Source organism: Lacrimispora amygdalina, assembly GCF_900205965.1.
GTDB classification, from domain to species: Bacteria; Bacillota; Clostridia; order Lachnospirales; family Lachnospiraceae; genus Lacrimispora; species Lacrimispora amygdalina_A.
On sequence record NZ_OAOF01000001.1, the window covers coordinates 346,029 to 461,371 of the forward strand.

A 115,343-nucleotide genomic window follows, 5' to 3' on the forward strand; every position below is an offset into this window, starting at 1 on the left:
TAAGGTAGAAAAAAGCCATCAGTCCCAGATAATTTACTCCAATTGCCACCATCCCGGTATCGTTCTCCGATACGAACAGTTTCATAACCGGCTCCTTAATAACCAGAATGAGGATACAGATGAGAACCCAGTATCCTGCTTCAATCATAAGTCCTGTACGGAATCCCCTTTTGATACGGCTGTTTTTTTTTGCTCCCCTGTTCTGAGCCACAAACGTCATGATACCGCTTGAGATGCTCTGCTCGGGTGTAAACGCAAAATCATCCACCCGGTTTACCGCATTGAATGCTGCTATCGTACTGACTCCAAGCGGATTGATCATTCCCTGAATCAGCAGCTTTCCAATGGGCTGGCAGCACTGCTGCAGAGCCGTGATTGCTCCCTGGCTCAAGGTAAGGCGTAAAAGCCCCCGGTTTAGCCTGATTTCTCTCCTGCTCACTCTAAGAAGAGGGACCTTTTTATAAATATAAATAATACAAAGCAATGCAGATACTGCCTCCGCAACATCTGTAGCAAGGGCAGCCCCTATGACATCCATATGAAGCCATGCCACAAAAACCACATCCAGCAGCCCATTTAACACCGAAGCTGCAGCCAGAAACCGCACCGGAGTCTTAGAATCTCCCACACTCCTCAGTGCTGATGCCACCGCATTATAAAAAAATGTAAAAGGCATTCCCAAAAAAATAATCCGCAGATACGTGGCTGCATCTTCTAAAATCTGATCCGGAACCCGAAGCAGCCTTAAGATAGTCCTGGAAGAAATAAAACCCAGGACTGCGATGATCAGAGAAAAAAAACAGCCAAAAAGGAGTACTGTAGAAACCTCCTCCTTCAGTCTTTTTTCATCTCCTGCACCGAAGAATTCACTCATCAGTACGGAGGCTCCGATACAGATCCCAGTGATTCCTAAAATCACAATGCTCATAACAGGGTTTGCAGTTCCAACCGCAGCCAGGGCGTCTTCTCCTGCAAAGCGCCCGACTATGATAGAATCCACCGCATTGTAAGTCAGCTGAAACAGATTCCCCAGAACCAGAGGTATGGAAAAACGAATCAGCTGGGAGGAAATATTTCCTTTTGTCATATCTTTCATCGTAAATTCCTGCCTTTGCGGATTAGTAGCTTCTCAGCTGGTCGCTTCCATCATCCTTTGTATTTTCCAAACGTTTCACCACAACATAGTACCCGGCTTTTTCATTTATCTTAACAAAAATCCGGTCTCCCACCTTATGCCCCAGTATTGCGCTGCCAAGAGGGGATTCGGAACTGATTAAACCCTTCATGGAATTCCCGCGGACAGTTGTTACCAGTTTATAAGTCTCCACCTCATCGTCATCCTCAAAATATAAATCCACAGTATTATAAAGCCCGATTTCATCTTCTTTGGAATCGTCAGTAATAATCTGGGCAGTTTTTATCATCTTTTCCAGATATCGGATTCTGCTTTCATTCTGGTTTTTATCCTTCTTCGCAGCATGGTATTCAAAATTTTCACTTAAATCACCATGAGCTCTTGCTTCTTTCACTGCCTCCAGCGCTTCCTTACGCACCACCAGTTTCCGGTATTCAATTTCCTGTTTCATTTTATCAATATCATTTTTAGTTAATTTATCAAACACGTTCCCCATCCTCTTTCTGCCGCTTGATTACGGACGGCCTGCCCCGTCATTGGGGCCCGCTTCCACAGGCTTTCTTTTATTCATAGACAACAGCCTGTCTAAATATATGGATTTCAGCTGTTTGCCTGCCAATGCCTGTTTTACCGGGGGCAGCTTTAAGATGGTCTCAAAAAGTGCCGCCATGGCGCGGTGGCTGGCAAAGGCCTGATTATCAAAAATAAGATTCTGCAGAGTCCCTTTTTCAATGGCCTGCAGCACAAAGCGGTGGGTGCTGTTCACCGGAGTAATGATCTGCTTTGGCCTTCGTTCCATGTTAATCGCTTTCACATTACAGTTTCTGGCGCATACACCGCAGCCAAGACAGATTTCTTCATCCACCACGGCCTTTTTCTTCCCATTTTCGTCCTTTTCCATGGAAATAGCAAGGATAGGACATACTTTCTCACATTTCCCGCAGCCCACACAAGTCTCCTCCGATATACGGGGGATGTAATTAGTTGTGGCAACCGGATGCATGGGACTGAACTTTCTGGCAGCCTGGAGTGCTTCACAGCAGCACCCGCAGCAATTACAGATAAATGCCGGATGCTCCCGTACATTCTCTCCAATCTGTACCAGATTGCTTGCATAGGACCGTTCCAGTGCATCCATGGCTTCCTCTTTGGAAATCAGCCTTGCGTATTCTCCATGCTCTGCCAGTGAACGGGCAACATTGTCAAAGGTCAGACATACGTCCCAGGGTGCATTAATTTCACAGGGATGACCGGCATGAGACATCTTGTGGCGGCAGTAGCAAAGCCCCAGCCCGATATAATCCGCCTCTTCCACGATATGAGAGGCGCGTTCAAAATCCAGGATATGGTTGGTTTTATCCGTCGACAGGACAGGTTCCTGAACATAGACTCTTCCCAGTTTTGTTTCCGTAGCAAAAAATAAGTCCTTAATAAAGTCCTCTTCTACGTTCATGTATTGATAGTAAAGCTCACCTAAGTATTTCTGGTCAATGTCTCCTCTGGTCCTCATCAGGGCAAATTCGATGAAACCAGCCATAGGAGGCGGCATGACAAACTTACGGATTCCATTATGATAGGAATCCACCAGAAGCGCTTTTTCACAGAGGTGATCCAAAAGCCGCTCAGCCTTAAACTCCGTAGTGCCCCATATCTTAGCTGCCTTCTTTACCGTAAAAGGCCTTACCGGCAGCAGTGCCACCCATTTTGCTTCTTTCTCCGAATACAAAACCTGAAGAATTTTATAAAGCGTCTCCGACTCAGGCGCCCCTTGTGTAAACCAGTTAATGCGGTCACTTAAATTCAAGTACGCATCACGGGCTGTCAGATGCCCCATTTCCATTCCTTCTTTCTATTATGATTTCTGGGCGATTATCTCAATACGTCCCAGAGTTGTCCCCACTTTCTTACGGGACTTTATCGTTAACCCGAACAGTTTTGCCAGATTCTCTGTTCCTTTTTGGGTAAGATAAACCTCAGATGCCAAATTCCGCCATATGGCTCTCCCCTTTTTTACCAGAAGATCCATCGACTTATCAAGATCCGGTCCGTCAAACCAGAGGATTCCTCCATCAGCCAGGCTGTCTGCTGCTTTGTCAAGAATTGCATTCATATCCCGGCTGTCTGACAGACGGTCAATGATCACCGCTGCATAGCTGCCATTCTTATCTGTGCTGACTGCATCCGCTTCCAAAATAGCGCTGACTTTGTATCCTGCAGCGACCGCCTCCTTATATAATTGGCTGTTTTGATTTCCTATAAACAGTATGGTATCATCAGCAGCCAGACTTTCAATATCCGCAAGTATTCTTTTACAGCCTGCGCGGGAACGTGCGGTTCTTTTCCTTCTTTTGATAATCCCCGGTTCCTCTTTCGCCAGATAATAGTTACCGCACTCTTTGCACTTCATAAAGATACGGACCGGTTTTACTATCTCTTTTCCGGTCTCATCCCCCTCCATGTATAGAGATGCTCCGTAATGCACCGTCCCTTTTCCCGAACAGACGGGACAGATCTCAATCTCTGCAAACATTAAATTTCTAAGTTCTTTTAATGCTTTAAAATACCAGCGGTACAGACGGTCCCTAAACTCTCTGTCATAAACAAAAAGCCAGTTTTTTATGACTTCTGCCATCCATCTTGTCTCATGTATTACAGACTTGTCCGCCTGAAGTCCCTTTAAGTTTTCTTCCAGTGTAAGAAGCCCGGAAACAGCATCCTCCTTCAACCGGTCATTACTCTGACTAGCGATCAGATGCTCAATTCCTTCCACTACGCTGCTGCATAAATTCACCATCACTACCAGCTGATTCATTCTGCCTGTTGCCATACATAGATCCTCTCCTGTCACTCGTTTCAGTTCTTTCGTATTACTCTGTTATTTTAGCACTGTTAAAAGGAGAAAGGCAAACACTTTCTTGTAGAGCGTCTCTAAACGGTTTATAATATTATTATGGAATATATGGAAGAAAGCAGTTAATTAAGAGGGGTAATATGAATTTTGATAAAATAAAATATTTTATTGATCTGGTTGAATGCAGGAATTTTACAGAAACTGCAAGAAAGAACTTTGTATCACAGACTACGATCAGTCTGCAGATTGCATCAATTCCGTATAGAAATTGCTTATTTAAAAGATAATAAAAATATTGCTTTAAAACATTTCCTTAACCGGTGTTGACGGTAATTTAGGGGGGCAGGCAGCAAAGTATTTATTGGAATTAGTTGATAAGAACCAGATCATTCTCTGCGGTTATAATCCGGAAGCATTAAAAGAATTTGAGGAACAGGGTATTGAAACTCATGAAACGAATTTCAACAACAGCCAGGGTCTTGCCGAAGCTTTTGCAAACGCAGATAAGGTTGCTTTAATTTCCATGCCGTTTGTTGGGAAAAAGCGTCAGAATGCCCACAAGAATGCAGTAGATGCAGCAAAGGCAGCCGGAGTAAAGCAAATCATCTATACCTCCCTTGTCAATGCGTCAGATGAATCAAACCCCAGTGTTGAAAAAATTGATCATGCCTTCACAGAGGATTATATTAAAAAGACTGGACTTGATTATATTTTCCTGCGTAATTCCCAGTATGCAGAGGCCATGATCACCAATTATTTTACCTTTGCTAAAATGGACGGGATATTGAAAAATAGCCAGGGCGACGGAAAAATGGCTTACATTTCCCGTAAAGACTGCGCCAAGGCTATCGCTTATTCTCTTGTATCCGAGAATTATCACAAATCCATTCTAAATATCAATGGACCACAGTTAATGACCATCTCTGAATTTATCGAATATGGAAATCAGGTTACGGGAAATCATGTAACCTATGAGGAGCTGACGGACGAAGAAAATTATGCTGTCTTTGATTCTATGGGAGTCCCCAGAACCACTGACGGAAAATTTAAGGAAGATTCCGAAGCACCGTTTTCATCAGAGGGTATGGTGACCTTCGCACAGGCCATTCGACTGGGCAAAATGGACATGTTTACGGATGATTTTAAAAATCTTACCGGTCAGGAGCCTCTCACAGTTAAATACATGTTTGAGCATGCAGATGACTTCCAGATAGGAGAACGGCATTCAAAAGATATTTAATAATGAAAGAATCCATGGAATTCTGCAGAATGTATACAGGATTCCATGGATTCTTTTTTATAAGCTTATATTTTATAAAATACCCCGCCTCATGACCAGTATGGACTGCATGATAATAGTAATAATATTTGTTAATAAACTTGTTTTGCATCCGGAGGAAGTTCTCTGACATGGTTTAAATATCCCATACAGTTAGACGCTTCCGTCTTGTCATATAAAAAACCAAGCTCTTTTGATACAAATCCTGCCGTCTCATGAAACAGGTTACACATTCTTTCAACAGCCTCCCAGATATGTTCCGCCTCAGCATCCGCATATGTCTTTAAAAACCTCTCCCATTCTCCATGTGACAGCCAACGGTACATATCCTTACCGCATTTTCCTATACTGCATGAAAACCCTGTTGCGATTCCGATCTTCCAGGATAACAGTGTTACCAGCTGGGGGCGTATGTAACGATTAAGCATATCCTGCACATATGGGATCTCATTTCTCCACAATCCCTTGGCTACGTTATCAAGACACCACCAGAATTCATTGCAGGTACATAAAAATTCTGTTTCCGAAGGTCTTTTCACCCAATGGCTCTGGTCCGATGATTCTGGTATCACCGGGAGAATATCATCTTTATCCATCAGGACCCTGCAGAGCCGGTCAACAGAAATATCTTTCAGGGCACAATCCAGAATCATCACATGAAGGTCCAGCCTGTTTCCATCTGAAAACTGTATTAACCACCCATAACTCTCGTCTTTCTTATGGGGATAAGCCGGGTTTTCATCCGGATACTGCATAAAAAGCCGGTCCCCAAACCGGTCTATCCAGGAAGAATCTTTGATAAAAGAATCCGTCTCATTTACTATGTAAACCACATCATAATCCTGAAATATATCCGGCACTGCATTTGGATTAGTTCTGGACCCGCCCATGTAAACTCCTCTGATTCTGTCATCCTGCTCAGCTGTACCGAGAATCAGATCATACATCTCTTTTTCTGTTCTCATCATTCCCGTTCCTCCAGAAGTTTTCTCATATTCCCGGAAGTAATTGCGTCTAAATTTGCTTTCACTTTCTCTTCGGGCCAATCCCACCATTTTAAAGCGAGAAGCGCCTGAACCACCGGCTCATCAAAACGGGAACGGATTGTTTTTGCCGGAATCCCTCCCACGATGGAGTAAGGCTCCACGTCCTTTGTTACTACAGCTCTGGTGCCGATCACTGCCCCATCGCCAATATGTACTCCCTGCATAATAACTGCTTCATATCCGATCCACACATCATTACCGATCACAATATCCCCTTTGTTATCCCAGGTCTCCCCAATACGCTCCACCGGAAGATCCCACTCTTCAAAAAATATCCCAAAGGGATACGTAGCCAGAGATCTCTGGGTATGATTAGCAGAAGTAAATATAAACTTCGCTCCGCACGCAATCGAACAGTACCTGCCAATAACCAGACGCTCTTTATTAACGGGATAATGATAAAGTACATTATTCTTTTCAAAATCCATAGGATCGTTTACATAATCATTATAAATCGTATAATCCCCGACTTCAATTGCCGGATCTTTTACCACATTTTTTAAGTATACGGTTTCCTTATCATGTTTTCTTGGATAAATCAAATTGCTATTCATACTTCTCCTTCCAGAATAATTTTCTGGCATTTTTATAAAATACGTTCTCCGCCGCGTCCCTGCCAAAGCTTTCAAGAACGGAACCATAAAAACCATCATAGCGGTCATAACTGTCCCTGCCAAACACAAGGGCATCTGTTCCAAAAAGTATCTTCTCCGGTCCGCATTTTTCAATGGCCCGTTGCATTTCCTCTTTGGAAACAAAAGTCGTATCCCCATAAAGATTGGGACAACCAGAGATATAATCGCTGGCTCTTTCCCTGTCCCCGCCTAAATCCATATGAACTGCAACAAACGTTACATCCGGATTATTAGAGGCAGCTTCATATACATATTCCATATTGGAGTAACCATCTCCCTCAGTATGGATACAAAACGGTATTTTCTGTCTTCTGCAGACCTCTATGTAAGGGCTGTAATCAGCGGAATTAAAAGGAACACCTGCAGTTCTGGGGTGAACTTTTAATCCCCCGATCCGATCTCTGTTTTCGTAAAGAAAGAGGTTCAGCCGATCCTGATTCTGGTCAAAGAGGGGGCGAATCCAGAATAATAATAAAAACCTGTCACCGTATTCATTTATAATCTTGAGAGAACGGCTGTTTAAGCTGATTGTATCTATATCCGGGAACCTCTCACCTCCCTGTTCATCAAGAGAATTAAGCCCGATATCAGAGATCACTGCCTGTGCCGCACCGAACCGGTCCATCTCTTTTACCAGATCCTCTATTTTTATTTCATAAGGGCCATAGGTCCCCATATGAACATGGGAGTCAATGATCTTAACTCCATATTCTGAAATCATGTGATATCACGGCTGAATAGATCAGTCTCCTCCAAAAGGCTTTCTATGGTATCAAGATTCAAACGGTGAAGCAGCTCAATTACATAAGGGTTTTCCGCTGGATGCTGATATGTGGCCTTTTCCCCATATTCATTCACCAGCCCGGTTCCTTCATCTTTTCCCAGAATGGACCTGGGTCCGCCCACACAGCCGCCCACACAGCCCATACCTTCATAAAAGTTTGCATCAATCTTTCCGTCCATAATATCCTGAATCATCTTTTTGCACCCAGGAACCCCGTCTGCCTGTTTGGTCCGGATCTGAATTTCTTTCTGCGGACTGATAGCTTTTACCGTATTTTCTACCGCTTCGCTGACGCCTCCCTTTCTTGCATAGATTCGTCCTGCTTTGGAGGAATGATCCTTTTCACTCTCCTCCATAACAGCAGGATCAATTCCCAACGCATCAAAAATATTCTTTACCTCCTGAAACGTGAGAACATAATCAACCGCTCCGGCTAAATCCTTTTCTCTGGCTTCTGCCTTTTTTGCAAGACATGGTCCAATAAATACGGTTAATGCATCGGGATGAAGCACTTTTATCACCTTTGCACAGGCGACCATGGGAGATACAGATCCTGGAACATGAGGAAGCAGCTGATGGTAAATCTTCCGGATCATGCCGATCCACATAGGACAGCAGCAGCTGGTCAGCTGATAATCCCCGGTATCTTTAATATTTTTATCAAATTCCAGAGCTTCTTTCAGAGTAAGAATATCGGCAAATAAAGCTACCTCAAGCATTCCGTCAAATCCCACTTCCTTAAGTGCACTCCGCAGCTTTCCAGGCGTAACATCACTGGAAAACTGTCCTAAAAATGCCGGTGCAATCATGGCGTAAACCAGGCCTTTTGCTCCCCTGACCGCTTTGAGGGCAGGAATAATATCCGTACTGGCTGTCAGCTTCTCTCTGGCACATCCGTCAATACACCGCTCACATCCCAGGCACAGATCCGGATCAACAGCCACTCCATCTGCTTCCGCCTTCAGTGCACCAAAAGGGCATCTTTTCAGGCACTCCTGCTGCTCTCCTTCCCCGCAGTCACAGCTGCCTGTCCGGATTACGATCGGATGCTTGCTGGGATTTAACAGGCAGTCCAGATGATTGGGATCATACGCATTCCCCTTATCCGTCTCAGCCGGATCGAAATTGCCTGCCAGTGCTTCTCTTACCGTACTTTCATAGAGTTCTTTAAATGTCTGCATAAATTACCTCCCGCATGTATGCTGTCTATTTTGTAATACATAATCCACTGTATCATTATCATACCTTTTTTCGTTCTTACTATTCCAGTAAAATCCTAAAGATATCATATCACATTTATACATGCCAGAAAACATAAAAATAGGGCAGCATCAGGCTGCCCATCATATTACATATATAAAGTCTCACTTATGCCCCTGTTTTAATATTACCATCAGGAAATAAAGAAAGAAACAATTAATGCAACCACAAAACCAGTTCCTCCCACAATCGTCTCCATGATTGTCCAGGTCTTGAACGTTGTCTTTTCATCCAGTCCGCACAGGGATTTCACAAGCCAGAATCCGGAATCATTAAAATGGGAACAGACAGTAGAGCCTCCAGCAATGGCCATTACCAGGCACGCTTTATACAAAGGTGTCAGACCTGCTACAGATGGCATTGCCGCTACAATTCCTGCTGCCATGGTCATGGCAACCGTTGCGGATCCTACAGAAACACGGACTGCACACGCAATCAGGAATGCGACTAAAACCAGGGGCAGAGGAGATGCTCCGATTACATTGCCAATAATTGTTCCAAGGCCGGAATCCTGAAGCATATAGCGGAGAACACCGCCGCCTGCTGTCACCAGCATGATCATACCTGTTGGTTCCAATGATTTTGTCATTACTTTTTCCAGTTCTTCTCTGGAATAACCATGTTTTGTGCCAAGAAGGAATACTGCTGCAATCGTAGCAAGAAGCAGCGCAACGAACGGTGTACCCAGAAAACTGAATACAGGTCTTAACACATCCACTTTGGTTCCTTCCGGAATCACGCCAAGTATGGAATTAATGATAATTAAAATGAGAGGAATCATAATAATTGCTACAACCGTTCCAAAGGAAGGCATCTTTCCTTCGTCAAACTCCTTTGTTTCCGCGTACAGGGCAGGCACAGGTATATCAAAGTGCTGACCGCAGAATTTCCCCCAGACAGGACCTGCCAGTATCATGGCAACTGCACCACACACAATTCCAAGTCCAATTACAACTCCAAGGTCAACCTCCAGCATATTGGCTACCAGTACCGGACCTGGTGTTGGCGGTATAAATGCATGTCCTACTGCCAAACCGGCTAACAGGGGAATTACATAAAACATAACTGATTTTCTGCACCGCTTTGCCAGAGAAAAAGCAAGAGGAATCAGGATAATCAGCCCGGCATCAAAAAATACCGGAATTGCAACTACCATACCTGTAATTCCCAGAGCCCACGGAGCCCGTTTTTCACCAAAGGTATTCATCATGGTCAGGGCAACCCGTTCTGCTCCTCCCGAGATTTCCAGTATCGCACCAAACATTGATCCCAGTCCGATCAACAGTGCAATTCCTTTCAGAGTTTCCCCCATCCCCTTTGTAACTGTTCCTGTAATCAGACTGACCGGCATACCCGCTATTAATCCGATGGCCAGCGCCGAAACCAGAATAGCAATGAATGCCTGAAACTTTGCTTTTGTAATTAAGAATAACAGAATGACCAGTCCACACAAAGCTGCAATAACCAGCCTTGTTGGATCTGCGGTAAACGTTTCATTCATAATAAACCCTCCCAGAATTATTTCATGTATCCGCCCTTCATGGGAGATACTGCATGCTCACTGAACAATTTAAGTACTCCTGAAGAATATTTTGACGGCTTAGGCTGCCATTTTTCACGGCGCACTTTTAAGATTTCCCTCATCTCTTCTTCTGTCTTATGTTCCCCTTTTACTCCTGTAATTGCAAGAATACGGTTTGGTATATCTATTTTAATAATATCCCCTTCTTCTACCAGCGCAATCGGTCCGCCTTCCGCTGCTTCCGGAGAGACATGACCGATCGAAGGTCCCGTTGATGCCCCGGAAAAACGGCCGTCTGTAATTAAAGCAATCGTCCGTCCCAGTTCTTTGTCCGATGAGATTGCTTCCGATGTATAGAACATTTCCGGCATTCCACTTCCTTTTGGACCTTCATATCTGATAAATACCGCATCTCCTGGCCTTACACGATGATTCAGGACCGCATCGATGGCCTCCTCCTCGCTGTCAAAGGGACGTGCATTCAGTTCTGCCTGGAACATCTCTTTTGGACAGGCTGTGTGCTTGATTACCGCACCATCCGGAGCAAGATTACCTTTCAGTACTGCGATTGCCCCATCAGTACCAATTGCGTTCTGAAATGGCCGGATGATTTCTTCCCTTTTAATTCCTGCTTTTGCACAATATTCTTCACACTGTTCATAAAATCCGGACTGTTTCAACATTTCAAGATTCTCACCCAGAGTCTTTCCAGTAACTGTCATGGCATCTAAATGAAGAACCGATCTGATCTCTTCCATGATTCTTGGAACTCCGCCTGCATAATAGAAGTACTGGGCAGGCCATTTTCCGGCAGGACGGATATCCAGAAGATAATGAGCACCTCTGTGCAGCCGGTCAAACAGTTCTGAATCAATTTCCAGACCAAACTCATGAGCAATCGCCGGGAGATGCACCAGGGAATTAGTCGAACCGGATATCGCTGCATGGACCATAATTGCATTTTCAAACGATTCCATAGTTACTATTTCTCTTGGCTTAATTGCGCGGTTTACAAGCTCTGTAATCTGCTGTCCTGCTCTTGCCGCCATGTCCTTTAAATCCGGACAGGTTGCCGGCATGAGAGCAGATCCGGGAAGCATAAGACCAAGCGCCTCACCCATCACCTGCATGGTGGAAGCTGTTCCCATAAAGGAGCAGGCTCCGCAGGAAGGACAGGCATGCTGCTTATAATATTCCAGTTTTTCCGGTTCCAGTTCCCCCCGCTGGCACATGGCACTGTATTTTCCGATCTGCTCCAGCGTAAGCAGGTCTGGTCCTGCGTCCATAACGCCTCCTGTCACCAGAATGGAAGGTATATTCAGGCGGCCGATTGCCATCAGATGTGCAGGCACCGCTTTATCGCAGCTTGATATAAAAACGCCTCCGTCAAATGGTGTTGCATTTGCATGTATCTCAATCATGTTACAGATCATATCCCGGGATGCCAGGGAATAATTAATTCCGTCATGTCCCTGCGCCATTCCATCACAGATATCTGTTGTAAAATATCTTGCTGCTTTTCCTCCTTTTTCCCTTACTCCGTCTACTGTTTTATCCACAAGATCCAGAAGATGGGCGCTTCCCGGATGACTATCACCAAAGGTACTTTCCACAATGATCTGCATTTTGGACAGATCCTCTGCCTTCCAGCCCATTCCCATGCGAAGCGGATCCATTTCCGGAGCCAATTTTCGAATATCCTGACTAACCATTATTGCTCCCCTTTCATATTCGTCTTATATGTTTCAATGCAATTATATTAATTCATCATATGATTGTCAATGTGTTTTAATTAATTTTATGTATTTTAACCAATTAATTTTCATTTTATTATGCATATTAACTAATTATATTTTTATTTTTGTTTTAATTCATCTTATCAATATTTTATTTTATATATTATTCATCTGATGTATTTTGCACTTGATGGAATTGGGAATACCGTTTATAATCAGATAAGACTAAGACATTAAGAAAGGAATGAACTATGGCAGCCACTCAAAAATCCCTTGCTGATATTACAGCGGAACGGATTATTAAATATATTATAGATAATAAATTAAAAGAAGGAGGACAGCTTCCCAACGAAACTGCGCTGTCATCTCTTATGGGCGTGGGGCGAAGCACTCTCAGGGAAGCCATACGTTCTCTTGCATCACGCAACATCCTGACCGTACAGCAGGGCTCCGGAATCTATGTCAGCCATAATACCGGTGTAGCTGATGATCCGCTGGGCTTCACATTTATAGAAAATAAAGAAAAGCTGGTGGCTGATCTTGTGGAATTCCGTATGATGATTGAACCAAGAAGCGCTGCCCTTGCTGCTTCAAAAGCAACCCCCGAACAGGCCCGTGAACTGCTTTTACTGGCTGCAGAAGTGGAAAAATGTTACGAAAAAGGAGTGTCCCATTCGGAAGCAGATGCACTCTTTCATGCCAAAATAGCAGAAATCAGCGAAAATGTGATTCTTCCCCAGCTGGAACCACTCATCATGCACGCCATAGATATGTTTATCGATATCACTCATTCTTCCTTAAAAGACGAAACAATTAAAACCCACAAAGCGATTGTAAACGCAATTCAAAAGAATGATCCCATCGCGGCACAGGATGCCATGACACTTCACCTTATTTATAACCGTGACCGGCTTCGCAATACTCTGACGCAAAAATAGGGAGCAGCTTTCTGCTGCTCCCCAATCTTCTTATCTCATACTATATTCGTTTCAATTCATCCTTTTCCAAACGCAACCAAAAGCATTATATTTAAAACCGTCAGTATCACTCCGATCACAAGGAGCAAAAACTTATCCAGACGTCCATTTTTATATTTTCCCATAACTTTTTCAGAAGATGTAAGATAAATCTGCAAAAATACGGTAACAGGAAGCTGAACGCTTAAAAGCATCTGACTGTATACCAGACCTTTAAATGGATCACTGATCAGAAAAATAATACCTGTTGCAATGACTAAAATCCATGTCACGCCAAATCTGGTATGAGGATCGTCCGGGTCATAAGGTTCACCGTACATACCTGCAAATATGGATCCACCTGCCATACCCGCTGTGGTTGTTGAGGCAATTCCGGAAAACAGCAATGCTGCGGCAAAAATCAGACTTGCTCCCCTGCCTACCAATGGTTTTAACATCTGTGTGGCCTGCCCAAGCTCTGAGACATGTTCGCCTTTACTGAAAAATGTAGTAGCAGCCAGTATAATCATGGCGCTGTTGATTGCCCAGCCGATAATCATTGATAAAAGAGTATCGGCAAATTCATATTTTAACTGAAGCTTCTGTATGGATTCATCTTCCAGATTCCATTGCCTGCTCTGTATAATTTCTGAGTGAAGAAACAAATTATGAGGCATTACCACTGCACCCAGTACTGACATAATGATCAGCATAGAACCTTTTGGAAACTGAATGGTAGTCCAGCCGGCAACCGCCTGATTCCAATCCACATGTACCAGGCTCAGTTCGTAAATAAAAGACAGACCGATGACAGAGACAAAACCAATAATCCATTTTTCCAGCTTCTGGTACGAATTGGTAAACAGCATCCAAAGGATCAGAGCCAGAACCAGAACCGATGCCAGCTTAACCGGAATCCGAAACAGCAGGTTTAAAGCAATTGCAGCACCAAGTATCTCCGCCATAGCAGTAGAAATTGCTGCCAGAACTGCCGTTGACAATACAGCTTTGGAAATCCAGGGTTTTAAATGTTTATGGGCCGCCTCTGCCAGGCAGTCTCCAGTTACAATTCCAAGGTGTGCCACATTGTGCTGAAGTATAATCAGCATGATTGTCGAAAGTGTTACCATCCAAAGCAGCTTATATCCATAATCTGATCCTGCTGCAATATTGGACGCCCAGTTTCCAGGATCAATAAAACCAACCGTGACCAAAAGCCCGGGACCTACATAATGAAGCAGTTCCTTTAATCCTAATTTAGGCTTATGATGCATGGTATTCTCTTTTTTCAAAAAATCAAACATTCAAATAACCTCCTTTTAAATATCCAGTTATTTTTTCTCTTCATGTACTCGTATGGAATCTCTCAATATTTTAGCCTGATACAAAGCCTGATCTGCATTCATAAACAGTTTGGCTGCATTTATTCCATTCTCATATTCTGCCAGCCCAAAGCTTGCTGTCAGCTTAAGTCCTGGGTGTTCCTTAAACGCTGCTTCCTTTAATCTGTTTTGAATCATAACTGCTGTTTTATAAGCCTCCTTCATATTAGTATGATAAAAGAGAATACAGAATTCATCTCCTCCATACCGGTAAACAGATGCATTTTTACAGCTGTCCTTCAATAATGAAGCAAAGGCGATCAGACATAGATCCCCGGTCTGATGCCCCCAGGTGTCATTAATGTTTTTAAACTTATCAATATCAGTGATTCCAAACACATAATTGTCCTGTGGGTTATAATCTTCCAGATCCCTCAGCGCATCATGCAGAGCTCTCCGGTTATAAATCCCCGTCAGTTCATCAATCTTCAACCTCCTCTTTAACACAATCCGTTCCTCTTCGATCCTGATACTGGCCCGGTTTTTCCGCTGTTCGTAACGAACCACTACCAAACATATCATTGATACAGAAAACATGATAAAGAGTGCAATCAGAAAGTCCCCCAGTCTGAGTGTACTTTGAAACACGCTGGGTTTATCCACATCCCAGGTAATAAACAGTTCCGAAACCACCAGCAAAACCAGACTGGTAACGGAAGTAGTGAGCGTAACTATACTGCTGGCGTAAACAGTAGTCAGAATCACCGCTGTAACAAACACATAATATGTAACTGTGAACGCACCATGCGCTGTAAACAGGGAAAAACAGATTACTGTATTAACAATGGATACTGTATAGATTTTTGCAGTCTGGGAAATCTTATCTGATTTCACCACTGCGCGGTCTACGGCTAAACACATTGCATTCACACCACTGGGCACCAGAAGAAATTTAAAGAGAAACCTGGGTACTGTGGTATTAAGCATATCTGAATGAACCAGTATGATGCCCATAATACATTCTACGGCCAGCGCAAATAATACCATTGCTATGGATATTTTATAATGGAGGCTGAGCCAGTCTTTATCGATCCTGGTATATTCCTTGTGTATCTCATTTACGTGTGCATTTTCATTTGGTTCGGCTGCCATAGATTTCTCCTGCTGTTCCTTTTATTCTGAAATTGTATCATCAGTCAGCTAAACCGTCAATTTTTTTCAAGTCTTATAGTCAAAAAATATACAAATTCCTGTTAAAACTATTTATGTATGAGCCAGCTTGGGAATCCGTAGATATTCCCGCTCAATACTATTTAAGGCTGACCCTTTTACATGCAGTACTGTATCAGCTTCCGCTATCTTTCTGCATAGAAAACCCTTATTATCTATAGGAGAATAGCCCAGGACCAGGCTCTTCACCTCTTTGCCAAAGGCCGCTGCAATTCTGTCTAAATTCACTTTGTCCGGAGAAAAAACCTGGTGCAGATGCAGTTGTCCGGCCTTTATACTGGCAAAGACATATGCATTCTGCTCTGGTACAAAATATATATGTTTGCCCAGATCATCCAGGGCATAAAACATCGTAAGTTCCTCCTTGCTGTCCAGCCAGAAACTGCTTTGCGGACAGCTTGCTTTCATGGCCTGCTGCAGCTTGAGATAATCACTTTTATCTTCCATCGGTACACTTATTGCAGATTTTTCCTCTTCATTGGTTACGGCTTTTACGTATTCAAACTCCTCTGATCTCCTGAATCCAAATTTCGGATAAAAATCCAGCACGCTTTCATTGGCAAATAAAAACCAGCCATCTGCCTTTCCCTCATAATCCTTTTGGATCTCCTGGATCAAGCGTCTGATCAACCCCTGATTCCGGCAGGATTTGCAGGTCATAACCGTCCCAAGCTGAATGTACCGCTTTGTCTCCCCATTTTCTAAAAATAACATGGGACTTACAGAAACATTTGCCAGGACCTCCTCCTCTTCCATGATGGAATAAGGAATATAATTGTCCTTCCAGTAACCATTCTGATACCATTTTTCAAAGTCAAGACCAAATATCTGTCCAGCCAGCCTGTTAAAGCTTTTCCTTTCCCATTCGTCATTCTGGTATCCTTTTCTTAACACGTAACTGTCTTTCACGTTTCATTTCTCCTTTTAAGAACTTGCGCTGTTATAATGTCGTATTCCCTGTTTCCAAACAAAAGCTGTCAGCATGGTAAATACTACAGCGACCAATATTCCCCACATAACTCCCCCTAAAGTCAACTCCCGTGTAAGAAACTGAACCGGCAGGGTTGCCATGATCCCATAAGGCAGAATCATATAAAAAATCACTTTGTAAACCCCATAAAATACAATTCCCGGCAGCTGCATGCACAAGGCAAGTCCTGTTTCCTCCAATATCACTGCACTTCCACTGGATAAGATAAAAAATGAAAGGGAGCGAATTAATATTTCTACCAGATAATACAATACGGTCATAACTGCCACCCAGAACATATATCCCAGCATCAGAGAAGGCGTGATCTCAATTCCGCCTTTCCTTATCCCAGAAGCAATGATTACTCCGCTGAGAATCAAGAGTGGAACTGCTCCCGGATTGATCCGTTCAAAAGTCAGCCGCAGCAAAGGACTTACCGGTTTAGTAAGATATAAATCCATATCTCCATTCTTAATTTTATCCGGTATACCATTAATGCCGAAAAAACAGATCACCATATTTATGGCATTAATCATAGAAAATGTCCCTATGTAAAGAAACATCTGCCCCTTTCCCCATGTTCCGATCCGGTCCACATTGTAATAAACTGCCTGAAATACACTCAACTGAATCAGGAATACACAGCTGTCTACAAAAAATGGTCCGAAAAAACTGAGCCGGAACATCATCAGATTTTGCAGACGCATCTCTATTAATACCCGGACTACACGTAAATTTCTTTTCATTCTTCCCATTATATCCCCACCCCATCATACTTAATCCTGTAATTATGCCATGTAGCATAAATAACTGCTTGTAAAATGACGCACCAGCACGCAAGAACCAAAAGTCCCATTCCCAGTTCCCCCTTAAGCCTTCCGATGAGAAGCATGGAAGGCAGATATGTAACATAATAAAACGGAAACACCTTCATGACCGCGACAAACCCTTGAGGAAGTAAAACCAGCGGGATGAGGCTTCCCGTAATAAAAGCCACCAGATTATCTTTAATCATCAGAAATGTCCCTATTTCCTCATATTTCAAGGTCAGCAGACCCAGATAGTAATTTAACTGAGCCATGAAGAAGAGCCCCAGAAGAATTAAAATCATAGCTCCCACAAAAGCAACAGGATCTGACACAAAAACAAATCTGATGTGAAATGCGAAAATCCAGATAACTGATGTTATGACATCTAAGGAAAGATAAAATAGCACGATTCCTAATTCCATTGCGATAAAATACCCCTGTATATTTACAGGAAGGACCATATATTTGGAAAATGTCCCGTTTCTGATCCTTTGGCTGATCTCTCCGCTCACACGGGAAGACATATCCATCTGGTTCAGAAAAGAACTGATGATATAATAAGACAGCATACTGTTAATAGTAAACCCCGCAACCTGATCCCGGTCCTTAAATATCGTTCTCCACAGCAGGCATGCAAATAAAATCTTTGTCAGAGTAAACAGAATCTGAATCACCACATCTCCCCGCCATGCAAGCTGCGTCTTTATAAAAATCTTGATAATCTCCAGATATTTACGCAAAACCTTCTCCCCCTTTCTGGTAAATTCTCTCCACGACTGTTCCAATTTCCTCCTCTTCCACAGATATATCACTGGGAAGTAAACCCATAAGTTCTCTCAGTAATCCCGGAGCATTTTCTTTGGGTACCATAATTACCTTTTTATAAGGTGTCTGTTCAATAATCCGTGCTTCATTGCCCATCTTTGGAAGAGAAGTTGGTTCTTGAAATGTAACCGTTATTTTTTTTAACTTCTGGTACTGCTCAAAAAGCTTTTCTGTATCCCCATCATAGATTTTACAGCCATGATTGATAACAATTGACCGTTTGCATAATGTCTTAATATCTTCCATGTAATGAGAAGTGAGTATAATTGTAGTCCCCTTTTTTTGATTAATTTCAGCTAAAAATCCCCGGATCTGTTTGGACGCCACTGCATCTAAACCAATCGTAGGTTCATCTAAGAAAATAATCTTCGGATTATGTAGCAGTGCCGCAATCAGCTCCATCTTCATCCGTTCTCCAAGTGACAGTGTCCTCACCTGTACATGCATCAGTTCCTGCACCTGAAAGAGATTTACAAAATACTCTTTGGAAATCTGATACTCCTCCTCCGGCAATCCATAGATTTCTTTAAACAAGCGAAGTGTATCTTCTACGGTCAGTTCAAAAAACAGCTGGCTCTTCTGCCCCATGACAACTGCATACTGCTGTTTCAATTCATGATCTAAATCATTGGGGTAATATCCCAATACATTTATAGTTCCGCAGGTGGGCGCAATGATTCCAGTCAGCATTTTAATCAGAGTTGTTTTACCCGCGCCATTTGGGCCAATCATACCCACAAATTCTCCTTCTCTGATCGAAAGATCCAAATTGGTCACGGCCTGTTTTTCTTCGTACTCCCGCCTCACCAGTCCCCTAATGCTTCCCATCATACCTGCCTGTTTCTTAAATCTCCTGTAATTCTTTGTTAACCCTGCAGTTTTAATGATTTCCATGTGTTTCCCCCTTTTAATAAATAAAAAATGACCACCGATTCATCTGCCGACTGGCATAATGCTTCCGCGATCTCAAATCAGACCTGAATTCAGACAGATATCACTGGAAATGACAAAAAAGCATAACATTACCGTTATGCTTTCAAAAAGTCCGTCTGGTACAGACATATATTTGGAAGGTATGAGCTTTTGCTTAGCAAAAGTCAAGCATTCAGTAAGGCAGATTTACCGGCATAGCAGCCGAAAAAGGGCAGACTGATTACGTACAGAATCTTAGTCTTTCCTTTTCAACTATTTAGTTAGTTGCGATCTCCAATACTGACACACATAACATACAAATACCTCTCTTTTCTTTATAATAACCTGATATTACCTTATATTGTAATATATGTCAATGTTTATTCTATATTCTGGCTCCACCGTTTATATGCCACAAGAATCGTGGTGTTACCGATCCGCAATACCAAATCCACCTTTTCAAATCCACCCTTTTTCAACATAGCAATCTGGTTTGAAACAGTACAGGGTGTATCAAAATGATAAAACTCTCCTTCCGGAATCCCCAGCTCCTGTCTGATTCTTCTATTCTCTGCAAAATAAAAATCTTCCTCTTCCTGATCTTCCACCATATAGTCGCATTCTATATAGACTCCATGATCTTTCAAGGCTCCAAATATCTTCTGATATAAGCCAATCTTTGCTTCATGCTCAAAATGATGCATTGTCTGAAAAGAAACGGCACAGTCATACTCATTCATCTTCAAATCAGCATCAAAATAACTTCCGCATATTAAATTGATATTCTTTTCCGGAAAATTACATTTTAATTTATCAAGCATTTCCCTGGTCAAGTCAATCCCTGTAACAGAAAGATCCGGAAATCTTTTAAAAATCTGTTTCAGTTCCAGACCTGTTCCGCATCCCAGATCCAGTAAATTACTGCATGACGCCGGGAGAAATGACGGCAGCAGCGCATAAGCCTGTTCACAGCCTTCTACCATAGAAAGCATGTGTTCTTCATATCCGTCAACCCGTGCCGCAAAAAAATCCTCCATTCGTTCCATTATAACCTCTCCTTTTCTACTTCGCTCCCTCTTCATAAGACTACAGCAGATGGAGAATTTACACAACCTCAAACTTCTTTCTGAATGATTCAGCTTCTTAGTAATACCCTTCCTTGCACCGGTAAAAGCCTGTATATCCGGCTGCCGGCAAATACGTCAGTCGTTTGTTAACCTATTTTATTCCATAATTTAGGGGTACCAACGAATTAATGACTGTTTTCACACAAACCGCGGATAATACAATTAATGGATTTGCTTTTCTCTGGCATATGTGTTATACTTGTATTACTTGAATAAAAAGAACCGTCTATTGAAGAAGGGCTTTTGTTGATTTCATTCTATAATGAAACCATGAAAGCCCTTCTTTTTTCAATAGTGGCCTCATTTATTCAAAAAAAAAATCACGAGGAGGATCACAATGGATACTATTACAGTAGAGAAACGTAATGAACAATTTAAGGCAAAACAATTGCGGAGAAAAGGCATTGTGCCTTGCTGCATTTTTGGTGGCAGCCTTCCTAATTCCATATCGATTCAGATGGAAGAGAAGTCTGCTGAAAAATTACTTCGTAAACTACGGCTCGGAAGCAAGATTCAGCTTAAATTAGAAGATCAGACAATCATAACACAAATTAAAGATAGCCGCAGATGTTTTGCAGATAGTAAAATTGAGTATATCGATTTCCAGGCATTGGACCCAAAGACAAAGGTAAACAGCGTGGCACACGTCATTCTGGAAAATGCCGATTTTGTTACCGGGGTGCTGGATAAGATGTTGATGGAAATCCCATATGCTTCTTTGCCGGAAGATATGATTGATACTGTTACTGTTAACTTAGAAGGTAAACCTGTTGGAACAATCGTAACTGTAGGAGATATTCCTGAATTTTTAAGTGACCGTATTGATCTGCAGGTAGAAACAGACAGCATTGTTTTAAGAATTACAGAAAAAAAATTTGCGGCCGCACAGAACACCGAGCAGTCAGCCGATTAACGATACATAATATAAAGGTGCTTCCAAAGAGAGCCTTGATTGTCAATTTACAAAATGACATGATAGGCTCTGTGTTCTATTTATAAAAAGAGGTACTGAGAGCAAATACGCACAGAAACTATCATGAATACAGGAGGACTAAATGTCGGCAGCTAAACAGCAGGATGTAGATGCATCGGTTTTAGAAAAACAGCGTGATTCATATATAGAAGATCCCATAAAAATGTATTTATTACAGGCAGGGGAAGCACCTTTACTAACCCAGGAAGAAGAATATCATCTTGCACAACTCTCCGCGCAGGGAAACAAAAATGCAAAGAACAGGCTCATCTGTTCCAATCTCAGACTTGTGGTCAGTATTGCAAAAAAGCATGAAGGATACGTTCAGTCGCTAACTCTGCTTGACCTCATTCAGGAAGGTAACATTGGCCTCATGAAAGCTGTTGAAAGGTATGATTATACGCTGGGATATCGTTTCTCAACATACGCTACATGGTGGATTCGCCAGGCAGTCACCCGGGGAATTGCAGAGCAGGACCGCACAATACGATTACCAGTTCATTACAGAGAAGATGTAAACACGTTAAATAACACCCTGCGTCAACTCAACCAGGAGCAGGAATCCTTTACAACTCAGGACATATCGGATATTACAGGATTTTCTGTGGAAAGAGTAGAGCAGATTATGATGGATTCTGCATCAACAATTTCACTGGATACTCCGATTGGCGACGATAATACAAGCTTTCTGGGCGATTTCATTGAAGACAGAACTATATTATCTCCTGAACAAAGTGTAGTCGATGTTATGCTCAAAGAAGAAATTAATAAGCAATTGCTATCACTGAAGCCGAGAGAACAAACGGTAGTAAATATGAGATTTGGACTCAATGGATATTTGCCCCATACTCTGGAAGAAGTGGGAAGCCATATGGGTGTAACCAGAGAACGAATACGACAGATTGAAGCACGGGCATTACGCACACTGCGTTTACCTAACCGCAGAAAATTTTTAGTTGATTTTGTGTAAATCATGTTAAGTACTAAAAAAGCCCAAATCAGCAGGTCAGACAATAACCCATACTGTCTGACCTGCTTTTATGATCTCTTTTTTATACTTACAACAGATAATTATTTTCTTCATTGGCCTGTTCCCGCTCCATAACAAAATGCACCAGCTGGACGTTCCCATCCACCTGAGTCCCGTCAATTTTAAATGCAAGTTTTTTCGTATAGAAATTAACGTTTTCCTCTTTATCAGCCGGTGTAATTAAAGTAATTTTCTTCCAGTCCGAATATTGATCCAACATAAACTCAAAAGCTTGTGATCCGATCCCCTTCCCCTGATATTGCGGAATTACGCAAAGGCATCCAAGATAATATTCTCCATTTCCCTGAGCTTCTACAGCTATGACTCCAACAGCAATATTGTCACAGTAAATAATATCCTTCGGATACTTTTCCAGGGAATTCTCCATACGTTCTCTGGATCTTCCATAAGCGGGACATTCCCCATATCTGATATAATCGTCATAGAATGCCTCATTATAAATCTGTACTAATAAATCAGCATCTTCCTTTTCTGCTTTCCTATATGATAAATTCATAGTTACACCTTCTATATTTATATTAGTATTTATAGAAACTCTTTTTCATACTTCTTAAAAAATTGATAATAAGCCTGTACATTGGAAAGCTCCGTCCATTTTTTAATATCAACCGGGTCCTCATCCATATCGTAAATCTTCGCCCCTCTCATAGATAGAAGAAATGGCGAATGAGTGGCAATAATAAACTGACAATGAAAAAACCGTGCAGAATCTTCTAAAAATTTCAAAAATTCCTGCTGCCGCTCCGGTGATAAACTGTTCTCCGGCTCGTCCAGTAAATACAGTCCATTTTCCTTAATCTTCTCACAAAAAAACAGATAGGCACTTTCCCCATTGGAATGTTCCCTAACATTCCCCATCAGGCTCTTTCTGATGTATCGGGACTGGGTATTACTACGTGACATATTAACCTTCTTAAGCTTCTCATAGTCATCCAGAGACTTTAACTGAAAACTGGAATACTTTGAGTCTAAATATTCATCAAAAAGCTTTTCCCGTTTTTGATGTATCCCCTCGTTTAAAGACCTTATATTAAGCATAAAGTCAAAAACATCGTCACTGGTTATTATCCGGCTGTCTCTTGTAACCGGCTCTTCCACTTCATAAGAACATAAATCCGTATAATCCTTGAAAAAATTGGAGCGGTTATAAAGAGCTTCCCGGGTAAGACAAAGCTTCTCCGCAATCACGTTTAAAGCGGTTGTCTTACCCGATCCATTGCCCCCATATAAAATCGTAACCGGCTCAAAATCCAGCCTGGTCAATTGATTCTTTGACAGAATCTGAAATGGATAAAAAGTATCATAACAAGTTCGTTTTTCTCCCATTGTGAAGCTGTATTCTTCTTCTATATCGGGAAATGAAAATTGTGATAAATAAATCATTTCAAAACTCCCCCCTATATTAGCTTTATCCACTATTGTACTATTTTACAGATGAGATATCCACTCTTTTCTCAGATATGATTCATAACCAGCAATCCTTTCATCAATCCTCCGATGATAGCTGTAAGTGTAATTTTTAAAATGCTTCCCCCAGAAACGAAGTGCGTTCGGATTTAATGTCTCGCAATCCACTCCCAGATAACCGATGCCATCTTTTTTACACACATTGCATACATAAGCCAGCAAATCATCTGCCACATGCGTTCCCCGATACTCTTCTTTCACAAATGCACCGCAGATATTTTTCATGGAATCAGTTTCGCTGATAAACGTCAATCACCGGCAATTGTTTTATCTGTCTGCACTCATTTTCATATTCGCCTATTGCTAACTTCAGCGCTTCTTCCACATGTTTTTCTTCAGCCTTAACAATCTTCATTTACCATTCTCCCCCAGTTTCATTTATTTTCGAAAAATGCCCCTGCTTTTTTTTATTGCTCTTCTTTCTTACAACCGCCTGCTGCCTGCTTTCCTTTGCCGCCTGAAACCTGGACTCCTTTTGAATTTTCTGGTAATTTTTCCACCTTTTTTCTGTCACTGTCCCATCTTCCAGTGCCTGCACAACTGCACAGCCTGGTTCCCCGTTATGGGTGCAGTTACTGAATCTGCACTGCATAATTAAATCATTGATATCAGAAAAACTAACGTCCATACCGTCATCCACAACCCACATTCCCAGTTCCCGCATCCCCGGTGTATCAATAATCCTGGATCCATTATCCATTACAAACAGTTGACGGTGAGTCGTTGTATGATGCCCTTTTGAATCATCTTCCCTGATTTCTCCAGTTTTCATTAGCTCTTTTCCCAGCAGATAATTGGTAAACGTGGATTTCCCCACTCCTGATGATCCCAGGAATACAGTGGTTTTATCAGGCGCGAGATACTCCGTCAGTTTCTCCATGCCTTCACCCGTCACAGCACTAACGATGCGGATATCCACCCCCATTGCTATCTGATTTACAAGTTTCATTTTCTCGTGTGTATCTTCCGCAATGTCTGCTTTTGTAAGGACAATGACCGGCTGCCCGCCGCTTTGCCACGAAGCAGTCAGATAACGCTCCAGCCGTTTTAAATTAAAATCAAAGTTCAGAGACATCAGGATAAAGACATAATCAAAATTTGCTGCGACAATCTGTTCTCCCATACCCACATCAGGGTCTTTCCTGGAAAAAGCAGATCTTCGTTCCAGTGTCTTAATAATCAGACAGTCACCCAGTGGATTATACTCAAGTTCCACATTGTCACCAACCGTGGGAAATTCTTCCTCGCAGTGAACTGCAAAATATATTCCCGCTTTTAATCTGGCATACAGATCTTCTCCCTTTACCCGCACCTCATAGCGTTCTCTGTGAACCGCTGTTATAAATCCATTCATTATTTCTTTCAAAAAACAGCCTCTCTTTCAATTTTCCGCTGGCAGACAAATTTGCCAACAGTTAAAATAGGGCATAAAAATGCCGCGGTAATAGCCCTTATGAGCTGTCACTGCGGTTTGCTTTCTAAAAATATGCACAAAAAAAACACATCTTATCATGTGTTTAACGGAGTTAAGCGATATATAAGAGTCTATAAGCGGCATATAAAACATGTCTTCCATATGCCCGTTATTCAGTTATTCTTTAATTACCTCTTTCACAAATAATACATTTGACATATCACATTCTCCTTTCAAAACCGCTGATGGGTTATTTTCGCAATAAAACTTCCAATTACACTTACGATAACACAAATTATCAGCAACGTCAATCAATATTTTCATACCTCTCACCAGATTCTGGTGAGAGGTCTTTCCTAAATACGCAGAAATATTATTTGTTGATTTTAACAAATCTTTTTTTGCCGATCTTCATGACATCCCCGTTAATCAGAACACTGCTTAATTCATCTTCGTTCATTTTTTCACCATTAATCTGGATTCCTCCCTGTCTCATCAGGCGGATAAATTCACTTTTGCTTTTTATATATCCCAGTTCGATCAATCGGGAAATGCTGTCATATACCGTATCTTTCTCCAGGTCCAAAAGCAATACCGGTATATCATCTGGAATTGCTTTTTTACTGAACGCCATTTCATAGTAAGAAATGGCATTTAGTACGTCTTCCTCTTTGTGGTAAAGCCCGGTAATAATCTTTGCTAATTGGAACTTAATATCCCGTGGATTGACTCCATTAGACAATTCCGCTTTTACCCGGTCAATTTCATCTGGATGTTCATCTGTTGCCAGCTCATAATATCTGATGATCAGATCATCCGGCACTTCCATCACTTTCTTAAACATAACCTCTGCCGGCTCACTCACCCCAATATAATTCCCTAAGCTTTTGCTCATTTTTGCAACACCATCAAGTCCTTCCAGAATCGGCATAAATAAAGCAATCTGCTGGTCATAACCCATTGATTTTTGCAAAGTACGTCCCATCAGAATGTTAAAGGTCTGATCCGTACCCCCTAATTCAATATCTGCTTTTATCTCCACAGAATCATAGGCCTGCATGAGCGGGTAAAAAAATTCATGGATACCGATAGGAACGCCATTCTTATAGCGGTTTTGAAAATCATCCCGTTCCAGCATTCTTGCGACCGTCGACGTTGCAGCCAGCCTCATGACATCTTCAAAATTCAGTTTCGAAAGCCACTCACTGTTAAATCGTACCATTGTTTTCTCTTTATCCAGTATTTTAAATATCTGCTCACAATAAGTCAGTGCATTTTCTTTTACCTTTTCATCACTTAATGCCACTCTGCCTTTTGATTTGCCTGTGGGATCCCCTATTTTCCCCGTAAAGTCCCCAATGATAATAACTGCCTGATGCCCCAGCTCCTGCATCTGCCTGATCTTTCTCAAAACAACAGCATGCCCCAGATGAATATCCGGTGCGGAAGGATCAAGACCTAACTTAATGATTAATGGTTCTTCCTGCTTATAAGATTTTTCCAGTTTGACAAGCAGCTCCTCTTCATTTACGCACTGGTGAACCCCTTTGCAGATTATACGCATCTGTTCTTTTGGTGTTAACATAGCTCAAAATCTCCTTGTAATAGTATTATTAATATTTGCATGCCAGATAAGAAATCCAGAAAACAAAGAGCTGAGTTAAATCAAATAAAAAAACTCCCGTCCTCATGTTTCCAAAAGGACGAGAGTTACTCTCGTGTTACCACCTTAAGTTTATAGACAACTCACGTTGTCTACCTCATCGGGTACGGCCAAGGCGATACCCTTGCACCTGATTACGGTGTGCTCTCCGTCGCAGCCTACTTCTTAAATCGGTTCGGTGCGCAGCTCCAAGATGTATTCACATTTCCTATCCATGAGCCTCTCATCAACCGGCATCTTTCTGTTTGGAATCGAAAATGCTACTCTTTCTTTTCATAGCCTTTTCTTATAATGCAAATATTTAATTGAACAAATAGTATCATGCTTTTTCTGATTCGTCAAGACCAGAATGCAACTATTATTTTACTGTTCGTGTGTCCACAAATCAATCAGATCCTCCCTGATCTCATTATAATGTTTTCCTGTCAGTCCAAAATCCATCTCTTTATAAGTCCATATAGAACATCCAATCTGATACTTCTCAAATACAGCATGCACATCACGAAACCATCGCAGTGTATCCCAAACAGGTGCCTGGTCAATCACTCCAAACTCTCCGCAGTACAGCTGGGTGCCTGCCTTTTCTGCTGCCAGAACCGCTTCTTTTACCATCTCCTCTAAGAACTCTTTCCCCATGGTCTCAGACGTTGAATTTAAGACAGCTTCGCCCTGCTCACCCAACGCAGCAGATTGTGACCGGTAATAATCCATGCTCTCAGGATAAAAAATCTCCTTCTGTGGGTCCATTTTTTTGACCCAGTACGCCTTCTGGTGGGTAAACAAAAGCGGCTCATAAAAGTGGAATGTAAAGATAATATTTTTATCTTCCGGTATTTTAAGCAGTTTTAAAGTGCTGGCACTGTTCCACTGAATTCCTCCATAAATAATAGGTACATATGAGTCAATTTTTCGTATTGCTGAAACCGTTTTGTCGATCAGATCATTCCAAAGCAATGCATTTTCCTTTTCAACAACCTCATTCAGCAATTCGTAGGCGACATTATCATAATCTTGAAACTGTGTTGAAATGCTGTTCCACAAATTGACAAATCGTTCCTGTAAATATGGATTGTGAAACAAATCATTCTTCTCCCTGTCTCCGGCATTATTAAAATCATAGCCGTATGCCTTATGCAGATCCAGTATTACATCAAGCTTGTTTTCCCTGCAGCAGTCACATACACTGCGGACAAGTTCATACCCTTCTTCTTTGCGATTGCCTTCTTTATCTTCAAATACCTCGTAATCAACAGGTAAACGGATATGGTCAAACCCCCATGCTGCTATCTGTTCAATATCCGCTTTTCCGATAAATGTACTGTAATGATGTGGATTGTGAGTACACTGAGATAAATATCCCCCTAAATTAAGACCTCTTTTCAGTTTCATACAGCCTCACTGCCTTTCCTTAAGATGATTTTATAATATCTAATATTAACGGCAATAGATACCATTTTCTTTTCTTTTTTATTGTTTTCATGATATAATTTAAAATAAAATGCAGAGAGGATCTTTTCAATGAATATTAAAAAGGAACTTGCTTTTCAGGAATATGTGAGAAGAGAAAGCAATCTTATCCGGGCACCTTATACACCGGAGCAGGAATTCTACTCTGTGATAAAATCAGGTAACATCACAAAGGTAAAGGAACTTTGTCAGGAATCTCTTTTATCCAAAAAAGGACTTGGCACACTCTCTCTTAATTACCTTCAAAATATTAAATACCATTTCGCTATTACTGCCGCTTTGGTGGCGAGATATTGTATGGAAGGCGGAATGGAATTATCTACCGCCTATGGCCTCAGTGATTTTTATATTCGGAAAGCTGACAGCTGCACGAAACCAGAGGAAGTTGCCAAACTTCATCCTGTCATGTGCCTGGATTATGCAAAACGTATGAAGGATCTGAGAAAAAACAAGGTCACATCCAGGCATATATCAGCATGTATAGACTACATCTGGGATAATCTGCATACCCGGATCACCATAGAGACACTGGCGTCTGCCGTGGGCTTAAACTCCTCTTATTTATCCCGGCTGTTCAAAAAAGAAGTGGGCATGACGGTCAGCCGGTATATACGGGATAAGAAAATCGAGACTGCCAGAAATATGCTTATTTATTCTGACTATTCTCCCTCCCAGATCTCCTCTATATTAGCGTTTCCCAATCAGAGCTATTTCACAGAGATTTTTCATAAGAAGATGGGAATGACTCCAATAAAATATCGAAATCTAAACTTTCGCAATACAGAGATTGGAAATGAGGACTAGGTGCCTGAAGATATCTTTTTTCCAAGGATATCAATGAGCCTTTTCAATATCTTTCCAAAGACACGTTTCACTGGATTTATATCAACATCAAAGAAGTAAGAAGCATCAATCCAGCCCTTATCTCTCCAATAGATACGATCTGCATCTGATGTATATATTTTACTTCGCAGACAGTTAAATAAAAATATATCATAGTATGTAGGTACTTTCTTATTGCTCTGTCTCATTTTTTCATATAACCTTTTTGCCAGAATTTTTATTCTCTTCTGCCCTTTCTCATATCTGCGCTTATTAAACTTAAAAACACCTTTGGGTTCTCTGTTTTCAAAATACATTGGCGAAATAATCTGTACATCTCCGACCAGATCCATTGCCCAGCCGGATACTGTCATTTTTAAGTACTTGTAAACCTGTTTACTCCCCCCTCCATCTGTGGTAATTACAATAAGTACAGGTTTCCCGCAAAGCTCCTGTCTGTGAAATAAATAAGACAAACGATCAATAAACTTTTTCATCTGTCAGCAATCCGTCCAAATCAAAAATAACTGCCTCTATCATGATCCATTCCTCTTTCTTTTTAAATGATTTACTTTTCCTGCTGCAATCCGCGCTGCCTTTTTTCATATCAAGAACGCGACTTTTGTAATTCATCTGCATATAACCCATTCCACATTGATCCATAACCAACACAGTTCCAAAACCCGCATATTATCTGAACTTCTTATTTTCATTATATAACGTAAATAATAGTTGCTGCTTTCACTGAAACGTCATATACTATAAAAAAAGCGACAAAAGAGAGGGCCCAAATGATACGAAACAGAAATTATGTTTCAACAGACAGTCACAGAAGAGAATTGCAGGAATCAGGCTTCCAGCTTTTTGATCTGCTTGCAAATGAAGGAGATATCCACCAATATATTGCTGATTGTATCCCATCCCACTGGCATTTGGAATTAGAAGTTTTTATTTTACTGCAAGGCAGTGTTCTGATTCAGATCGGGGACAATTCCTATTACCTGGAAGCCGGTGAAGGTTGCTTTATTAATACCGGTGTTCTGCATTCCTTTACTGCAATAGTACCTTCTCCCTGTATCTATCATTCCTTTGTATTCGACTCTGGTATTATAGGCGGTACTCCGGGAAGTATTTTTGATACAATGTATGTTCGTCCATTATTGAATGCAGGACCAGATTTTCTGAAATTTAGAAGAGAGGAAGATGAACCGGTTTTCCAGCAGTTTAATATAGCCTTTACTGCCTGCGAAGAGGAAAAAACCGGTTATGAATTTGACATCCGGGAGGCAATGTCAAAAATAATGCTTTATACAAAGGAAAAGCATCGGACCATGCCTTCCCGCAGAGTTCCAACGATTCAGGAATCCCGTTTAAAGCAAATGTTAGAATGGATTGACGGAAATTTAAGAAATGTAATGACTGTGAAAGAAATTGCAGATACTGCAAATATCTGTACCAGAGAATGCCAGCGCATATTCAGCCGGTATCTGCATTACAGCCCGGTGGAATATATTCAGCGTAGGCGTCTTTTTAAAGCTGCAGAACAGCTTTCAACCACAGATGCCCCCATAACCGAAATCGCTTTTGACTGTGGTTTTTCAAGCCCCAGTTATTTCACTAAGCTGTTCAGAACATTGGTTGGTGCCACCCCCACAGATTACCGTGCTGAAATACAGAAGAACCGGCTGTAATACATCAATTACCGATAATATTATCTTCTACGGAGTTGCATCATTTTCCTCTTCATATGCATCCTCCATTTTCACCGAATCTTCCACCTGCTCCTCAATGAATTTCACACGTATGACTGCCTGGGGCCAGTTAATGGAAATCTGACTGTGTCTGCCTTTTCCCTTAGCTTCCCCTGCAATAATTTGCAACAATTCTTCCATAACAGCTTTCGTGAGATACCCACCTCTCCAATGAAAGGTTAAGACTTTTCCTTTTTTGATTGCCTGTTGGCATCGCTTTGCTATATCCTCCATTTTAGTGAAGGAAAGTTTTTTATCCTTATAGAAGAAATGGTCCCCATCGCTGCACGGCGGAGCCTTATATATCACAGGCTCATGATCCTTAAAGATCCCCTTATCATCCAAGTTAAAATAATCATATCTTAATTCTTTTTTTCCTAATGTATTGTCAAATGTAGCATCCAGATGATACCACACACCATTGATGCGAACCACATTCCAGGCGTGCCTGTATTTGATGTTCTTTTCCGGATTATTTTCCGAAATAACTACAATACAGGGAATAGAAAGCCGGTCACAAAGGATTTTCACCGATTTTGCAATGCCCTCACAGACGCCCACCCCCTGACCCAGCGGGCCCAGGATTTCATGAGAATACTGTTTCTTCAGTTTATCGTAAGTCACATTTTCACAGATAAAATCATGAATATATTGCTCCTTCTCCCAATCACTTTTATCTTTCATCACCCTGGCAAGCTTCTCCACCCTGGCGGTCATAGCCACCTGATGTTCTTTTATTTTATTCTTATCAAATAAATAAACCGGCTTCATCTTAACCAAAGACGAGTTGTCATAGAAGGAATATTGAAATGTGGAGGCGTAAAATATCTCCGGACAATCCAATCTCAACTTAAAAAAGATATCGCTCAGCTCAGTCCCATCGATTCTTTGTACATCAAAACTTTGCGAAAGTGACTCCAGGCCGCTCTTAATGACCTGATAGATTCTTTGCTGCTGCTTATTCATCTGACTATAGTAATATGGTTCCATTTCTTATATCTCCTCTTCTGTCTTATACTCCATACGCCCTACCTCCGGCAAAGTTCTCTCAGCGTCTCTAAATACAACTCTTTATCCCACCTCTACTCTGTCCAAATTCAACTCTGCGCTCTGCTTTCAAGGTATGTTTTTTCTATTCAATCAGAATCTCCGTATCTTCTTCCGATAATCGAAGCCCATATTTTAATGTATACTGATTTGTTTCCTGTATCTGCTTCATCCACTGCTGCAGATTCATAACCTCAAGCCAATTTTGCTCCTCTATACACATACCTCCGTTAATGTATGTAGTATATCCCTTTATAAGCGAATTTTGTAGTCTTGAGTTTTAACGATTGTCATGTTAAAATATAAGTGTAGAGAGGCGATTGTCCTCTCTACACTTGTTCACTGCTTATAATCTAAGAACCCCTGAATTATATCCGGCTATCCCTGTGGAAATACACCTTAAATGCTAATACTCTTATTATACAAGTCAGAAAAATACAATCCATTGTTTAAAAGTTCATCAAATGTTCCCTGCTCAACGATTCGGCCATCAAAAAACACAATAATACGGTCAAAATTCATGATTGACGTCAGTCGATGTGCAATAGCTATGACTGTTTTACCCGACAATAGATTCATAACTTCCTTCATGATATCATCTTCAGTTATATTATCCAGAGCAGAGGTTGCTTCATCCAAAATAACGATATCATTTTTTTGAAACCACAGCCTGGCTAATGCCAGCCTCTGCCTTTCACCTCCTGATAAAGTCATCCCACGCTCTCCAATTAGAGTATCAATACCACTCTCCAGCTTCGACACCAAATCATTCAACTTCAATTTTTTTAATACTTCCAGAATATAATTACTATCTTCTTTATGATTATAAATAATATTTTCTCTGATTGTACCATCAAAAACCGGGGCTTCCTGTGAGATATAGCTTATATTTCCATACAAACTATTCAGGCATATTTGTTTTAATTCATGACCATCAATCTGAATACTACCAGAATCATACTTTAATAGTCCTAATAAAAGCTTAACAAATGTTGTTTTTCCTGAACCGCTGCTACCCACAAATGCGATTTTTTCACCCTTATGGATCTTAAGCGTTAAATTATTTATAACCTGCCTATTATTATACCAAAAGCTTAGATTTTTTATTTGAATTTCGCCATATTCTATCTCAGCTCTTTTCCCATAATCCAGCTGCTCATCATTTTTCATATTGAGGAACTCTTCAAATTTGCGATATGTTGCCTTATCCAGTTTATATTGAATGAATAGTACATTAAATATTGCAATCGGAGTATATGCATTCTCTACCAATGAAAGCAAAGCAACCGATGTTCCGATGGAAACAGATCGATTCAGCCAGGCATATACAAGTATCCCTACATTTAAAACTGCTACAAGTAAGGCAAATATGGTGAAAAATGCCTCATGAATCATATTCATCTTAACCTTTGCTTTTACAATCTCTGACTTCGAACTTTCTGCTTTTCTAATTTCATAGGAAAAGCGTCGATTTATGCGAAACACTACCATTTCCATAAATCCCCGGACCAGATAATGATTCATCATTTCTTCATTACACAAGATCTTTTCTTTTATTACATACAAAACCTTCAAAAGTAAATTTGTAATAATAAATACAATGAAGTAGCCACACAAGATTATGTAAGTAATAAATCTATTCATTCTCCATATAAAAACAATGCTGAATATAATTGTGGGAATCAGCTGTCTTATTACACATAACCAAAACTCAAAAATAATTCCTTTTCCTGCGTTTGCTCCATTTTCAATACTTTGTGTAAGTTTGCCCGTTCCCAATGACTGATAATCTATATATTGAATTCTGCTAACCTTCTTTAAAGCCTGTACTTTAAAATCCAAATAAATTGCATTCTTAAGCTTCTGTCGGGGATATTCATCCAGATAATTCAACATATAAAAACTAATTAAGACAATCCCATATGCAACAATGGCATTTAAACTTATCGTATGATTATTAAAACCATCTATTATTTGCTGAAAAAATTTAATTTTATAGCTCGTTAAAAATGCTATTAATAATCCTGTTACTATATATAAAGCAGCAGTTTTTCTATTTTCTTTTAAAATTTCCTTAATTTGGCTCATTTCTGTACTCCTTTTTATTTAGACTTACTCTAAAAAGTGCAGTACAGTTGAGACTGTTAACATATTTAAAAATTAACCTCAGCACAATCTGCTAACAGTTTTTATCAACTGTACTGAGAAATTACCTCGAATATGCTTCAAAGCGATTCACCTCCTGTCAAATAATTCTCAATAATCTACCTTCTTTTAATATATTTCGATTCTGCCAAAATTTCTGAGCAGTCTAACTTTTTCTATCGCAATAACAGCCTTCCACCAATTCTCAGATATTGCAAATTCCTTAGGATATTTTTCATTATTTTCAAACCAGCTCCAAGTGATTCCCCAAACACCATTCTCAGTTCTGATATCAATTATATAATCCAACTCTCTTTGTAAAATCTCCTCGTTACCTATATAAAATTCGCTGTCTGGTAATTTTATAAAATCTGACGGTTTTTTTCCATAAAGTCCCCATTTGGTATCATCACGTTCTATTGAATCATTAACAAGCTGCTTCACGGTTTTTGACAGAAATTTAAGATCAAACTTATCTGCCATATCAAGTTGAAATAGCATATCTTTTAAATCCAGATACCCCCCCACGCCCATCTCTCCGTATTTACCCGGAGCATGAAGCTTATCAATCAATTTGCTGGCAACAGTTAAGGCTTTTTGATAAATTTGAGAATCCTTATCTGCAAACTTTAAAATAAAGCAGGAAATACCCGCAGATACACCTATGTTTTCATATTTATTGGCTTCACTATCGTATGTCCACCATGGAGCATGAGGATAAATATCGTTTGTGGGAATACTAAACAGCCAACCATCTTCATCGCTGTGTATGCCACTTTCTATAAATTTAAATATTCCTTCTATGATCGGATGATATTTATCCGCAAAATTAATATCATTTAATGTATCTATTGCACGCATTGTTGTATAATGTGAAGAGTTAGGATTCCAACTATCAGGCTCCAAGGTATTACCAAATCCACCGTCATCATTTTGATACAGTGATAATGCAGACAGAACATTCTCTTTACTTCCATTTTCAAAGTAATATTGCCATAATTCTATTTCCAACTGTCTTGCATTTCTATAAATCCATATCCGTATTTCTTCAAATGCCTGCTTACTAAGCTTTTTCATTCCTATTACCTCCTAAAATCTTATCACTGTAACAAGTATACTCTACATTTTAAATGCGTCATTGTAAAAAAGGGACATATTTTGCATATATTCTTTTGGTGATAATCCGCAAATCATTCTAAAGTCATGATTAAAATGAGGTTGGTCGAAAAAACCCGCTTGCGCAGCAGTATCTATAAGCTTCGATGCATTGTTCTGTAATAACCTCAAAGCATAATTAACACGTACAATTCGTGAAAAATTCTTCGGAGAAACTCCAACATATTGTAAGAACAACCGCCTTATATGTTTTTCACTGTAACAAAATTCCGTAGATATATCTCTTATACTTATGTTTCCGCTATGCATGAGGATTTTATTGGTCATTGCGCCAACTCCCTTTACTGCACAAAAATCACTTAATCGGCTAATAAATATTTTGTCCAGACCATCTACTAAATCCTCGATATCCTTTCTATTCACTAAATATACCGTGTTTAGATTATATGATTTTTCTTTCTACTTTTCAGTCAGGTTTGAGGATCCGACTGGATACCTATTAATTGTTTCCTTATTCGAATACGTATTAACTGACCGTGGTTCCGAATTTGGCAATTATTTTTGTAAGAAGTTAGCTTAATTATAGCAGAAATCTTAGAATAGTGCGCAAAAACCTCTACTATTTGAGACAACTTTTCTATTCCGATGTTTCTACTTTGTTTCGCCATTTCAACCATTAACCTGCTGCCTCAATACGTTTTAACAATGTTACTGATTCCTCTTGGGGATATTAATAATTAATGTTGCCACCTTTCAATTTATACGATACACTATAGATATTCCCAAAATCATGTTATTACAAAAGGAGGCAACCAATACGATATACCAAATAATACAAGAAGAGCTAGAAATAATCCATCAAAAAATCGATGTTATACAGGAGCAATTGAGCATCTTACCTCCCGGTAAACTTACTGTTACAAAAAACCAATCCAGATACAAATGGTATATTTCCAACGAAAATCAGCAGTCCTACTTACCGAAATCTCAAAAATCTTTAGCTGAAGAACTTGCGAAAAAGAAGTATCTTTCTTATAAGCTGGAGGAACTTTTACTAGAAAAAAAAGTATGTACTCAATATCTGCAATATTTTGCTAAACCTTATAACAAATCTGAACAGCTTCTAGCCAATCCCCGCTACTTTCCTCTACTAAAATCACACTTTAAACCAAAATCACAAACTCATGATGAGTGGGTAAATACTATCTATACTCAAAATAAAAATCATCCTGAGCATCTGATTCATAAATCCCTCTCAACAAACCTCGTTCGCTCCAAATCGGAAGCCATGATTGATACAGCTCTATTTCAAAACAAAATACCATTCCGTTATGAATGCCTGTTACAATTAGGTGATCTCCCTTTCTTTCCAGATTTCACTATTCTTCATCCAATCACAGATCAAATCTACTATTGGGAACATTTCGGTATGATGGACAATCCTACCTACGCTAAAAATGCATTCTCTAAGCTCCAGATCTATTGTTCATATAATATAGTTCCCTCCATAAATTTAATTACAACCTACGAGACTCGTAATGCACCTCTGGATATTTATCAGATAGAATCAATCATTCATTACTATTTTAGATAAAATGGGGCATTGATAACTTCTTTTTCCCCCCTCTACCCCATATCTCCCATTTTCCGACCTTCTCTATCCCCATTTGGGGCATAGCAGCAGTCGCTTCTTAATTTATGCCCCTCCGTTATGAGCATGCGGGGCATAGTTAAAATCTTTTTCCTACATATGCCCTATCTCTTCATATAATGTCCCCTATAATGTACCCAATAGAGTGGACACGGAAAAATTATTTTTATACCCAACTTTTTGAGCAGCCCCCTTACGTAGACACGATTTTCTATGTCTCATACCTAAAATTTCTGGTTGGTCCCATGTCAGCACAGACAGTTCGCCCAAAGTCGTTTTAGGATCGCCAATACTGTGATATATTAAATTTATTGGAGGTACGTTTTGCCCACGAACAGAAAATTTACAGAGGAGGAAATGAAGATCTAGCAATCCGTGAGCTGCAGGACAAGATGGTCCATCTGGAACAACAGATAGAGTTTTTAAAAAAACCCGTTTTTAATCGCCGCGATAAATGCCGGGTATCTTTTTTCCAGATTCAGCTCGCCCGGGAGAAAGAGAAGAATACACTTTCCGTAAAAGAACTTGATCAAAGCAGACATTGATGACTGGATGGATTATTACAACAAAGGCAGAGGTCAATGGATGCTTGAAAAACTGTCCCCGAACGAATTCTATCATTATATGCAAACTGAAAACGATCCATTATTGGCGCTTCGAAAAGTTGGGTAATCAGTTATGCCCAACATGTCCTTGACACGGGGTACAATTTATCTTTACCTATGCCCCAAAATAGGAATACTCAAATCCAAAGCTATCATGTTAAGAAAAAAATCCCCAGAACATCTCTGTTCTGAGGATTTTTGAATATTATCTCTTTGAGAACTGCGGCGCACGACGAGCTGCCTTTAAGCCGTATTTCTTTCTTTCTTTCATTCTTGGATCTCTTGTTAAATATCCAGCTTTTTTAAGAACTGGACGGAATTCGATGTCTGCTTTAAGTAAAGCTCTTGCGATACCGTGTCTGACTGCACCAGCCTGTCCGGTGAAACCACCGCCGTGAACGTTTACTAAAATGTCGAATTTATCAACTGTCTCTGTTGCTGTTAATGGCTGACGAACTACAACCTTTAATGTCTCAAGACCGAAGTACTGATCGATATCTCTCTTATTGATGGTGATCTTACCTGTACCTGGTACTAAATATACTCTAGCGATAGATTTTTTTCTTCTACCTGTTCCGTAAAATTTTGCATTAGCCATGATAACTTCCTCCTTTCAGCACCTCTGATTAAAATTTGAATTCTAAAACTTCTGGTTTCTGAGCAGCGTTATCATGTTCTGCGCCAGCGTATACGTGAAGTTTTGTTATCATGCTTCTTCCTAAAGGTCCCTTTGGAAGCATTCCCTTAACTGCTAATTCAATAACTCTTTCAGGCTTTTTAGCCATCATTTCTCTTAAAGTAGTTTCTTTCATACCGCCAACATAATCAGAATGGTGGTAATAAATCTTCTGATCTAATTTCTTACCTGTAACTTCAATCTTATCTGCGTTCACTACGATTACATAATCACCGCAATCCATATGTGGTGTGTAAATCGGTTTGTTTTTTCCTCTTAATACTTTAGCTACTTCTGAAGCCAAGCGTCCTAATGTATATCCTGTAGCGTCAACTACGTACCATTTTCTTTCAATTGTTGCTGGACTAGCCATAAAAGTCTTCATTGGACAACCTCCTGTAAATTATGGTGTTTTTATATTACAAAATGCTCATTCCGGGGCTTGGCTTGAACATTTTCGTCTAACGTCACAGTTATACATTATATTACATTTACCCCTGCGTGTCAACCTTTTTTCCTGCAAAAGCATGGGTTTTTTCCTTTAAAATCAAGGTTTTACACGCTGACTCCCAGTTACCATCCATCCATCTCCTGTTTCGTCCGGATAAAAGGTGTAAAATCCATATGCTCTGCCTGAGTTAATCCGGCCTTCCAGTTCTTCATCCTTTACCAATACAGTATGAGCTCCGTTTCTTACTGCCTGATGAACAACCCTGATCAGAAGGCGTTCAAAATCCTCTTCTCTGCATCTGTGTATTACCAGACGTGCCTCCCCATGAGATACAATCCGATCCTGATAAAGAGTGTAGCTCCACTCCTTATTCTCCCCATGAATCTCTTTCTCAAGTTCTTTTTCATACTCAAGGCTCACCAGAGTCAGACCTTTAGCTATAGCTTTCGGTCCTGCCGCATTCCGGTCCCTGGCATCTAAAATCTCTTCCACATGCTCCGGAGGATAAACGCCCATACCAACCTTCATCAATGTTCCTGCAATGATTCTTACCATATTGTATAAAAATCCATTGCCTTTTATCCGGATTGTTATGAGGTCACCCGACTTAAAAACCTCCAGGCTGTAAATAGTACGTACTGTTTCTTCCGCCTGCCCTCTGGCAGTACAGAAGCTTTTAAAATCATGTTCTCCAACCAGATAGGACGCTCCTGCTTTCATCTTCTCCACATCAAGGGGAAAGTAACAGAAATAGCTGTACAGCCTCATGGTGGGAACTTCGATCCTCCGGTTCATAATTTTATATTCATATGTTTTAACACAGTTTTGTTTTCGTGGGTGATAGCCTGACGGAACCTCTTCCGAATGAAGAACCCGGATATCATCAGGCAGCCTTTGATTCAGGGCAAAGCAGATCTTGTCTGCGGGCATTCGGTTCTCTGTATCAAAAACTGCCACATTTCCCTCTGAATGCACTCCGGAATCTGTCCGGCTGGCTCCCGTAACAGTGACAGGCTCCTTTAATAAGTCTGTCAGAGTGCGGTTTAGCACCTCCTCAATGGTAATTCCATTGTTCTGTATCTGCCAGCCGCAGTAATTGGTACCGTCGTAGGCAACGATCATCTTAACCCGTTTCATAAATCCTCCTTTGTTCTAAAAGCTCTGCACGCTCAGGACGCGGAGACCTATGATGACTGCAAGATAAAGAAAATACACCAGGTATGTGATCCTGTCCCGATTTCCATATTGGAGAGGCTTCATTTTTGTCCTGCCTTCTCCGCCCCGGTAACATCTGGCCTCCATCGCCATGGCAAGGTCCGTAGCACGGCGGAATGCAGAGATGAACAGCGGAACCAGCAGGGGAATCATATTTTTCGCCTTCTGGATCAGATTTCCAGTCTCAAAGTCTGCGCCTCTTGCCATCTGCGCCTTCATGATCTTATCGGTTTCTTCCACAAGAATGGGAATGAAGCGCAGAGCAATGGACATCATCATGGACACCTCATGAACCGGGACACGAAAACGGTTTAAGAAATCAAGGCTCCTCTCCAGGCCGTCCGTCAGCTGATTGGGCGTTGTGGTAAGAGTCATAATGGAAGACCCAACTACCAGATAGATCAGTCGGATTCCCATAAATCCCGCCACCATAAGACCTTCTTTTGTAATCTTTAAAAATCCTAAAGTCAGAACTGCCGTACCGGGTGTCAGAAACAGATTGAAGCTGACACTGATCAGCAGCAGAAATACGATGGCTTTTAAGCCTCTGACCATAAACTTAAGAGGAACATTGCTGAGCCGAATGGCTGCTGCAAGAAATACAGTAGCTGCCAGATAAGCCCAGATATCATTTGCAATAAATAGGGATATGATAAAAATCATGGTCCCAAACAGCTTTGTCCGCGGATCCAGCTTATGAAGAATGGATTCCACCGGATAATACTGCCCTAATGTAATATCTTTCAGCATAAATATCTCCCTGTCTATTTTCCCAGAAGCTTCAATATCTTGTCTCTGGCTTCTTCTATTGTTGTAATACTGGTATCAATGGGGACACCGTGGGATTTCAGCGTCTGAACCACATAAGTGATCTCAGGAGCCGCCAGACCCATCGCCTCCAGTTCCTTATAATGCTGAAATACTTCCTTTGGTGTATCGTCAAACACTTTTTCTCCCTGGTTCATCACCAGAATCCGGTCCACATACCGGGCCACATCCTCCATGCTGTGTGAAACCAGAATAATCGTCATCTTCCGTTCCTCATGAAGCCTTTTAATCTGATCCAGAATCTCGTCTCTTCCTTTGGGATCCAGTCCTGCTGTGGGCTCATCAAGAATCAGAACATCCGGGTTCATGGCCAGTACGCCTGCGATTGCTACCCGCCTCTTCTGACCTCCTGATAGCTCAAAGGGAGATCTTTTATAATAGCTCTCATCAAGTCCCACCATGGTAAGTGCTTCTCTCGCCCGTTTAGCAGCTTCTTCCTTGTTCAGACCCTGATTTTTGGGTCCAAAGCAGACATCGGTAAATACATCGATTTCAAAAAGCTGATGCTCCGGATACTGAAATACCAGTCCCACATGACTTCTCAAATTCCGAAGATTATAACCTTCCTCATAAATATTTCTTCCATTATAATATAGTTTTCCATCTGTAGCGCGGAGAAGTCCGTTTAAATGCTGGATCAGCGTGGATTTTCCGGAACCGGTGTGACCGATCAGCCCCACGAATTCTCCATCCGGTATCTCCAGGTTCACATCCTTTAGAGCATGCTGCTCAAAGGCTGTCCCCTTCCCATAAATATAATTAATATGCTCTGCTTTAATTGACATGGTTTCCTCCGTTCTCCAGAATCACTTCTCCAGGAAAACGTTCTGCAAACCGGGGTAAAAGATTCTCCATCAGCTCATCAAGAGTCAATATTCCATCCGGCAGATCAAGTCCCCGTTGTTTTAGCTCAAATGCAAGCTCTGTTACCTGTGGTACATCCAAACGATAGGTTTTTAACTTCTCCACCTGGGAGAATATCTCACGAGGAGTTCCATCCATAACCACCTTGCCTTCATCCATAACAATCACCCTGTCAGCCCCCGTTACCTCTTCCATGTAATGGGTTATAAGAAGTACTGTGATTCCCTCTTTACGGTTCAATTCATGAACCGTTCTTACAACCTCTTTGCGTCCATTGGGGTCTAACATGGCCGTAGGTTCATCCAGAACGATACACTGGGGTCTCATAGCCATTACACCGGCTATGGCGACCCGCTGCTTCTGTCCTCCGGACAGCCTGTTCGGTGATTTTAACCGGTATGCAGCCATTCCAACGCTTTTTAAGCTCTCGTCCACACGTTTCCAGATCTCTTCTGTGGGCACACCAAGATTCTCAGGACCGAATCCCACATCTTCTTCCACAATATTTCCTATGATCTGATTATCCGGGTTTTGAAAAACCATTCCTGTCTTTTTGCGGACTTCCCAAAGGTTTTCCTCCCTGGAGGTATCTAAATCCTGAATCCATACCGTCCCCTCTGTAGGGAGCAATATGGCATTGAGCTGTTTGGCAAAGGTTGACTTACCGGATCCGTTATGACCAAGGATGGCAATGAACTGACCCTTTTCCAGATCCAGGCTCACACCATCAATGGCTCGTTTAATTTCTTCAATATTTTCTTCTTCATCTTTTCTGATATAATCAAAAATCAGTTGAGACGTTTTTATTATTCCCATAGTATGCCTTTCTTTAAAAGTGAAACATCCTTATGCCACATAATTTTAGTTTAATATTGCATAACAGTCAAGCTTCGGTAAGTATCTTTTCCAAAACACAGGGCGAAAAGCACCGATATTAAGCAGGAACACCATTTTACTTTAGAAAAAACAAATAGATGGTACAGATGTTTCCATCTATACCATCTATCTGTTTTATTGTATCCATAAGCCCGATTCATTAACCTTATAAGTTCCGTCAACCGTTGTATTCATAGCCAGGCTTCCGTCTTCATTGAGATAATACCATTTACCCGGAGACGGCTGAATCCACCCGATTGCCATATCTCCGTCGGTATTAAGGAAATACCACACACCATTCAGCTGCTGCCAGCCGGTCTTCATCACAGCATCTGAATCCATATAATACCATTTATTATCAATCTTCTGCCAGCCGGTTGCAGCATAACCATCGGGCTTAAAATAATACCAATTGCCGCTGATCATCTTCCAGCCGTCAGTCACATAATTGCCATCTTCTGCGCGGTACTTCTTACCATTCGGGTAATTAGACCATACACCCAGAGTCTCTCCCAGTTCCTGAACCACGGAATCATCAGAGGTGATGGTATCACCCTCTCTTAAATAATCCTCTTCCGAAGAATCCTTTAATATGGCTTTTACCGTGTAATAATATTTATATCCGCTGTTCATATAAGGTAGAAGATCAACAGATGTGGAAGAGGTCGTCAGGCTTTTAATCCAGATTCCGTTTTCCTGATAAAGAACTATCTGATATCTGGATGCAAAGGGTACTTTCTTCCATGACGCCTTGGTCTTTGCATTATCACTCCAGCCAGCCCGTTCCGGAGATTCCAGTTTTGCAACAGGGATATAAGAGAAGGTGATGACAGTCTCCCCGTCTTCGTTTTTCACAGAAAGCAGTTTTGCACCTTTTATAGAGCAATCCCCTCTCTCGTAAGTACCGGATATCTGAATGGTGCCTTTCACTTTCTTTCCAGGCTCCCAGTCCTCCTCATCCTTACTCCAGCTCGGACTCTCTTCCGAATAATTCACCTTTACAGTCGGAACATTAATTCCATCCGTCCACGAACTCTTGCTGCCATTCTCTACATAGATCTTTAAACTTCCTGAAGCTGATGCTGTTATTCCGGTACCAAGGACCATGATCATGCATAAGAGCAGTAACCATGTTCCTTTCCCTTTTCTCCTAATCATCGATCTCTACTTCCTTTCTCCCCTACTTTCGCCAGATCCCCTCTCCATCTACTCTAAAGCCGCTGATGGTGGTGTTTACTGCCTTAGATCCCTCACCGGGATAAAAATAGAACCAGTTGTTGTCAATCTGCTTCCAGCCTTCCTGCATAACACCCTGGGAATCAGCGTAATACCACTTATTGTTGTAAGAAATCCAGCCAGTGATCAGTGCCCCTTCAATTCCGTTCGTTGTGGAAGGGTTTAAATAATACCATTTATTATCGGATTTAAACCAGCCCTTAAGCATCGCCCCATCACCATTAAAATAATAGGTCTGATCACCCTTTTTCTGCCATCCGGTCAGCATCATGCCATTGCTGTCAAAAAGATACCAGATGTCATTAATCTTAGACCAGTTATTCTTTAAATAAGTTCCATCCGGGTAGCGGTAATACCATGAATTTCCATTCTTAATCCAGCCAACTTCTCCGCTGGATGCAATACTGTCCTGACCTCTTCCATCGGATACTTTCTCCTTAGGTACATATACCTCATCGGATTCAGTCCAGTCACTGTTCTTTCCGTATTTATCCTCAGTATCGCTGTATGGCACTGTACGTACCTTAAAGCTGTAGGTACCAGCTTTTGTCATATACGGATAAAAATTATAAGAAGTTGCTTTCAGTTTCTCTACCTTCTTAATAATGGAGCTTCCACGGTATAAATATACATCATAGGCCTCGGAGCCACTATCCGGTTCGCTCCATCTGGCATTGCCAAAACCAGAATCTCTCCAGTAAGCGTCTTCCGGAGAATCATAGGTCCCTTTAATCGGCTTAAACTTAATGGTTACATACAACGTATCGGAACCGGAACGATTTGAGGAAACGTAGGTACCTCCCTTGACTTTAACATTACTGGACTGATAGCCTCCTTTAAATGCATATTCATCAGAATCCGTAGCATGCAGTGTTATCTTCATCTTCGGTTCATAACCAATCTTCATTTCCTTATTATCAGATGTAATCCAGTTTAAGTCTGTCACTTCGTATCTGTCGTTATTGGCGTAAACATAATTGCCACTTTCCGATGTTGTAGAAAAAGAATTTTCAGAGGGGAGTGTATCTCCCATTGTGATATCTTCCAAACCTACATTAATCGTTACAGACGATATAGTTTTTACGGAAGCTGCCATTGCATCAAATGGTATACTGGCCGTCAATACCCCCAATGCAGAGACAATAGTCATCAGTCTCTTTAAACGCTTCATACTTAATACCTCCCGTTTTTATTTTAGCGCATTTTTAACATTAGAACCATAATATTCTACATTTTACATTATAGCCCTGAAAGCAATTGTCCGTCAACTTACGATATTCTTTCTTTATTCTTGCGTTTCTTAAGGGGAAGGTGGTCATTCATTTGTGAGACTGTGATGTAGTCACAGATAAAAATCCACAAATCCCTATAATAATATAATGTAATTCATTTTAGGAGGAGTCTATGAAAACTTTATCTTCAATATGGAAAAAATATTCTTTCCTGCTGTTAATCGCCTTTGTCACTCTTAGTCTTTTTGATCTTCGTTTCGCAGTTGCTGCTGCCGTCTGTATGATCGCCCCAATTACTGTATCACTTTTCAAAGGACGATACTGGTGTGGCAACCTCTGTCCGCGGGGCAGCTTTTACGACAATATTGTATCAAGATTCAGTAACAAAAAGCCTGTGCCTAAATTTCTGAAGTCAAACGGATTTCGAATTTTTATGGTCGTTTTCATGCTGGGAATGTTCGGCTTTGGAATAAAGCAAAACTGGGGGAATCTATATGGAATCGGTATGGTATTTTACCGTATTATCGTTGTTACTACCATTGTTGGTGTTGTACTCTCCTTATTCTTCAATCATCGTACCTGGTGTAACTTCTGCCCTATGGGAACGATTGCATCATGGATCAGCCGGCTTCGGAAAAGCAACCGCGTACTGAAAGTATCTGATTCCTGTGTTTCCTGCAAACTATGTCAAAAAAAATGCCCCATTGGCATTGTACCTTATGATTATAAAGGAAATTTATTAAGTCATCCGGATTGCATTCAATGCGGAAAATGTGTTTCAGCCTGTCCCAAAAGCGCAATTGGCTATCACAAATAATATATCTCTTCAAAAGCATTAAGCGTGTTGCAGAACTGTTTCTACAAATGGTTTTGCAGCACGTTCTTTGTTTATAAACAAAAAATTCCCAATATGAAATTTCTTCCATATCGGGAATCAAATTGTTTTTATACAAGCTCAAGAACAACTTCCATCGCTGCATCACCTTTACGCTGGCCGATCTTAACGATACGTGTGTAACCACCGTTGCGGGAAACATACTTTGGTGCAACCTCATCGAACAGCTTCTTTGGAAGATCAACAGACTTTGTGTTTTTCTTTCTTCCTGCTGCTTCAGACGGAACTTCTGTTACGTCGTAAAGGACCTTTAACATCTGTCTTCTTGCATGAAGTCTGGAAGGAAGATCTTTTTTGATCTCTTTTTCTACTTCATCATAAACAGTTACTTTCTTGCCGTTTACAACTTCTTTTACTCTCTTACCGTCTTTATCTTTACGTGCAACTTTCGCAGTAACCTTAACAGTTTCGAAGTTATCCTTCTCTTTTACTGCCAGAGCAATCAGACCTTCTGCAACCTTGCGGATTTCTTTTGCTCTTGCTTCTGTTGTCACGATCTTGCCATTATATATTAATGCAGTTACCTGGCTTCTGATTAATGCTTTTCTCTGACTGGAAGTTTTTCCCAGTTTTCTATATCCTGCCATCTCAATATTCCTCCATTTGTGGAACACTGATACATGCTTCTTCGGTCTTACTGTATCAGTGCTTAATCTCCATAAATCAACTGCTTAAGCGGTCCAATTATGCATTGGTATCATCGCTTGGGTTAAGCTGTAATCCCAGTTCCTTTAACTTTGCCAGTACCTCTTCTAAGGATTTGCGGCCTAAGTTACGTACCTTCATCATATCTTCTGAAGTTCTGTTGCACAGTTCTTCTACCGTATTGATTCCAGCTCTCTTGAGACAATTATAGGAACGGACAGAAAGCTCCAGTTCATCTATATTCATCTCCAGAACTTTTTCCTTCTCATTGTCTTCCTTTTCCACCATAACTTCTGCAGTCTTGGCGTTCTCAGACAGATCAATGAATAAGTTTAAATGCTCACTCAGTACCTTTGCAGCCAGGCTGACTGCTTCATCCGGTGCCAGAGTTCCATTTGTAAATACATCTAAAGTCAGCTTATCATAATCGGTAACCTGACCTACTCGGGTGTTTTCTACCGTCATGTTGACGCGCTCTACTGGTGTATAAATAGAATCAACAGCAATCACACCTATCGGTAAATCTTCACTCTTATTCTTGTCTGCACTCACATAGCCACGGCCCTTTGTGATGGTAAGTTCCATATAGAACTTACTGTCGGTACCGCCGCTAAGTGTAGCGATAACCTGATCCGGGTTCATGATCTCAATATCGGGATCCGCCTGGATATCCGCTGCAGTTACCACACCCTCGCCTTCAAACTCGATGTATGCAACCTTAGCTTCATTGGTATCGCTGTTGTTTTTAATAGATAAGCTCTTGATGTTCATAATGATCTCAGTTACATCTTCCTTAACTCCGGGAATTGAACTGAATTCATGCAAAACGCCGTCGATTTTTACCTGACTGACTGCAGCGCCCGGTAAGGAAGAAAGCATGATTCTTCTTAAGGAATTACCTAAAGTCGTGCCATAACCTCTTTCAAGCGGTTCAACTACAAACTTGCCATATTTTTTGTCTTCTGAGATTTCAGCAATCTCAATGTTTGGTTTTTCAAAATCGAACACTAATAGCCCCTCCTTTTGGGTATTTTGTATCGAGGGTCTTATACTCAAACCTTGCCCGGAAGCAAAGTGCCCCCGGGCGAAAGCCAGCTTCTATCAACAGACTTTCAATTATTTGGAGTACAACTCGACGATAAGCATCTCATTCACTGGAACATCAATCTCATCTCTTGTTGGTAACTCTTTAACAGTACCACGTAAATTCTCATGGTCAACATCAAGCCATGCCGGAACCATACGGCCAGCTGTCGTTTCCTGAACACTTTTAAATCTTGCATTGGTTTTGCATTTTTCTTTTACTTCTATTACATCACCAGCCTTAACTAAGAAGGAAGGGATATTTACGCATTTACCATTTACAAGAATGCTCTTGTGGTCAACCATCTGTCTGGTCTCTCTTCTGGTTCTTCCGAATCCCATACGGAATACTACGTTGTCAAGTCTTCTCTCAAGAAGAATCATAAGGTTTTCACCAACCATACCATTCATTCTCTCAGCCTTGGCATAATAGTTACGGAAAGGTTTCTCAAGCACGCCGTAGATGAATTTAGCTTTCTGCTTTTCTCTCAGCTGAATGCCGTATTCACTCATCTTTCTGTTAGCTCTTTTTAATTCTCTGTTTGATTTTTTATCTATTCCTAAATAGATCGGATCAAGACCAAGGGATCTACATCTTTTAAGAACAGGAACTCTATCAACTGCCACTGTAATTACCTCCTAATTAGACTCTTCTACGTTTTGGTGGACGACAACCGTTATGTGGTACAGGAGTTACGTCCTTGATGCTGGTTACTTCTAAACCGCATGCCTGAAGTGCACGAATAGCTGCTTCACGGCCTGAACCAGGACCTTTAACCATAACGTCTACTGATTTTAAACCATGTACAAGAGCTGCTTTAGTAGCAGTTTCTGCCGCCATCTGAGCTGCATATGGAGTAGATTTCCTTGAACCTCTAAATCCCAGACCGCCAGCACTTGCCCAGGATAATGCATTACCCTGTGTATCCGTTAATGTCACAATTGTGTTATTAAAAGATGACTGGATATGTGCTTGTCCGCGTTCAACGTTTTTCTTTACGCGCTTTTTTGTCACTTTTTTAGTAGTGGACATTTTTTTAGCCATTTTAAACTAACCTACTTTCTTTATAGTTGCTCCGCCCCGCCCGCAGCCGCGTAACGCAGGAACGAAATCTGAATCCTGTTATTCCTGTTTTTAAAACATGTAACGTGATTCTGTATTGTTGTTTATTAATGATGTTCTTTTCCCTTACGGTCAAAGAACAACTTTGCCCGATAAAGCGGGGCACGCTGTCACACTAAGTTCGTGAGATACCTCACTAAGTGTTCAATGCCTGCCTATTTCTTCTTATTTGCTACAGTTTTTCTAGGACCCTTACGAGTTCTTGCATTGGTCTTAGTTTTCTGACCACGAACCGGAAGACTTTTTCTATGGCGGATTCCGCGATAGCAACCGATTTCCTGAAGTCTCTTGATGTTCATAGCGATTTCTCTACGTAAATCACCTTCTACAGTCTGAGACGCTGTAATTACTTCTGCAATTCTCTTTACTTCGTCATCGGTTAAGTCCTTAACACGAGTGTCAGGATTAACGCCAGCTGTTGTAAGAATGCGGTTTGAACTGGTTCTACCGATACCGTAGATGTAAGTTAAACCGATCTCAACACGTTTTTCTCTTGGTAAATCAACACCTGAAATACGAGCCATGTGTGTAGTACACCTCCATTAATTATTTTAACCTTGTCTCTGCTTATGCTTAGGATTTTCACAGATTACTCTGATACTGCCTTTTCTTTTGATGATTTTGCATTTTTCGCAAATTGGCTTGACTGATGATCTAACCTTCACAGCAATTCTCCTTTCCGTTATGCGCCCTTCGCATTGAGCACTCAGCGCCTGTTTTATAGACGCTTACGTGCGAAAGTGCTCCCCGACACTTAGTGAGGTCTCTTACGAGCCTGGTGACGATGGAGTCTCCTCTTGCAAAGAGCCTTCTGAGTATACCCGCAGTGTGTTTTTATCTTAAAACCAGTGCTGCCCATATGGGCATAATACACCCAGTATTTCAACAAAGTCGCTATAGCATTATAACACTGTTTCTTTTAAAATGCAAGCGCTTTTTCCTATATATTTCTTAACCCTTTGCCCTGGCGTGTCGCGTTCCAGATCTGGAACGCGCCGGACCCTGGACGCTTTATTTATCTCGCCAGATGATTCTTCCCTTGCTTAAATCATAAGGGGACATCTCGATGGTTACCTTATCACCCGGTAAAATACGAATGTAGTTCATGCGAAGTTTTCCGCTGATATGAGCTAACACCTGATGCCCGTTTTCCAGTTCAACCTGGAACATGGCATTGGGTAGCTTCTCCACAACGGTACCTTCAATTTCAATAACATCTGCTTTTGACATAAATCTTACCTCCTAACAACCTGATCTTCTCTTTTGAAACATCGGATGAAATGTTTGATCTCTTCATCGGTGACTCTTTTATTTTCCCGGATCTTATCTCCCGGAGACTGTTTCTCCCACAACAGGGGGATTACATGCTTTTTCTTTTTTTTCTTGGGGCAGTCAAGACGTCTTATTTTTCCGTCCACCAGATATATATATTCGCCTTCCTCACGCAATATGAAAAAATATTCTCCATTGTCGTGGCCTGCCGTGGATTTTACGAACAAACCGGTGTACTCATTCATCGGCCTATTCCCCGCAGACTTCGGAAACCAGACTTAATACTTCCGGTTCACCTTCTGTAATAAGAACCGTATTCTCATAATGAGCGGAAAGCTTTCCGTCCTCTGTTACAACGGTCCAGTCATCATCAAGCCAGACCACTTCCAGTGTTCCTTCATTAATCATAGGCTCAATTGCAAGTGTCATGCCTGGTCTTAATTTGATTCCCCGTCTTCTTGTGGAGAAATTCGGTATTTCCGGATCTTCGTGAAGGTGGGTGCCGATTCCGTGACCTACCAGATCCCGGACAACGCCATATCCGAATTGTTCTGCATATTTCTGGATTGCCGCAGATATTTCACCTAAATGATTGCCAGATTTTGCATATTTAATCCCTTCAAAGAAACATTGTTTCGTCACTTCCATAAGTTGACCCGCTTCAGGAGTGATCTCTCCGATCCCATAAGTCCTTGCTGCGTCGGAATGATAGCCTTTATAAATCACTCCTGCATCCAGGCTTACAATATCTCCTTCTCTCAGTACGCGCTTCTTACTTGGTATTCCATGAACTACCTCATCATTGACCGATACGCAGATGGAGGCAGGATAACCGTTATAATTTAAGAATGAAGGCGTACAGCCATAGCTTCTTATGATCTCTTCACCCAGATGGTCAATATCCCAGGTTGTCATTCCCGGCTTTAAGGCCTTCTTCAGTTCTTCATGAGTGATGCATAGAATTCTTCCGGCCTCTCTCATAAGTTCTATTTCTCTAGCAGATTTAATCGTAACTGACATAAACTATGCTCCTAGGATGTCAGTGATATCGGAGAACACTTTATTTAATGCCTGTGTTCCGTCAACATTCACCAGCACGCCGGCTTCTTTATAATAATCAATCAATGGTCTGGTCTGAGCATGGTAAACCGACAGACGTTTTTTCACGGTTTCCGGTTTATCATCATCTCTTAAGACAAGTTCTGAACCACAGACATCACATATTCCAGGCTCCTTGCTTGGATTATAAACGATGTGATATGTAGCCCCGCAGGATATACAGGCACGTCTTCCTGACATTCTGTTGATTATATTCTCATCGGGAACATCAATGTTTATCGCAAAGTCTATCTTCTGGCCCATTTCAGTAATCGCTTTCTGAAGGCTTTCTGCCTGGGGAATGGTTCTTGGAAATCCATCCAGTACATAGCCGTCTTTGCAGTCTTCTTTCTGTATGCGGTCCAATAGCATACCGATGGTCAGCTGATCTGGTACAAGAGCGCCCTGATCCATATATTCCTTCGCTTTTCTTCCCAGCTCCGTTCCTTCTTTTATGTTAGAACGGAAAATATCTCCGGTAGAAACGTGAGGAATCTGATATTTCTCAGCAATTTTTTTAGCCTGAGTACCTTTGCCGGCACCAGGGGCACCTAACATGATGATTTTCATCAACAGTCCCTCCATTAATTTAAGGTTTAAATAGCACAAATCCCAAGGAAAAACACGCCACGGCGTGTCTCCCTTGGTTTGCTTTCTAATCGTTCAAAAATCCTTTATAGTAACGCACAAGCATCTGGGATTCAATCGCCTTTAATGTCTCCAGCACAACACTGACAATGATAATCAGGGATGTACCGCCGAAGGAAAGTCGGCTTACGCTGAATAAGCCGGAAACCATAATCGGAATGATACAGACGATACTCAGACCGCATGCTCCTATAAATACGATATAGTTTAAGATTGAATTAAGGTAATCACTGGTTGGCTTACCTGGGCGGATACCCGGGATAAAACCGCCGGACTTTTTCATGTTGTTTGCTACTTCAAGGGGATTAAATGTAATTGAAGTATAAAAATATGCAAACACAATGATAAGTGCGATATAAACCAAAAGACCAATGGAATTAAGCGGTCTCTCCGGCTTGAACCAGTTGGAAGAACTGAGTGCGGATAAAATATGTCCTCCGATGCTGTCGTAGTTAATCCGGTTTCCAAGAAACTGTGAAATCACCACGGGGAATGACATGATAGAAGAAGCGAAAATAACCGGGATAACACCGGCGGTATTAACCTTCAGCGGAATGTTGCTTGCTTGTCCGCCTACCATCTTGCGTCCCTGCATCTTTTTGGAGTACTGCACAGGAATTCTTCTTTCACCATCCTGAAGGATGATAACGAATACAACAATTGCGACAGTTATTGCAATGATTATGATCGCAGCTACTGCTGCCACGGCAACGGATTTTCCAGACATAAATCTGGTATAAAGCGTAAACGCATCGGATGGAAAGCTGGATATAATGTTAAATAAAAGGACAATGGAAATACCATTTCCCACACCATTTTCCGTAATCCTCTCACCGATCCACATGAGGAGTGCACTTCCTGCCGTCATAGTAACCACTACAATGATAACGCTTAATATATTGTATTCTTTTAACAGACCCTGGCCTCCGAATCCGATCGCCATAGCGATCGACTCGATTAAGGCCAAAGCAACTGTAACGTAGCGGGTGTATTCTGCAATCTTCTTTCTTCCATCTTCACCGTCCTTCTGCATTTCCTCTAACTTTGGAATTGCAATTGTGAGAAGCTGCATGATAATGGAAGATGTGATGTAGGGGGTAATGCTCAGTGCGAACACAGACATGTTCGTAAAGGAACTTCCTGTCACTGCGTTAAAGAAACCGAACGCATCGTTGTTCTGCTGAGCAAAAAAATCTTTGAAAAAACTTGTTTCAACTCCTGGAATCGGCAGCTGAGAGCCAATTCTGGTAACCACCAGCATCATGAACGTATAGATAAGTTTCGTTCTTACATCCTTGATCTTGAATGCATTACGGAGTGTTTTAAACATATTAGATCACCTCGCAGGTTCCACCTAAAGCCTCGATTTTGGTTTTTGCGCCTTCGCTGAAAGCACCTACCTTTACTGTAAGCTTTTTGGTTAATTCTCCATTTCCAAGGATCTTAACTCCATCACGCGGATTCTTAACGATACCGCTCTCTAATAAAGTCTCAACAGTCACTACTGTGCCGTTGTCGAATGCTTCTAAAGCGCCTACATTAATACCGATAATTACTTTTGAATTTCTATTTGTAAAGCCTCTCTTCGGAATACGTCTGTATAAAGGCATCTGACCACCTTCGAAACCTGGTCTGGTAGCTCCGGAACGAGCCTTCTGTCCTTTATGACCTTTACCTGCTGTCTTACCATTACCTGAACCATGACCGCGGCCTCTTCTGAAGTTATCGCTGTGCTTGGAACCTAACGCAGGCTGTAAATTTGATAAATCCATCGCTTGCACCTCCTTACTGTTTTCTCTTAGATCTCTTCAACTTTTACTAAATGACGTACGTTGGCAATCATACCTCTGACTGCACCATTGTCCGGCATCTCAACTGTTTTGTGAAGCTTTTTTAAGCCTAATGCTAAAACGGTTGCTTTCTGCTTTGGAATAGCGCCGATCGGGGATTTCACCAATGTGATTTTTAATTTATCTGCCATCTTCTTATCCTCCTTAGCCTAAAATCTCTTCAACAGATTTGCCGCGAAGTCTAGCAACTTCCTCAGGAGTCTTTAACTGAGTTAAGCCTTCGATTGTTGCTAATACTACGTTAGTTTTATTATTAGAACCTAAGGATTTAGTACGGATGTTCTTAATACCTGCAAGCTCTACAACTGCACGGGCAGGACCTCCCGCAATAACTCCTGTACCTTCGTTAGCTCTCTTAAGAAGTACGGATGCACTTCCAAATCTTCCTAACAGATCATGAGGGATACTGTTGTTCTCATCGATCGGAACAGTAACCATATTCTTAACTGCAGCCTCTTTTCCTTTACGGATTGCTTCTGGAACTTCTCCGGCTTTGCCAAGACCAGCACCAACATGGCCGTTGCCATCGCCTACGACTACTAAAGCAGAGAATCTCATGGTACGTCCACCTTTAACGGTTTTAGATACACGCTTGATAGCAACCACTTTGTCGTTTAATTCTAACTGACTTGCATCAATAATTGTATGTTTCACGCTGTGTTCTCCTCTCTACTAGAATTCCAGACCAGCTTCTCTGGCTGCGTCTGCTAATGCCTGAATCTTACCCTGATATATAAATCCGCCTCTGTCAAAGACAACTTCTTTAATACCTTTTTCCATTGCTCTCTTTGCAACTACGGTACCTACATATGCTGCAGCATCAACGTTGTTAGTTTTCTCTAATTCTGCCTTTACTTCTTTTTCTACTGAAGAAGCAGCAACTAAAGTCTTACCAACTGTATCGTCAATAATTTGAGCATACATATGATTATTACTTCTAAACACAGCTAAACGTGGTCTCTCTGCAGTACCTGCAAGACGATTACGTAATCTGTTGTGCTTCTTAACGCGGATTTCGCTTTTTGACTGTTTGCTAACCATCTTTACACTCTCCTTAATTATTTCTTACCAGTCTTACCAACTTTACGTCTGATCACTTCGTCAGCATACTTGATACCCTTGCCCTTATACGGCTCAGGTCTTCTCTTATCTCTGATTTCAGCAGCGTACTGGCCAACTTTTTCTTTATCGATACCTCTAATGAAGATGATGTTCTGACCTTCCATGGCAGATTCGATTCCTTCCGGATCTTCCATTTCTACCGGATGGGAATAGCCAAGGGAAAGAACAAGCTTCTTGCCCTGCTTCTGAGCTCTGTAACCAACACCGTTGATTTCAAGCTTTTTCTCATATCCTGCAGTAACTCCAACGATCATGTTGTTGATTAAGGTTCTTGTAAGACCGTGTAAAGATTTCATTTTCTTTAAATCATTTGGTCTTGTTACAACGATATGACCATCTTCTTCTTTGATTGTCATCTCTGAGGGTAATACTCTCTCAAGAGTTCCCTTAGGACCTTTTACAGTCACTTTATTATTTTCTGCAATTGCAACAGTAACGCCTGCTGGAATCGCGATAGGCATTCTTCCTATACGTGACATGCCGTTTACCTCCTTAAATTTTCGGAGGGAATCTGTGCGTTCCCTCTGTTTTCAGATGCTTTGTTAATTACCAGATAAATGCAAGAACTTCTCCGCCAACGCCCTGGTTGCGTGCTTCCTTATCGGTAACTACACCCAGGTTTGTGGAAATGATTGCAGTTCCAAGACCGCCCAGTACTCTTGGCATTTCTTCCTTGCTTGCATATACACGTAAACCAGGTTTGGAAATTCTCTTGATGCCTGTGATAATTTTTTCGTTTTTATCTTTACCGTATTTTAATGTGATCCGGATTGTCTGGAACGCACCATCTTCTACGATATCATATTTTTTAATGTATCCCTCTTTAACAAGGATATCAGCAATAGCTAATTTCATCTTGGATGAAGGTACATCTACTGTATCATGTTTTGCAGTATTTGCATTACGGATTCTTGTAAGCATATCTGCGATTGGATCGCTCATTGTCATTTTGAAATTGCCTCCTTCCTTATTTTACCAGCTTGCTTTTTTAACGCCTGGGATCTGACCCTTATATGCTAATTCACGGAAGCAGATTCTGCAAATTCCGTATTTTCTTAAATAAGCATGCGGACGACCGCAGATTCTGCAACGATTATATTCTCTTGTGGAGAATTTAGCAGGTCTCTGCTGTTTGATCTTCATTGAAGTCTTAGCCATGGATAATTCCTCCTACTATTTTGCAAATGGCATATTGAATAATGTCAAAAGTTCACGGGCTTCTTCGTCTGTCTTAGCGGTAGTAACAAATATAATGTCCATACCTCTTACCTTGTCAACTTTATCGTACTCAATTTCAGGGAAAATAAGCTGTTCCTTGATTCCAAGTGCAAAGTTTCCTCTGCCATCAAATGCGTTAGGATTTACACCTCTGAAGTCACGTACACGAGGAAGTGCAAGGTTGATCAGACGATCAGCAAACTCATACATTCTCTTACCGCGTAAGGTAACTTTACAGCCGATTGGCATACCTTCTCTGATTTTGAAGTTAGCAACTGATTTTTTAGCCTTTGTTAAAACTGCTTTCTGTCCGGAGATGATTTCTAAATCTCTTACTGCAGAGTCTAAAATCTTGGCGTTTTCCTTTGCTTCACCAATACCCATATTGATGACAATCTTATCTAACTTCGGAACTTCCATGCTGTTCTTATATCCAAATTTCTTGATCATAGCTTCTACGATCTCTGACTGGTAGGTCTCTTTTAATCTAGCCAATTTTTATTCCTCCTCTCCGAATTAGTCAATTACTTTGCCGGTTGTTTTAGCAACGCGGACTTTCTTGCCGTCTTTTACTTCAAAGCCGACTCTGGTTGCTTTTCCGTCAACAACAAGCATTACATTGGAGATATCAAGTGCAGCTTCTTTCTGTACGATACCGCCCTGTGGGTTTCCTGCGCCTGGTTTCACATGCTTTGTGATCATGTTTACGCCTTCCACTACCACTCTGTTGTTCTTCGTATCCACGTGAAGAACCTTACCCTGTTTATCTCTATCTTTTCCTGCGATAACCTTTACAAGGTCGTCTCTTTTTATTTTATGCACAGTCCGACACCTCCTTATAATACTTCCGGAGCTAAGGAAACAATTTTCATGAACTGTTTCTCTCTTAACTCTCTGGCAACCGGTCCAAAGATACGAGTTCCTTTTGGAGTCTTGTCATCTTTGATAATTACGGCAGCATTCTCATCGAACTTGATATATGAACCGTCTTTACGGCGCGCGCCTTTAACAGTACGTACCACAACGGCTTTGACAACGTCGCCTTTCTTCACAACACCGCCAGGTGTTGCATCTTTTACGCTGGCAACGATAACATCACCAATATTAGCATATCTTCTTGTAGATCCGCCCATAACACGGATACAAAGAAGTTCTTTTGCACCGGTATTGTCGGCAACCCTTAATCTGGTTTCCTGCTGAATCATGCCTGTTACTCCTTCCTGGAAATAAATTATTTCGCTCTTTCGAGAATCTCAACAAGTCTCCATCTCTTGTCTTTTGACAGCGGTCTTGTTTCCATTACTTTTACGGTATCGCCCATGTTGCAGTCATTCTTCTCATCATGAGCTTTTAATTTATACGTTCTTTTTACGATCTTGCCGTATAAAGGATGTTCTACATGGTCTTCAATCGCTACAACGATGGTCTTATCCATCTTGTTGCTCACAACCTTACCAGTACGGGTTTTTCTAAGATTTCTTTCCACGTTCTGTATTCTCCTTTCGAGTTTTGGCCTTCCATGGCCCCAATCTATAAGTTAACACACACTCGTGTGTGTCATGCTTTTTAATAAGCTGCAACTTAAGCTAATTTAGCCTTCTCAGTTATAACAGTCTGAATTCTGGCAATGTTTTTGCGAACCTCTTTGATCCGGCTTGTGTTATCAAGCTGGTTGGTTGCATTCTGGAATCTTAAGTTGAAAAGTTCTTTCTTTGCAGCTACTAATTCTACATTCAGCTCGGCAACTGATTTTCCTTTTAATTCTTCAACATATTTATTCATTTTCACTGTCATTCACCGCCTTCTAAATCTGCCTTAGCAGCAATTTTACATCTGCATGGTAACTTGTGCATAGCAAGACGTAAAGCTTCACGTGCTGTTTCTTCAGGTACTCCAGCGATTTCAAATAATACACGACCTGGTTTTACTACTGCTACCCAGTACTCCAGAGCGCCCTTACCGGAACCCATTCGGGTTTCTGCTGGCTTTGCTGTTACAGGCTTATCCGGGAAAATCTTGATCCAGACTTTACCACCACGCTTAATATAACGGGTCATGGCAACACGGGCTGCCTCGATCTGATTTGATTTGATCCAACATGGGTCTAAAGCGACTAAACCGAACTCACCATTGCTGATTGTATTGCCTCTTAAAGCTTTACCAGCCATGCTTCCACGGAACTGTTTACGACGCTTAACTCTCTTAGGCATTAACATTATTTATCGCTCCCTTCCTTTTTTCCTTTAGTTGGAAGTACTTCGCCATTGTAGATCCATACCTTAACACCGATCTTACCATAGGTTGTATCTGCCTCAGCGAAACCATAGTCAATATCTGCTCTGAGTGTCTGTAACGGAATAGTTCCTTCGCTGTAGAACTCTGTACGAGCCATATCAGCACCGCCAAGACGACCTGCAACTGCAGTCTTAATTCCTTTAATACCAGATTTCATGGAACGTCCCATGGTAGACTTCATAGCACGACGGAAGGAAACACGGTTCTCTAACTGCTGTGCAATAGATTCAGCTACTAACTGAGCATCTTTGTCTGGTCTTTTAATCTCTTTAATATCAACAAATAACTTCTTATCTGTAAGCTTCTGAACTTCAGCTTTTACCTTCTCAATTTCAGATCCACCCTTACCGATTACTACACCTGGTTTTGCTGTGTGGATAACAACTTTAACGCGGTCAGATGCACGTTCAATTTCAATATCAGAAATGCCGGCGCTGTATAATTTCTTCTTCAGGAATTTTCTGATCGCATAATCTTCTACTAAGTTATCTGCGAAATCAGCTTCAGCATACCATTTTGAGTCCCAGTCTTTAATAACACCGACTCTTAAGCCGTGTGGATTAACTTTCTGTCCCATTATTTGCCTCCTTATCTTTCATTAAGCACGATGGTGATGTGGCTCATTCTCTTTTCGATTCTGTAAGCGCGGCCCTGTGCTCTCGGTTTTACTCTCTTCATTGTCGGCCCCTTATTTGCAAAACATTCCTCTACGTAAAGTTTTGCCGGGTCCATTCCGTTATTGTTCTCAGCATTTGCGATTGCTGATTTTAATAACTTCTCTATTAAAGTAGAAGCATATCTGGGATTGTAAGTTACAATACCAAGTGCTGAAACAGCATCTTTGCCTCTGATGGCATCTAATACGAAGCATGCCTTCTGAACTGAAACCCTAGCATAGGATAACTTTGCTGACGGTCTTGTGTCCTTCTGGGCATTTCTTTCTCTCTTAATCTGGCTTCTATGTCCCTTAGCCATAGGTGAATCCTCCTTTCAACTTTAACGCCCTGTGGGAATTCTCAAACAAGAATACCCGGAGGGTGTCTGTTTCTATATTACTTACGTCCTGATTTTTTCTCGTCTTTTCCATGTCCTCTGTAAGATCTGGTAGCAACGAATTCACCCAGTTTATGTCCAACCATATCTTCTGTAACATATACCGGAACGTGTTTTCTGCCATCATGAACTGCAATTGTATGTCCAACCATCTGCGGGAAGATTGTAGAACGGCGAGACCAAGTCTTAATTACCTGCTTCTGTCCTGCTGCGTTCATAGCATCTACTTTTTTCAGTAAATGAGCATCTGCAAATGGTCCTTTTTTAAGTGAGCGAGCCATAGGTTCTAACCTCCTTCAATTATTTAACGGTCTTTCCATCTCTTCTTCTTACGATCAATCTGTTAGACTGCTTGTTTTTCTTTCTGGTCTTTAAGCCAAGTGCTGGTTTACCCCATGGTGTAGATGGGCCCGGACGTCCGATGCCAGTCTTACCTTCACCACCACCGTGTGGATGGTCATTCGGGTTCATAACGGAACCGCGGACTGTAGGACGGAATCCCATGTGACGTTTTCTACCAGCTTTACCGATATTGATCAGGTTGTGATCGCCATTTCCTACAACGCCGATAGTAGCTCTGCAGTTGATCGGAACCATTCTCATCTCGCCGGAAGGTAAACGAAGAGTTGCATATTTTCCTTCTTTCGCCATTAACTGTGCGCTGTTACCAGCAGAACGAACCAGCTGTCCGCCTTTTCCTGGGTAAAGCTCAATGTTATGAACCTGAGCACCAACCGGGATCTTGCTTAATGGAAGGCAGTTACCAACTCTTGCTTCTGCAGTCTCGCCGCTCATAACAGTCATTCCGTCTGTTAAACCAGCTGGAGCAAGGATATAAGCCTTTGTTCCGTCTACATAGCTGATCAGTGCGATATTAGCAGTTCTGTTCGGATCGTACTCTACACCGATTACAGTTGCTGCAATGCCATCTTTACTGTTTCTTTTGAAGTCAATGATTCTATATTTTCTTTTAACGCCGCCTCCGCGATGTCTGACAGTAATTTTACCCTGGTTATTACGGCCGGCTGTTTTCTTAATAGTTTTGCTGATTAAGGATTTCTCAGGAGTTGACTTTGTGATTTCGCTGAAATCAGATCCGGTCATTTGTCTTCTGGAAGGGGTATATGGGTTATACTTTTTGATTCCCATTTTGTTTCTCCTTTCTGCTTTTTTGTCCACGCTTTTTGGACATAAAGGGATGCCGTAAGGCGCTCTGCTTTTTTGTCCATGCTTTTTGGACATAAAGGGATGCCGTAAGGCGCTCTGCTTTTTTGTCCATGCTTTTTGGACATCAAGGTATACCAGTATGGTGTTTCAACGCCGCCTGGCGTATCTTGTTTATTGTGATATAATGTTCATCACTCAGGTAACTGAAAATCGTTGACGCCGGGCCCGAATCACTTCATGCCAAGCGTTCCGATCTTACAGTCCTTCGAAAATTTCGATATCTTTGCTGTCAGCTGTTAACTGAACAATTGCTTTCTTGGTCTTAGCAGTCTTACCGAAAGTTGTACCTCTTCTTTTGGTCTTTCCCTCTAAGTTCATGGTGTTCACGCTGGCAACCTTTGTGCCTGGGAACATCTTTTCAACAGCTTCCTTGATCATCGTCTTATTCGCATCTGTGTGCACTAAAAATGTGTACTTTTTGGACGCCATAGCGTTCATGCTTTTTTCAGTAACGATAGGTTTCTGAATCACGTCGTAATATTTAATATCTGCCATTATGCGTACACCTCCTCGATTGCTGCAACAGCAGTCTTGGTAGCAACAACTGTGTTATACTTTAAGATATCGTATACATTAATTGTGTTAACAAAAGCAGTCTTAACAGCAGCGATGTTTCTTGCGCTCATAACTGTGTTAGTGCTGTCATCTCCAACAACTACAAGAGCCTTGGATACCTTTAAGCTGTCTAATACAGCCTGGAATTTCTTTGTTTTGATTTCATCAAACTTTAACTCGTCAACAACGATGAACTTATTCTCGTTCACTCTGCTGGTAAGTGCGGATTTAAGAGCAAGTCTCTTTTCCTTCTTGTTCAGTCTGATTGTATAATCTCTTGGTGTTGGTGCGAATACTACTCCGCCGCCTGTCCACTGAGGAGATCTTGTTGAACCCTGTCTGGCATGACCGGTTCCTTTCTGTTTCCACGGTTTTCTACCGCCGCCGGATACTTCAGCGCGTGTTTTAGCTTTCTGTGTTCCCTGGCGCTTATTTGCAAGCTGGCTTACGACTGCCATGTGTACGAGATGTTCATTCACATCTACACCAAACACTGCATCGCTTAACTCTAATGTGCCAACTTCTTTACCTTCCATATTGTAAACAGATACGTTTGCCATCTGTGTAATCCTCCTTTCTTATAAAAGCATTAGTTAGCTGCTTTTACTGTTTCCTTGATTGTTACTAAAGACTTCTTCGGTCCTGGTATCGCACCCTTAACCAAAATCAGGTTGTTTTCTGCATCAACTCTAACGATTTCAAGGTTCTGGATTGTTACCTTCTTGTTACCCATCTGTCCAGGCATCTTCTTGCCCTTGAATACCTTGCTCGGATCAGAACATGCACCGTTGGAACCTGCATGACGATGGAACTTGGAACCATGAGCCATAGGTCCTCTGGACTGTCCGTGTCTCTTAATAGCACCCTGGAAACCTTTACCTTTGGAGATTGCGGTTGCATCGATCTTATCGCCTGCAGCGAAGACTTCTGCTTTGATTTCATCTTTCACAGAATACTCAGAAGCATTCTCGAACTTAAATTCTCTTACAAATCTCTTGTAAGAAACACCAGCCTTATCAAAATGGCCTTTTAATGGTTTGCTGATGAGCTTTTCTCTCTTATCAACATAACCAACCTGTACTGCATTGTAACCATCGTTCTCAACTGTCTTAACCTGTGTTACTACACAAGGACCAGCCTGAAGAACTGTTACTGGAGTTAATACTCCGTTTTCATTGAAGATCTGTGTCATTCCGACTTTGGTAGCTAAAATACCCTTCTTCATGTTTTTACCTCCTGGTTGTTAATTCTACAGCGGATTGCTTTCGCAATCATCCTAGAACAGTCCAATATACGTGGAACACTATGACTCCCGCGGTCTCACGAATGCGTAATTGCTTACCATGCGTTACCGCTCATGGAGATGTTGATTCCTTAGAGGAAAAAGTGTTGCTTCTATATTAAAACCCTTCAGGACCTTACCCAAATTGTTTCTTCCGATGAAGATTATTTATTCTTCATCTTGATATCGATATACACCCCTGCCGGCATTTCCAGTCTGGATAATGCATCAACAGTCTTCTGGCTTGGTGTAATGATATCGATGAGTCTCTTATGCGTTCTCTGCTCGAACTGCTCTCTGGAATCTTTGTACTTGTGAACCGCTCTTAAGATAGTTACCACTTCCTTCTTTGTTGGTAACGGCACCGGTCCGCTCACTTTTGATCCTGTCTTTTTTACAGTGTCGATGATTTTGCCTGCAGACTGATCAACTAACTGATGATCATACGCCTTTAATGTGATTCTCATTACTTGACTTGCCATAAAAAAAGTCGCCTCCTTTTCGCACTTAGTAGAAGTACGACAAGCGGTGACTGTACACGTTCCCGTGTGTGTCATTCATGACCCACACTGACCATCTGTTTGAAATAAACAGAATTTTAAATTGTACAGTGACTTGTCGCCAGTTTCCTAACTTGACATTCGCTCCACGGAAAACCTGCTTTTCAGCAGCAACCTCACGTTTCACAGCTATCATGCCACAGCCTTAACAGAATACCATATTTTCCATAGTATTGCAAGTACTTTTTTCAAAAAAAAACGCAGAATCTGATTTTTCCAGATTCTGCGCATTTATAAGTCTGATTTTTACTTCCAGACTGGTTCATAAGGCTCTCTTCCTTCATTACCAGAGGGCGTTTCATCATCCACTTTTAAAAGAGTTCCGTTGCTGCTTGTTTTGTATTTCACGCCATCAGCGCTTTTTACGGTTGTTCCCCTGGATACTCTTCCTGATGTATTCACAACATAGGTAGTTGTTGTACTGCCAGTAGGAATGGAAATTGGCTCATACTTGGAGCCGTCTTCTGCAGACTGAAGCTTTCCCATATAATAGAGATAGCCATCCTTCACTCCGGTATAACCCCTGCCGCTGTTACTGAAGTAATACATGCATTCGCTTCCGTCTCCTTCTATTACCTTGACTCTTCCGGTCTGCATACTGCTTGTCTTTTTATCTCCGAAATAAAAAGCTGTATAATCAGAACCGCTTCCGATGTGCAGCTTCTGAAGTCCATACACCGGAACACCCAGATCATTAAACAGGTATGTATTGTCTTTAATCCTTACCAGATTGGAGGTACTGGCCTCACCTTCCTTGGGACCTGCTTTGGGAATTCCTGAACTGGAAAAATAGAACCACTCTACACTCTCTTCGTATCCGCTTAAATCCTCAGGTGGTTCTGTGGAATACCAGCCCTCCCGGAGTTTACCATTGGGATCGTAATATTTGTAATCTTGAATCTCATATTCTGCGTTATCAACACCGACTTTCTTCCAGCCTGACTGCAGTTCCCCTTTATCATTAAAACAATATGAAATTCCGTCAATTCTATAAGTACCGTAATCTCCGGAAAAATCTTTTGGTACATATTTCTTGCCGTTATCACTGAAGTAGAACCAGAACTTTCCTTCATCAGAATCTCCGGGCGTGATCCGTCCGTCATCGTCACTGTCCGGGGGATAAAGCTTCTGCCAGCCCGTCTTCATGACTCCGTCCGCTCCTGTATAATACATGTCGTCAAGGATCCAGCCCGTCTGCATCTCCCCGTTGGGATCAAAATAGTACCACTTATTGTCGATTTTAGACCAGTTATCCATAATCGCTTTTCCGCTGCTCCCAAAATAATACCACTTGTAATCATTACTGCCGGAATCCTTAAATTTCATCCACTTATCCGTTACGAGAATACCGTTGGAATCCATATAATAAGTGTTCTCAACCCAGGTATTGACTGCCATATCACCATTGCTGTCTAAATACCTCCACAAATTATCCGCACCTTTTTTCCAGGTATTGCTTACTTTACCTCCGCTTGAATCATAATACACCCAGGTGCTTCCTGACTGTGCCCACCCCTCGGCCGCCCAGACGTCCATAGATGCCGCTCCGACTGTCAGTATGACTGCTGCCGCCAGTGCAATGAGACCTTTTCTTTTCATATCTTCACTCCTTACAGGGATTTCCTTTTTTACTAATATTTATTTTAACAATTAATCTTAGATTATTCAACTGTTTTAATCTTTCAATTCTATTACAAAATTATTGCTCTTAGTAATTTACTCCATATAGCATAGAAAGAAAAATGCCGGAATGGAGGAATAAAACCACCCGTCCCGGCATTTCCTGTCTTTCAATCTATTTTATATATCTATCTGCAGCAGTTATTTCTCCTGCAGCAGTTATTTCTGCATCCACAGTTTGACCGGCAGCTTCTTAAGAAGCCTGACCGGTTATTGCAGCGATTACTGCAGATCCAGCCGCAGCCATTACAGCCCCGCCAGTTACACCAGTAATTACACCCACAGCAGCCGAAGGAAAATCCCATCCGGAAACAGCCCATAAGTCTTACACCTCTTTATTTATTATTATACTATAATATATAGAAGTGGCAGACAAGGTGTGAATAACCTTGACGCTCATAGCTCTATCCAGTATAATCATAGAATCATTAAGATAAATTAAGACATTTATATAGAAAGAAAGGCGGCAACAAGTATGTGGATTGCAGACGGCTGGAAAGATTATGAAGTAATAGATTGTTCAGAGGGTGAAAAATTAGAACGATGGGGGCATTATCTCCTGGTTCGTCCGGACCCCCAGGTCATCTGGTCCACCCCCAAAAAAGAACCGGGCTGGACAAAAATGAATGGTCACTATCACCGCAGTGCCAAGGGCGGCGGCGAATGGGAATTCTTCCATCTTCCAGAGCAATGGACTATTAATTATAAGGAATTAATATTTCAGCTGAAGCCCTTCAGTTTTAAGCACACAGGTCTTTTTCCGGAACAGGCCGCTAACTGGGACTGGTTTGGGGATAAAATAAGACAGGCCGGACGACCGGTGAAAGTTCTCAATCTCTTTGCATATACCGGGGGAGCAACTCTGGCTGCTGCAAAGGCAGGAGCTCACGTGACTCATGTGGATGCTTCCAAGGGTATGGTTGGATGGGCCAAGGAAAACGCCCGTTCGTCAGGACTGGAATCCGCTTCTATCCGCTGGATCGTCGATGACTGTGTGAAATTCGTTGAACGGGAGATCAGAAGGGGCAATCATTATGACGCTATTATTATGGATCCTCCGTCTTATGGCAGAGGGCCAAAAGGTGAGATCTGGAAGATCGAGGAATCCATCCACCCATTTGTAAAGCTCTGTGCCCAGCTCTTATCTGATTCACCGTTATTCTTTCTCATCAATTCCTATACTACGGGACTGGCTCCTTCTGTATTGTCCTATATGATTTCTACAGAGATTGTGCAGAAATTCGGAGGCCGGGTTCAGTCAGACGAAGTGGGACTTCCTGTGAAAAGCTCCGGTCTAATTCTCCCATGCGGTGCTTCCGGCAGATGGTCGTCAGACCGGGGTTAGAATGGTCAACGTCCTCCGTTAAACAGGCACCAGATCAGAGGCAGGTGTTTTCTCATAAGAATGCTGACTGCGTAACTGATCAAAATACAGAATAATGGCATAGTGATATAAAGGCCAATCGTTATGGCCGGTACTGGCGGGAGCAGCAATGCTCCCGTTTTATTAATTAAACGCACAACTGAAAAATGTATGGCATAGAGAAAAAAATTCTGTTTCATCCAGTCCTTTACTTCTTTTAGGTATCTGCCAGGAATCATGAGCCATAAACTTACGGGAATCATCAGTCTGAAGCAGACTGTGGCAGCCGCATACTCTCCCCTCACATGACCGGGAATATCCACGTTCTTAATCAGACAGGCAGCAACGAAAAGAATGGCACCTGCTGCAAGAAAATTTTTGTTAAAAGGACTTTCTGCTATCTCCTTTCCATGAATGGCAGCATATGCACCGAATGAATAATAAAAGAGAGCATCCAGATTTACCCACAAAAGCGCCTCGCCCAGATAAATCGCAACCAGAATACCTGCCAATAATGCGATTCCAGATACCTTTCTTTTTACAATCACATATATCACAGGCGCAAGAAGGACCAGAAGGATCAGCTGATTGAGATACCAGAATACATAATTATAGGAAAAGTGAAGCACTGCCTGTGCTGCTTCCGGAAAGGTGAAAGGAATTCTTCCTTTTCCTATGACCCTGGATATAAAAGGAATTCTGCTCCCGATGACATAACCCAGATAATACAGAAAGTTCCACATAATATAAGGAACCAGAATACTGCGTATCCTGGAATTCCATTTAACCCATAACTTTTCCATTGTATATCCCCGAAAAAACAAATAGGAAGATATTAAAAAGAAGCCCGGGACTGCAATCTGCGCTACTGTATTTCCCCAAAAGCGCTCCAGTAAGTCTACCCGATAGGCAACGCCGGTCTTTCCTAAAAACAGTACCGCATTATAAGAATGAACCCAGATCACCAGTATACTGAATAAAAATGTAAACCAGATCACTTTATTACGAAAATATTTTTCTTCCATTGGGTTCCTCCTCTCACTTTCATGCAATCAATTTAGCACATCTTATCCAGTACTGATGAAGATACCCTTTCATTCACCTGATTACAGGTGTCAAAATACCTTCTGTAATATTCCGTATACATTAAATCAATCAAAAACAACTGACTGATTTCCGAGGATGTGGAACCTCCCTGCAAAGGTCCTTCATTCGCTCCGCAAAGCAGCGTTACGTCGGCAAATGAGGTGAGCGGAGATTTTACAAAGCGGGTGATGCAGATCGTAGCAGCACCGGCCTTTTTTGCAAGCTCTGCAACATGAATGGTATCTTTTGTAGCACCTGAATAGGAAAATATCACAGCTACTTCTCCCTCCCCCAGCATGGAGGCAACCATCGCCTGCATATGGGAATCCGATACACAGGACACCTTGGGTTCAATTCTTAAGAACTTATTTGCAGCTTTCATGGCGGATAGCATGCTCGCTCCCACCCCAAAGAAACATATCCTTTTTGCTTCGTGAAGATAACGAATTACCTGGTCGAAGCTTTCCTCATTTAATAAGGAATACGTTTCTTCCAGTGCGCTCATATTTGTGTTAAGAACCTTCCTGGATACTTCCGCAAAGGTATCTTTCAGGCTGATATCTCCTTCTAAACGCCCCTGTCCCGTAGTCTCATCATGCAGACCCAGGGATAACTGCATCTTAAATTCCTGATATCCTTTCAGCTCCAATGTTTTGCAAAAGCGAAATACACTGGTATCTCCAACTTCACACGCTTCAGCCAGATCAGTAATGGACATAAACAGCACCTCTCTGTAATTCTGGAGTATATAATCCGCTACTTTTCGTTCAGCCTTTGTAAACTGATTATATTCTGCACGAATCCTGGTTAAAAAATCACCTTTCATCACTCTGTTTCTCCCTTTTTATCTGTTTTTTCTCCTATGCGGCACCCCGCACCGGTTATAAAATCACGGGTTATCTCTCTGGGTCTTGTAATGGCACTCCCTACTACTGCCGCCCATGCGCCCGCTTTGAATACAGCTTTCAGCTGATCCGGGTTTTTAATACCACCTTCTGCAATCACAGGTCTCCCACTGTCTGAGGAAAGCCTCCTGATTAGTTCCAGATTAGGAAGAACGGCGTTTTGAGTATACTGGGTATAGCCGCATAAAGTCGTCCCGATCAGATCAATTCCCATATGAGCAGCAAGCATCCCCTCTTCGTAATCAGAGCAGTCTGCCATAAAAAGCTGAACCGGAAATTTTAATCTGATCTTTCTCAAAAAATCTGACAGCTTATCTCCATCCGGCCGTGGTCTGTGCGTACAGTCCAGGGCAATGATGTCCACCCCCTCAAAAACAAGGGCTTCCACTTCTTTCATAGTAGGTGTAATAACAATCTCTGCTCCTTTATATCTTTGCTTTATAATGCCAATTATGGGTAAGTCTATATTTTTTTTAATTTCACGTATATCAGATATGGAATTGGCACGGATACCAACCGCACCGCCTTCCATGGCCGCATATGCCATTCGCGACATAATATAAGAACTGAAAAGAGGCTCATCCGGCAGAGCCTGGCATGAGACTATCAGTCCGCCCGCCAACCGGTCGAATATCGCATTCTCCATTTTCCTACCTCCCTTATCTAAACAAAGTAATCATATCACAGATGAAAAAGGTATTTCAATATAAAGCAGTAAGAGATATCGATAAAATTAAGATTATTTTCACATAATTTTCCAGCAATCTGCGTAGGGTTTATGATATAATAAGGAAATCGTAAAGACAGTCATTATATAAGGAGTAAGAAATCATGAAAAAGATAATAAGCGCCGCATGCATGTCTCTCGCAATCTTATTTACAGGGATCCTTTTCTTATTGAATCCTGATTCAGCGGACAGCAGATCCGGCGCATCAGAAGAACTGCTTCATATATTTAATAACGAACAGGAACAGGATTTGCATATCATGGCATTGGGACCCGGGATTAATAACCTCTCAGCCTCTGATGAATTTTCCACGTATCAGTGGGGCTTAAAAAATGATGGTGAATTCCGCCTCATCGAAATGGTACAGAAATTTAAGAACGTAGATAATCCATACAGCGAAAGCGGCATCTCAGGCAATCTTACCGCTCCAAAGCCGGGTCCTGGAAATTATGAAGCAAAAGTTACCCATGCAGTTTCAGGAATAGACATTAACATTCAGCCAGCCTGGGCTCTCTATGATCAGGCAGAAAATAAGCGATCTGTTATTGTTGCAATTATTGATACAGGAATTGATATCGGCCATCAGGAGCTGCAGAATGCGATCTGGACAAACCCAGGGGAGACAGATGGAGACGGCATTGATAACGATGGCAATGGTTATGCAGATGATATTCATGGCTGGAACTTTTATACAAATAACAATCAGGTCTTTGCCGGCAGCGAGGACAGCCACGGCACCCATGCAGCCGGAACAATCGGTGCATCAAGAGGGAGTTTTGGAATTGCAGGTATCACGGACAACAACTATGTCAAAATCATGCCGTTAAAAGCTCTGGGAGGAAAAGAAGGTGTGGGTTCTCCTTCAGCAGTAATCAATGCGATTCACTATGCAGAACAGAATGGAGCTTCCATCTGCAACTTAAGTATGGGAACAACCGGATACAGCGAAGAGCTTGCCCAGACAATTAAGAATTCCCATATGCTTTTTGTTGTCTCCTGCGGCAATGGAGGAATATCCGGCCTCGGTTATAATACCGACGTATATCCGGTTTATCCTGCATCACTTCCATATGATAATGTTATCTCTGTAGCAAATATCCTGTTTGACGGTTCCTTAAGCAAGGATTCCAATTACGGAGCGGCAAGCGTAGATATAGCTGCACCCGGAACCTATATCCTAAGCACTATACCGGATAATTCCTATGGTTATATGAGCGGAACTTCTATGGCAGCTCCTATGGTTACAGGTGTTGCAGCCATGCTTTATTCGTATCGTACAGATATTAGTTTAGCCGATGTGAAGAACATTATTATCAACTCCAGCAGAAAACTGGATACGCTTTCAGGTAAACTGGTAAGTGGAGGTCTCCTGGATGCTTACAGTGCTTTAACCTGGAAATAATGCATCTGATTCAAATACAAAGCAAGAAAAAAGCTGCCATGAATTAATTCATGACAGCTTTTTTCTATTTCTCTAATGCTCTCCACTTAAAGTTTGGAATCACATCAGACCATTTTTGTATACCAATAATTGATTTTGCAAACTCTGTTGTTTCTAAAGTACTCTTTTTCTTATCTATCTCATGGAACACCTGCCAGATCTTGCGCCGTCTGGTCGCCACAATATCATCTCCCTTAGTCATGTCACAGGCCCAGAGTCCAAAGGCAAGACCGCTTCTGACTTCCAGGGGAGCATCCACCTGCCGGCTTAAGATATAAGCGTCAATATAAGGATTGCTGTCAACCATGTAATAGGAATAAGCATAGGCTGCAGCCTGTATCTGGGAAACATCTTCACCAGACTGGGTTTTTGCCGTAAATCCCTGTTCCGTCAGAATAATATGTCTTACCTTTCCGGTAGGCGATTTCAGACAATCCTGAGCCATATAGTCAGTCAGTGTATTTAAATTCTTAAAATTAATAACCGGTGAATCAAAATCATTGGTGATTAAACCGGTTTTGTCATCGTCCCAGAATTCCGGCTCAGTCATCGGGCATGGATATGGATGATACGATAATCCCCAGTCCATCTGCCCCTGCTCATTGGCAATGGCATTGAAAGCATCAATCACTTCTTTACCGCCGTATTTCAGTTTATGATCAATCTCATTATTCCAGTTATAATCCAGGGAGAAGTAAACCCGGTCATTGGCACTGGTGCTTTTAATTGCGGTGTAGAATACGCGGAATGCATTCTGATATGCATGAAGGTAGCTGGTTAAATCTCTGGCTCCTACGTAGTTCCACTGCTGATTGTTGATTTCATTCCCTATAATCCAGTTGGATATCTTACCATAATTGGGATTGGTGCCATTATAACGCTCAGCCAGAAATGAGGCTATTGCTCTTGTCTGTTCATATCCTTCCGGCGTCGCAGTATTAAACATGTAATAGAATGCCTTGGAATTTTTCTTGGTCCCAGGATAGATCAGGTCAGGATTGGAAGGATTCCAGCCATTCAAAATAATCGCAGTAACAGTCATTCCTTTTCCTGAGAGAGCGCTGATGGTCTCATCGTAACTCTTTATGGCATTAGTATCAAAATGATAGGTTTTTCCGTCATATTGATACTCAATTCCCTGTCCCAGAATCTGGTGGAATGAAATATTCGTAGCCACATGTTTCACTCCCAGTTCAAATGCATCTCCCAGCATGTTAAGCTGAATGTTTAACCCCTTTTTAGTAAGGGGATCACTGAACTCTTTCTTATTAGCAGCAACTGCCTCCGGATTGGTTATGTAATGAGGTTTACTCACAGGTATGTACTTGCTGCCATCCCAGACAGCCACAACAAATCTGCTGTAAAGTCTGTCCTGTATAGTATTACGATTCAGGGAAAAAGTAAATGCGGCAGAGTCTCCTAAAGATGCTTTGGCTGCATAATCCGTTCTTCCTTCCAGGCTGTTTTGATAGGGCTGAAGCTCTACCAGATAAAGTACACCATCCGTTCCTTCAGCAGGTGCATGATTTGAAACCTTTACCGTTACGCTGGTTAAATCTGAATTAACGAGACAGGACTGAATAACCGCCTGATCATCGGTAAATACTTCATCCGCCAGCGAAACGAATGCAGATGCACAGCATAAAAATCCTGCCGCCAAAAGTCCGGTAAAGAATCTGCCTATTTTAAATTTATTCATTTCGCATTTCCTCCATGTAGTCTTAATCAAGATACCCTACAATGATACCTAATTTCCCTGATTTTTACAATAACGTTTTTATTACGTATTTGTAATAAAACCTTAAGGCGTGGAACAACCGCCCACAAGGGGTTTACCCTAATTAGGAAAGAGAAGCCACCCGTACCTGATAAAACGAATGTAAGTAATGCCAGAATGAAAAGACCAAAGGTCATAAGATCTTTAAAGTCAAACTTCATAAGCCTATGGTAATATATCCCATTTAAATGTGCAATTACTTTTCACAGACAATAGGTGTTATAACGGCCCTACTTTGAACTCTTTTCTGGTATGATCCGGATGCCATCATTACAAAGTATTGAACCTTATCGCAGTAGCAAACCAGAAAAGATTCCTGCGCTCGTCCCCAGGTACAAGCCACCTGAGTATCAATTTTATGATCTCCTCATTCGACACTAATGTTGAAAACCTGGCGCACCACAAGACAAAAAAAGCCGAAACCCCTATAAAATAAGGGCTCGGCTTTTAAATTTAATTATTCAACGATAGTAGCAACTCTACCTGAACCTACAGTACGTCCACCTTCACGGATAGCGAAACGAAGACCCTGCTCCATAGCTACTGGGTGAATCAGTTCAACTGTCATTTCTACATTATCGCCAGGCATACACATCTCTGTGCCAGCTGGTAAATCGCAAACACCAGTTACGTCAGTTGTTCTGAAGTAGAACTGAGGTCTGTAGTTGTTGAAGAAAGGAGTATGACGTCCACCTTCATCTTTTGTCAGAACGTAAACCTGAGCTGTAAATTTCTTATGGCAATTTACAGAACCTGGTTTAACAAGACACTGTCCTCTTTCGATTTCAGTTCTCTGAACACCACGAAGTAATGCGCCGATGTTATCACCAGCCTGAGCTTCGTCAAGTAACTTACGGAACATTTCGATTCCAGTTACAACAACTTTACGAGTCTCTTCATGGATACCAACGATTTCAACTTCATCAGATACATGTAATGTACCACGCTCTACTCTACCAGTAGCAACAGTACCACGGCCTGTGATGGAGAAAACGTCCTCGATTGGCATTAAGAATGGCTTGTCTGTTTCACGAACTGGATCTGGAACCCACTCGTCAACTGCCTTCATTAATTCAAGAACTTTGTCGCCCCAAGCGCCTGAAGGATCTTCAAGAGCCTTTAAAGCAGATCCCTGGATGATTGGTGTATCATCGCCTGGGAATTCATACTCGTTTAACAGCTCACGGATTTCCATGTCTACTAATTCAAGTAATTCAGCATCGTCAACCATATCACACTTGTTCATGAATACAACGATGTAAGGAACGCCTACCTGACGGGAAAGCAGGATGTGCTCTCTTGTCTGAGCCATAACACCATCGGTAGCAGCTACAACTAAGATAGCGCCATCCATCTGAGCAGCACCAGTGATCATGTTCTTAACGTAGTCAGCATGTCCTGGGCAGTCAACGTGTGCATAGTGTCTCTTCTCTGTCTCATACTCAACGTGAGATGTAGAGATAGTGATTCCACGCTCTCTCTCTTCCGGAGCCTTATCGATGTTATCGAAAGCTACTGCCTCTCCAGTACCTAATCTCTCATGAAGTGTCTTTGTGATAGCAGCTGTTAAAGTAGTTTTACCGTGGTCAACGTGACCAATGGTACCGATGTTACAATGGGTTTTGTTTCTTTCAAACTTAGCTTTAGCCATTTTATAACGTCCTCCTTAATTTATGCTCTTTCTGAGCTTAATTATATGTTAGGCTGTTTTTTATTATATGCTATTTGTGCACTATTTTCAAGCCTATTTGAGGGATTCCGGGCGGACTTCACAGCCCGGAATCCAGTGGAACCTGTTAGGAATTATTTGCCCTTTTTCTCTGTAAGAACTTTTTCCTGAATATTCTTCGGTACCTGCTCATATTTCTCAAAGAACATAGAGAAGTTACCGCGGCCCTGAGTTCTGGACCGTAAATCTGTGGAATAACCAAACATCTCGGAAAGCGGAACGTATGCTTTGATTAACTTACCGCCGCCGATGTCATCCATACCTTCGATACGGCCACGACGGGAGTTGATATCACCGATAACGTCGCCCATATATTCTTCCGGCATAGTTACTTCAACCTTCATGATCGGCTCAAGCAGAATGGAACCACCCTTGTTCATCGCATCCTTAAACGCCATAGAACCAGCAATGTGGAATGCCATTTCACTGGAATCGACTTCATGGTAGGAACCGTCGTATACAGTAGCCTTAACACCCACTACCGGGAATCCGCCAAGAATACCAGCCTTTGTCGCTTCCTCAATACCTTCCCCAACTGCAGGAATGTACTCTTTTGGAATAGCACCGCCGACAACAGCTGACTCGAACTTGAACAGTTCTTCGCCGTTGGCATCCATCGGCTCAAAGCGAACCTTACAGTGACCATACTGACCACGTCCACCAGACTGCTTTGCATACTTGCTGTCAACATCAACTGGCTTTGTAAAGGTTTCTTTGTAAGCAACCTGAGGAGCACCTACGTTTGCTTCTACGTTAAATTCACGAAGCAGACGATCAACAATGATCTCAAGATGAAGCTCACCCATACCGGAAATGATAACCTGACCAGTCTCCTGATTGGTTTTCGCACGGAATGTAGGATCTTCTTCAGCAAGCTTTGCCAAAGCTTCGCCCATCTTGCCCTGACCAGCTTTGGTCTTTGGCTCGATCGCGATATCGATAACCGGCTCTGGGAATTCCATGGATTCAAGAATTACCGGATGCTGATCATCACAGATGGTATCACCAGTTGTGGTAATCTTGAAGCCAACAGCTGCCGCGATATCTCCTGAATACACTTTGTCTAACTCACTTCTCTTGTTTGCATGCATCTGAAGGATACGTCCAACACGTTCTTTTTTGCCTTTGGTAGCATTCAGTACATAAGAACCGGAATTCATGATACCGGAATATACACGGAAGAATGCAAGCTTTCCAACGAACGGATCAGTCATGATCTTAAATGCAAGTGCGGAGAACGGCTCATCATCAGAAGAGTGACGTTCAATTTCATTGCCATCCATATCAACACCCTTGATAGAAGGAATGTCAGTAGGAGCAGGCATAAATTCAAGAATTGCATCAAGAAGCTTCTGAACGCCTTTGTTTCTATATGCGCTTCCGCAGCATACAGGAATGGCTGTACAGTTACAGGTTGCAGCTCTTAAACCTTTCTTTAATTCTTCAACAGAAGGCTCTTCACCCTCTAAATACTGCATCATCAGCTCATCGTCTAATTCGCAGATTTTCTCTACTAACTCTCCACGGTAAAGCTCTGCATCGTCTTTCATATCCTCAGGGATATCAACGATAGAGATATCATCACCCTTGTCATCGTTATAGATATATGCTTTCATCTCAAACAGATCGATGATTCCTTTGAATTCATCTTCTGCTCCGATAGGAAGCTGGATGCAGATAGCATTCTTACCAAGACGGGTCTTGATCTGCTCTACTGCACCGAAAAAGTTTGCACCCATGATATCCATCTTGTTGATGAATGCCATACGGGGTACGTTGTAGGTATCAGCCTGACGCCATACGTTCTCGGACTGTGGTTCTACACCGCCCTTAGCGCAGAATACGCCGACTGCACCATCCAGCACTCGAAGGGAGCGCTCTACTTCAACAGTAAAGTCAACGTGTCCTGGAGTATCAATAATATTGATACGATGCTCTAATGCACCTGGTTTTACCTTGGTGTTTTCGTGCATGGTCCAGTGACAGGTTGTAGCTGCCGAAGTAATTGTGATACCTCTCTCCTGCTCCTGTTCCATCCAGTCCATGGTAGCAGTTCCTTCATGTGTATCACCGATTTTGTAGTTTACACCAGTATAATAGAGGATACGCTCGGTCAATGTGGTCTTTCCTGCATCGATGTGGGCCATAATACCAATATTTCTGGTTCTTTCCAATGGATATTCTCTTCCAGCCAAAGCTTTTTCCTCCTATTAGAATCTGTAGTGAGCAAATGCCTTGTTTGCTTCAGCCATCTTGTGCATATCTTCTTTCTTCTTCACAGCTGCACCGGTGTTGTTAGCAGCATCAAGGAGCTCATTTGCCAGTCTCTCTTCCTGAGTTTTCTCTCCTCTTTTACGAGAGTAAAGAGTGATCCATCTCAGGGCCAATGCCTGTCTTCTCTCTGGTTTTACTTCGATCGGTACCTGATAAGTAGCTCCACCGATACGTTTTGCCTTTACCTCAAGTACAGGCATAATGTTGTTCATCGCTTCTTCGAAGACTTCAACGGCTGGTTTGCCGGCTTTTGCTTCGATACGGCCGAATGCACCGTATACGATCTTCTGAGCAACACCTCTTTTACCATCTAACATAATGTTGTTAATTAACTTTGTAACAACCTTGTTATTGTAAAGCGGGTCTGCTAATACGTCTCTTTTTTGAGTATGTCCTTTACGTGGCACGTTACTTCCCTCCTTAATATCGCCGTCTTTTCATACGAATAAACAGCTATTCATTAGATCCTCGGTACTCACAAACATTTTAGTTGCGTTCGCGCTCGGTTTCTATCTATATAATCCTGCAACCTACAGGTTCAATATCTAAAGTCCGGCACTAGAAATTCAAATGTGTGGTATAATTATTTTTTGTCTTTAGGTCTCTTAGCACCGTATTTGGAACGAGCCTGTCTTCTGTTCGCTACTCCTGCAGTATCCAGGGTACCTCTGACGATATGATATCTGGTACCTGGCAAGTCTTTTACTCTACCGCCGCGAATTAAAACAACGCTATGCTCCTGAAGGTTGTGACCCTCACCGGGGATGTAGCTTGTTACTTCGATTCCGTTTGAAAGACGAACTCTGGCGATCTTTCTGAGAGCAGAGTTAGGTTTCTTAGGGGTTGCAGTTTTTACTGCTGTACAAACGCCTCTTTTCTGAGGAGCAGAAATGTCAGTCGCCTTCTTCTGTAAAGAGTTGTAACCCTTCTGCAGAGCTGGTGCTGTGGATTTCTTAACGCCTGTCTGTCTTCCCTTTCTTACTAACTGGTTAAATGTTGGCATTCCATTCACCTCCTGTGATATTGTCTGTGGTTGCTGTCTTCTTCAGCTTAATTTACGCACAAAAACATGACGCGTTTATGCACGCCTAATTATTATATACATATTGTTTTTTTTTGTCAAGGTTTTCTTTTTTCGATATTATTGCTCTAAAAAGGACCGCCGTAACATGATAGTTACGGCAGTCCGGATTCTTTTTTTATTACTCGCTCAGTTCTTTCAGCTTTTCATTGATCAGTCCATCCATTTCTTCTGTATATTGATCAACGGTCAGTTTACCTGCAAGAACCTCTACAAGCTTATCACGCAGATCACTCTGAACCGCTCCTGTCAGTGCCTGATACCCCCACTCTGCGCCGGGCCGGGAAGAAGTTGCAGCCAGTTCCTTAGAAAAAATATTAAAATATTCCTTGCCAAAGGCATAATTTAAACTTTCATTTCCCTTTACCTGAGATAAGTAGCTGTTTTCTTCGCAGTATTTTGCGTTATTCTCCGCCTTTGAGATCCATTCAATGAATTCTGCTGCTTCCTTTTCCACTCCCGTATTCTTAAAAGCTGCCAGATACTTTCCGCCCGGTACGGAAGAGCGCATTGCTTCTTTTGGAAGATACGTCACTCCCCAGTCAAAGTCCGTAATCTGATCTTTGTAATTAGCAATCATCCAGCTACCGGAAAAATGCATTGCTACCTGACCGGTACGGAATAAATTATTTGGATTTTCAGAGCCGAGCCATACAGAGGAAGGAACAATGCCTTCATCATGAAGATCTTTAAAAAACTGTATGGCGTGTTTGTTTTCTTCTGTATTGAAATCTGAGGCATTTAACTCCTCATTCAAAAGTCCGCCTCCTGACTGGTAAAGAAGGGTTGTAAATCTCTGGGGCGATTTATCGTAGACAAGACCGTATTTACAGCCGCCTTTTTCCATAACCGTTTTCATGGCTGCCTTCCACTCATCCCAGGTCCAGATCTCATCTTCTGACTGGGGAACTGTAACACCGGCCTTATCAAAAGCAGTCTTATTATAAATAAGTCCATTTGCTGTTACATCCATGGGAGCCGCCAGCACCCTGCCGTCAAAAACAAATTTTAAGCCCTCCCCAAAGCTGGTTGCAAACATATCCTTATCTGATACGTATTCCCCCAGATCCACAAGCTGATTCTGAAATGGTCCTAAATTAGTGAGTCTGGCAATAGCAGGAGCTTCCTTTCCGTTAATCATGTTTTTGATCTTGTTCTCCATATCAGAGTATGGAACCTCAATCAGCTCAATTTTGATATCCGGATGCTCTTTCATGTATTCATCAGCTAGCTTCATGAAAGATTCTCCTTCCTTGTTGTCGCTAAACCACACCACGTCCAGCTTTTTCTCTTTGCTTTCCGCCTGTTTCCCCCCGCCGGAACAGCCAGTTAAAGCACCAAACGCCAACACCCCCATAAGCAGCCACGATACCGTTTTTTTCATAAAACACCTCTCCTTTGTTATTTAATACACTTATTTTATCATTTACAGCAGTTCAAAAACCCCATATTTCAGAGATGAAATCACTCTTTTTTGCTCTTTTTTGACTGGGCGTATTTTTTCGGTGTAATTCCCGTCATCTTTTTAAATACAGCGATAAAATGGCTGTCACTGTTATAGGATAGCCTCAGCGCAACATCGGTGACTGAGTGCCCCTTCTTTAAAAGAGCTTTAGCAGCAATGATCTTCTGGTTTGCCACATACTGGGTCAGGGTAAAACCCGTCTCCTTTTTAAAATAGTGGCTTAAATAATACCGGTTCATATAAAACCTTCCTGAAATCTCATTTAAATCCAGCCGTTCTTCCACATGAGCTGTGATGTACTTTTTCAGCTGCTCAATTCTTTCCCGGTAAAGTACCGGATCCTTAAATTCCTCTTCCGATTTCTCTTCAAACTCCAAAACAGTCTTACTTTTTTCCTTCTCCATAAAAAACTGATACATTTCATTGACAGAGGCAATCAGCTCCAGTATGGACAGCTTCACCCTCACGGTTGATTCAGCCCTGTCCCTGTTTTCTGAATGAATGTTTTGTTCTATTTTTTCGAAGAACTTCTCCAATTTCTGCAGATTTTCGCCGCATAAATGAAGCCGATGAAGAAATGGATCAGGGCGGTTCTCAAAGAAACGGGAAAAATCGTAATGAAATACTTCAGCCATCTGGGTGAGCAGTTCAGGCTCAAACATCAGTACGTACCTGTAATAGGTATTCCCTGTTCCACCGCTGGTCCTGTGGTATTCCTTGTTATTAATCAGGAATAAATCTCCTGACCGTACATGATATATGCGGTTGCCAATTTCCATCAATGCCCCGTCAGTGAGAAATAATATAATCTCATACTGGTTGTGAAAGTGGAACCCCTGCATTGCCCAGTTCTCAGAGCTTCCATGAAAATAATACAATGAGTCAAATTCTTCAAAAAAAACCCGTTCTTTCATCTTCACAACCAGTCCCTTCTAATGCCAATAAGAATTCATGGCCTCTTGCAGTACCAAAATCATAAGTGCCTGTCCATAAGTCATGGGGCAGCACGGAATTGTCTTGTAAAATTCCCCGTCAAGTCCAATCGGAGTACCGTAGGAAACATTATTAACCGTACCGTCTTCTTCAATATAATTTAAAATATGTATCATACCTTTTTCAATTAATCCAAGATACTCTTCTTTTTTTAATATTCCAAGGCGCACTCCCTTCATGATTCCATACAAAAATGCAGCACTGCAGGATATCTCTATATAGGAAGATTCATCATTTATGATGGTATGCCATAAGCCGGTTTCCGGATCTGCATAACGTTTCAGTGCTTCTACCTGATTATTGTAAACACTTAAAAAGTACCGTTTCATACCTTCGTCCATGGGAATCTCCTCCAGTAACTCCATGATGACAATGGTGTACCAGCAGTTACCTCTTCCCCATAAAACTTTGCCGTAATTATCATTTCTCTGAAAATTAAAACCGTGATAAAACAGTCCCTCTTCTTTGTTTAATAAATATTTGACATGAGAAAGAATCTGATAGTCAGCCTCATCGTAATATTCCTTCCGTCCAAGAATCTTTCCTGCCCTTGCAAGAAATAAAACTGCCATAAACAGCGTATCGATCAAGATCTCATGATCATTGGCACTTCCTGTAATCATATGCTGGAAGCAGCCGTCTCCTGTCCGGATCAGCTTTTGATCCTTCATCATCCAGTCAGACCAGTCTCTGATAAATTCCAGGTATTCCGGCTTTCTGGTTTTTTCATACAGATAAGTCAGGGTGAGCATGGGAGAAGTGGTATTCACGTTATGCTCCAGAATCCCTTCCCTGATCCGGCTGTCATACCAGTCAGCGATAAAGTCCAGAATTTCTTTTTTCTGACTTACCTCATAATACTTGTAAAGCCCGAAAATCCCCACTCCCTGGGGCCATTCCCAGCAGTTAAAATCAATCAGACTAATGGGGTATATTTCTTTCATCCCATTGTTTCTTAAAACCATCATTTTCTCTGATACCAAATTCAGTTTTTCTTCCAGTGTCTTTGAATCTGTCACTTTGTTCTCTCCCTCCATCTGATTGTTCCCACAATTGTTTCCGGATAATGATATACCTCTTCCCCGTTGACCTTTAGTATGGTTTCCGGCTCCAGAAGATATTCGGTGCCTTTTTCATCTGTTACGAGAGTACTGTTACCATCTGTGTTGATCTTAAGTTCTTTAAATGCTGAAAATACAGCGTCCAGACTTCCATACTCGCTTAAGCTGCCAACCCTTACCACCCAGACATTATCTTTTCCCTGGCTGATAAACTCCCGGAACTGATTCGGCCCATGTTCCTGTATGGTAAGTCCGTGAAGGGCTTTTACTGCTATATAGGCACCTCCCTTTTCCAGAACCACTACCCCTTCCTCGCCTTTATAACGGGAAAATGCGCAGATGGGAATGTAGGCATGAGTATAACCGATTCTCTCTTCTTCCTCAATATGAAATCTTAAAATCGCTGTATTTTCATATTGGGCTCCCAGTGGAAGTACACCGTTTCCTGCCCAGAAATTAGGTCTTCCGCTTCCATAAGGAAACGATTCCCCCGGGTGATTGATAAACAGCTGTGCTGTTTCATCCAGCGCTGCCTGTAATATATGTTCCTGATACCCTTTCTGAAAGGGTTTAAAGCCTACCGCTGTGGAAAGAAGCGCACGGCTGTTTTTGTAAAGATAGAGATTGACATGATTTTCAAATCCCTGGGTATTCTGATGAATCATTTCTTCATCATCGTTTAACTGAGCATATTTTTTATACTCCTCAGGCGGCTGGTAGGTCCCAAGTATGAGAGAAATGTATCCAATACAGGCCCTGTTTAAATAGCCTGTATTATAAGCCACATAAAGCAGAGACGTTGTTCCGGCATTATAATTCCCCTTCATCTCCTTTTCATAGCTCCTTCCAAAGCTTGTCATAACAGCTCCTTTATGGGCATTCACTGCCAGGGAATAAAAAATCATATCCAATGCTTTTTTCGCTTTTTGATGCAGCGGGTTTCCTTCCTCCGTAAGATTGTAAAGGGTACCGATTCCCAGTACATCCACTGGAATATAAGCATTGGAGTTCCATTCTGTAATAAATTCCCTGAAAAAGTCTTCAAACCACTGATGGAGCAGTTCCTCTCCTTTTGCCTTTACTTCTGCACCCGTCCTGCCGCTATTGACAAAGATCCGTTCAGGCAGATACGATCCTGTTAAGTACTGGCAGCAATGGAACAACAGGGCGTGGTTTTCACTGAAAAACCACATGACATCGTCTCCAGGCTCATCGATCCAGTATCTGTAATTCACCATCGTCTCTTCCAGCGCTTCTTTCAGGGTATCTGAAAGCCGGCTGTTATATACCCGGTAAATATAAATCATCATTATGAAATGGAAATCGGAACAATCCTTTCTGCTTCTGACTCCTTCCAGCTCTTCCAGTAATATCTCTTCTGCCCGTTGATATTCCCTCTCCATATAAAGCAGAGCCGCAGCCTTATATGTGTTATCCGGTGCAAATCGAAGAACTGCGTCAAAGGCCAGTTTTTTGCGTACATCCATGTCCTCATTTCCGCTTAGAAGAAATTCATTTCTTACCAGCTGATTGCCTATTTTTCTCTTTATAGTAATTCCATGATAGGTGACTACGGCTGTAAAATAATAATATCCCGGCGAAATTTCATCGGTGTGAAACAGTTCCAGCCCCATCTGGCCAGGTTCCATGATATATTTTCTGGTTTTTATAAGTTTCCATGAATTTTCCATTTTTTCTATAAATTCGCCCGGTGTAATAATCACTTCCAGATCCAGAGGATGTTCAAATGGATTATTCAGATTCATTTTCATAGACTCACTGATATAAGCCTCTTTATCAAAGCTCATTCCATTGAGCATATGTTCTATCTTTGATAAAACGGTTTCAGCCACCTCTTCTTTCACAGGTATGAGAATTTTTAAATCTGCTCCTCCCAGCCGTTTCATACGGAAATAATAATCCGTATCCCGCTCAGCCAGATCATCGAGACATACCACCATGGAATTTTCCCCGTTTAACAGGGGGATGGATACTACTGTCTTCTTTACCATATTCCTGGTAAAAGGTGTAAAATCACAGATAAGCTGACCATTGACCCAGACTGTTAAGCCTCCACAAGTCTCCAGTTCGAAATCAATCTGTTCCTTTCGATCAGACCAAAGCACGGTATAACCGTGCATTCTTAAATAAGTGGGGCGGTAATAAAAGCCAGATGCATCCACTCCCGGATTTCCAAATGGAAAATACTGCTTCAGCATAACCCCGTTTGTTATATCTGCCAGATCAGGATAATCAGGAACTTCGGATTTCCTTTGATTAACAAATTCCTTTCTGCATGGGTTTTCGTGAATAGCAAATCCTTTCTTCAGCCATTCGTTCACCCTTCCGTTTAACGTTGATCTGGTAAACTCCCGAACCTGTGTTTGAACCTCACTTATGAGGAAGCGATTGACAAATCCTTCCGCAAACAGCGGATATTCCAAGTACTTCATGCTTTCTTTCCTCCCATTTACTCTTTTACTCCCCCAGCAGTCATACCTCCTATGATATGGCTTTGTAAAGTCACAAATACAATGATGACCGGAATCATGGATATGACGGACATTGCCAGAAGACTGTTCCAGTCAACTGAGTATTCGCCGGAATAATTGGCCAGCGCAAGCTGTATGGTATAACGCTCCTTACTGTTAATTACCAGTTTAGGCCAAAGGTAGTCATTCCATCTCCACATAAAGGAAAAAATGCAGAGCACTGAAATCACCGGTCTGGCAAGCGGAACCATGATCCGCATTAAGATACTGGTCTCCGACGCTCCGTCTATTCTGGCAGCTTCCATATAGGCATCCGGAATTCCCACATAATACTGTCTTACTAAAAATACGGCTGTGGGAGATGCAACGGCCGGAATGACCAATCCCCATAAGCTGTTGTAGAGATTAACCGCTACAATCACTTTAAATATGGGAATCATGATAACTTCCAGAGGAATCATCAGAGTGGCAAGCACAATACCGAATAAAAGCCTGTCCCCTTTAAACCGGTATTTTGCAAACGCATAGCCGGACATTACATTTACAACAACGGTAAGAAAGGTTGCAGCCACACTGGTAAACACCGTGTTAAAAAAATAGATGCCAAAATGCCCTTCATTCAGTGCCTGCTGATAATTGGATAAGGATGGATTCTTCCCGATCAGGCTGGGTGGCCAGGAAAACAATTCACCTGTACTTTTAAAGGAAGAACCTATTACCCAGAGAATCGGCATCAAAAACAAAAAAGCCAGAATCAGAAGAACTATCCATATTATTCCCTGTACTAAGTATTTTCTGCTTTTAGTCTGCATCCTGCTCACCTCCCTTATTTACCCGAAACTGAACCACAGTAAAGACAGCCAGCAATACAAACAGAATCATAGTCATGGCACTGGCGTACCCCATCCGGTTCTTCTCAAACCCGGTCTCCTGAATTGTCTGAACCATAAATTTCGTCCCACCTGCAGGTCCGCCCTGGGTGAGGGCATAAACCAATGGATAAGTTTTTATAATGGTAACCGTGGATAATACCAGAACCAGTAAACTGGTGGGTTTTAACAGTGGAAGTGTAATATAGCGGAACTGATGGAAAAATCCGGCTCCGTCAATTCTTGCCGCCTCATAATACGTCTCTGAAATGGCCTTAATCCCGGATATGAACATAACCATGTAATAACCTGACATGCTCCATGCCGTCACAAAGATCACCACGCCCATGGCATAATTCTGATCCGTCAGCCATTTAACGGGAGAATGTCCCATGGCTGTGAGAAGATAATTGATAACACCAAACTCCTCACCCAAAAGGAACCTCCAGGTCAATCCTACAATAATGCTTGAAATCATTACTGGCCAGTAAAATACCGCCCGAAAGAAATCATTTCCCCTCCTGGCACCTGACAGCAAAAGTGCAAGCCCCATGGCTGATGCATACACCAGAGGCACCGAAACCCCGGTAAAGAAAATGGTTCTGAGAAAAGAATCCCAAAATCCCCGGTCCGAAAAAAGCCTGATATAATTTTTAACCCCCACAAAAACCTGTGGATTCACCCCATCCCACTTTGTTAAAGATATCCACAACCCGTTTAGTGCCGGATAGAACAGAAACAGGCCGAATATTAATAACGTAGGAGCAAGCAGCAGATAAGGAAATGCTTTCCGCTCAAACTTTCTCATAGTTTTTACCTCCTTTTTTATGATTATAGCATTAAAAAAGAAAGAAAAATCCAGTTTAATTATGCAAATATTATAGATTATTGTCATTTCTGCACATGCAAAGAAGCCCTGACAGGCAAACCTGTCAGGGCTTCTTCAATCTTATTCTTCTATATCAACTTCACTAATAGCTAAAATCTCATCTGCATCCTCAAAACTGTCGTCAGATAACAGGATTTCATCATCTTCGGTCAGAAGAATCTCACCATCTTCCTCAAACTCAGCATCTGTGCTTAAGTTAATGGTCCGGTAACGCTTCATACCGGTACCGGCCGGAATCGGCTTACCGATGATAACGTTCTCTTTTAATCCAATCAGATGATCCACTTTTCCGTTGATTGCTGCTTCGGTAAGAACCTTTGTGGTCTCCTGGAAGGACGCTGCCGATAAGAAGGAGTCGGTAGCCAGAGATGCTTTGGTGATACCAAGCATAACCTGCTTTCCTTCTGCCGGTTCCTTGCCTTCTGCAAGAAGCGCCTCATTTAAATCATTATAGTCAAGAACATCCATAGAAGTTCCCGGAAGAACATCACTGTCTCCGCTTTCTTCTATCTTAATCTTCTTAAGCATCTGTCTTACGATCATCTCAACGTGCTTATCATTGATCTCAACACCCTGAAGGCGGTATACACGCTGTACTTCCTGAATCATATAATCCTGTACAGCACGAACTCCCTTGATCTTTAAGATGTCATGAGGATTCACACTACCTTCTGTCAGCTCATCGCCGGCTTCCAGCACCTGACCATCCTGTACCTTGATTCTGGAGCCATAAGGGATCAGATAAGTCTTGGAATTACCTGTTTCGTTCTCAGTTACGATAATTTCACGTTTCTTTTTCGTATCTTTCATGGTCACGACACCGCCGAACTCTGCAATAATTGCGAGACCCTTTGGCTTACGCGCCTCAAAAAGCTCCTCGACACGGGGAAGACCCTGTGTGATATCGCCACCGGCAACACCGCCGGTATGGAACGTACGCATGGTCAGCTGTGTACCAGGCTCACCGATTGACTGGGCTGCAATAATACCAACAGCTTCGCCTACCTGAACCGGCTGTCCGGTAGCCATGTTGGCTCCGTAACATTTTGCACAGACGCCTAAATGAGACTTACAGGTTAATACGGTACGGATCTTTACAGAATCACGCCCCAGTTTGTTCAACACCTTCATCACTGCCGCCGCACGCTTAGGCGTACACATATGGTTTGCCCTTATAATCACTTCTCCTGTATCCGGGTCCGTAATTGTCTCTGCAATAAAGCGGCCTGTAATTCGTTCCTGAAGACTCTCAATGGTTTCCTGTCCGTCTGTAAACGCCTTGATCTCCATAAATGGTGAATCTTTTCCTTCACAGCAGTCAATCTCCCTGATAATCATATCCTGGGATACGTCTACCAGACGTCTGGTTAAATAACCGGAGTCAGCGGTACGAAGAGCCGTATCGGAAAGTCCTTTACGGGCTCCATGAGCAGAGATAAAGTACTCCAGTACGTCAAGACCTTCACGGAAGTTGGACTTGATAGGAAGTTCGATGGTATGACCGGTTGTATCTGCCATAAGTCCACGCATACCAGCCAGCTGCTTAATCTGTTTATCAGAACCACGGGCTCCGGAATCTGCCATCATGTAGATGTTGTTGTATTTATCAAGGCCTGTAAGCAGATCATGGGTTAACTGGTCATCCGTCGTTTTCCATGTGTCGATTACTTCTTTATAACGCTCTTCCTCAGTGATAAGACCACGGCGGAAGTTCTTTGCAATCTGGTCAACCGTAGCCTGCGCATCTGCGATCAGCTTCGGCTTGCTCTCCGGCACAGTCATGTCGGAAATGGATACGGTCATAGCCGCTCTTGTAGAGTATTTATAACCAATTGCTTTAATATCATCTAATGTTTCTGCTGTCTGAACAGCTCCGTGTACATTTATTACTTTTTCAAGAATCTGCTTCAGCTGTTTTTTACCTACATGGAAATCAACCTCAACAGCCAGTTCATTTTCCGGAATGGTACGATCTACAAAGCCTAAATCCTGAGGTACGATCTCATTGAAAATGAAACGGCCCACTGTAGATTCCACAACTCCGGCTTTCACCGTACCGTCTGGCATCTTCTTAGTAACTCTTGCCTTAATTCTGGAATGAAGGGTAACTGCCTGATTCTCATAAGCAAGAATTGCTTCATTTATGCTCTTAAATACCATACCTTCACCCTTGGCACCAGGTCTTTCCTGTGTCAGGTAGTAGATACCAAGAACCATATCCTGAGATGGTACCGCAACCGGGCCACCATCAGAAGGCTTCAACAGGTTGTTTGGAGATAATAAAAGGAAACGGCACTCTGCCTGTGCCTCTACGGAAAGAGGCAGATGAACCGCCATCTGGTCTCCATCGAAGTCGGCATTAAATGCGGTACAAACAAGAGGATGAAGCTTAATTGCCTTACCTTCAACCAGAATCGGCTCGAAGGCCTGGATTCCCAGTCTGTGGAGGGTAGGCGCACGGTTTAACATAACCGGATGCTCTTTGATTACATCTTCAAGAACATCCCAGACCTCTGTCTGAAGACGTTCCACCATCTTCTTCGCATTCTTGATATTGTGTGCAGTTCCGTTAGATACAAGCTCTTTCATTACAAAAGGCTTGAACAGCTCAATCGCCATCTCTTTTGGGAGTCCGCACTGATAAATCTTCAGTTCCGGTCCTACTACGATAACAGAACGGCCGGAGTAGTCAACACGCTTTCCTAAAAGGTTCTGACGGAAACGGCCCTGTTTACCCTTTAACATATCGGATAAAGATTTTAAGGCACGGTTTCCAGGTCCTGTAACCGGTCTTCCACGTCTGCCGTTGTCGATTAATGCATCGACCGCTTCCTGAAGCATACGTTTTTCATTGCGGACAATGATATCCGGTGCTCCAAGCTCTAAAAGACGGGCGAGACGGTTATTACGGTTAATAATTCTTCTGTATAAATCATTTAAATCGGAGGTTGCAAAACGACCGCCATCCAGCTGTACCATAGGACGGATATCCGGAGGAATAACCGGAACAACAGTCATAATCATCCACTCCGGCAGATTTCCGGAGTTGCGGAATGCTTCCACAACCTCCAGTCTCTTTATAATTCTTGCACGCTTCTGTCCGGTTGCGTCCTTTAAGCCCTTCTTTAAGTCCTCAGAATCTTTTTCAAGATCGATGGAATGAAGAAGCTCTAAAATAGCTTCCGCACCCATTCCAACGCGGAAAGAACCATAGCCGTACTTATCTACTTCTTCCCGGTATTCTTTTTCTGATAAAACCTGCTTATACTGCAGTCCTGTACTTCCCGCATCTAAAACTACATAGGAAGCAAAATATAACACTTTCTCCAGTGTTCTGGGAGAAATATCAAGGATCAGACCCATACGGCTTGGTATTCCTTTGAAATACCAGATATGGGATACAGGGGCAGCAAGCTGGATATGACCCATACGTTCTCTTCTGACGCTGGCCTTTGTTACTTCAACACCGCATCGGTCGCAGATAACGCCTTTATACCGGATCTTTTTATATTTACCGCAATGACATTCCCAGTCCTTGCTGGGTCCGAAAATCCGTTCGCAGAACAAACCGTCTTTTTCCGGTTTTAAAGTTCTGTAGTTAATCGTCTCAGGCTTTTTCACCTCACCGTGGGACCATTCCAGAATTTTCTCCGGGGATGCCAGACCAATCTTTATGGCATCGAATGTCATTGGGTGGTAAGTTTCATTATTTTCAGGCATGAGCGGTTCTCCCTTCTATTATTCTTCGTCTGAATCGTCAAGTTCTACGTCATCGAAATCCTCAAAAGAATCGTCGATACCGTCCGCATCCTCTTCTTCATCAACATTTACCAGTTCAGCATCCTTGAATTCCTGTTTCTGATAACCGAATTCACCAAAGGATTCCTCATCATGGTAATGTTTGTCGCCTTCAATGATGGATCTTAAATCAGTTTCCTCATAATCCATGCTTTCAGCTATCTGAACCTCTGTATTATCGTCACGCAGCACTCTTACATCAAGTGCCAGAGACTGAAGTTCTTTCAACAATACCTTAAATGACTCGGGAATACCTGGTTCAGGAATATTTTCACCCTTAATGATAGCCTCATAGGTCTTTACACGTCCTACTACATCATCGGATTTCACTGTCATGATTTCCTGCAGTGTATAGGAAGCACCATAAGCCTCCAGGGCCCAAACCTCCATCTCTCCGAAACGCTGGCCGCCGAACTGTGCTTTACCGCCCAGAGGCTGCTGTGTAACCAGTGAGTATGGTCCTGTTGAACGGGCATGGATCTTATCATCAACCAGATGGTGCAGTTTCAGATAATGCATGTGTCCGATGGTAACCTTACTGTCAAAATATTCTCCGGTACGTCCATCACGAAGGCGGACTTTTCCGTCTCTGGTGAGCGGAACACCTTTCCATAAACTTCTGTGATCCAGATGTTCTCCCAGATATTCAATTACGTCAGGTCTTAAGGTATCTTTATATTTTTCCTGGAAGTCTTCCCACTCCATATTTACGTAGTCGTTGGCTACATCCAGGGTATCCATAATATCAATCTCGTTCGCTCCGTCAAATACCGGTGTGGATACGTTAAATCCAAGTGCTCTTGCAGCAAGGCTTAAATGGATCTCCAGCACCTGACCGATGTTCATACGGGAAGGCACGCCCAGAGGGTTTAATACGATATCAAGAGGACGGCCGTTTGGAAGGAATGGCATATCTTCTACCGGAAGCACGCGTGAAACAACACCCTTGTTACCATGACGTCCGGCCATCTTATCACCAACAGAAATTTTTCTCTTCTGTGCGATGTAAATGCGGACTGTCTGGTTTACGCCCGGTGAAAGCTCATCACCATTCTCTCTGGTAAATACTTTTGCATCAACGATGATACCATAAGCACCGTGAGGTACTTTTAAGGAAGTATCGCGGACTTCTCTCGCCTTCTCACCGAAGATCGCACGCAGCAGTCTCTCTTCTGCAGTCAGTTCTGTCTCTCCCTTAGGAGTAACCTTTCCGACCAGAATATCTCCTGCACGGACTTCCGCACCAATACGGATAATTCCTCTTTCATCCAAATCCTTTAATGCATCCTCGCCGACACCGGGAACATCACGGGTGATCTCTTCCGGTCCCAGCTTGGTGTCACGGGCTTCCGCCTCATATTCCTCAATGTGGACAGAGGTATAAACGTCTTCCTTCACCAGTCTCTCACTTAAGAGAACCGCATCCTCGTAGTTATAACCTTCCCAGGTCATGAATCCGATCAGCGGATTCTTACCGAGGGCGATCTCACCTTTTTGTGTGGAAGGGCCGTCAGCAATAACATCTCCCTTTGCCACATGGTTATTCTTAAATACGATTGGCTTCTGGTTGTAGCAGTTGGACTGGTTGCTTCTCTTAAACTTGGTTAAGCGGTAAACATCTTTTCCGCCATCGGAATCACGTTTGATAATGATCTCATTGGAAGCGGAACGCTCAACCACACCGGAGTTTCTTGCAACAACGCACACACCGGAGTCAACGGCAGCCTTGGACTCCATACCGGTTCCTACAACAGGAGCATCGGTAGTGAGCAGCGGCACGGCCTGACGCTGCATGTTTGATCCCATGAGCGCACGATTGGCATCGTCGTTCTCCAGGAAAGGAATCATGGCTGTTGCTACGGAGAATACCATCTTCGGAGAAACGTCCATTAAATCAATATTCTTTCTCTGGAATTCGGATGTCTCCTCACGGAAACGTCCGGAAATATTCTTATGAACGAAGTGTCCTTCTTCGTCAAGCGGCTCATTCGCCTGAGCAACTACGAAGTTATCTTCTTCATCTGCGGTTAAATAAACAACTTCATCGGTAACCACCGGATTGTTTACATCTGTTTTATCCACAACGCGGTACGGTGCTTCAACAAAACCGTACTGATTCACTCTCGCATAAGTAGCAAGGGAGTTGATCAGACCGATGTTAGGACCTTCAGGCGTCTCAATCGGACACATACGTCCGTAATGAGTATAGTGAACGTCTCGAACCTCGAATCCGGCACGGTCTCTGGAAAGACCTCCAGGTCCTAAGGCTGATAAACGCCTCTTATGGGTAAGCTCAGCAAGCGGGTTATTCTGATCCATGAACTGGGACAGCTGGGAACTGCCGAAGAATTCCTTAACAGCCGCAGTTACCGGCTTAATATTAATCAAAGACTGAGGTGTAATGCCATCCATATCCTGGGTTGTCATACGTTCACGTACAACACGTTCCATTCTGGACAGACCGATCCGGTACTGGTTCTGAAGGAGTTCTCCTACCGCACGGATTCTTCTGTTGCCCAGATGATCGATGTCATCTGCGTTACCAACTTCTTCTTCCAGATGCATATTGTAATTGATGGAAGCAAGAATATCTTCCTTTGTAATATGCTTCGGAATCAGCTCATTCACATGTCTGTGAATTGCCTTCTTCAACGCTTCTTCAACGTCGTTTCCAACTTCCGACAGAATTTTTTCGAGCGCAGGATAGAATACTAATTCTGTAATCCCTGCTTCCTTCGGATCAAATTTAACATGGGCTGACAAGTCAACCATTAAGTTGGAAAGGACCTTCTGTTTGTGCTCCACGCCTTCCAGCCATACGAAAGGAACAGCTGCGTTCTGGATGTCTGTTGCAAGCTGCTTGTCTACAGTTGTTCCAGCCTGTGCTAAAATTTCGCCGGTTGTGGTATCCACCACATCCTCAGCCAGAACATGACCGGTAATACGGTTTTTAAAATGAAGCTTTTTATTGAATTTATATCGTCCGACTTTGGCCAGATCGTACCGTCTTGGGTCAAAGAACATACTATTTAACAAACTTTCAGCACTATCAACAGACAAAGGCTCACCTGGGCGGATCTTTTTGTATAATTCCAATAAGCCATCCTGGTAATTATCAGAAGTATCTTTACCAAAGCTGGCCAGCAATTTGGGTTCCTCACCAAACAGTTCAATGATCTCAGCATTGGTACCAAAACCAAGTGCACGGATCAGAACGGTTACCGGAACCTTTCTGGTTCTGTCCACACGTACGTAGAAGATGTCATTGGAGTCAGTCTCATACTCCAGCCATGCACCACGGTTTGGAATCACGGTACATGCATATAATTCCTTACCTACCTTGTCGTGTTCGATACCATAATATATACCTGGGGAACGTACCAGCTGGCTAACAATTACACGTTCGGCACCGTTAATCACGAAGGATCCGGTATCTGTCATAAGCGGAAGATCACCCATGAAGATCTCATGTTCATTAATTTCATCTTTATCTTTATTGCAAAGCCTTACCTTTACCTTTAAAGGAGCTGCGTAAGTTGCATCTCGTTCTTTGCATTCTTCTATTGTGTACTTGATGTCATCCTTACATAATGTAAAATCGACAAACTCAAGACTTAAGTGTCCAGCAAAGTCTGCAATTGGAGAGATGTCTTCAAAGACTTCCTTCAATCCTTCATCAAGGAACCACTGATAGGAATTCTTCTGAATCTCAATCAGGTTTGGCATCTCAAGCACTTCTTTTTGTCTTGAGAAGCTCATTCTCAGGCTCTTACCGGCCGGGACCGGACGCATTCTGCTTTTCTCCATTGACGTTTCACCCCTGTTTTCTTTCTAATCATTTCTGTTTTGGGCATAAATGTCCCATTAAGGCACACAAAGCCACAATAGTGCACATTCCATAATATCATAGTGCTGTCAAGGTGTCAAGCATTTTTACTTGTATTTTCCATTAAAATGTGTTATACTATTGCAGATAGGCCCAATTTACAATATGAACTATTGGAGGTATTCCCGGTGAGCACATTTTTAAACGTATTATTAGTGATTCTTTTCATCGTAGTGATAGCTCTGGCAGTCCTTTACTTTCTTGGAAGAAAGCTGGAAAAGCGTCAGGTAGAACAGCAGCAGGCACTGGAAGCTGCGGCACAGACCGTTTCCATGCTTGTAATCGATAAGAAAAAGATGAGGCTAAAGGATGCCGGGCTCCCAAAGATCGTGTATGAACAAACGCCAAAGTACATGCGTCGTACAAAACTGCCGATCGTAAAGGCAAAGGTCGGACCCAAGGTTATGACATTAATTGCAGATGCAAAGGTTTTCGATGTACTTCCTGTTAAGACAGAGGCAAAGGTTGTGATAAGCGGTATCTACATAACCGAAATCAAAAGCCTTCGCGGCAAAGCAGTTCCCCCGACGCCAAAGAAGAAGTCTTTTTTGGACAGGTTTAAAAAGAGCAAAATTTAGACCATGTTACGATTCCTATCACCGGAACGTCTGTGATAGATGCCGATGAGCGATTTAAATTCGTTCATCGGCATTTTTATTACTCTTTTATAGATAAAGTTTAAAAATGCCAGATAAGTCTATTGACATACCGGAAATATATGATATAATCAAGCCATAAGATAGTTAGTAATAACTAACCAAACTTCAATAACAAATTTATATAAATGAATACCCGAAAGGAGAACTATTATGTTTAATCAAATTTTATTACCTTATAAATACGAAGCCCTGGAACCCCATATTGATGCACTTACAATGGAAACACATTATTCCAAACATCACGCAGCTTATACAAAGAACCTAAATGACGCGGCCCAGATCGCCGGAGTTGAAAATATGGATATTGTTTCCCTTCTATCTTCTCTGGATAAAATTCCGGATGAAGCCTTAAGAAAGACTATCAGGAACAATGGAGGCGGATTTTATAATCATAACTTATACTTCTCCACTATGAGTCCTGACGGCGGCGGGGAACCGGAAGGCCCATTAATGGCCGCTCTAAATGATGCATTTGGAAGTTTCTCACAATTTAAGGTCCAGTTAAGTGCACTGGCAGCCGGGCAATTTGGATCTGGCTGGGGCTGGTTATCCGCCGATAAGGCTGGAAAGCTTCATCTGTCGGCAAGTCCTAATCAGGATAATCCGTTGATGGAAGGAGGCGGTAAGGTTCCGATTCTGGGAATTGATGTATGGGAACATGCTTACTATCTGAAGTATCGGAATTTAAGAGCTGACTATATTAAAGCTTTCTTTGATGTAGTAAACTGGAAAGAAGTTTCTAATAATTATGATAAAGTGATAAAAGGATAAGAACATAATTTTGAGGAGGGAAAGCGAATCTGTTTTTCCTCCTACTTTTTTTAACCTAAAAATAAATTAACGATCAACTGCCCCCACAAGTCAGACCTAAAGTCCAACCTGCAGGGGCAGTTCGTTTTTAACTCAAAAGATGTATATCTGCAGCATCCTTCGAGCATACCTCCAGAACAATGTTGCATTCTGAAACATGCTGGTAATTGATATCCAGGGAATAATCCACCTGAACCTTTAATCGGTCTTCTTCCTCCGCTATCCTGATATCATTGGTTCTGATCCCGATCATCAGCTCCCCAAATGGCGTTGCATAACAGGAAATGTTTTTCTTTTCCTTCTCAAAGGTCATATGGACGCTGGTGCTTCCTCTCTTTATAATATCCATTCCATCCGGGTGGATCTTTATGGTATTCCTGGTAACACCCTCCAGCCCTTCCTGAACTTCATCATAAAGAATATAATGGCTGCCGTTTTTCAAAAAATAATCACCTCTTGTAATCATTTCCACGGCCTGATTATCATCTTCCACGATCTGTGCGCCGCTGATACTGATCAGAACGTCTCTTGTCATAGTATATAACTCCTCTAAAACTCTTCTATATTAATTTGTCTCGTCTCTTTCACCTGGCCTGGCAGAATAGAAGCTGCAAAACTCGTAAATTTTTCTGCCAGATCGCTGACATAAAAATGATATTTATCTACGCTGCTTCCACCATCAGGGTCGCAGATCAGTCCCTGTTCTTCAAGTATCTGCTTTAATTCCAGAGCTGTTTCATAAGCAGGATTTACCAATGTTACTTCTGGTCCCATCAGCCTTCCCACAGTGGAACGAAGAAGTGGGTAATGAGTACATCCAAGTACAAGGGTATCAATGTATTTGCCTTTTAATTCACTTAAATATCTGGATGCAATTTCATCGGTAACGGAATCATGAAGCAGTCCTTCCTCTACAAGGGGAACCAGTAAGGGACACGGCTTTCCCGTAACCTCAATGTCTTCCCGCATTTCTTTTATTACCCTGGAGTATACCCCGCTTCTTATAGTTCCTTCCGTCCCTATAATTCCAATCTTTCCATTCTTTGTTGACTCAATCGCTGTTCTTGCTCCTGCATGAATCACTCCAACAATAGGAATATCCAGATCATGCTCCACTGTCTCCAGTGCACAGGCAGTAGCAGTATTACAGGCAATCACAATGGCCTTTACATCCTGTGTCATCAGAAAACGAATGATCTGTCTGGTAAAACGGATTACCGTACTGCACGATTTGTTTCCATAAGGAACTCTTGCCGTATCTCCGAAATAAACAATTCTCTCATCCGGCATCTGCCTCATAATCTCTCTCGCTACCGTAAGTCCGCCTACGCCGGAATCAAACACTCCAATGGGAGAATTTCTGTCTGCCATATCATCTGCTCCTTACTCGTCAAATCTTCTCATGGCGTCTTCCATCAGACGGTCCACAAGCTCATCCTTGCTTATTCCTGCCGTTTCCCAAAGCATGGGATACATGCTGATTGCCGTAAATCCCGGCATAGTATTGATCTCGTTAAATATAACAGTTCCATCATTTTTCACAAAGAAATCCACTCTTGCAAGCCCACGGCCATCCACTGCCTGAAATACAGCCTTCGCTGCTTCTCGCACCCGCTCTGTGGCCCCCTCTGGCAGTACCGGAGCAAGAACTGTTTTGGAGTCCGCATTGTGATACTTGGCGTCAAAATCGTAAAACTGCGCTGCTGCAAGGATCTCTCCTACCCCTGAGACTTTAACCGGCTGATTGCCTCCGCCCAGAACGGCGCATTCAATCTCTCTGCCTACAATCATCTCTTCCACCAGAATCTTACGGTCATGTCTGGCTGCCTCCAATAAAGCCTCCTCCAGTTCCTTACGGCCGTCAGCACGGCTGACACCTTTGGAAGAACCTGCATTGGAGGGCTTTACAAATACCGGATACTGAAATCTCGCTTCCACTCTGGCAGTTATCGCATCCATCTTCTTCAGCTGATGACGCATAACCGGTACATAAGCGGCCTGTCTTACACCCAGGTCATCCACAATAATCTTCGTATATAATTTATCCATGGAAACCGCAGAGGATAAAACGCCACAGCCCACATAGGGAATTCCGGACAGCTCCAGAAGACCCTGGACTGTACCATCCTCTCCCAAAAGACCGTGAAGCACTGGAAATACCACGTCAGCTTTCACTAGCTTTGTCTTTTCTCCATCCAGTAACAGCACGCCTTTCATACCTGCATCAGGTGAAAGAACGGCTCGGATTTCCCCCTCTTTCCATGATTCATCTCGGATTTCCTTTACTGACTCTGTCTTAATCCAGTGACCTTCTTCTGTGATTCCGATCAAAAGCAGATCATATTTGTCTTTATTTATATGGTCAATGACATTAACAACCGACATACAGGAAACAACATGTTCCGATGACTGTCCGCCGAATAACACAACCGCAGTTTTTTTACTCATTCCGATCTCCTTAAAAAATTCTTGATTTACAGCGTTTATATTATAGCACAGATGGTTACAATTACAAATAGATTCCAGAAAAAAGGAGGAACCCCATGAAACAGAAACGTGATTTATTCTTATGTATAACCTGTCTGCTCATTGCTCTATTACTTTCACTGGCACATGACAGATCTGACAACGAAGCCCTCGCCGCCCGGATCGCACCTGAGATCCTGCGTTTTCATGTTCTCGCAAACAGCAACAGCACCAAAGATCAGAATTTAAAACTGAAGGTACGGACCATGCTTCTCAATTCAATATATGAAGACCTTGGCGAAAATGCATCACTGGAAGAGACGAAAACCTATATCCGCTCCCACGAATTTATTCTGGAGAAAAAAGCAGAAAACTACATGAAGAACCTGGGATTTAATTATCCCGCACATATGGAGCTTGCCTATAACTACTTTCCAACAAAAATTTACGGGGATATGGTATTTCCCTGTGGAACCTATGAAGCTGTGAGGGTAAAAATAGGCGAAGGAAAAGGACACAACTGGTGGTGCGTCCTCTATCCTCCGCTCTGTTTTACAGATTCGACCTATGCAGTGGTTCCAGATACTTCAAAAAAGATTCTGGAGCACTCCATCGATGAATCCGATTATTTAAAATTAAGAAAAGAACCATTAAAAATCCATGTACGGCTTAAAGTTTTGGATCTGCTGGCTGCAGGCAAAAAAGAAGTTACTTTGCCGAGTTCAAAATAATTCCGTCAACAGCCCACTGATAGGTGTTATATGCCTGGTAAAAGGTGTTATATGCACTCTCCTTTTCCCCCTGTGCCTTTAAGTAGGCCATCTGGGCCTGAAGGTACTGAATTTTGCTCAGCATTTTCAGATTATAGGAACGGTCTGCCTTCTCCTTTTCCAGTGTGGCTTTCTGGAATGCGGTATTCGCTGCCTCATAAGCTGTCTTTGACTGAAGGATCTCCTGATATAATGCCTGCATGGTAACGATTATATTCTGCTCTGCCTCTGATACATAATCATCTTTATTTTTCATTCCGGTAGTGGTTTTTCCGGAAGAGATATGACGTTCAGAAATAACATCATAATTATTGGAGACTGCTTTTTGGGTATCTTCTTCCAGATTCAGAGACGAAATCATCTCGTCGGTAAGCTGGGGAAGTCCGCCGATCGCAGGTGTTGCATTTGCAGAATATCCTGTCATCAGACACAGGGAACTGCTTAAATTATCAATTGTGCTGTTGATTTTCAAAAGAGATCCCTGGGCAGACAGCAGATCTTTTTGAGCAGATAATATATCTGCTTCTGTAGCCAGCCCCAGACCAGCGCTTAACTTCTGAGCCTCGTATGCTGCATTACTTAATTCAACCAACTTTTCAATCATAGATCGGCTTGCCTGGGCACTATTATACCCTATCATTGTCTGGTCAGCGTAATAAGTTAATGTTTTAGAACCTTTGTTTATATCAGCTCTTCCAGACGAATTCTCGCGGCTCATTTTATCCAGCATTTTTTGTGTATTATCTGCTGATTTTTTGTAAGATTTGATAGCATAATTTAACGCAGAATACTGCGTTGCCCCTTCCACAGTTTTCACTGCACCAGACTCTTTAAGCTCATCCGCGTCAGACTGAAGATCTATAACCTGACGTCTCATTTTGTCGACAATATATTGATAATCACCTATAAATGTAGAAAATGAAGTCTCTGCATTTTTCATAGTAGGATTAAAATATCTTACCAGATCCCCCAGCTCATCGAATTCAATCCTCTGATCATTCAGCCTGTTCCACTGCTCCTGTGTTACTCCTTCCGGTATGGGGTCTTCTGTCTGACCCGGGCCTGCTGCAAGTGCCGGAAATGCAACGTTTATTGAAAGGATGGCAGCAAGCAAAACTGGTGATATCCATTTTTTTCTCATATCATCAGCCTCCTGTCGAAGCCAGACCGTTCACCGCATTATGGTAAGTCTGAACAGACTGAAACAATGCAAGCTGTGCGGTGTGTACGCCATTCGACTTTGTAATGAAGGCATTCTTCTGTTTTCTGTAATCCAGCTGGCTCATGCTGCCAACTGAAACTTTTCTTTCCGCTGCTTCCATATTTTTACTTTCCAGATTGAATTCAGTAACTGCCTGGTCGTATGCGGCCTTCGCCTGCAGTACCTCCTGATAGCTTTTCACCAGATCTGTACTGATATTCTGTTCATTGCTGGCGATCGTCCGATTCAGGGTGTCTTTTGTTACGTCTGCAGTCGCATTGGCCAGCTTCTGCTTATTGATTTTCAGGGTATAGTTGTTGTTTAAAGCATTCTCCCTGTCTGCATCCGGATTCATGGCTTCAATCTGAGACATATCCACCTCAGGAATGTTCTTGATTTCAGGAGTATCATTGTATTTCCAGCCCAGCATAATACAAAGCTTCTGCCTTGTCTGTTCAATGGATGCAGTCTGCTTTTCAATGGAAGCCTGGGTATCCTGTACTTTCTGCAATGCATCAAGCACATCCGTCTGTGTTGCCATTCCTGCTCCCTGCTTTACCTGCGCAGACTGGTAGAGTGCCTGTAACAGCTCCAGATTGTCTTTTAATGTTTCCAGCTCATATTTCTGCTGGAAATAAGAGATCATTGAGGTTTGAGCTGTTGCTACCAGATTGGCTTCATCCTGGTCATAAGTAAGCTGATATACCGTCAGATCCTCCACATTTCTGTCTGCCTGCTCCTCAGCCTTTCTTGCTGCTACTGAATTGTTGGCATCTGCAACCGGATCATCTCCCGCAATGTTACTGCGGGCACTGTCTGCAGCATCCCGGTAATAGTCGGCAAACTCATCACTGGTAACCCGGTCATCTTTTTTCTTATCATTAATATCAATCTGGTTTTTCTTTACAGTCACATTATATTCGTGAATTAAATCTTTCAGTTCTCCGTATTCCATTACATTATCTCTAAGCTTTGCCCACTCCTCAGGAGTCCTGGCAAATTCCGGACTTCCGGCCCAGGCTGTTGTTGCCGGTGCGGAGAAGGCCAAAACAGCGGCAAGAATAAATGCACCGGTCTGTTTCCATTTTCTCATCCTATATCCTCCTTAACTGGAATTTTTATACTATGTTCTTCTATTATCATACCACAGGCTGTCAAAGGGCGGGAAACCACATTCTTCCATCATACATAACTAACGGGTTTCCCGTCCGGCTGTATTTAATCCGGCAGCTGGGTAGTGTCAACTTTTCCGCTCATCAGAGAATAATAAATCGGCAGCATAAGCATTGACAATATGGTAGAGGCTGTCAGACCACCCACATTTACCAGCGCAAGTCCCTGCATCGTCTCTGTGTTACGTCCGATTCCCAGTGCCATGGGAATCATGGATACAATGGTAGTCAGAGTTGTCATAAGTATGGGACGAAGTCTGGTAGCACCTGCTTCAATCAGAGCAGTATTCTTATCCATGGTAGCACGATACTGGTTAACCGTATCCACATAAAGAATACCGGCGTTTACTACCGTACCAATCAGCATTAAAAATCCAAGTAGCGAAGGCATGCTGATCTTAACATCTGCCGCCGCCAGACAGGCAAAGGACCCAATCAAACTGAACGGAATGGTGGTCATAACCATAAATGAGAATTTAGGTGATTCAAACTGAGCCGCCATTACCACAAAGATTAAGAACGTAGCGATGAGAATGGCTTTTACCAGATTTCCAAATTCTTCCTGCATGGATTCATCTTCGCTGTTTTTCGCCCGTGAAATCCTGTCGTTTAAATATTTACTTACAACTTTACTGTCAAGTTCTTTAATTGCTGCTGCTTTATCTTTCTTTGTCTTGATAACATCAGTAAAGGAACCTGTAATAGTTACCTGATACTGCTTATTTTTTCTGTTAATCGCTGTTGGACTGTCTTCATAACCGATGCTGGCGATATCAGTCAGAGCAGCAGAGCCTCCTGAACTGTTAGGTACGGTAATACCCTCTACCTTTTCCAGAGTATCATAGGTGCCCTCCGGATATTCAACCTTAACATCCACATTCTGTCCGTCAACATCCATGGTTGTCGCTTTTACACCGCTTAACATTCCGTTAAGCAGGCCTCCCACAGTTGCAGGAGCAACTCCCTCTGCTGCTGCCTTAATGGGATCAACACTTACTTTAATAACAGGCGCCGCATTCTCCAGATCAGAATGTACCTTAATCATCTCCGGCCGGCCGCTTAATTCAGCAACCATCTGGTCAGAAGTCTGCTTTAACAGATCCAGCTGGGCACTTTGAAGAATTACTTCAAAATCGCTGCTGCTGCCTCCCGTCTGGCTTACACTGGAGGTTGATTTCACAGTGACATTACAGTCCGGAATCTGGTTCATTGCCTTCTTCCATTTATTAACAACCTGATCGGTCGTAAGTGTTCTGTCACCCTTTAAATAGGCGGTTAAAGAACCATTGGTACCGCCGCTGAAGCTGAGTTCGCCTCCGCCATAGCTGACCATGTAGGATTTTAAATCGGGCTCACTGGTAACAATCGCCTCCAGTTTTTTTAATACCTGATCCGCTTCTTCAATCTTAAGACCCGGCTTCATCTTTGCAGTGATGGAAATTGTACCCTGATCTACAGACGGCATTAATTCAAATCCAAGCTTTGTTGCAAATACAAATGATGACAGAAGCAGTAATACGGACAGAATCATGACAAGTGCCCGTTTTTTTAACAGTGCACCTACTACCTTTCTATAACCATTCTGAAGGGCCTTAACAATTCCTCCCATAGGAGAATTCTGTCTTTCTGAAGGGCAGAACCTGCTGTAACATAAAGGTACAACCGTTATTGCTGAAACAAAGGAAGCCAGCATACAGAATACAATGGTATATCCCAGGGGTTTAAACATCTGACCCGTCAGACCTTCTAAGAATGCCAGCGGAATAAATACCACGCAGGTTGTTAACGTACCTCCGAGAATGGACTGCATGACAAGTCCGGTTCCCTCCATGGCTGATGATAAATATTCCCGGAATCCGGTTCCCTTCTGGGATCGGAAACAGCTTTCCAATACAACGATGGAGTTATCCACCATCATTCCGACTCCCAGCACGATACTGCTCATGGTAATTACGTTTAAAGAAAATCCCATGGCTGACATCATAATCAGTGATACGAGAATGGATACCGGTATGGAACTGCCCACAATCAGTGACGCTTTAATATCTCCAAAAAAGAGGAATATAATGATCATGGAAATAATAACAGCCATTATCATGGTATTCTTAACACTGTTAAGCGCGCTGGTTATCTGCTCACTGTTATCGTCTACTACAACAATATCAAGATTGGGATTCTCACTTTTTAAAGAAGAAATTGTCTTATTGACAGATCTGGAGACATCAACCGCACTGTTTTTCTGCTGCTTGTTAATGGATAAGGTGATGGTATCCTCTCCATTGTACCGGCCGATTGCCTTTTGCTTTTGTGAAGTTACGGCAATGTCTGCAATATCCTCCATGTAAATCGTCTTTCCATGACTGACTACAACCGGTACTTTTTTCAGACTTTCCACCGTCTTAACTTCCACTCCGGTACTGACTGATAGATCTCTTTTTCCCACTCCGGTATTTCCCGCAGGATAAGTGAAATCTGCAGCCTTGATCGCCTGACTGATGGAGTCCATACTAAGATGATACTGATTCATCTTCTCCGGTGAAAGGGTAACTCTTACATATCCCTCTTCTCCTCCGCTGATGTTGACACTGGCAACAGAAGTTATTTTCTCAAACTCAGGTACGATCTTATCATTTACATAATTGTATAAATTACTCTGCGAGGGATCGTTCAAAGACAGAGTCATGGACGGCATCTCATTGATGTTAAATTCCATAATGGACGGCTTTTCTGCATCTTTTGGAAGATCCAGACTGTCCATTTTCTTTTTTAAGTCATTATATGCCTTGTTCATGTCGGTTCCATAATTATATTCCATGTACACGATGGAAATATTCTGCTGAGAACTGGACTGAACGTTTTTAATACCGGAAAGAGTACCTACTGATTCTTCGATCGGCTTTGTAACCAGATCGTTAACATCTTCCGGACTTGCTCCCACATAAGTAGATGTAACTAACAGCATGGGGAAATTCATTTCCGGGATCAGTTCCATCTTTGCAGAAAAAACAGAGGATAAACCGAATACCAGAAGGCATAAAACAGCTAATACGGCAGTTATGGGCCGCTTTAAAACAAATTTTGTTATTCCCATTGTACCGCCTCCTTATTGTGCAGAAGCAGAAGTTTCTACCCCGGTTTCATTGCCTTGTGTATTCTCTTCCGATAAAGTCACTTTAGAGCCGTCATACAATTCGCTGGTCCAGGTCACAACTACCTGGTCATCTGCGGTGATGCCGGACTGGACCTCTGCATATTCATTGTTTGTCAGACCGATGGTTACTGCATTCTTTTTCAAGGTTCCGTCCAAATATGTATAAATAAATGGCTTACCTGCCTCATAATAAATGCTGTCGACCGGAACCGTAAGTACATTCTCTGCTTTTTGAGCTGTAACATAAAGTTTGACAGAGGTTCCTGTGGCAAGTGTGTCCCCGGAAGGAATAGAAGCCTTTACTTTAAATAATCCGCTGCTGCTGTCAACCATGGTGCTTACTTCTGTTATGGTTGCATCATGGTCGGTGCCATTTTTCTCTACCCGAATGGAATCACCGGCTTTCAGACCGTTTACAATCCGTTCAGATACATAAAATGTCAGGGACTTTCCTCCATCTCCTGAAATCACACAGATCGCCGTCTGGGGGGAAATCATATCATGAACGCTGATATTAAAGCTTTCCACTTTACCGGAAATGGGTGCAGTCACCTGACTGCTTTCCACCTGGAGATTATAAGAAATCTTAGCGTTCTCATATTGAAGTCTGGAGATTTCAACCTTATCCACAGTAGATTGATAATCAGCATCAGAAACATCTCCTGCAGCATGAAGGACTGTATAACGGTCCAGATTCTTCTTTGCATCCTCATATGTAATTCTGGAGGTCTCCATGGCAATCCGGGTACTTTCTACCTTTTTCGTATCAATGACGCAGAGAAGCTGGCCTGCTGTCACTGTATCCCCGGTCTTCACTGCAACACTTGTAACTTCACCTGAGTCAAGGGGTGTAACATGAACTATACTGTCCGGTTCTATGGTACCCATCAGTTCATTGCTGATTTCTATTGACCGGATCTGTGGCTTCTGGGCTGTTACTACGGGCGGCGCCTCTGCTACCAGCTCTTCTTTGCTTCCGTTTAAAATCTTTGGAAGTACAAGCCCTGCGAGAACAGCAACCAGTACGACTGTTCCTGCAATTATAAATATTTTCTTCTTTGTCATATCAAGCTCCTTATTATCCTTTCAGTCATAATATGATTTTAATTAGTTTTTTCGAATTCCATATTGTAATATCTCTAATTTTTCCTGAAATATTTTCTTAATTTTTTCTTCATCTTCCGGATGATGGTAATACCAGCCCATACAGCGGGCAAGTTCAAAAAGAATCATGGAAACAAGTCTTCCAAAAGTTTCAATATCGGAATACCTAAAATTTGACGTATCAATACAACGATACATTACCTCACGCAATTCAGACTGTTTATCCTTTTTTTCCCGGCATAAATTATGTATCACACCGAAAAGTTTTTCACTATCAAGAATATTTTCAACCAGCCTTAATACCCTTTCTTGTGTATTATTAATAGAGAACCCCAGAAATGTCTCCGCCGTCTTCCATAAATCACCATTACTTTTCTCTGCACATCTGACCCAGGACTCTTGAAAATTATCACCGGCATCTTCAAAAATATATCCCAGAACATCCCGCTTATCCACAAAATAAGTATAAAAACTTCCTCTTGATATTCCTGCGCTTTTTATTATCTTATTAATTGAAGCCTTTTCAAAGGGCACTCTGATAAACTCCTCGGTTGCAGCATCCCGTATTAATTTCTTTTTCTCCGCCGGAAGATTATAAAACCGCTCCGTAGGCATCCTTACACCTCATTTCCATTCTTATTCCGCATGTATTATGTATTAACTTAAAAAAGTGACAACATGTCATTTATTATAATGACACACTGTCACCTTGTCAAGAAAGGTTATATTTATTTTATAAATTTTCAGTTTAATTTATTTATTACTGTCCAGAAATTCTTTTAATGCTTCATCACTTTCCTCAATCCACAAGTCCTCTTCCTCTTCATTCAGTCCCAGGAACTTCGCAAGTGTGTCTGAGGTCGTGCTGTTATTCCATTCCTCAATATAATCATCAATTGACTCAAATTCGATTTCACCGGCCAGATATTTTTCTTTAAATGTCATACCATTCTTCCTTCTAATCCTGTCCCTTTATATTCTTGGACACTGTGATTTCCTGATTGTCGATATGTTCCCGCATAGCTACCTTAGCTTCTTCCACTCTGCGCTGTCTTACTGCCTTAAGTATGTGGTCATGCTCCAGTAATAATACCTGCCGTTTGTCCTCATCCTTGATATACTCCAGACGGTACCGGTACATCTGTTCTCTTAAATTATTGATCATCTGTATCAGTCTGTCGTTGCAGGTTCCCTTATAGATTACATCATGATATGCCTCATCTGTTTCTGCTATATCCATAGGTCTTCCATTGAGTACTGCATCACGGAACAGATCCTGCTTCATCTCCAGCTCTGCAACCTCCTCAGGCGTCATACGCTGGCAGGCAAGCTCGATCGCCAGCTCCTCTAAAGATCTTCTGACCTCCAGTACATCCCTTAAGCTTTTCTCTGATATCTTAGCTACTTCAGCGCCTTTTCTTGGAATCATGAGAACCAGACCTTCCAGCTCCAGTTTCCGGATTGCCTCCCTGATGGGAGTACGGCTTACTCCCAGGCGCTCGGCAAGCTGAATCTCCATCAGACGTTCGCCTGGTGCCAGTTCTCCTTTTAATATCGCCTGCCTTAAAGTATTAAACACCACATCACGAAGCGGCAGATATTCGTTCATATTTACTTTTAGATCATTACCCATGGGGTACCTCCTTGGTATTATAAAAATTCGTTAAATATACTTGCTTTGCCAGATTTCTGCTTTCACCATACCGCAGTTCCTCATACGCGTTTGAAGCCGCAATCGGATTGGTAAAGATGCCGAAAACGGTAGGTCCGCTTCCGCTCATTAATGCATTGACCGCACCCAGCTCTTTCAGCTTCTCTTTTATGTCTGCTATCACAGGATATTCCTGGATAGTTACTGTCTCTAATACATTGCCCAGGCGCTCAGACACCTGATAAATATTACGGCTCTTAATCGCAGCTATAAGACCGTCTATGTCCGGATGGTCCTCTTTTTTTAACCCGGCCAGATTCAGATGCTCATATACGAACTTGGTGGATACACTGACTGACGGTTTTGCAATCAGTACCTGGCATTGAGGCATATCCGCAAGGGGGGTCAGAATTTCTCCAATCCCTTCAGAAAGAGCCGTTCCTCTCATGATGCAGTAAGGAACATCTGCACCGATCTTAACGCCCCGCTTCATCAGTTCTTCTCTGGTAAGCCCGAGCTGAAACATCTTATTCACGCCAAATAAAACAGCAGCTGCATCACTGCTTCCTCCTGCCATACCAGCGGAAACAGGAATAAATTTTTTTAAGTGTATGCGGATTCCATGGGGCACATGAAACTCTTCCATAAGAAGCTTAGCTGCTTTATAAACCAGATTGTTTTCGTTGACCGGCAGATAATATAGATTGGTGACTACCTCAATCCCCGGTGTTTCTTTTAAATAAATATCAATTTTATCATATAGACCTACGGTCTGCATAATCATCCGAACTTCATGGTAACCATCATCCCGCTTTCTTAATACGTCTAAACCCAGATTGATCTTTCCATAGGCCTTTAATCCCAGATGTCTTATCATAAGCAAACATCCCTCACTTTTCGGTTTTCGGATTGTATTTTTTTATTATTTTGTATACAGTATTTATTATATAACGAAGTACATAAAAGTACAAGTGTTTTATAATCTTTTGTCCATTCTTTCTTTCATTAAATTTTTGTTAACTTTTCATAAAATTTTAAGCTGTTTCTATTAAAATTTTTTATTTGACAATCTGCAGGATCCATGTATAATGTTGTTATAACGAACGAGGGCGTTCCAAAGTGGAACTGCTCTCTTTTGCTGTTATTAAATCAAGGAGGTAGTGCTGTATGAAAAAATTGGAAATTATCATTAAGCCAGAGAAACTTGAAAACCTTAAGGCTGTACTGGAAGGTTGTAAAGTAAATGGTATTATGATCAGCAATGTCATGGGTTATGGTAACCAAAAAGGTTATACGCAGATGTACCGTGGTACCAAGTATAATGTAAACCTGCTCCCTAAAGTCAAAGTTGAGACAGTCGTACCAAAGGAGCTGGCTGATCCAATTATTAAGGCGGTCGTCGAAGAAATCAATACTGGTACTTTTGGCGATGGTAAAATATTTGTTTACGATGTTCAGGATGCAGTACGAATCCGAACCGGTGAGCATGGACGTGAAGCACTGTAGTTGAACCGGTATAAATTAACTGAATATGGAATGAATATAAATTATCAAAGAGGATAATTGCTTTTCTTAAGGCGATTATCCTCTTTTAATTTTACATTCCAGCTAATCCATTATAAAAATTCAGGAGGAGTTATAATTATGGAAAACACCACTTTATTACTAAACATTTTGTGGACGATGCTGGGCGCAATTTTGGTCTACTTTATGCAGGCAGGTTTCGCACTGGTAGAAACAGGTTTTACCAGAGCTAAAAATGCAGGAAACATATGCATGAAAAATATGATGGACTTCGTACTTGGCTCACTTTTCTTCTTTCTACTTGGTTTCCCTCTTATGTTCGGAAACAATATCGGAGGAATCCTTGGAGGATCCGGATTTTTAAATCCTTATTCTCTTGCAGATTCAGACGGATTATTCAACGGTCTTCCCATTGCCGTATTTATGATTTTCCACACAGTATTCTGTGCAACCGCCGCAACCATCGTATCCGGCGCCATGGCGGAACGTACCAAGTTTTCTTCTTATCTGGTCTATTCTGCCTGCATCAGCGTACTGGTCTATCCCATTACAGGACACTGGATCTGGGGTGGAGGCTGGCTTGCTGATATCGGTTTCCATGATTTCGCAGGTTCAACCGCCGTTCATATGGTAGGCGGTGTATGTGCCCTGGTAGGTGCAAAAATAGTTGGTCCCCGTATTGGCAAGTACAACGAAGACGGAACTCCCAATGCAATTCCGGGACACAATATTCCTTTAGGCGTTCTGGGCGTGTTTATTCTCTGGTTCTGCTGGTTCGGTTTTAACTGTGGTTCCACTACAGCCGCTACAACAACACTGGGTGATATCGCCATGACAACAAACCTGGCTGCTGCCGCTTCCACTCTGGTAACCTTGCTGTTTACCTGGAAACGTTACGGGAAACCCGATGTATCCATGACATTAAATGGTTCCCTGGCTGGTCTGGTTGCTATCACTGCAGGCTGTGACGTGGTAACACCCTATGAAGCAATTATCATTGGTGCAATTGCAGGTCTGGTAGTTGTTCTTGCAATTGAATTCATTGATAAAGTTGTTAAAATTGATGATCCGGTTGGTGCCGTAGGCGTACACGGCTGCTGCGGTCTTCTTGGTACTCTTCTTACTGGTGTATTCGGCGAAGGAGTCAGCTTCCTTCCCCAGTTAATCGGTGTTACAGCCGTACTGGTTTATGCAGCAGTAATGGCATTTATTATCTTTAGCGTAATCAAAAAAGTATTCGGCTTAAGAGTTTCTGACCAGGAACAGATCGATGGTCTGGATATGCACGAACACGGTATGTCCGCTTACAACGGATTCCGTATGGATAAATAATCTGCTTTCCCTCATATTTATATATCATACTTCCAAAAACCCCGGCTAAACAGTGCCGGGGTTTTTCCTGTCCATTAGTCAGAAAGAAATCCTTCCATTTCCTCCTCCATCTGCTTTAATGCAGCTCCATAGTTTATAAACTCTGCCGCAGCCTCATCCTTTTTTTCTCCCTTGTAGCAGATTCTGTGCTCCATACTCGCCCAAAGATCCATCGCCATAGTGCGAAGCTGAACCTCTACCGGATAGTACTCCATTCCATCTGTGTGATAAACCGGAACTCCGAACACAATGTGATAACTTCTATACCCGTTAGGTTTGGGATTTTCAATGTAATCACTTTCCTTTATTACAACAATGTCTGTTTGTCTTCTTAACAGACCGATAATTCCATATATATCTCTGATAAAGTAGCAGATCACCCGGATTCCTGCAATATCAGTCAGACAGTCTCTGGCGGAATCGACGGTAGGAGCCTTTCCGTTTTTTATTAACTTATTTTCAATGCTCTCTTTTTGTTTCAACCGGTATTGTACATGATGAATGGGATAATTAAGTTTTTTTCTCCGATAGTCCTTATTCAGCACATCTACTCTTACCTGTATATTGTTCAGCGCATCCTCATAGGGCTGAATAAAACTTAAATACTCTTCTTCGGTCATACTCCACCTCCAGAACAAATCTCATATAAGAATAAAGTATATCTTTTTTTTGTGTCCATAGCGTGTCCAAATTTTGAACGTTCCTTACATTAAAAAACGGCCCCATGCAGATCATTGCAGGGACCGGTGTTTATTCTCATTATTCTGTCACATCTTCTTTTGCTCTATCCTGATCTTCTGACTTCTCAGGCTGTTCATCACCTTTCGCCATCAGAATACTGCTTACCGGTTCACTGTCATCAGCAAACAGCGGCCTTAATTCCTCTTCCTCTCTCCGCTCTTCCTTCGGCATATAAAGATTAAATACGGGTGATAAGATATAGGAATTGATAAATGCCAGCAATGGGAAACCAAACAGCATAAAAATCATCAGCACAGGCGGTATCATAAACACAAAACCGGCTGCAACAAGCACACCGTCAATCACAATCATTCCAATAGTGCGGAATAAATGACGAATAGACATAAAGAATGCATTGAAAAAAGTACGTTTGATTGGATTATAAAATCTTGACTGGAGCGGGAAAATATACATGATTACAGCCGCATAAATCAGTGCCATAGCCAGAAATACAGTCAGCATAACGGTCTTAACAGTGGCTGAACCGTTAAAAAGGCGGGCAAAGAAATATAAATCCACTCCCAGTACAGCTCCTGCTAAAAGAAGGATCAGCCAGATTATCGTAGCCTGTTTAAAATTTTCTTTAAAGGATTTAAAAAAGGAACGGATGGTATAGCCATCATCGTCTCTGGCAAGCTTTAAAGTTACATAATATACTGCAGTGGTGGAAGCTCCGATGGTAAAAACCGGAAGACTGCAGACAATCCACAAAACATTTAAAATAATCAGGTCTCCGAACTTGCCGATAAAACGCCAAACCGGATTATCATAATTAAAAAAACCAGATAACATATGTTATTCCCCTTCTCTCGTTAACGTCTAAATTATTATAGCGGATTTAGTTTTAAAAAGCAAATATTCTCTTTCATTTCATCAATTTTTTATATTTATATATGGAGGAAATTTCACCAATCTGTGATATAATCTAAAAAGTATATGGATTAATAACAGAAAGAGGCGCAGACTATGACCCCCTATGAAGACAAAACATTCAAAGACACACTGCAGGAAGAAAAAAATAAGTTAAAGACCATGAACTTAAAGGACCGACTGTGGTACATCTGGGAATATTATAAATTACCCATAATCGGAACTGTAGTGGCAGTTACCCTTATTATCTCCATCTTCTCTGCAGTCCGAAGCAACAGTTTTGAAACCGCTCTCTCCTGCGTGATACTAAACAGCCATACCACCAGCCAGGAAGATCTGGCAGGCGAATACTTTGACCAGGGCTTTCGTCAGTACCTGGGTCTGACCGACGATACGAAAATCGATGTGGATCACTCTATGACTGTAAGCTTTGACAACTCCGATATGACGGAATTCACCTATGCAGAGCTTGCCAAGCTTTCTGCTCTTATCACCAGCAAAGAGCTGGACGTGATGATCGGCAGAAAGGACAGTATCGATCACTTTGGAGAGATGGGCGGCTTTTTAGACTTAAAACAGGCTCTTCCGCCTGATGTCTATGAAAAGGTGAAGGACCAGCTTTACGAAGTGACCAACCAGGAGACCGGTGAAACTATCGCATGTGGTATCCGGATCGGCAGCACGGATTTCTTAAAAAAGACAGGCTTGGATATAGAAGATCCCATTCTGGGAATCATCAGCAATTCCACTCGTACAGACAACGCGGAGAAGCTGATTCGCTACGTATTCGGTATGCAAGCTGAAAACCCAGACTCTCCAAAAGTCTGACAGAGGCAAGGTTTTCTTCCTTTACCCTGGCGTAGATTCTGTCTGTTATAGACGATGCTGCATATGTTAAAATTGCCTGGCAGGCTTCTTTTGCATATCCCTGACGTCTATATGGTGTAAAAATATGATATCCCAGTTCCAGAGGGGTATCATTTTTTTTAATAAAAGAATTAATCTCCTCATCTGCGCTGATATCCAGATTAAAAATACCGGCTTTTCCGACTATTGCCTTACTGTTTCTATCGCAAACAGCCCAAATCCCATATTCGTAGAATTCATACTGATGTCTGATATAATTTTCTAAAGACAATCTGCTGCAAAATACCGCACCATCCCGTCCTCCATCAGGTTCCCGTGGTATTTTATCTGCATCCGCTGCTGTAAACTCCCGTATCTTAAGACGCCTGGTATCCGTAATCAGCCATGGAAGCCCGTCCTTTCTCCTGACAACACGTTCCAGCAGTTCAGGGGTAATATCCGCGAAAGATTCCACCAGATAAGATGCCGGCGAAAGACACTGGTCCGTCCGGCTTCGGTCCCATAAACCAATAACAGCCCTGCCTACTGCCAAAGCAGAGCGCAGGGCTTCATATTCGTCTGATATGGTAACCCGGAAATTCTTCCCTTCAACGGTAATTTCCCGCTCCCATATCATAATTTATAAAGTCTCCGGTTCCGGATACTCTTCTCCAAAGGTATCTGCCGTCATAGACTGAATCTTCTGTTCCGTCATCGGGCGGTCATTGTAATCGGTTTTCACGTCTGCGATCTGATTGACAATATCCATTCCTTCAATTACTTTTCCAAATGCAGCATAAGCGCCATCTAAGTGAGGAGCAGCCTTATGCATGATAAAGAACTGTGATCCAGCGGAATCCGGGTTCATGGCTCTTGCCATGGAAAGAACTCCCTCTGAATGCTTTAAAGTATTGGAAACACCATTCTGGCTGAATTCTCCTTTAATGGAATATCCGGGGCCGCCGGTTCCGGTTCCCTGGGGGCAGCCGCCCTGAATCATAAAGCCGTTAATCACTCTGTGGAAAATCAGTCCGTCATAGTAGCCTTTTTTAACAAGACTGATAAAATTATTCACTGTATTCGGTGCTATTTCCGGGTAAAGCTCTGCTTTTATCACATCACCGTTCTCCATTGTAATTGTAATAACAGGATTTTTCATGTTTTTTCCCTTTCTTGTATAAAGTTTAACATATGTGTGTATTTTATCAAATCCTTAAGTTTTTGTCTAGTGTTCATACTTTGTTTCAAATTCATTCAAAAATCTTTTACACAAACAACATGATTTCTTCACGTTTTATGGATATACTAAAAATGTAAATGAAATATGCTTATAAGATTTTTTTCATAATACATGAGCTGATAATATTATTATCAGCTCTCCTCCCTTTTATATAACTAACATTTAAGGAACTGCTGTCAGACAGTTCCTTTTTTTGTTTCTGCAGTATTTAACCCAGATTCACTGGTTGTATGATCCCCGTATTTTTGTCAAAAAGCCCAGCCGCACACACCTGAAGACTGTCATAGGTTTTAAAATAATACTCACAGGATGCTGTATTCATAAATGCCGTATACTTAGTATAATCATAAGAACCCCGCCCTGTCACCACTGCCCCTTTTGGAATGGTCACTCCTTCCATGATGTGAAAGCAGGATACTACCGCCTCCTTCCGGTTTAGGGGAACCGGAAGAAAGGATTTTAAATATGCCGTCCGCACGAAACGGTCCGGAGAGGTATAACCTCCCGGAAGTGCCCTGGTTCCTCCTGCCTGACCGAATGGAGTAAGTCTTACACCGTTCCAGCTCGCTTCTTCTATCTGCTGCGGAGCAGCCTCCATATAATTCCTTAAATTGGTCATATGCCATGGGAGGTCCGGACTGTTTGCCAGAACGCCAATAGGATTATTGATAACTGCAATTCCAGACTCTGTCTGTTCGACTACTGCACAGTCACCGGTCCTGTCAGCTGCAATCCAATGGAGTGGTGCTGCGGTACCGGTAACAGGGTCTTCCATTCCAATTATAGTAACCTGTTTAACCAGTTTTCTTAAATCTTTCACAGAGGTACATGTTCCCAATATATAATGAAGGAATTCAAAAGAAGCAACCGGAGTTGGACCCTTTGCAGTTATCCGGTCTTCATATTTTGCGTACCCGGCAAAATAAAGAGCTGCAGCTGCAAATCCTCTTTCATTTACTCCGTCGAAAAAGCCCAAAAGCCCATCAGTCTCCTGTCCGATCCCAATAAAGCGGTAACCATCCCTCATCTGAATTCCGTTCAGTGCGTTCGTCCATTGAAAATTTGAAGGAACTATAAAAAGGTGTGGGTCGATATCATATGAAAAATCCATATTTCTGCCGAAAAACATTTCTCCCTCTTTCGTCTGTAATGTCATAGCCGTGCACATAGATATTCCCCTGGTTTAGGTTATTTAAATATATATATGGCTCACCGGCTGATTTATGATGGTAAGGCCCTGATTGCTTCTTTTAATTCGTCAATACTCTCCACTGGTTTTAGACACGTCCCGTTTTTACAGAGATAAAACTGGCTTTTCACGGAATCTGCCGGATACTCTTTTGTAAATGGAGCAATAAGTGACAACCGCTCTTTGTTCTCCGGAGTTTTTAGTATAAGATCAATCCCGGCAAATACCTCTTTTTTTAAACTGAGAAGTTCTCTCTCTATTCCCCTTTCCGGCGATACTGCAACGATCTGTGCAGCCGGATAGAGAACCGTCTGAAATGCCAGCAGGGAAAAGCAATGGTTTGCAGGACTTCGTTCTGCTTCTCCTCCCATCCATCTTAACTGCTTATTTAAAATCTCCTGCCATTTTATCTCACCGGTCAGGTGATAAAGCTTACCAATAACATAAGCAGCAACGGAATTTCCAGATGGCAGTGCTCCGTCATAAAGCTCCTTGGGACGGCTGATCAGCTTTTCCCTGTCATGTGCATACATATAGAATCCTCCATTTTTATTATCAAAAAACAGAAGAACCATCCTTTCACAGATATTCACCGCTTTTTCAAGGTATGAAACCTCAAAGCATGCCTGGTACATCTCTAACAGACCAAATGCGTAGAATGCATAATCATCCAGCTGCCCGTCATGTCCGGCTTCTCCGTCACGGTAGCGGATAAATAGCCTTCCATCCTTGTCTGTGAGTTTTTCTTCAAGAAACATCTGGGCATTTCTGGCGGCCTGTAAATATTCGTCCTCTTCAAGAAGCTGGTACGCTTTTGCCATACCTGCTATCATGAGCCCATTCCAGGAAGTCAGGATTTTATCATCCTTGTGAAGTACGGTTCTTTGCAGCCGATAATCATAGAGTATACTGCACAGCCTGCTTATTTTCTCTTCCTTTTTCTCGTATTCTTTATTTTGTATGAGATTAGGAATGTTTTTCCCTTCAAAATTACCCTCTGCCGTAACTGAGAACCATTGGCAGAAGAGCGGCGCATCTTCTTTTAATATCTTTGTGATTTCATCTTTTCCAAATACATAAAACTTTCCTTCCACACCTTCGCTGTCAGCATCCTCTCCGCAGTAAAATCCCCCTTCTTTGTCTATGAGAGTTTCCATCACATAACCCAGGATTCCTCTGGCTGTTTCTTTGTAAAATAGCTCTCCGGTCAGCCCGTAAGCTTCCACAAAGGCATAAGAAAGAAGTGCATTGTCATACAGCATTTTTTCAAAATGGGGAACCAGCCACTTTTCATCGGTAGAATAACGGGAGAAACCACCGCCGATATGATCGTAGATTCCACCCCTGAACATATGTCTTAAGGTTGATTCACACATCATCCGGACCGTCTGGTCCTGTTCATAAAAAGAATGACGCATCAGGAATATCAGATTATGAGCCATTGGAAATTTGGGCGCTCTGCCAAATCCGCCCCAGGTTTCATCATAAGAGCTCTTCAACTGTTGCACCGCAGAAAAAAGCAGTTCCTTACCGGGATCAAAATCACTGGCTTCGCTATCCTTTTCTTCATTTAAATAGCGTGTGATTTCTTCTCCTGCCTGATACACCTTATTCCTGTCATTACCCCATAGCCCGCTAATGGCATTTAAGACCTCTATCAGCCCGGTATTCCCCCATCTTGTATGTTTGGGTAAATAGGTGGCAGCATAAAAAGGTTTCTGGTCCGGAGTCATAATAATGGTGAGCGGCCAGCCTCCTGATCCTGTGAGTGCCTGGCAAACCGACATATATACAGAATCAATATCGGGACGTTCTTCACGATCTACTTTGATTGAAATATAATTTTTGTTTAATACGTCAGCTGATTCCTGATCTTCAAAAGATTCATGAGCCATAACGTGACACCAGTGACAACATGATTTCTATTACCAACGTCAGGAATACCCAATAGATAAGAAAATAGGCTTATCTTCTGCTTTTGCTTTTATAAATGCTTGTTCACACCAAGGCCACCATTCAACTGGATTATAAGCATGCTGAAGCAGATAAGGACTTTTTTCATGTATTAATCTATTGGGTATCTTGCTAATTGTCATAGGGCATCACCTCCTTAAATAAAAATTTAACCTTATTATACCCAAACAAAAAGTGACTATGCAAGCCACATAGCCACTAATATACCAGCG

At 42.0% G+C, this 115,343-nt stretch carries 121 protein-coding genes, 2 pseudogenes and 1 other annotated feature (1 of these 124 only partly in view); of the genes and pseudogenes, 18 read left to right on the forward strand and 105 right to left on the reverse strand.

Annotated elements, in window-relative coordinates; translation table 11 throughout:
- The 4 genes in view from CRO04_RS01600 to CRO04_RS01615 are tightly spaced (at most 27 nt apart) and all read right to left on the reverse strand, a layout consistent with a single transcriptional unit that may run on beyond the window.
- Positions 1-1,096 carry the 5' portion of an MATE family efflux transporter gene (locus tag CRO04_RS01600; protein ID WP_242974308.1) on the reverse strand. The gene continues 248 nt to the left of window position 1, outside the view, so only the first 1,096 of its 1,344 coding nucleotides appear in the window; the start codon lies at positions 1,094-1,096; its stop codon lies off the left edge, out of view.
- 22 nt (positions 1,097-1,118) lie between these two features.
- Positions 1,119-1,622 carry a GreA/GreB family elongation factor gene (locus CRO04_RS01605; RefSeq protein ID WP_097002477.1) on the reverse strand — a complete coding sequence of 168 codons (504 nt, stop codon included), beginning with the start codon at positions 1,620-1,622 and terminating at the stop codon, positions 1,119-1,121.
- 27 nt (positions 1,623-1,649) lie between these two features.
- A complete protein-coding gene (locus tag CRO04_RS01610; protein ID WP_097002478.1) occupies positions 1,650-2,969 on the reverse strand; it encodes a 4Fe-4S dicluster domain-containing protein in 1,320 nt (439 codons plus the stop codon).
- Positions 2,970-2,987: 18 nt separating this feature from the next.
- A complete protein-coding gene (locus CRO04_RS01615) occupies positions 2,988-3,962 on the reverse strand; it encodes a hypothetical protein (protein WP_097002479.1) in 975 nt (324 codons plus the stop codon).
- A gap of 164 nt (positions 3,963-4,126) precedes the next feature.
- Between CRO04_RS01615 and CRO04_RS25930 the strand changes: the two genes are divergently transcribed.
- Both CRO04_RS25930 and CRO04_RS01620 read left to right on the forward strand, forming a co-directional pair.
- On the forward strand, positions 4,127-4,273 hold the full coding sequence (locus CRO04_RS25930; RefSeq protein ID WP_207654383.1) for a LysR family transcriptional regulator: 147 nt from the start codon (positions 4,127-4,129) through the stop codon (positions 4,271-4,273).
- A gap of 20 nt (positions 4,274-4,293) precedes the next feature.
- Positions 4,294-5,226 carry an NAD(P)H-binding protein gene (locus CRO04_RS01620; protein ID WP_278321350.1) on the forward strand — a complete coding sequence of 311 codons (933 nt, stop codon included), beginning with the start codon at positions 4,294-4,296 and terminating at the stop codon, positions 5,224-5,226.
- A gap of 131 nt (positions 5,227-5,357) precedes the next feature.
- Here the strand turns inward: CRO04_RS01620 and CRO04_RS01625 are convergent, their stop codons facing one another.
- From CRO04_RS01625 to ilvD, 6 genes are all read right to left on the reverse strand, one after another.
- Complete coding sequence (locus CRO04_RS01625; RefSeq protein WP_330400750.1) at positions 5,358-6,233, reverse strand: aminoglycoside 6-adenylyltransferase; 876 nt, start codon at positions 6,231-6,233, stop codon at positions 5,358-5,360.
- Positions 6,230-6,865, reverse strand: coding sequence for a CatB-related O-acetyltransferase (locus tag CRO04_RS01630; protein ID WP_097002480.1), 636 nt, complete (start codon positions 6,863-6,865; stop codon positions 6,230-6,232). The genes CRO04_RS01625 and CRO04_RS01630 overlap by 4 nt, the downstream gene beginning before the upstream one ends.
- Complete coding sequence (locus CRO04_RS01635) at positions 6,858-7,667, reverse strand: amidohydrolase family protein (protein ID WP_097002481.1); 810 nt, start codon at positions 7,665-7,667, stop codon at positions 6,858-6,860. Before CRO04_RS01635 ends, CRO04_RS01630 begins: the two co-directional genes overlap by 8 nt.
- Positions 7,664-8,911: a [Fe-Fe] hydrogenase large subunit C-terminal domain-containing protein gene (locus tag CRO04_RS01640; protein ID WP_097002482.1), complete on the reverse strand. Its 1,248-nt coding sequence runs from the start codon at positions 8,909-8,911 to the stop codon at positions 7,664-7,666. The genes CRO04_RS01635 and CRO04_RS01640 overlap by 4 nt, the downstream gene beginning before the upstream one ends.
- A 212-nt stretch (positions 8,912-9,123) precedes the next feature.
- Complete coding sequence (locus CRO04_RS01645; protein ID WP_097002483.1) at positions 9,124-10,491, reverse strand: GntP family permease; 1,368 nt, start codon at positions 10,489-10,491, stop codon at positions 9,124-9,126.
- A 17-nt stretch (positions 10,492-10,508) separates the two neighbouring features.
- Entirely contained in the window at positions 10,509-12,224 is a 1,716-nt protein-coding gene (gene ilvD, locus CRO04_RS01650) for a dihydroxy-acid dehydratase (RefSeq protein ID WP_097002484.1), read from the reverse strand.
- A 275-nt stretch (positions 12,225-12,499) separates the two neighbouring features.
- Here ilvD and CRO04_RS01655 point away from each other — a divergent pair, with 275 nt between their 5' ends.
- The gene (locus CRO04_RS01655) at positions 12,500-13,186 is read left to right on the forward strand and encodes a FadR/GntR family transcriptional regulator (protein ID WP_097002485.1); all 687 of its coding nucleotides are present in this window, start codon (positions 12,500-12,502) and stop codon (positions 13,184-13,186) included.
- Between the two features lie 56 nt (positions 13,187-13,242).
- Here CRO04_RS01655 and CRO04_RS01660 read toward each other — a convergent pair whose 3' ends face one another.
- The 7 genes from CRO04_RS01660 to CRO04_RS01690 form a co-directional block, all read right to left on the reverse strand.
- Positions 13,243-14,508, reverse strand: coding sequence for an Nramp family divalent metal transporter (locus CRO04_RS01660; protein ID WP_097002486.1), 1,266 nt, complete (start codon positions 14,506-14,508; stop codon positions 13,243-13,245).
- A gap of 27 nt (positions 14,509-14,535) precedes the next feature.
- Positions 14,536-15,678, reverse strand: a complete 1,143-nt coding sequence (locus CRO04_RS01665) for a GGDEF domain-containing protein (protein ID WP_097002487.1) — start codon at positions 15,676-15,678, stop codon at positions 14,536-14,538.
- A 111-nt stretch (positions 15,679-15,789) separates the two neighbouring features.
- Positions 15,790-16,665, reverse strand: a complete 876-nt coding sequence (locus tag CRO04_RS01670; protein WP_097002488.1) for a GNAT family N-acetyltransferase — start codon at positions 16,663-16,665, stop codon at positions 15,790-15,792.
- A 15-nt stretch (positions 16,666-16,680) separates the two neighbouring features.
- Positions 16,681-17,481 carry an ABC transporter permease gene (locus CRO04_RS01675; protein ID WP_242974310.1) on the reverse strand — a complete coding sequence of 267 codons (801 nt, stop codon included), beginning with the start codon at positions 17,479-17,481 and terminating at the stop codon, positions 16,681-16,683.
- Positions 17,481-18,275, reverse strand: coding sequence for an ABC transporter permease (locus tag CRO04_RS01680; protein ID WP_097002489.1), 795 nt, complete (start codon positions 18,273-18,275; stop codon positions 17,481-17,483). The genes CRO04_RS01675 and CRO04_RS01680 overlap by 1 nt, the downstream gene beginning before the upstream one ends.
- The gene (locus CRO04_RS01685; protein WP_097002490.1) at positions 18,268-19,254 is read right to left on the reverse strand and encodes an ABC transporter ATP-binding protein; all 987 of its coding nucleotides are present in this window, start codon (positions 19,252-19,254) and stop codon (positions 18,268-18,270) included. The genes CRO04_RS01680 and CRO04_RS01685 overlap by 8 nt, the downstream gene beginning before the upstream one ends.
- Before the next feature lie 398 nt (positions 19,255-19,652).
- The gene (locus tag CRO04_RS01690; RefSeq protein ID WP_097002491.1) at positions 19,653-20,318 is read right to left on the reverse strand and encodes a class I SAM-dependent methyltransferase; all 666 of its coding nucleotides are present in this window, start codon (positions 20,316-20,318) and stop codon (positions 19,653-19,655) included.
- Positions 20,319-20,736: 418 nt separating this feature from the next.
- Here CRO04_RS01690 and CRO04_RS01695 point away from each other — a divergent pair, with 418 nt between their 5' ends.
- Together CRO04_RS01695 and CRO04_RS01700 are read left to right on the forward strand one after the other, a co-directional pair.
- Positions 20,737-21,312 carry a hypothetical protein gene (locus CRO04_RS01695; RefSeq protein ID WP_097002492.1) on the forward strand — a complete coding sequence of 192 codons (576 nt, stop codon included), beginning with the start codon at positions 20,737-20,739 and terminating at the stop codon, positions 21,310-21,312.
- A 142-nt stretch (positions 21,313-21,454) separates the two neighbouring features.
- A complete protein-coding gene (locus CRO04_RS01700; protein WP_097002493.1) occupies positions 21,455-22,342 on the forward strand; it encodes a sigma-70 family RNA polymerase sigma factor in 888 nt (295 codons plus the stop codon).
- 88 nt (positions 22,343-22,430) lie between these two features.
- On the opposite strand, the gene CRO04_RS01705 is transcribed toward CRO04_RS01700, so the two are convergent.
- The 7 genes from CRO04_RS01705 to CRO04_RS01730 form a co-directional block, all read right to left on the reverse strand.
- Complete coding sequence (locus CRO04_RS01705) at positions 22,431-22,919, reverse strand: GNAT family N-acetyltransferase (RefSeq protein WP_097002494.1); 489 nt, start codon at positions 22,917-22,919, stop codon at positions 22,431-22,433.
- Between the two features lie 29 nt (positions 22,920-22,948).
- The gene (locus CRO04_RS01710) at positions 22,949-23,806 is read right to left on the reverse strand and encodes an AAA family ATPase (RefSeq protein ID WP_097002495.1); all 858 of its coding nucleotides are present in this window, start codon (positions 23,804-23,806) and stop codon (positions 22,949-22,951) included.
- Between the two features lie 45 nt (positions 23,807-23,851).
- Complete coding sequence (locus CRO04_RS01715; protein WP_097002496.1) at positions 23,852-24,115, reverse strand: GNAT family N-acetyltransferase; 264 nt, start codon at positions 24,113-24,115, stop codon at positions 23,852-23,854.
- A gap of 4 nt (positions 24,116-24,119) precedes the next feature.
- Positions 24,120-24,245, reverse strand: coding sequence for a hypothetical protein (locus tag CRO04_RS26995; protein WP_278321344.1), 126 nt, complete (start codon positions 24,243-24,245; stop codon positions 24,120-24,122).
- Positions 24,246-25,256 (reverse strand): ribosome small subunit-dependent GTPase A, encoded by a 1,011-nt coding sequence (gene rsgA / locus CRO04_RS01720; RefSeq protein WP_097002497.1) that lies wholly within the window; start codon positions 25,254-25,256, stop codon positions 24,246-24,248.
- A gap of 421 nt (positions 25,257-25,677) precedes the next feature.
- Positions 25,678-26,889 carry a tyrosine--tRNA ligase gene (gene tyrS / locus CRO04_RS01725; RefSeq protein WP_097002498.1) on the reverse strand — a complete coding sequence of 404 codons (1,212 nt, stop codon included), beginning with the start codon at positions 26,887-26,889 and terminating at the stop codon, positions 25,678-25,680.
- Between the two features lie 111 nt (positions 26,890-27,000).
- Positions 27,001-27,253, reverse strand: a binding site (T-box leader).
- Positions 27,254-27,330: 77 nt separating this feature from the next.
- The gene (locus tag CRO04_RS01730) at positions 27,331-28,356 is read right to left on the reverse strand and encodes a glycoside hydrolase family 5 protein (RefSeq protein ID WP_097002499.1); all 1,026 of its coding nucleotides are present in this window, start codon (positions 28,354-28,356) and stop codon (positions 27,331-27,333) included.
- Between the two features lie 129 nt (positions 28,357-28,485).
- On the opposite strand from CRO04_RS01730, the gene CRO04_RS01735 reads away from it, so the two are divergent.
- On the forward strand, positions 28,486-29,238 hold the full coding sequence (locus CRO04_RS01735; RefSeq protein ID WP_097002500.1) for a helix-turn-helix domain-containing protein: 753 nt from the start codon (positions 28,486-28,488) through the stop codon (positions 29,236-29,238).
- Here CRO04_RS01735 and CRO04_RS01740 read toward each other — a convergent pair.
- Together CRO04_RS01740 and CRO04_RS01745 are read right to left on the reverse strand one after the other, a co-directional pair.
- On the reverse strand, positions 29,235-29,753 hold the full coding sequence (locus CRO04_RS01740; protein ID WP_097002501.1) for a hypothetical protein: 519 nt from the start codon (positions 29,751-29,753) through the stop codon (positions 29,235-29,237). The genes CRO04_RS01735 and CRO04_RS01740 overlap by 4 nt on opposite strands.
- Entirely contained in the window at positions 29,737-29,919 is a 183-nt protein-coding gene (locus tag CRO04_RS01745) for a hypothetical protein (RefSeq protein WP_097002502.1), read from the reverse strand. Before CRO04_RS01745 ends, CRO04_RS01740 begins: the two co-directional genes overlap by 17 nt.
- A gap of 128 nt (positions 29,920-30,047) precedes the next feature.
- Between CRO04_RS01745 and CRO04_RS01750 the strand changes: the two genes are divergently transcribed.
- Positions 30,048-30,947 carry an AraC family transcriptional regulator gene (locus CRO04_RS01750; RefSeq protein ID WP_097002503.1) on the forward strand — a complete coding sequence of 300 codons (900 nt, stop codon included), beginning with the start codon at positions 30,048-30,050 and terminating at the stop codon, positions 30,945-30,947.
- Positions 30,948-30,974: 27 nt separating this feature from the next.
- Here the strand turns inward: CRO04_RS01750 and CRO04_RS01755 are convergent, their stop codons facing one another.
- From CRO04_RS01755 to CRO04_RS27370, 5 genes are all read right to left on the reverse strand, one after another.
- Positions 30,975-31,997: a transglutaminase domain-containing protein gene (locus CRO04_RS01755; protein WP_097002504.1), complete on the reverse strand. Its 1,023-nt coding sequence runs from the start codon at positions 31,995-31,997 to the stop codon at positions 30,975-30,977.
- A 142-nt stretch (positions 31,998-32,139) separates the two neighbouring features.
- Entirely contained in the window at positions 32,140-32,277 is a 138-nt protein-coding gene (locus tag CRO04_RS26060; RefSeq protein WP_166432447.1) for a hypothetical protein, read from the reverse strand.
- A 176-nt stretch (positions 32,278-32,453) separates the two neighbouring features.
- Positions 32,454-34,142: an ABC transporter ATP-binding protein gene (locus CRO04_RS01760; RefSeq protein ID WP_097002505.1), complete on the reverse strand. Its 1,689-nt coding sequence runs from the start codon at positions 34,140-34,142 to the stop codon at positions 32,454-32,456.
- A 186-nt stretch (positions 34,143-34,328) separates the two neighbouring features.
- Positions 34,329-35,276 (reverse strand): hypothetical protein, encoded by a 948-nt coding sequence (locus CRO04_RS01765; protein WP_097002506.1) that lies wholly within the window; start codon positions 35,274-35,276, stop codon positions 34,329-34,331.
- A gap of 42 nt (positions 35,277-35,318) precedes the next feature.
- The gene (locus CRO04_RS27370; protein ID WP_097002507.1) at positions 35,319-35,642 is read right to left on the reverse strand and encodes a helix-turn-helix transcriptional regulator; all 324 of its coding nucleotides are present in this window, start codon (positions 35,640-35,642) and stop codon (positions 35,319-35,321) included.
- Positions 35,643-36,105: 463 nt separating this feature from the next.
- Between CRO04_RS27370 and CRO04_RS01780 the strand changes: the two genes are divergently transcribed.
- On the forward strand, positions 36,106-36,909 hold the full coding sequence (locus tag CRO04_RS01780) for an ATPase (protein ID WP_097002509.1): 804 nt from the start codon (positions 36,106-36,108) through the stop codon (positions 36,907-36,909).
- A 582-nt stretch (positions 36,910-37,491) separates the two neighbouring features.
- Positions 37,492-37,638 carry an IS3 family transposase gene (locus CRO04_RS27375; protein WP_420323202.1) on the forward strand — a complete coding sequence of 49 codons (147 nt, stop codon included), beginning with the start codon at positions 37,492-37,494 and terminating at the stop codon, positions 37,636-37,638.
- 138 nt (positions 37,639-37,776) lie between these two features.
- Here CRO04_RS27375 and rpsI read toward each other — a convergent pair whose 3' ends face one another.
- The 8 genes and pseudogenes from rpsI to CRO04_RS01825 all read right to left on the reverse strand — a co-directional run bounded on the left by rpsI (position 37,777) and on the right by CRO04_RS01825 (position 44,888).
- Complete coding sequence (gene rpsI / locus CRO04_RS01790; protein WP_097002511.1) at positions 37,777-38,169, reverse strand: 30S ribosomal protein S9; 393 nt, start codon at positions 38,167-38,169, stop codon at positions 37,777-37,779.
- A gap of 28 nt (positions 38,170-38,197) precedes the next feature.
- Positions 38,198-38,632, reverse strand: a complete 435-nt coding sequence (gene rplM / locus CRO04_RS01795; RefSeq protein WP_097002512.1) for a 50S ribosomal protein L13 — start codon at positions 38,630-38,632, stop codon at positions 38,198-38,200.
- 468 nt (positions 38,633-39,100) lie between these two features.
- Positions 39,101-39,835, reverse strand: a pseudogene (gene truA, locus CRO04_RS01800) (tRNA pseudouridine(38-40) synthase TruA); the annotation flags it as partial.
- A 15-nt stretch (positions 39,836-39,850) separates the two neighbouring features.
- Positions 39,851-40,663, reverse strand: a complete 813-nt coding sequence (locus CRO04_RS01805) for an energy-coupling factor transporter transmembrane component T family protein (RefSeq protein ID WP_097002514.1) — start codon at positions 40,661-40,663, stop codon at positions 39,851-39,853.
- A 14-nt stretch (positions 40,664-40,677) separates the two neighbouring features.
- Positions 40,678-41,526, reverse strand: coding sequence for an energy-coupling factor transporter ATPase (locus tag CRO04_RS01810; protein ID WP_097002515.1), 849 nt, complete (start codon positions 41,524-41,526; stop codon positions 40,678-40,680).
- Positions 41,516-42,421: an energy-coupling factor transporter ATPase gene (locus CRO04_RS01815; protein WP_097002516.1), complete on the reverse strand. Its 906-nt coding sequence runs from the start codon at positions 42,419-42,421 to the stop codon at positions 41,516-41,518. The genes CRO04_RS01810 and CRO04_RS01815 overlap by 11 nt, the downstream gene beginning before the upstream one ends.
- Before the next feature lie 195 nt (positions 42,422-42,616).
- Positions 42,617-43,639, reverse strand: coding sequence for an N-acetylmuramoyl-L-alanine amidase family protein (locus tag CRO04_RS01820; protein WP_097002517.1), 1,023 nt, complete (start codon positions 43,637-43,639; stop codon positions 42,617-42,619).
- Between the two features lie 22 nt (positions 43,640-43,661).
- Entirely contained in the window at positions 43,662-44,888 is a 1,227-nt protein-coding gene (locus CRO04_RS01825; RefSeq protein WP_097002518.1) for an N-acetylmuramoyl-L-alanine amidase family protein, read from the reverse strand.
- A 233-nt stretch (positions 44,889-45,121) separates the two neighbouring features.
- On the opposite strand from CRO04_RS01825, the gene CRO04_RS01830 reads away from it, so the two are divergent.
- On the forward strand, positions 45,122-45,766 hold the full coding sequence (locus CRO04_RS01830) for a 4Fe-4S binding protein (RefSeq protein WP_097002519.1): 645 nt from the start codon (positions 45,122-45,124) through the stop codon (positions 45,764-45,766).
- Positions 45,767-45,894: 128 nt separating this feature from the next.
- Here CRO04_RS01830 and CRO04_RS01835 read toward each other — a convergent pair whose 3' ends face one another.
- The 33 genes from CRO04_RS01835 to CRO04_RS02000 all read right to left on the reverse strand — a co-directional run bounded on the left by CRO04_RS01835 (position 45,895) and on the right by CRO04_RS02000 (position 64,474).
- Positions 45,895-46,431, reverse strand: coding sequence for a bL17 family ribosomal protein (locus tag CRO04_RS01835; RefSeq protein WP_097002520.1), 537 nt, complete (start codon positions 46,429-46,431; stop codon positions 45,895-45,897).
- 97 nt (positions 46,432-46,528) lie between these two features.
- On the reverse strand, positions 46,529-47,497 hold the full coding sequence (locus CRO04_RS01840) for a DNA-directed RNA polymerase subunit alpha (RefSeq protein WP_097002521.1): 969 nt from the start codon (positions 47,495-47,497) through the stop codon (positions 46,529-46,531).
- Between the two features lie 108 nt (positions 47,498-47,605).
- Complete coding sequence (gene rpsD / locus CRO04_RS01845; RefSeq protein ID WP_097002522.1) at positions 47,606-48,199, reverse strand: 30S ribosomal protein S4; 594 nt, start codon at positions 48,197-48,199, stop codon at positions 47,606-47,608.
- A gap of 16 nt (positions 48,200-48,215) precedes the next feature.
- On the reverse strand, positions 48,216-48,617 hold the full coding sequence (rpsK, locus tag CRO04_RS01850; protein WP_024348298.1) for a 30S ribosomal protein S11: 402 nt from the start codon (positions 48,615-48,617) through the stop codon (positions 48,216-48,218).
- A gap of 233 nt (positions 48,618-48,850) precedes the next feature.
- The gene (gene rpsM, locus CRO04_RS01855; RefSeq protein WP_097002523.1) at positions 48,851-49,219 is read right to left on the reverse strand and encodes a 30S ribosomal protein S13; all 369 of its coding nucleotides are present in this window, start codon (positions 49,217-49,219) and stop codon (positions 48,851-48,853) included.
- Between the two features lie 27 nt (positions 49,220-49,246).
- On the reverse strand, positions 49,247-49,360 hold the full coding sequence (gene rpmJ / locus CRO04_RS01860; RefSeq protein ID WP_003497809.1) for a 50S ribosomal protein L36: 114 nt from the start codon (positions 49,358-49,360) through the stop codon (positions 49,247-49,249).
- A 346-nt stretch (positions 49,361-49,706) separates the two neighbouring features.
- Positions 49,707-49,925: a translation initiation factor IF-1 gene (infA, locus tag CRO04_RS01865; protein ID WP_013274317.1), complete on the reverse strand. Its 219-nt coding sequence runs from the start codon at positions 49,923-49,925 to the stop codon at positions 49,707-49,709.
- Positions 49,926-49,930: 5 nt separating this feature from the next.
- Positions 49,931-50,212, reverse strand: coding sequence for a hypothetical protein (locus CRO04_RS01870; RefSeq protein WP_097002524.1), 282 nt, complete (start codon positions 50,210-50,212; stop codon positions 49,931-49,933).
- Between the two features lie 4 nt (positions 50,213-50,216).
- On the reverse strand, positions 50,217-50,987 hold the full coding sequence (gene map, locus CRO04_RS01875; protein ID WP_097002525.1) for a type I methionyl aminopeptidase: 771 nt from the start codon (positions 50,985-50,987) through the stop codon (positions 50,217-50,219).
- Positions 50,988-50,990: 3 nt separating this feature from the next.
- On the reverse strand, positions 50,991-51,635 hold the full coding sequence (locus tag CRO04_RS01880) for an adenylate kinase (protein WP_097002526.1): 645 nt from the start codon (positions 51,633-51,635) through the stop codon (positions 50,991-50,993).
- Between the two features lie 85 nt (positions 51,636-51,720).
- The gene (gene secY, locus CRO04_RS01885; protein ID WP_097002527.1) at positions 51,721-53,043 is read right to left on the reverse strand and encodes a preprotein translocase subunit SecY; all 1,323 of its coding nucleotides are present in this window, start codon (positions 53,041-53,043) and stop codon (positions 51,721-51,723) included.
- Between the two features lies 1 nt (position 53,044).
- Complete coding sequence (gene rplO / locus CRO04_RS01890) at positions 53,045-53,485, reverse strand: 50S ribosomal protein L15 (protein WP_097002528.1); 441 nt, start codon at positions 53,483-53,485, stop codon at positions 53,045-53,047.
- Between the two features lie 26 nt (positions 53,486-53,511).
- On the reverse strand, positions 53,512-53,694 hold the full coding sequence (gene rpmD, locus CRO04_RS01895; protein WP_097002529.1) for a 50S ribosomal protein L30: 183 nt from the start codon (positions 53,692-53,694) through the stop codon (positions 53,512-53,514).
- Positions 53,695-53,707: 13 nt separating this feature from the next.
- Positions 53,708-54,217: a 30S ribosomal protein S5 gene (gene rpsE / locus CRO04_RS01900; RefSeq protein ID WP_097002530.1), complete on the reverse strand. Its 510-nt coding sequence runs from the start codon at positions 54,215-54,217 to the stop codon at positions 53,708-53,710.
- Positions 54,218-54,235: 18 nt separating this feature from the next.
- Complete coding sequence (gene rplR / locus CRO04_RS01905; RefSeq protein WP_097002531.1) at positions 54,236-54,604, reverse strand: 50S ribosomal protein L18; 369 nt, start codon at positions 54,602-54,604, stop codon at positions 54,236-54,238.
- Between the two features lie 17 nt (positions 54,605-54,621).
- On the reverse strand, positions 54,622-55,164 hold the full coding sequence (rplF, locus tag CRO04_RS01910; RefSeq protein ID WP_097002532.1) for a 50S ribosomal protein L6: 543 nt from the start codon (positions 55,162-55,164) through the stop codon (positions 54,622-54,624).
- Positions 55,165-55,231: 67 nt separating this feature from the next.
- Positions 55,232-55,633, reverse strand: coding sequence for a 30S ribosomal protein S8 (gene rpsH / locus CRO04_RS01915; RefSeq protein ID WP_097002533.1), 402 nt, complete (start codon positions 55,631-55,633; stop codon positions 55,232-55,234).
- A gap of 24 nt (positions 55,634-55,657) precedes the next feature.
- The gene (locus tag CRO04_RS01920) at positions 55,658-55,843 is read right to left on the reverse strand and encodes a type Z 30S ribosomal protein S14 (RefSeq protein ID WP_002566501.1); all 186 of its coding nucleotides are present in this window, start codon (positions 55,841-55,843) and stop codon (positions 55,658-55,660) included.
- A 15-nt stretch (positions 55,844-55,858) separates the two neighbouring features.
- Positions 55,859-56,398, reverse strand: coding sequence for a 50S ribosomal protein L5 (rplE, locus tag CRO04_RS01925; protein WP_097002534.1), 540 nt, complete (start codon positions 56,396-56,398; stop codon positions 55,859-55,861).
- Between the two features lie 21 nt (positions 56,399-56,419).
- Positions 56,420-56,725, reverse strand: a complete 306-nt coding sequence (gene rplX, locus CRO04_RS01930) for a 50S ribosomal protein L24 (RefSeq protein ID WP_097002535.1) — start codon at positions 56,723-56,725, stop codon at positions 56,420-56,422.
- A 14-nt stretch (positions 56,726-56,739) separates the two neighbouring features.
- Positions 56,740-57,108 carry a 50S ribosomal protein L14 gene (gene rplN / locus CRO04_RS01935; RefSeq protein WP_097002536.1) on the reverse strand — a complete coding sequence of 123 codons (369 nt, stop codon included), beginning with the start codon at positions 57,106-57,108 and terminating at the stop codon, positions 56,740-56,742.
- Between the two features lie 26 nt (positions 57,109-57,134).
- Positions 57,135-57,389, reverse strand: a complete 255-nt coding sequence (gene rpsQ / locus CRO04_RS01940) for a 30S ribosomal protein S17 (protein WP_097002537.1) — start codon at positions 57,387-57,389, stop codon at positions 57,135-57,137.
- 95 nt (positions 57,390-57,484) lie between these two features.
- Positions 57,485-57,691: a 50S ribosomal protein L29 gene (rpmC, locus tag CRO04_RS01945; RefSeq protein ID WP_097002715.1), complete on the reverse strand. Its 207-nt coding sequence runs from the start codon at positions 57,689-57,691 to the stop codon at positions 57,485-57,487.
- Between the two features lie 2 nt (positions 57,692-57,693).
- Entirely contained in the window at positions 57,694-58,119 is a 426-nt protein-coding gene (gene rplP, locus CRO04_RS01950) for a 50S ribosomal protein L16 (protein ID WP_097002538.1), read from the reverse strand.
- The gene (gene rpsC, locus CRO04_RS01955; protein WP_097002539.1) at positions 58,119-58,775 is read right to left on the reverse strand and encodes a 30S ribosomal protein S3; all 657 of its coding nucleotides are present in this window, start codon (positions 58,773-58,775) and stop codon (positions 58,119-58,121) included. Before rpsC ends, rplP begins: the two co-directional genes overlap by 1 nt.
- An 11-nt stretch (positions 58,776-58,786) precedes the next feature.
- Entirely contained in the window at positions 58,787-59,173 is a 387-nt protein-coding gene (gene rplV, locus CRO04_RS01960; RefSeq protein ID WP_097002540.1) for a 50S ribosomal protein L22, read from the reverse strand.
- Between the two features lie 77 nt (positions 59,174-59,250).
- On the reverse strand, positions 59,251-59,532 hold the full coding sequence (gene rpsS / locus CRO04_RS01965) for a 30S ribosomal protein S19 (RefSeq protein ID WP_097002541.1): 282 nt from the start codon (positions 59,530-59,532) through the stop codon (positions 59,251-59,253).
- A 19-nt stretch (positions 59,533-59,551) separates the two neighbouring features.
- Entirely contained in the window at positions 59,552-60,400 is an 849-nt protein-coding gene (rplB, locus tag CRO04_RS01970; RefSeq protein ID WP_097002542.1) for a 50S ribosomal protein L2, read from the reverse strand.
- Positions 60,401-60,673: 273 nt separating this feature from the next.
- Positions 60,674-60,973 (reverse strand): 50S ribosomal protein L23, encoded by a 300-nt coding sequence (rplW, locus tag CRO04_RS01975; RefSeq protein WP_097002543.1) that lies wholly within the window; start codon positions 60,971-60,973, stop codon positions 60,674-60,676.
- Positions 60,973-61,593, reverse strand: coding sequence for a 50S ribosomal protein L4 (rplD, locus tag CRO04_RS01980; protein WP_097002544.1), 621 nt, complete (start codon positions 61,591-61,593; stop codon positions 60,973-60,975). The genes rplW and rplD overlap by 1 nt, the downstream gene beginning before the upstream one ends.
- A 29-nt stretch (positions 61,594-61,622) precedes the next feature.
- Positions 61,623-62,258, reverse strand: coding sequence for a 50S ribosomal protein L3 (gene rplC / locus CRO04_RS01985; protein ID WP_097002545.1), 636 nt, complete (start codon positions 62,256-62,258; stop codon positions 61,623-61,625).
- 221 nt (positions 62,259-62,479) lie between these two features.
- Positions 62,480-62,797 carry a 30S ribosomal protein S10 gene (gene rpsJ / locus CRO04_RS01990; protein WP_013274341.1) on the reverse strand — a complete coding sequence of 106 codons (318 nt, stop codon included), beginning with the start codon at positions 62,795-62,797 and terminating at the stop codon, positions 62,480-62,482.
- Between the two features lie 324 nt (positions 62,798-63,121).
- Entirely contained in the window at positions 63,122-64,474 is a 1,353-nt protein-coding gene (locus CRO04_RS02000) for a cell wall-binding protein (RefSeq protein ID WP_097002547.1), read from the reverse strand.
- Positions 64,475-65,030: 556 nt separating this feature from the next.
- On the opposite strand from CRO04_RS02000, the gene CRO04_RS02010 reads away from it, so the two are divergent.
- Complete coding sequence (locus tag CRO04_RS02010; protein WP_097002549.1) at positions 65,031-65,900, forward strand: class I SAM-dependent methyltransferase; 870 nt, start codon at positions 65,031-65,033, stop codon at positions 65,898-65,900.
- Positions 65,901-65,905: 5 nt separating this feature from the next.
- Here the strand turns inward: CRO04_RS02010 and CRO04_RS02015 are convergent, their stop codons facing one another.
- From CRO04_RS02015 to CRO04_RS02025, 3 genes are read right to left on the reverse strand one after another with little or no spacing between them, the layout of a single operon-like run.
- On the reverse strand, positions 65,906-66,943 hold the full coding sequence (locus CRO04_RS02015) for an acyltransferase family protein (RefSeq protein WP_097002550.1): 1,038 nt from the start codon (positions 66,941-66,943) through the stop codon (positions 65,906-65,908).
- A 32-nt stretch (positions 66,944-66,975) separates the two neighbouring features.
- Entirely contained in the window at positions 66,976-67,830 is an 855-nt protein-coding gene (locus CRO04_RS02020; protein WP_097002551.1) for a MurR/RpiR family transcriptional regulator, read from the reverse strand.
- Complete coding sequence (locus tag CRO04_RS02025; RefSeq protein WP_097002552.1) at positions 67,830-68,555, reverse strand: N-acetylmannosamine-6-phosphate 2-epimerase; 726 nt, start codon at positions 68,553-68,555, stop codon at positions 67,830-67,832. Before CRO04_RS02025 ends, CRO04_RS02020 begins: the two co-directional genes overlap by 1 nt.
- A gap of 185 nt (positions 68,556-68,740) precedes the next feature.
- On the opposite strand from CRO04_RS02025, the gene CRO04_RS02030 reads away from it, so the two are divergent.
- Positions 68,741-70,039 (forward strand): S8 family peptidase, encoded by a 1,299-nt coding sequence (locus CRO04_RS02030; protein ID WP_097002553.1) that lies wholly within the window; start codon positions 68,741-68,743, stop codon positions 70,037-70,039.
- Positions 70,040-70,103: 64 nt separating this feature from the next.
- Here the strand turns inward: CRO04_RS02030 and CRO04_RS02035 are convergent, their stop codons facing one another.
- The 13 genes from CRO04_RS02035 to CRO04_RS02095 form a co-directional block, all read right to left on the reverse strand.
- Positions 70,104-71,777, reverse strand: coding sequence for a DUF5722 domain-containing protein (locus tag CRO04_RS02035; protein WP_097002554.1), 1,674 nt, complete (start codon positions 71,775-71,777; stop codon positions 70,104-70,106).
- Positions 71,778-72,312: 535 nt separating this feature from the next.
- On the reverse strand, positions 72,313-73,506 hold the full coding sequence (tuf, locus tag CRO04_RS02040) for an elongation factor Tu (RefSeq protein WP_097002555.1): 1,194 nt from the start codon (positions 73,504-73,506) through the stop codon (positions 72,313-72,315).
- A 152-nt stretch (positions 73,507-73,658) separates the two neighbouring features.
- Positions 73,659-75,779: an elongation factor G gene (gene fusA / locus CRO04_RS02045; RefSeq protein WP_097002556.1), complete on the reverse strand. Its 2,121-nt coding sequence runs from the start codon at positions 75,777-75,779 to the stop codon at positions 73,659-73,661.
- A gap of 15 nt (positions 75,780-75,794) precedes the next feature.
- Complete coding sequence (rpsG, locus tag CRO04_RS02050) at positions 75,795-76,265, reverse strand: 30S ribosomal protein S7 (protein ID WP_097002557.1); 471 nt, start codon at positions 76,263-76,265, stop codon at positions 75,795-75,797.
- A gap of 176 nt (positions 76,266-76,441) precedes the next feature.
- Positions 76,442-76,861 carry a 30S ribosomal protein S12 gene (gene rpsL, locus CRO04_RS02055; protein ID WP_097002558.1) on the reverse strand — a complete coding sequence of 140 codons (420 nt, stop codon included), beginning with the start codon at positions 76,859-76,861 and terminating at the stop codon, positions 76,442-76,444.
- A 199-nt stretch (positions 76,862-77,060) separates the two neighbouring features.
- A complete protein-coding gene (locus CRO04_RS02060) occupies positions 77,061-78,323 on the reverse strand; it encodes an ABC transporter substrate-binding protein (protein ID WP_097002559.1) in 1,263 nt (420 codons plus the stop codon).
- Between the two features lie 80 nt (positions 78,324-78,403).
- Positions 78,404-79,318, reverse strand: coding sequence for an AraC family transcriptional regulator (locus CRO04_RS02065; RefSeq protein ID WP_097002716.1), 915 nt, complete (start codon positions 79,316-79,318; stop codon positions 78,404-78,406).
- Between the two features lie 18 nt (positions 79,319-79,336).
- On the reverse strand, positions 79,337-80,416 hold the full coding sequence (locus CRO04_RS02070) for a glycoside hydrolase family 88/105 protein (protein ID WP_097002560.1): 1,080 nt from the start codon (positions 80,414-80,416) through the stop codon (positions 79,337-79,339).
- A complete protein-coding gene (locus CRO04_RS02075) occupies positions 80,413-82,911 on the reverse strand; it encodes a hypothetical protein (protein ID WP_097002561.1) in 2,499 nt (832 codons plus the stop codon). Before CRO04_RS02075 ends, CRO04_RS02070 begins: the two co-directional genes overlap by 4 nt.
- A gap of 17 nt (positions 82,912-82,928) precedes the next feature.
- On the reverse strand, positions 82,929-83,762 hold the full coding sequence (locus CRO04_RS02080) for a carbohydrate ABC transporter permease (RefSeq protein WP_097002562.1): 834 nt from the start codon (positions 83,760-83,762) through the stop codon (positions 82,929-82,931).
- Positions 83,752-84,627, reverse strand: a complete 876-nt coding sequence (locus CRO04_RS02085; RefSeq protein WP_097002563.1) for a carbohydrate ABC transporter permease — start codon at positions 84,625-84,627, stop codon at positions 83,752-83,754. The genes CRO04_RS02080 and CRO04_RS02085 overlap by 11 nt, the downstream gene beginning before the upstream one ends.
- A gap of 141 nt (positions 84,628-84,768) precedes the next feature.
- The gene (rpoC, locus tag CRO04_RS02090; RefSeq protein WP_097002564.1) at positions 84,769-88,428 is read right to left on the reverse strand and encodes a DNA-directed RNA polymerase subunit beta'; all 3,660 of its coding nucleotides are present in this window, start codon (positions 88,426-88,428) and stop codon (positions 84,769-84,771) included.
- 18 nt (positions 88,429-88,446) lie between these two features.
- Entirely contained in the window at positions 88,447-92,313 is a 3,867-nt protein-coding gene (locus CRO04_RS02095) for a DNA-directed RNA polymerase subunit beta (RefSeq protein ID WP_207654384.1), read from the reverse strand.
- 207 nt (positions 92,314-92,520) lie between these two features.
- Between CRO04_RS02095 and CRO04_RS02100 the strand changes: the two genes are divergently transcribed.
- Positions 92,521-92,970, forward strand: coding sequence for a hypothetical protein (locus tag CRO04_RS02100; protein ID WP_097002565.1), 450 nt, complete (start codon positions 92,521-92,523; stop codon positions 92,968-92,970).
- 231 nt (positions 92,971-93,201) lie between these two features.
- Positions 93,202-93,822: a superoxide dismutase gene (locus CRO04_RS02105; RefSeq protein ID WP_097002566.1), complete on the forward strand. Its 621-nt coding sequence runs from the start codon at positions 93,202-93,204 to the stop codon at positions 93,820-93,822.
- Positions 93,823-93,949: 127 nt separating this feature from the next.
- Here CRO04_RS02105 and CRO04_RS02110 read toward each other — a convergent pair whose 3' ends face one another.
- The 3 genes from CRO04_RS02110 to CRO04_RS02120 are packed head-to-tail and all read right to left on the reverse strand — an operon-like array spanning position 93,950 to position 96,309.
- On the reverse strand, positions 93,950-94,396 hold the full coding sequence (locus CRO04_RS02110; protein WP_097002567.1) for a DUF1934 domain-containing protein: 447 nt from the start codon (positions 94,394-94,396) through the stop codon (positions 93,950-93,952).
- A 14-nt stretch (positions 94,397-94,410) separates the two neighbouring features.
- On the reverse strand, positions 94,411-95,232 hold the full coding sequence (gene murI / locus CRO04_RS02115) for a glutamate racemase (protein WP_097002568.1): 822 nt from the start codon (positions 95,230-95,232) through the stop codon (positions 94,411-94,413).
- A gap of 12 nt (positions 95,233-95,244) precedes the next feature.
- The gene (locus tag CRO04_RS02120) at positions 95,245-96,309 is read right to left on the reverse strand and encodes a D-alanine--D-alanine ligase family protein (RefSeq protein ID WP_097002569.1); all 1,065 of its coding nucleotides are present in this window, start codon (positions 96,307-96,309) and stop codon (positions 95,245-95,247) included.
- Between the two features lie 95 nt (positions 96,310-96,404).
- On the opposite strand from CRO04_RS02120, the gene spoIIR reads away from it, so the two are divergent.
- Entirely contained in the window at positions 96,405-97,058 is a 654-nt protein-coding gene (gene spoIIR / locus CRO04_RS02125; RefSeq protein ID WP_097002570.1) for a stage II sporulation protein R, read from the forward strand.
- On the opposite strand, the gene CRO04_RS02130 is transcribed toward spoIIR, so the two are convergent.
- The 8 genes from CRO04_RS02130 to ispE all read right to left on the reverse strand — a co-directional run bounded on the left by CRO04_RS02130 (position 97,036) and on the right by ispE (position 106,253).
- Positions 97,036-98,238 (reverse strand): TolC family protein, encoded by a 1,203-nt coding sequence (locus CRO04_RS02130; RefSeq protein WP_097002571.1) that lies wholly within the window; start codon positions 98,236-98,238, stop codon positions 97,036-97,038. The two genes, spoIIR and CRO04_RS02130, sit on opposite strands and share 23 nt — an antisense overlap.
- 4 nt (positions 98,239-98,242) lie before the next feature.
- Positions 98,243-99,391: a TolC family protein gene (locus CRO04_RS02135; protein WP_097002572.1), complete on the reverse strand. Its 1,149-nt coding sequence runs from the start codon at positions 99,389-99,391 to the stop codon at positions 98,243-98,245.
- A gap of 125 nt (positions 99,392-99,516) precedes the next feature.
- The gene (locus CRO04_RS02140) at positions 99,517-102,561 is read right to left on the reverse strand and encodes an efflux RND transporter permease subunit (RefSeq protein WP_097002573.1); all 3,045 of its coding nucleotides are present in this window, start codon (positions 102,559-102,561) and stop codon (positions 99,517-99,519) included.
- 12 nt (positions 102,562-102,573) lie between these two features.
- Positions 102,574-103,686 carry an efflux RND transporter periplasmic adaptor subunit gene (locus tag CRO04_RS02145; RefSeq protein WP_097002574.1) on the reverse strand — a complete coding sequence of 371 codons (1,113 nt, stop codon included), beginning with the start codon at positions 103,684-103,686 and terminating at the stop codon, positions 102,574-102,576.
- A 42-nt stretch (positions 103,687-103,728) separates the two neighbouring features.
- Complete coding sequence (locus CRO04_RS02150) at positions 103,729-104,340, reverse strand: TetR family transcriptional regulator (RefSeq protein WP_097002575.1); 612 nt, start codon at positions 104,338-104,340, stop codon at positions 103,729-103,731.
- 138 nt (positions 104,341-104,478) lie between these two features.
- Positions 104,479-104,670 (reverse strand): hypothetical protein, encoded by a 192-nt coding sequence (locus CRO04_RS02155; protein ID WP_097002576.1) that lies wholly within the window; start codon positions 104,668-104,670, stop codon positions 104,479-104,481.
- Between the two features lie 13 nt (positions 104,671-104,683).
- On the reverse strand, positions 104,684-105,358 hold the full coding sequence (locus CRO04_RS02160; RefSeq protein WP_097002577.1) for a GntR family transcriptional regulator: 675 nt from the start codon (positions 105,356-105,358) through the stop codon (positions 104,684-104,686).
- Positions 105,351-106,253, reverse strand: a complete 903-nt coding sequence (gene ispE / locus CRO04_RS02165) for a 4-(cytidine 5'-diphospho)-2-C-methyl-D-erythritol kinase (protein WP_097002578.1) — start codon at positions 106,251-106,253, stop codon at positions 105,351-105,353. The genes CRO04_RS02160 and ispE overlap by 8 nt, the downstream gene beginning before the upstream one ends.
- A 290-nt stretch (positions 106,254-106,543) precedes the next feature.
- On the opposite strand from ispE, the gene CRO04_RS02170 reads away from it, so the two are divergent.
- Positions 106,544-106,882, forward strand: coding sequence for a P-II family nitrogen regulator (locus CRO04_RS02170; protein ID WP_097002579.1), 339 nt, complete (start codon positions 106,544-106,546; stop codon positions 106,880-106,882).
- A 138-nt stretch (positions 106,883-107,020) separates the two neighbouring features.
- The gene (locus tag CRO04_RS02175; RefSeq protein ID WP_097002580.1) at positions 107,021-108,232 is read left to right on the forward strand and encodes an ammonium transporter; all 1,212 of its coding nucleotides are present in this window, start codon (positions 107,021-107,023) and stop codon (positions 108,230-108,232) included.
- Positions 108,233-108,306: 74 nt separating this feature from the next.
- Here CRO04_RS02175 and CRO04_RS02180 read toward each other — a convergent pair whose 3' ends face one another.
- Both CRO04_RS02180 and CRO04_RS02185 read right to left on the reverse strand, forming a co-directional pair.
- On the reverse strand, positions 108,307-108,891 hold the full coding sequence (locus tag CRO04_RS02180) for a GTP pyrophosphokinase (RefSeq protein ID WP_097002581.1): 585 nt from the start codon (positions 108,889-108,891) through the stop codon (positions 108,307-108,309).
- Between the two features lie 139 nt (positions 108,892-109,030).
- Entirely contained in the window at positions 109,031-109,804 is a 774-nt protein-coding gene (locus CRO04_RS02185) for a YesL family protein (protein ID WP_097002582.1), read from the reverse strand.
- Between the two features lie 174 nt (positions 109,805-109,978).
- On the opposite strand from CRO04_RS02185, the gene CRO04_RS02190 reads away from it, so the two are divergent.
- Complete coding sequence (locus tag CRO04_RS02190) at positions 109,979-110,710, forward strand: hypothetical protein (RefSeq protein ID WP_097002583.1); 732 nt, start codon at positions 109,979-109,981, stop codon at positions 110,708-110,710.
- Here the strand turns inward: CRO04_RS02190 and CRO04_RS02195 are convergent.
- The 4 genes and pseudogenes from CRO04_RS02195 to CRO04_RS02210 all read right to left on the reverse strand — a co-directional run bounded on the left by CRO04_RS02195 (position 110,619) and on the right by CRO04_RS02210 (position 115,253).
- On the reverse strand, positions 110,619-111,365 hold the full coding sequence (locus CRO04_RS02195; RefSeq protein WP_097002584.1) for a GNAT family N-acetyltransferase: 747 nt from the start codon (positions 111,363-111,365) through the stop codon (positions 110,619-110,621). The two genes, CRO04_RS02190 and CRO04_RS02195, sit on opposite strands and share 92 nt — an antisense overlap.
- 3 nt (positions 111,366-111,368) lie before the next feature.
- Entirely contained in the window at positions 111,369-111,887 is a 519-nt protein-coding gene (locus tag CRO04_RS02200) for a peptidylprolyl isomerase (RefSeq protein WP_097002585.1), read from the reverse strand.
- A 289-nt stretch (positions 111,888-112,176) separates the two neighbouring features.
- Positions 112,177-113,136: a choloylglycine hydrolase family protein gene (locus CRO04_RS02205; protein WP_097002586.1), complete on the reverse strand. Its 960-nt coding sequence runs from the start codon at positions 113,134-113,136 to the stop codon at positions 112,177-112,179.
- Between the two features lie 53 nt (positions 113,137-113,189).
- Positions 113,190-115,253 (reverse strand): annotated as a pseudogene (locus CRO04_RS02210) (thioredoxin domain-containing protein).
- Between the last annotated feature and the right edge of the window lie 90 nt (positions 115,254-115,343).

Excerpts from the sequence above, each read along its gene's own strand:
- CRO04_RS01610 (WP_097002478.1), bottom strand. The coding sequence starts at position 2,969 with ATGGGGCATCTGACAGCCCGTGATGCGTACTTGAATTTAAGTGACCGC.
- CRO04_RS01615 (WP_097002479.1), bottom strand. The coding sequence starts at position 3,962 with ATGGCAACAGGCAGAATGAATCAGCTGGTAGTGATGGTGAATTTATGC.
- CRO04_RS25930 (WP_207654383.1), top strand. The coding sequence starts at position 4,127 with ATGAATTTTGATAAAATAAAATATTTTATTGATCTGGTTGAATGCAGG.
- CRO04_RS01625 (WP_330400750.1), bottom strand. The coding sequence starts at position 6,233 with ATGATGAGAACAGAAAAAGAGATGTATGATCTGATTCTCGGTACAGCT.
- CRO04_RS01630 (WP_097002480.1), bottom strand. The coding sequence starts at position 6,865 with ATGAATAGCAATTTGATTTATCCAAGAAAACATGATAAGGAAACCGTA.
- CRO04_RS01635 (WP_097002481.1), bottom strand. The coding sequence starts at position 7,667 with ATGATTTCAGAATATGGAGTTAAGATCATTGACTCCCATGTTCATATG.
- CRO04_RS01640 (WP_097002482.1), bottom strand. The coding sequence starts at position 8,911 with ATGCAGACATTTAAAGAACTCTATGAAAGTACGGTAAGAGAAGCACTG.
- CRO04_RS01645 (WP_097002483.1), bottom strand. The coding sequence starts at position 10,491 with ATGAATGAAACGTTTACCGCAGATCCAACAAGGCTGGTTATTGCAGCT.
- ilvD (WP_097002484.1), bottom strand. The coding sequence starts at position 12,224 with ATGGTTAGTCAGGATATTCGAAAATTGGCTCCGGAAATGGATCCGCTT.
- CRO04_RS01655 (WP_097002485.1), top strand. The coding sequence starts at position 12,500 with ATGGCAGCCACTCAAAAATCCCTTGCTGATATTACAGCGGAACGGATT.
- CRO04_RS01660 (WP_097002486.1), bottom strand. The coding sequence starts at position 14,508 with ATGTTTGATTTTTTGAAAAAAGAGAATACCATGCATCATAAGCCTAAA.
- CRO04_RS01665 (WP_097002487.1), bottom strand. The coding sequence starts at position 15,678 with ATGGCAGCCGAACCAAATGAAAATGCACACGTAAATGAGATACACAAG.
- CRO04_RS01675 (WP_242974310.1), bottom strand. The coding sequence starts at position 17,481 with ATGGGAAGAATGAAAAGAAATTTACGTGTAGTCCGGGTATTAATAGAG.
- CRO04_RS01685 (WP_097002490.1), bottom strand. The coding sequence starts at position 19,254 with ATGGAAATCATTAAAACTGCAGGGTTAACAAAGAATTACAGGAGATTT.
- CRO04_RS01690 (WP_097002491.1), bottom strand. The coding sequence starts at position 20,318 with ATGGAACGAATGGAGGATTTTTTTGCGGCACGGGTTGACGGATATGAA.
- CRO04_RS01695 (WP_097002492.1), top strand. The coding sequence starts at position 20,737 with ATGGATACTATTACAGTAGAGAAACGTAATGAACAATTTAAGGCAAAA.
- CRO04_RS01700 (WP_097002493.1), top strand. The coding sequence starts at position 21,455 with ATGTCGGCAGCTAAACAGCAGGATGTAGATGCATCGGTTTTAGAAAAA.
- CRO04_RS01705 (WP_097002494.1), bottom strand. The coding sequence starts at position 22,919 with ATGAATTTATCATATAGGAAAGCAGAAAAGGAAGATGCTGATTTATTA.
- CRO04_RS01710 (WP_097002495.1), bottom strand. The coding sequence starts at position 23,806 with ATGATTTATTTATCACAATTTTCATTTCCCGATATAGAAGAAGAATAC.
- CRO04_RS01715 (WP_097002496.1), bottom strand. The coding sequence starts at position 24,115 with ATGAAAAATATCTGCGGTGCATTTGTGAAAGAAGAGTATCGGGGAACG.
- CRO04_RS26995 (WP_278321344.1), bottom strand. The coding sequence starts at position 24,245 with ATGAAGATTGTTAAGGCTGAAGAAAAACATGTGGAAGAAGCGCTGAAG.
- tyrS (WP_097002498.1), bottom strand. The coding sequence starts at position 26,889 with ATGTTAACACCAAAAGAACAGATGCGTATAATCTGCAAAGGGGTTCAC.
- CRO04_RS01730 (WP_097002499.1), bottom strand. The coding sequence starts at position 28,356 with ATGAAACTGAAAAGAGGTCTTAATTTAGGGGGATATTTATCTCAGTGT.
- CRO04_RS01735 (WP_097002500.1), top strand. The coding sequence starts at position 28,486 with ATGAATATTAAAAAGGAACTTGCTTTTCAGGAATATGTGAGAAGAGAA.
- CRO04_RS01740 (WP_097002501.1), bottom strand. The coding sequence starts at position 29,753 with ATGAAAAAGTTTATTGATCGTTTGTCTTATTTATTTCACAGACAGGAG.
- CRO04_RS01745 (WP_097002502.1), bottom strand. The coding sequence starts at position 29,919 with ATGGATCAATGTGGAATGGGTTATATGCAGATGAATTACAAAAGTCGC.
- CRO04_RS01750 (WP_097002503.1), top strand. The coding sequence starts at position 30,048 with ATGATACGAAACAGAAATTATGTTTCAACAGACAGTCACAGAAGAGAA.
- CRO04_RS01755 (WP_097002504.1), bottom strand. The coding sequence starts at position 31,997 with ATGGAACCATATTACTATAGTCAGATGAATAAGCAGCAGCAAAGAATC.
- CRO04_RS26060 (WP_166432447.1), bottom strand. The coding sequence starts at position 32,277 with ATGTGTATAGAGGAGCAAAATTGGCTTGAGGTTATGAATCTGCAGCAG.
- CRO04_RS01760 (WP_097002505.1), bottom strand. The coding sequence starts at position 34,142 with ATGAGCCAAATTAAGGAAATTTTAAAAGAAAATAGAAAAACTGCTGCT.
- CRO04_RS01765 (WP_097002506.1), bottom strand. The coding sequence starts at position 35,276 with ATGAAAAAGCTTAGTAAGCAGGCATTTGAAGAAATACGGATATGGATT.
- CRO04_RS27370 (WP_097002507.1), bottom strand. The coding sequence starts at position 35,642 with ATGACCAATAAAATCCTCATGCATAGCGGAAACATAAGTATAAGAGAT.
- CRO04_RS01780 (WP_097002509.1), top strand. The coding sequence starts at position 36,106 with ATGTTATTACAAAAGGAGGCAACCAATACGATATACCAAATAATACAA.
- rpsI (WP_097002511.1), bottom strand. The coding sequence starts at position 38,169 with ATGGCTAATGCAAAATTTTACGGAACAGGTAGAAGAAAAAAATCTATC.
- rplM (WP_097002512.1), bottom strand. The coding sequence starts at position 38,632 with ATGAAGACTTTTATGGCTAGTCCAGCAACAATTGAAAGAAAATGGTAC.
- CRO04_RS01805 (WP_097002514.1), bottom strand. The coding sequence starts at position 40,663 with ATGCTGAAAGATATTACATTAGGGCAGTATTATCCGGTGGAATCCATT.
- CRO04_RS01810 (WP_097002515.1), bottom strand. The coding sequence starts at position 41,526 with ATGTCAATTAAAGCAGAGCATATTAATTATATTTATGGGAAGGGGACA.
- CRO04_RS01815 (WP_097002516.1), bottom strand. The coding sequence starts at position 42,421 with ATGGGAATAATAAAAACGTCTCAACTGATTTTTGATTATATCAGAAAA.
- CRO04_RS01820 (WP_097002517.1), bottom strand. The coding sequence starts at position 43,639 with ATGATTAGGAGAAAAGGGAAAGGAACATGGTTACTGCTCTTATGCATG.
- CRO04_RS01825 (WP_097002518.1), bottom strand. The coding sequence starts at position 44,888 with ATGAAGCGTTTAAAGAGACTGATGACTATTGTCTCTGCATTGGGGGTA.
- CRO04_RS01830 (WP_097002519.1), top strand. The coding sequence starts at position 45,122 with ATGAAAACTTTATCTTCAATATGGAAAAAATATTCTTTCCTGCTGTTA.
- CRO04_RS01835 (WP_097002520.1), bottom strand. The coding sequence starts at position 46,431 with ATGGCAGGATATAGAAAACTGGGAAAAACTTCCAGTCAGAGAAAAGCA.
- rpsK (WP_024348298.1), bottom strand. The coding sequence starts at position 48,617 with ATGGCTAAAAAAATGTCCACTACTAAAAAAGTGACAAAAAAGCGCGTA.
- rpsM (WP_097002523.1), bottom strand. The coding sequence starts at position 49,219 with ATGGCTCGTATTTCAGGTGTTGATTTACCAAGAGAAAAACGTGTTGAG.
- infA (WP_013274317.1), bottom strand. The coding sequence starts at position 49,925 with ATGTCAAAAGCAGATGTTATTGAAATTGAAGGTACCGTTGTGGAGAAG.
- CRO04_RS01870 (WP_097002524.1), bottom strand. The coding sequence starts at position 50,212 with ATGAATGAGTACACCGGTTTGTTCGTAAAATCCACGGCAGGCCACGAC.
- map (WP_097002525.1), bottom strand. The coding sequence starts at position 50,987 with ATGTCAGTTACGATTAAATCTGCTAGAGAAATAGAACTTATGAGAGAG.
- CRO04_RS01880 (WP_097002526.1), bottom strand. The coding sequence starts at position 51,635 with ATGAAAATCATCATGTTAGGTGCCCCTGGTGCCGGCAAAGGTACTCAG.
- secY (WP_097002527.1), bottom strand. The coding sequence starts at position 53,043 with ATGTTTAAAACACTCCGTAATGCATTCAAGATCAAGGATGTAAGAACG.
- rplO (WP_097002528.1), bottom strand. The coding sequence starts at position 53,485 with ATGGATTTATCAAATTTACAGCCTGCGTTAGGTTCCAAGCACAGCGAT.
- rpmD (WP_097002529.1), bottom strand. The coding sequence starts at position 53,694 with ATGGCAGATAAATTAAAAATCACATTGGTGAAATCCCCGATCGGCGCT.
- rplR (WP_097002531.1), bottom strand. The coding sequence starts at position 54,604 with ATGGTTAGCAAACAGTCAAAAAGCGAAATCCGCGTTAAGAAGCACAAC.
- rplF (WP_097002532.1), bottom strand. The coding sequence starts at position 55,164 with ATGTCACGTATAGGAAGAATGCCTATCGCGATTCCAGCAGGCGTTACT.
- rpsH (WP_097002533.1), bottom strand. The coding sequence starts at position 55,633 with ATGACAATGAGCGATCCAATCGCAGATATGCTTACAAGAATCCGTAAT.
- CRO04_RS01920 (WP_002566501.1), bottom strand. The coding sequence starts at position 55,843 with ATGGCTAAGACTTCAATGAAGATCAAACAGCAGAGACCTGCTAAATTC.
- rplN (WP_097002536.1), bottom strand. The coding sequence starts at position 57,108 with ATGATTCAGCAGGAAACCAGATTAAGGGTTGCCGACAATACCGGTGCA.
- rplP (WP_097002538.1), bottom strand. The coding sequence starts at position 58,119 with ATGTTAATGCCTAAGAGAGTTAAGCGTCGTAAACAGTTCCGTGGAAGC.
- rpsC (WP_097002539.1), bottom strand. The coding sequence starts at position 58,775 with ATGGGACAGAAAGTTAATCCACACGGCTTAAGAGTCGGTGTTATTAAA.
- rplV (WP_097002540.1), bottom strand. The coding sequence starts at position 59,173 with ATGGCTAAGGGACATAGAAGCCAGATTAAGAGAGAAAGAAATGCCCAG.
- rpsS (WP_097002541.1), bottom strand. The coding sequence starts at position 59,532 with ATGGCTCGCTCACTTAAAAAAGGACCATTTGCAGATGCTCATTTACTG.
- rplB (WP_097002542.1), bottom strand. The coding sequence starts at position 60,400 with ATGGGAATCAAAAAGTATAACCCATATACCCCTTCCAGAAGACAAATG.
- rplW (WP_097002543.1), bottom strand. The coding sequence starts at position 60,973 with ATGGCAGATATTAAATATTACGACGTGATTCAGAAACCTATCGTTACT.
- rplD (WP_097002544.1), bottom strand. The coding sequence starts at position 61,593 with ATGGCAAACGTATCTGTTTACAATATGGAAGGTAAAGAAGTTGGCACA.
- rplC (WP_097002545.1), bottom strand. The coding sequence starts at position 62,258 with ATGAAGAAGGGTATTTTAGCTACCAAAGTCGGAATGACACAGATCTTC.
- rpsJ (WP_013274341.1), bottom strand. The coding sequence starts at position 62,797 with ATGGCAAGTCAAGTAATGAGAATCACATTAAAGGCGTATGATCATCAG.
- CRO04_RS02000 (WP_097002547.1), bottom strand. The coding sequence starts at position 64,474 with ATGAAAAGAAAAGGTCTCATTGCACTGGCGGCAGCAGTCATACTGACA.
- CRO04_RS02010 (WP_097002549.1), top strand. The coding sequence starts at position 65,031 with ATGTGGATTGCAGACGGCTGGAAAGATTATGAAGTAATAGATTGTTCA.
- CRO04_RS02015 (WP_097002550.1), bottom strand. The coding sequence starts at position 66,943 with ATGGAAGAAAAATATTTTCGTAATAAAGTGATCTGGTTTACATTTTTA.
- CRO04_RS02020 (WP_097002551.1), bottom strand. The coding sequence starts at position 67,830 with ATGAAAGGTGATTTTTTAACCAGGATTCGTGCAGAATATAATCAGTTT.
- CRO04_RS02025 (WP_097002552.1), bottom strand. The coding sequence starts at position 68,555 with ATGGAGAATGCGATATTCGACCGGTTGGCGGGCGGACTGATAGTCTCA.
- CRO04_RS02030 (WP_097002553.1), top strand. The coding sequence starts at position 68,741 with ATGAAAAAGATAATAAGCGCCGCATGCATGTCTCTCGCAATCTTATTT.
- CRO04_RS02035 (WP_097002554.1), bottom strand. The coding sequence starts at position 71,777 with ATGAATAAATTTAAAATAGGCAGATTCTTTACCGGACTTTTGGCGGCA.
- tuf (WP_097002555.1), bottom strand. The coding sequence starts at position 73,506 with ATGGCTAAAGCTAAGTTTGAAAGAAACAAAACCCATTGTAACATCGGT.
- rpsL (WP_097002558.1), bottom strand. The coding sequence starts at position 76,861 with ATGCCAACATTTAACCAGTTAGTAAGAAAGGGAAGACAGACAGGCGTT.
- CRO04_RS02060 (WP_097002559.1), bottom strand. The coding sequence starts at position 78,323 with ATGAAAAAAACGGTATCGTGGCTGCTTATGGGGGTGTTGGCGTTTGGT.
- CRO04_RS02065 (WP_097002716.1), bottom strand. The coding sequence starts at position 79,318 with ATGAAAGAACGGGTTTTTTTTGAAGAATTTGACTCATTGTATTATTTT.
- CRO04_RS02075 (WP_097002561.1), bottom strand. The coding sequence starts at position 82,911 with ATGAAGTACTTGGAATATCCGCTGTTTGCGGAAGGATTTGTCAATCGC.
- CRO04_RS02080 (WP_097002562.1), bottom strand. The coding sequence starts at position 83,762 with ATGCAGACTAAAAGCAGAAAATACTTAGTACAGGGAATAATATGGATA.
- CRO04_RS02085 (WP_097002563.1), bottom strand. The coding sequence starts at position 84,627 with ATGAGAAAGTTTGAGCGGAAAGCATTTCCTTATCTGCTGCTTGCTCCT.
- rpoC (WP_097002564.1), bottom strand. The coding sequence starts at position 88,428 with ATGCCTGAAAATAATGAAACTTACCACCCAATGACATTCGATGCCATA.
- CRO04_RS02095 (WP_207654384.1), bottom strand. The coding sequence starts at position 92,313 with ATGGAGAAAAGCAGAATGCGTCCGGTCCCGGCCGGTAAGAGCCTGAGA.
- CRO04_RS02105 (WP_097002566.1), top strand. The coding sequence starts at position 93,202 with ATGTTTAATCAAATTTTATTACCTTATAAATACGAAGCCCTGGAACCC.
- CRO04_RS02110 (WP_097002567.1), bottom strand. The coding sequence starts at position 94,396 with ATGACAAGAGACGTTCTGATCAGTATCAGCGGCGCACAGATCGTGGAA.
- murI (WP_097002568.1), bottom strand. The coding sequence starts at position 95,232 with ATGGCAGACAGAAATTCTCCCATTGGAGTGTTTGATTCCGGCGTAGGC.
- CRO04_RS02120 (WP_097002569.1), bottom strand. The coding sequence starts at position 96,309 with ATGAGTAAAAAAACTGCGGTTGTGTTATTCGGCGGACAGTCATCGGAA.
- spoIIR (WP_097002570.1), top strand. The coding sequence starts at position 96,405 with ATGAAACAGAAACGTGATTTATTCTTATGTATAACCTGTCTGCTCATT.
- CRO04_RS02130 (WP_097002571.1), bottom strand. The coding sequence starts at position 98,238 with ATGAGAAAAAAATGGATATCACCAGTTTTGCTTGCTGCCATCCTTTCA.
- CRO04_RS02135 (WP_097002572.1), bottom strand. The coding sequence starts at position 99,391 with ATGAGAAAATGGAAACAGACCGGTGCATTTATTCTTGCCGCTGTTTTG.
- CRO04_RS02140 (WP_097002573.1), bottom strand. The coding sequence starts at position 102,561 with ATGGGAATAACAAAATTTGTTTTAAAGCGGCCCATAACTGCCGTATTA.
- CRO04_RS02145 (WP_097002574.1), bottom strand. The coding sequence starts at position 103,686 with ATGACAAAGAAGAAAATATTTATAATTGCAGGAACAGTCGTACTGGTT.
- CRO04_RS02150 (WP_097002575.1), bottom strand. The coding sequence starts at position 104,340 with ATGCCTACGGAGCGGTTTTATAATCTTCCGGCGGAGAAAAAGAAATTA.
- CRO04_RS02155 (WP_097002576.1), bottom strand. The coding sequence starts at position 104,670 with ATGACATTTAAAGAAAAATATCTGGCCGGTGAAATCGAATTTGAGTCA.
- CRO04_RS02160 (WP_097002577.1), bottom strand. The coding sequence starts at position 105,358 with ATGGGTAATGATCTAAAAGTAAATATGAACGAATATCTGCCGCTTCGT.
- ispE (WP_097002578.1), bottom strand. The coding sequence starts at position 106,253 with ATGATAAGACATCTGGGATTAAAGGCCTATGGAAAGATCAATCTGGGT.
- CRO04_RS02170 (WP_097002579.1), top strand. The coding sequence starts at position 106,544 with ATGAAAAAATTGGAAATTATCATTAAGCCAGAGAAACTTGAAAACCTT.
- CRO04_RS02175 (WP_097002580.1), top strand. The coding sequence starts at position 107,021 with ATGGAAAACACCACTTTATTACTAAACATTTTGTGGACGATGCTGGGC.
- CRO04_RS02180 (WP_097002581.1), bottom strand. The coding sequence starts at position 108,891 with ATGACCGAAGAAGAGTATTTAAGTTTTATTCAGCCCTATGAGGATGCG.
- CRO04_RS02185 (WP_097002582.1), bottom strand. The coding sequence starts at position 109,804 with ATGTTATCTGGTTTTTTTAATTATGATAATCCGGTTTGGCGTTTTATC.
- CRO04_RS02190 (WP_097002583.1), top strand. The coding sequence starts at position 109,979 with ATGACCCCCTATGAAGACAAAACATTCAAAGACACACTGCAGGAAGAA.
- CRO04_RS02195 (WP_097002584.1), bottom strand. The coding sequence starts at position 111,365 with ATGATATGGGAGCGGGAAATTACCGTTGAAGGGAAGAATTTCCGGGTT.
- CRO04_RS02200 (WP_097002585.1), bottom strand. The coding sequence starts at position 111,887 with ATGAAAAATCCTGTTATTACAATTACAATGGAGAACGGTGATGTGATA.
- CRO04_RS02205 (WP_097002586.1), bottom strand. The coding sequence starts at position 113,136 with ATGTGCACGGCTATGACATTACAGACGAAAGAGGGAGAAATGTTTTTC.